Genomic DNA, 115,343 nt, shown 5'->3' with positions numbered 1-115,343 from the left:
TTTTTTCATTATTATTTTCAACTGTATTCTTAGTTTGTGTTTCTTGTGCTTGAGCTGAAAACCCCATGGCTAAAACTAATGAAGAAAGTGCAAAAGTACGATTGAGTTTCATGTTTTCCCTTAATTAATATTTAATATTATTTGAGTTTATTTAAATAGTTGGGACATTCTACTATTTAGAATTAACAAACTCAAACAAAAACAATTATCATTTGTAGGCGCGTTTGTGCTGTTTTAGGGGAAATTACTTAGTCTGTAAATAATATTATGATTAGGATAAACGATATGGCTTATAAAAATATGGTTGTTTTTTTAACTTAAATTGAATCATAAAAAAAGCGGCCTAGGCCGCTTTTTAAAGTAGTTAGCTTTTTAGCTGTTAAAAAGAGTATTTAACAGAAAACTGTAAGCGGTCTAAATCGCCATCAACGCCGCTTTCAGTTTCACGCTCAGCGTGCTTTAGCTCAGCACCAAAAGTTAGACGTTTAACCGGTGAGTATAGAATGTTAGCGCTATAGCTTTGGCTTGATTCAGTCGGATCACCAGAAATAGCTAATAAATCAGTGTTGTTATCAGCACTGAAGAATGAATATAAGAACGTTGAACGCCATTGGCTTGTCCACTTGTGCTGGTAAGCAACAAAACCAGAAGTCGAATCAATTGCATCTAGTTCATCGCCATTAAGTACTGCACCGTGAGCAACGTTTAAGCCTACGTAACGGCCTAAGCCTTTACCTTGAGTAAGCATAAACTTAAGGTTGTCTTCACCAAGGTTTATTTTACCCGATGCACTAATACCAAAAGAAGTTTCATCTGCATCAACACTGCCTACTTTATAAGTAAGTTGGCGAGCAAGCGCTGCAACCACAATGTTACCCCAATCGGCTTTGTGTGTGTAACGAGCTGTAAAGTCAGGCAATGATGCATCATCAGTTACTACCATACCGCTAGTAGTAGAAATTGTACTTTCTGGGTTTTCTAATGAAAACGACCATGCGCCAGTGGTGTATTTAATTTGCGATTGACGCACGAACACAGTGCCCTCAGCAGGGCCTACAAAATCAAGCGTTTCAGCAAGCGCCCCCACGTTTTGGAAGTTAGACCATGTTTGACCAAATAACCAACCATCGTAAGTCACAAAGGCATGGCGAATACGCGGGGCGTAAGAATTTGAAACTCGCTCATTACCGCCAGCAGCCGAGGCCAAAAAGTCAATTTCAATTTTAGTATTAACGGTTTTACCGTTATCCATAACAGTGGCTGTGCCAAAGTTAAAACGTGACTCACGAGCATGCATATCAAATACAGCATCTGAGCTGTTATCATCGCCAACTGTTAACGTACTTGGTACGTAAAAGTCACGACCTACGTTTGAGCCTGCAGGCGCACCCGCTGAATAATCACTCCACATAGAGTCTAGTTTAATGTATCCACCGTAAGTAAATTCCGTATCACCAATTTTTGCGGCAGTCGCTGCATAAGCAGTGCTTGATAGTGCACATAATACAGCGCTTGCTGCTAATGTTTTTAATGGGGTAAATTTCATTGTGGTGTCCTTTATAGGCTACTTGTTGTTTGTTGCTTTTTTTTTCATGTAAGGTTGTATTACTTGCTACTAGTATTACTTACGAATAAAAAAGGGTGTTAGTTTGGCTTTTCAATACACATATTGTTTTCATTCGTTAAATAAAGCTTTAGCAAGTAATACCGCAAATATCTTTATTAAAGTACACAAACACTTTTGAATATGTGCAATATTTACTCAATTACCTATTGGTCTATAAGACTAAGGTTTTAGAGTTGATTAGTTTGCATTTACTTACATTTAACGCGTTGTATTATTTATGTAAAAAAATTGAAAGCAGGTGGATTATAAACTACAAATGAGTAAATTGGAGTAGAGTACAACTAAGGTCTAATACTTAATAAAGTACTGCTGAGTAATCCTTGATAAAAGCTTAAGGCAAGTAATTTAAATGGAGACGAAGATGTCACAAAGTATCTATCCAGTTCCTGCGCATATTAAAGATGCGACTCTCATTGATAAAAATAAATATAATACGCTTTATAAGCAATCTATTGATGACCCTGAAAGTTTTTGGCGTGAGCATGGCAAACGCCTCGATTGGTCTACTCCTTACACTAAAGTTAAAAACACCTCTTTTGATAAAGGCCACATCAGTATTAAATGGTATGAAGATGGCTATTTAAATGCGTCTTACAACTGTATTGACCGCCACTTAAAAACGAAAGCAGACAAAATTGCGCTTATTTGGGAAGGTGATGACCCTTCTCAAAGTGAGAACATTACTTATCAAAAACTTCATGATGAAGTGGCTAAATTTGCCAATGGTTTAAAAAAACTGGGTGTACAAAAAGGTGACCGCGTAGCTATTTATATGCCAATGACCCCACAAGCGGTGTATGCAATGCAAGCTTGTGCACGTATTGGTGCTATTCATTCTGTTGTATTTGGTGGTTTTTCACCATCGGCTATTGCTGATCGTATTAGAGATTCTGGCGCTAAGGTTGTTATTACTTCTGATGAGGGACGCAGAGCAGGAAATTGTGTTCCATTAAAAGCAAATGTAGATGAAGCGGTAGCGCAAGAAACTGTAACCACAATTGAACACGTTATTGTGCACCAATTAACAGGCGGTGAAGTTGATTGGAATGAGCACGATATATGGTGGCACGAGCTAGTTGCTGACTTACCGGCACAGTGCGAGCCAGAGCCAATGAATGCTGAAGATCCTTTGTTTATATTGTATACATCAGGTTCTACTGGTCAGCCTAAAGGTGTTGTACATACTACAGGTGGCTACTTAGTTTACTCATCAATGACACATGAATACGTATTTGATTTGAAAGAAGATGATGTGTATTGGTGTAGTGCCGATGTCGGTTGGATCACAGGCCACAGTTACATTGCGTACGGGCCATTGGTAAACGGTTGTACTCAGGTTTTATTTGAAGGTGTCCCCACTTATCCAACTGCAGGGCGTATGGGCGAAGTAGTTGATAAACACGGTGTTACTATTTTATATACTGCCCCTACAGCAATTAGAGCACTAATGGCTAAAGGTGATGAGCCTACAGCTTCGTCACATCGCGATAGTTTACGTATTTTAGGTTCGGTAGGTGAGCCAATAAATCCAGAAGCGTGGACATGGTATTACGAGAGTATTGGTAAATCTAATTGCCCGATTGTTGATACATGGTGGCAAACGGAAACCGGTGGCATTATGATCACACCACTTCCGGGTGCTACTGATACAAAACCGGGTTCTGCAACACATCCATTTTTTGGTATTGCGCCTGCATTATTTGATGCTGAAGGTAATACACTCGAAGGTGCCGTAGATGGTAATTTAGTTATTTTAGATAGTTGGCCATCGCAAGCTCGAACTGTTTATGGCGACCATGAACGTTTTGAACAAACTTATTTTAGCGCCTACCCAGGGGTTTACTTTACAGGCGATGGTTGTCGTCGTGATGAAGACGGTTATTACTGGATCACAGGCCGTGTGGACGATGTACTTAATGTGTCTGGGCACCGCCTTGGTACTGCCGAAATTGAAAGTGCGTTAGTTGCGCATGAAGCGGTAGCAGAAGCTGCTGTTGTAGGTTACCCGCATGATATTAAAGGCCAAGGTATTTATGTTTACATTACGCCTAACGAAGGCATAACAGTAAGCGATGAATTAACTAAAGAGGTACGTAATTGGGTTCGTAAAGAGCTCAGCCCAATCGCATCTCCAGATATGATTCAATGGTCACCGGGTTTGCCAAAAACACGTTCAGGCAAGATTATGCGTCGTATTTTACGTAAAATCGCTGCAAATGAGCACCAACAACTCGGTGATACGTCAACGCTTGCCGATCCTTCAGTTGTCGATGAACTAATCGAGAACAGATTAAATCGTTAAATGTGCGTTAAAAACTTGATTACAAGTTGATTCTAAACGTAGTATATCGGCTGTCAGTAAAGGTTTTAAACCTAACTGGCAGCCGAATTTATTAGGAGTGAACCATGAGTCAGTTTTTAATAGCGGACGATCATCCGTTATTTCGTGAAGCACTAAAGGGCGCACTGAGCGCAAAATTTGAGGGTTTAGAGGTTTTTGAATCATCCGATTTTGACAGCACACTGCAAGTGTTAAGCGAGCAAGAGGATCTTGATATATTACTGCTAGACCTTCACATGCCAGGTAATGGTGATTTATATGGTCTTATTCGTATTAGAGAAGAATACCCAAGCTTACCTATTGCCGTTGTTTCGGGTAGTGAAGACGTGAACATCGTTTCTAAAGTAATGGGTTACGGCGCTATGGGTTTTATTCCTAAATCATCATCGTCTGATGATATTGCCAGTGCAATTAACCAAATACTTGAAGGCGATACATGGCTACCAAAAGAGCTAAAAAACAAAGTAGCTGAAATTGAAGGTGAAGATAGAGAAATAGCAGCGCAAGTTGCCTCATTAACGCCTCAACAATACCGAGTGCTGCAATATCTGCACGAAGGTTTACTTAATAAGCAAATTGCTTATGAACTACACATATCAGAAGCGACAGTAAAAGCACACATTACAGCCATATTTAGAAAACTCGGTGTGTACAATCGTACCCAAGCCGTTTTAATTGCCGCTAAATTAAAGCTCGAACCAATAGAGCAGGCATAATTTACATTTAAAAAGTTATTAGCTTATTTATGAGCAAAAAAATGCCAGCAACAATGCTGGCATTTTTTATATGTAGAATAATTAAGCAGTTGGATTAATGCTAAGAAAACACCACGGTTTTATTACCATTAATAAATAGCTTATGCTCTGAGGCAAGTTGAAGTGCTTTACAAAACACAGTCTTTTCAACATCTTTGCCCATTTTAGCCATCATTTCGGCGGTATTAGCATGTGTAACGCTGGTTACATCTTGCAAAATAATAGGACCTTCATCAAGCTCATTATTAACAAAGTGAGCGGTAGCACCAATAATTTTTACGCCGCGCTCAAATGCTTGATGATAAGGTTTAGCACCTATAAACGCAGGCAAAAATGAGTGATGAATATTAATTATTTTACCTTCAAATCGACCCACAAATTCAGGACTTAAAATACGCATGTATTTGGCAAGGCCAATAATGTCAGGATTGTAACTGGCAATTAAATCGCCTACCTTTTTATCATGCTCGCTACGGGTTAATCCTTCGTGCGATACAACATGAAATGGCACCCCAAACCCTTTAGCTAGCGGCTCTAAATCAGCATAGTTAGCAATTACAGCGAGTACTTCAATATTAAGAGTTTGTTCAAATTGCTTTAACAGCATACCACCTAAACAATGAGCTTCTTTAGTTGCCAGTAAAACTACTTTAGTTTTTGCGCCGCAATGTAGCGCAAGTTTAGCGCCTTGTGGCAACAATGCGCGTAGTTGATCTAAAAAGTCGCTTTGTGGCTCGCCTGTAAGCTCTGTACGCATAAAAAATCGCTGCGCGTCTTTATCTACAAATTCGTTGTTACGCGTAATGTTTAAATTATTTTTATGGCAAAGCCCTGTAATTTTAGCTATTAAGCCTACATCATCAGCACATTGGGTGGTTAGTATATAGCTCATTGTCCTCATTCTTACCCTGTAATTAATCCTTTCATTATTTGTGTTTTGGCACATAAAGCAAGGGCTTTGTGAACTAATCCAATATTAATCATGTTGTTGAGTGCAAAAGAGGTAATAAAGTTAAAAAGTATTGAATAGAGGTTAAAAAAAATGCCACCTAAGTTAACAAGGTGGCATTAATAAAAATTATCTAGGTTTGAGGTTAATTAACCCTTGGGCTCGGGAGATAAGTTTTCTTCTTGTCTTAAATACCCGGCAGCTTCTTCATCATCTTTCGCTATCGCTTGCTGAGTAGGTATAGCGCGCGTTTGTTGGTTTAGTTGATGTATTTGTGACGCATTACCTAAATCACGCTCACTGGTGATTGAGGCGATAGATTCGCGGTCTTTTAAGAATGCAATAACGTCTTTTTTGATTGCTTGTAATTGTCCTTCGTCTTTATGCATTTCCATAATGTGGCGAGGATGTTCAAGATTTTTCATACCTGTTGCAGCAAACGTAGTAGAAATAACACGAGAAACAATAATCCAAGGCGTTATGCTACTGCGCACTAAAGTATTTTCTGAGCGGGTGCTATCGTGAATACCAGTACCTGTTGATATTTTAGACTCAGTAAAAGTGCCTTCACATTTAAAGTACACAAGTAGTGACTCAAATTGCATTTCTGCAAAAAATAGATGCGCTGTGTTTGCAAGTAATTGCGCAAATGCTTTAATAAGTATGCCTATTAGCAATAAGTGAAAGCTTGTCATTAATAGCTCACTAAATTGAATGACATGTTGGTTATTAAATGCCTGTTTAAAGCTATTAATATTTGCCGCATCAATGTAATGGTAAATATTAATAAACGAATACGCTAAAAACACAGTAAATGCTAACGCTACAATATAAAGTAAGTTACCGCTCACCAAAGCAAGTAATCTCGCGAGTGTAAAGTTTTTACCTAAGTCCATTGAGTGCAGTTTAGGCTGAATCTCTTGGATCATTTCACCTTTAAAACCGCCTTTACCTTCTATTTGTTCTTGAAGCTTAGGGTCTAATTCTCTGTAAACTCTGTTAGGTACTTCTTTATAACGACGATTAGCCATTACTAGGTTATCGAGGTTTATGAAAATCTCGTCTGGATGAACAGACTCTTGCCAGTTTTCACGTAGTTCAGATACTTCAGCTGAAGGGGTAACTGAATTTAAACGCGCTTTAATCATGATAAAAGCAAGCGCACAGCTTAGAGTTGCTAATATAATAATTGCAATTAAGTACATTCCAGCATGAAGACTAGGCAGTTGCTCAAGCCAGCTATCTATTTCTTGTTTACTAATGTGCTGCTCTTTCATCAACCATGACATAGAAAGACCAATAGCGATGGGTAAAATAAAAGATAACGAAATAATTTTAGCAAGTGCACCAGTACCAAGTGCTTCAATATTCTTTTCTGCATTTCGAGAGATAGGTTTACCTGTAGAGCGCCAAGAAAAAAGCACGTAAAACATTAATATTGCACTATAGACCGGAAATGCTAATTCCCCAGCTTCACCGGTAAAGCCCGACAAAGATACGAATGCAACAAGGCCATAAGCAATAAGGGCGACAAAGGTGCTTACCCATGAGCCAAATAATCGCTGGGCAACATTTCGAATAGGATATGGTAGAAACAATAACTTAGGGATTAAGCTGTGAAGTAAGCGTGATAAAAAACCATTAGGCTCTTTAAATGTACTGTTTTTACGACCAACCAGCATTTCTTCAAGTGATTGCGCTGTGTAGGCTACTTCTTTTTGTTCTTCTTGAGCGGTTGATGCTTGCGATTTACTGTAGTTATAAGCAAGTGAAGTTGGGTGGTTTCTACCTACAAAGTATTTAAGTGTTGCATAAATACCTGACGATAGTGAGCGAATGCCGAATGCTAAAATAAGCATGCCAAACACCATTAAAATCCAACCTGCGGTTGTATCTTCTTTCACAGAGCCCGCAGCAATAACAAGTAAACTAATACCTGCTATAGACTCAATGAGTCCTCTTAATGCTGTTACTTTACCTTCCAGTTTGAAGGGGTTTTTTAGTCCAAGATCAATCGATCCATAATCAAAAGCCATTGAATTCTCCATTTAAACAGCACCCCAATTGCGGGGGACAAAGTGTAATTAATCTGAACTTAGGATAATAAATCTATCTCAAGTAGCTTTATTTTAGCGCTAAGTGCATCGAGTTTAATCGTAATAGACTTGTTGCTGGCGCGTAAGTTAGACCTACTTTTGCGAAAACCTAAATAGAATTATTAATATATATTAAGTATTTATAATTGTTGTTGGTTTTTTATTATATATCAATAATCTTGTTCAGTTTAAGGTTATTTTAAAGTGATACATTTTATATTCCGACGCATGCTTAAATATAACTGGAGGGTTAATGAAGCTAATTTATGTAGACGATAATTTACCAGGGATCACTCGTAAACTTAAACATAAAAGTTGGCTTTACTTTGATCCAATCGGTAAGCAAATAAAAGAGCAAAATGTGATTGATCGTTTGAATGGATTGGCATTTCCGCCTGCCTATAAAAACGCCTGGTTTTGCCCAGAAGAAAACGGACATATTTTAGCGACAGGATTTGATAGTAAGGGGCGAAAGCAATACCGCTACCATCCTGAATTTAGGGCGCAACAAGAAGCAAAAAAATACCAAGCATGTGGAGTATTTGGTAATAAACTCCCTTTGTTAAGAGCGCGTTTAGAAACAGACTTACAAGGCGATGAGCTTAATATTGAACGCACTTTAGCAGCAGTTGTAAGACTTATGGATTTAGGTGCGTTGAGGGTAGGTAACGAGCGTAACGTAAAGCAAAATAAAAGTTTTGGTGCTACAACATTACGAACACGCCATGCAAAACTCACGGATAAAAATATTCAGCTAAAATATCGTGCCAAATCAGGTAAAGAACGTGAAGTAAATATAACCGACAGGGTGCTTAGCCATGTTATAAAAGACTTACAAGATTTACCCGGGCAGCATTTATTTCAGTATATAAATGAAGGTGAGCGCACAAATGTTACATCAAGTGAAATAAATCAATACATTCAGCAAATAATGGGTGAGGAGTTTAGTGCAAAACACTTTAGAACTTGGCGAGCAAGCGTTATTGCATTCAAACAATTAGCTAAAGCTAAAGGGGCGCTTAGCTTAAAAAGCATGCTTGATAGCGTATCTGAGCAACTTGGTAATACTCCCGCTATAGCACGCAAATCTTATGTGCATCCCGATTTAATTACCCTGTGTAAAGAAGATGAAGATACTCAAACTGCGTGGAGAGAGTCCCTCTCATTACCACGAAAAACAAAGTACTTGAGTCGTTATGAACGTGGTTTTTTAGCTTTTTTAAAAGATTAATTGCCATAGCAACTTTACACACTTGAGCATATTAATTACATATTCTCTAGTTTAATTTATTAACGTTTAGAATAAGGGTTTTTAAAAAGTCATTAAATTTCAATTGTTTATTTTGAAACTTTAATTTGGCATTACCGTTGCACCTCCAGTGTACTACTTAGTGGTAAGTACATAAGCATTTATCAACGATATTTAGCGAGGAGGTACACAGTGAAGGGGTCATTTTCAAATCAAGCGCTTACTAAAGCAAAGGGTTTTACTTTAAAAACTGCATTGTTTATTGGCATGAGCGGCTTATGCTCAGCACCAACACTCGCTGCCAATGAGCTTGAAAGTGTGGTACTCGCTAACTCTTCACTAACTACTTACAACTCACAAAAGTACGTGCAAGCAGATGACACCTACTACTTTGACCAATATTCAGCGCAGTTAATTGAACGTACAGAAAAAGCCATTAATTGGTATCAAGAAATAGTTAACAAAGGTGGTTTTACACACTTATATAACGATGAATTGCTTGAACTAGGCAGTAATAATAAACAGGTGAGCTTACTTGCACAGCGTTTATATCAAGAGCGTGACTTAAAAATTAACGTGTGCGACGAAGCTATATGCACGTTTGATAAAGATATAGAGCAAGCTGTTAAGCAATTTCAAAGCCGCCATGGTTTAAAAGTTGATGGCCGAGTGGGTAAGCGTACTTTTGCATCGCTTAATGTGCCCGCACAGCAAAAACTCGATAAATTAAAACTTAACTTTTATAGAATAACTAACTTTGCAGGCGCAAGTGATGAGCAGTATGTGTATGTAAATATTCCTGAATACAGCTTACGATTTGTAAAAGCGGGCGATGTAAAATTAAAAAATAACGTAATTGTAGGTAAACCAAGTTGGGAAACACCTGCATTTAGCGACGAAATAGAAAAGTTTGTAGTTAATCCTGAATGGCGTATACCCACCTCAATTGCCACCAAAGAAATTGCTCCAAAGGTAGCCGAGGATCCTGACTACCTTGTAAAAAATAATATTGAAATTAGAAAAAATAGCTACCTAGACTCACAAACTGTTAATCCAAGCAATATTGATTGGGATTCTATTAAGCCCTACCAATTTGATCACTTTTTAGTAAAACGTGCTGGTGAAGAAAACCCCCTAGGGGAAGTTAAGTATTTATTCCCCAATCCCGAAGCAATTTATGTTCACGATACACCTGCAAAGCACCGTTTTAGCCAAGCAAACCGAGCCTTATCGCATGGCTGTATAAGAATAGAAAAGCCTTTTTCGTTAGCGCGTGAAATTATTAAGTACGAAGGAGAAGCGCAAACACTCAATAATATGGACAGCGCACTTGCTCAAAACAGTACTCAGACGTTTTATTTAGATGAGCCTCTTCCTATTCATTTAGTTTATTGGACTGCATGGGTTGACGAAAATAAGCTGGTTAACTTTAGAGATGACATATATCAACGCGATAAAAAAGCACTATTAAAAAATGATGAACAGTCGGTGATTGCCGCTTTGTTAAAAAATAAATAATGAGAGGGTTTATGCAATTTATTCATTATATTTCTATCGCCATATTTACAATTATATTTAGCAATAGTGTATTTGCTGCCGCGCCTACAAAGCCTGCGCATCAGGTAGTTGATATAAAAAACAAAGCCAACTTTGAAGATGCAGAATTTAGCCTAAAAATTAACGATATAGTTATGCCATATTCGGTGTTTTCAGTATTTGTAATGCCCAAAGAGCAAGTTGAGTTTGAAGTGCTTTTTGCGCAATCAAAAAATGCTTACACGCTAATTAACACTCAGGGGAAATCTAAGCTTACAGACAGCAACCGTTGGCAATGGCAAGCACCCAAAGAGCCCGGTTTAACAACGGTAATTATTGAGTCGCCCGATAAAAAACAGCGTATGAAAATCAACGTATTTGTAAAAGTACCGGCAGACAATGTTGAAGGAGGAAAGCTCAAGTATTACCACATTGGGCACTATCCTAAACCTTCACAGATTAAAGACGCTTCACACTACATAGTGCCCGATGGCTTTGTTAAGGTAACGCCTGAAAATGAAAACGTAAAAATATCACCTCACTTTTCACTAAAAGAATTTGTTAGTAAGCAGCGAAGTAAGTACCCAAAGTATTTATTTTTACAAAATAAGTTGTTACTTAAACTAGAAAAAATACGCAAAGAACTGATTTTAGAAGGTATACCGGTTAGTAATATGGTGGTTATGAGCGGTTATAGAACTCCGTACTACAACAAATCAATTGGCAATGTAAAACTTAGCCGACATGTATTTGGTGATGCTGCCGATATTTTTATAGATAACGATGGCAACTATCGTATGGATGATATAAATAATGACGGTAAGCATTCAATTGGTGACGCTAAAGCGATGGCCGATATAGTGGAGTCGTTAGCTAGACGTGAATCATTTAAAGGTTTACTAGGTGGTTTAGGTATTTATGGGCCTAAGTCGCACAGAGGCGCATTTATACATGTTGATACGCGTGGTTTTAAAGCGCGATGGGTGAGTAAGTAATTGCAACGGCTACCTCATTTAGTATAAAGCTAAACTAGTTAAGTCTAATTGTATAAGAGATTAGCTAAGCCAAGGTAGGGGCTTGGTTTTTATAAGCCCTTTGTTTTATACCCATTTTATATCTTTACTGAGCTAGTCTTTTTTACTTTAAACTGAGGCGCTTATGTGAGCTATAAACATGGTGTGTATCAGCCGCTTTCCAATATTTAATTATTTTATTTTGTACGAAAAGCTTTAAATATAAAGGCTGCATCAGCAGCCTTTATATTATGCTATTGCAGCATAAACGTTTCGTATTCTAAATCTTCAAATTGTTTGGAAAGCCAAAATAAGCCAACAACAGAGGTAATAATAGTTGAGAGTGCAAAGCCGTAACCATAAAACTGCGGCCCAAAAGCGATTGATAGCAAAGTTAAAACAACGTTTATTACCAAAAATAGCCCCGCTAAAAATAGGACGGTTGAGCGTTTATCTAAATAAAACAAAATATTTAAAATAGACAAAAATATAACTTGTACACCCACACCAACTACATCAATAAATAAAAGCGTTTTATAGTTTGGATCAATACCAATAAAGGTAAGTATTTGCTCGCCCCATAATAATAAGCAGGCAACGGTAATACCTTGAATTTTAAATATATCGTATAAACCGGCACGTGCAGTTTGGATCATATTGTCTTTTAAATAGTAAATCTCTTCTAACGATGAACCCTCTCGAATAGCTGTGTAAAAACGGTCGTATTCTTCTACAAAGTCGGTTTCCATTTTTACTAAAAATACTGCCATACCGGGAATAATAGACAAATAGGCTAAAAATATAGGTAAGTCGTAAATTGGGCTGGCTCGTAACGTGCCAATAATCTGAATTGATGTGCTTGGTGAATACCAAAAAATGATTTTATCAGCCCACACACCAATGTTATAAAACAGACCACAAAAGAATAGGCTGTAATACACTTTTTTATTGCTTAAAAAGTCAAAGCTTATAAGTTTTTCACCTGGGTAGCGGCGAATAATCATAAACAAAAAGCTAAAAAAGAGCAGAGCTTCGCCTGCAAAAAACGCAAAAAATAAGCCGTCTAACTGCCAGTCTCTTAATAAATATGCAAGCAATACCATAAAGGCGTAACCACTTAGCATGGTTATTAAAATTAACCGGTATTCTTTCATACCTGATAGAAAAATAGCGCCAAGCCACTGATTACATAAGCTTACAAAGGCACCTAAAATTATAATCTTAGTAACAACGGGTATAGGGAGCATAGGCCATACAGCCAAGCCTACCAATAACGCGGCTATTGTTGTTATAAGTTGCGCACCAAGTAAATTAGGCAGTACCTTTGCCTCTTCTTTTTGAAAAAATAAATCGGCAATAAATCGAGTTAGTAATAACTGCAAACCACCCGTTAAAATAAGTGAGGCGGCCATCATGTAGGTAACAAGCGTTAAAAATTGAATAATAAGTACTTTAGGTAATACAATTCCTAAACTTAAAATACCAATAAGCATTAACGCTACAATAGAGAGCAACCAAGGCCCTGAGCCTATTAAACCTGCGTAGCCGTATGCTTCAAAAACTGAGAGCAGGGTATTTTTTTTGAGAATTTTTCGTATCTCAAAACCTATTCCAGCCATGCTATTGTATCCTTATAAAGTTTATCGTAACGGGCAAACATGTGGCTCTCGTCATAAAATTTTTGTACGCGGTCTAAACCACTTTTTTGATACTCAAGCCAAGTTTGCTCATTTGTTAGCATGTTTGATATTTGCTTTGCTGTTTCGCTCGGAGAAGCAATTGGGACAACTTCACCGGCTTTACCTAACGCTTTATCTTCATCGGTTCCGCCTTCGATTATTTCGCGGCACGAGCCAACATCACTAGCAAGTACAGGCACACCAGCCGCCATTGCTTCTAAAAGCACTAAAGGCTGCGCTTCAGAAATCGAGGTTAAAGCTACAATTCCGAGCTGAGGCAAAATTTTAGTAATATCTTGCATACCTAAAAACTTAACACTGTTTTGTAAATCAAGGCTGCCTACCAGTAGCTCACACTCTTTGTAGTATTGTGGATCTTCTTCGAAAGGGCCGATGATCCAGCCTTCGACCTCTGGTAATATCGATTGCGCTTCTTTAATCGCACGTATAAAGGTTTTAATATCTTTTATAGGCACTACACGTCCAATTAATCCAACAACCGGTGGTATCTGTTTTGGACGCTGATCAAGCGCTTCAATAAAGCGCACTGTTTTAATGCCATTAGGCACAACAAATGCTTTTTCTGGCGCTGCACCATCTTTTATTTGGCGCTGCCTGTTACCATCGTATAGCGAAATGATCTTATCTGCTTCTTGGTATGTTGTTCGGCCAATTTGCTCAAAAAAGCTGATCCACATTCGGCGAATAAAGCCCATCTCGGTATTTAAGTTTTTACCTAGGCTTTGTTCTGACTCTTTGATCCAACTGGCTTGAATAAGATCTATTTTTCTCTCTTTGGTGTAAATACCATGCTCGGTCAACAAAAAGGGAGTATTACTTATTACACTGGCGCCAGATCCTAAAATACCCGCATACCCGGTAGATATTGAGTGAATAAGTTTAACTTTAGGAAGCCCTCGTGCAATTTCGGCTATTTTAAATAGCGGCTTATATAAATTGCGATATGACCAAAAAAAGTCAATAAAAGAGGATTCATCACAAAAAGTTGAATAATAATTAGTGAGTACTTGCCATGACGATTCACTATATAAAAAGTCGGCTTCGTTAATACCGTCTTTTTTAGCTAAAGTTTCAAATGCAAACTTTAGTAATTCAGTCGGGATTGGCTCGTTACAATCTCTAAAATAATTTTGTAGTTGCTGCCAAAAATCAAAGAGTTCTTTTTTATATTTAACCCCGTGCTTAGCTTTTATTTCAGAGGTATCATTTTGTACTAAATAATGAATATGCAGCTTGGTAACGTTTTCAGGCAAGGTATATTGAATCTCGCCATAATGCTCTGGCGCTCCACCTATAAAAACAAGCTCAAAGTTATAATGAGGTAACCCTTCAATTATTTGATGGACCCAGCTAGATACGCCACCACGCACATAAGGGTAAGTACCTTCTAAAAGCAGTAAAATGTCTGCATTTTTGTTACTCATGCCAATACTCCTGTAAATGACGTAATTCACTGCCCTTAGGTTGTTCTGGGAGTTCTTTTAAGTAGCGTTTACAGTCGTCAAACTTGTTCATACAAAAGGCAACTTCGGCTTTATAGGGGAGAACATGACGCCTTGCCATGCCCGACTCAGTTGCTTTTAGTAAGTACTCATGGGCTATTTCGTATTTGTTTAAGGCTAAAGATATACGCCCTAAAAATATAAAGGTTGCAGGTGTTTTTACGTGCTCAATACTTTGCTGTGCAAGTGCTTCGGCTTTTTCTAAAACGTATTTACGAAGCGCACCTTGTGCTAAACCTAAGTAGCTAAGTTCCCAATAAAGTTCGGCTAGTTGTTTTTGTAAATTACTTAACTTTGGCTGCTTAGTCGTAATGGCTATTTCTTGCTGGTACAAACTGATTTTTTCGTTGAGTTTGGTTTCTTTACCATCAAGGGTTGAGTAGGCGAGTAGGCGAATATCATCTTCTAAATCTTTAAGTGCTAGCTTTAAAATAGGAATAGCTTGTGAGTCACTCATGTGACGAGCCGCCATTACGGCACTTAGACGTTTATTTGGTTCACTAGCATGCTTCAAAATTGCTTTAAGTCCGCCCATAGAATAGGTCGGGTTTGCTGATATTGCTCTGGCTTCAAAAGGAAGCTCAGGTATTTTATGCTCTTCAATTTCTATGTCATCGTTTTTGAGTGGTTTACACAGAGCAAACGTAAGCGCTACTACAACGCCTATAATTCCAAGTACAGGCAATGTAAACAACAATAAAAACATGAGTAGTAAAGAGCTATAGGGAGTCGTTTTGTATTTTTTAGGTATCAGGAAATAGCTAACAAAAGCAAAAAGGATGCTAGCAATAGCATGCAATAGTATAGCTAAAAACCAATCAGGTGTTTCCAGTACTTCTATTAGTGCAAAGTACTGACAAATACACCCTAAAATAGCCGCTACAATAATTATAATCATGAAAGTGAAACCAATCTCTTTATGTCATCTGAGCTTATTGGTAGTGCAAGTTGTTGCTCAATAACAATATCAAGCTCAGCTAAAGTGCTACCAGTGCGCTCTTTACACCAAGTGTTCATTCGGGCAATAAAGCCTGCTTTTTCAAGTTCATCAGCTAATGGCATTAATAGCAGTAATATCTGATTTTTATCATCATATAAATAAATGTCTAAACCACGGCGGGCTTCACTTAAATAACTCATAAGTTGAGTCGATTTATCAGTAATATTGTTGGCTTTTATTTTTAGTAGCTGCGATGGAATGTTGTATCGTTTTGCTTCTTTATTTGCGCGCTTAACTTGGCGAATAAAGTATGGAGACTCTTCATACGTCATTACTGGGTTTGTTATTTCATGACGAAGTAAATCGCCTATATGCCCAGCCATTACAGCAAGTAATGTTAGAGTTGTATTTTTAAGCGCAAAAAATTGTATTCTTTCAACCAAAATAGCGCCGTAAATAGTATTGTTTACGTCGATAAGTGGGATTGCCATATGGTATTTACTTATACCCGATGATGCTTTTTCGTCTTTTACCGATACTAATTCCTTTTCTTCGATCATCGCTAATATAAGAGGATCGTTTTTAGCTATTTGACTCATTTTACCTATAGAGGCAAGTGGTGGCTCTAAAACACTGTCGTTTTCAACTTTATACAATCCTGCTCTTTCTAGCGAACCGTACTCAACAAATAAGTCGATTATTTTTTGCGCTGCGCTATCAAGTCTTCTTTCTTTTAATAGCCCGATAGAGGTTCTTACTGCTTGTAGCGATTCACGTAAACTTAACGTATGGCCAGCTAGCATTTGCTCAATTCTATCGTGAGATGAATTAATTAAATGATACTGACGAGTAAATGTTTCAAGACGATCTGTTACGTACTCAAGCTGAATACTTTGCTGTTGATTAGTACGCTCCCACACATCCCTAAATTCGCCTGTGATCATAATTACAATAATGTAGCCAATCATAGCGTCAATATTGAAGTCGCTTTGCGATAATAAAATATTTGCTTGAAGTAAAAAAAGTTGGCCAACAAGCAAACATAAAATACTAATAAAGCCTTTTGAAAAGCCATAGCGTAAAGAAACTAAAAGTGGGCCAAGTACAGGCCACGAAAACCCTCCCTCAGTCCAAAATGGGTCCTGTGCGTTAAATAATATAGGCAGCCCTAAAGCAAGCGCGGTAAATATAAATACCTCAGCCCATATTTGTAGCTCAGGAACGTCTCTTGGTCTAAGGAAATGTGTTTTCACTCACTAACCTCTATATAAGAAATTAAATCGGCAATCACATCTTGTGCTGTTGCTGCAATGCTATCGCGGCCCCAGCCACTTTTAGCAATAGTACCTGTCCAAACTGGTGTGGTTTGTCCATTTACAGTGAGTGATAATGTAAGTGCAACAACAGGTTCGCCATCAAGCCCTGCTTTATAGCGCCACTCTTCAATGCTGCCTGTTAGTACATAGTCAGCTTGTTGAGTGCTTAACCATTGCATAGCATTGTCTAAACGGTATTGATCATCCAGAGGTGGAAGCTCTTTGCTGTTTACGCGAGGTGCACGTATTAGAGTTGGTAATTTATTTTGTTGCCAAATGCTGGCTAAAATATCTTCAGCACGCTCACCGGCAAGCGGTGTTTGAGCATGATTAACAAGCGGCATTAGTGCCACTGTTTTTGAAGGGCTAAGCTCTATATCATCAGCAACTCTGCTGGTGGTACATGCTGATAATAGTAATACCAAACACGGTATAATTAAACGAAACATACTCTCTCCTAACATTAAAAATGTACGTAATAACCTAATTGTAATTGTGTATCTGAATTACCCACTTTATTACTACTTTGGTAACCCAGCTGTAATTTAAATAAATCATCGCCCAGTACAGACCAACCTGCGCCACTTGAAACTGATACATCTACTGTATCGTTAAGTGTTTGATAGCCAGTACTTATATCAAATAACCACGAAGGGCTTGCGCCTAAATAAGGAGGTTCTAATGAGCCAGTTGAAGCAAATGAGGTCCCTAGTGCAAAACGTCTAAATGGTTGAAGGTCAACTCTTAGCGGTCTTCTGCTTGCATCTGTATTTATTAATGCATTAACACGTTCAAAGTCTTGCCATTGCGCACTAAAATAAGCGTTCCAAATTGGGCGGTCTTTTAAAATGCTGTATTGGTAACGAGCATTATATTCTTGGCCGTTTATTAGTGAGCTGCCATCGCTTCTTCGAGAAAAAGACATCGCTGCTGCTGATAGCTGTACGTTTTGTCTACCATCAATATTGTAGTTAACATAGGCCGTGGCTTTATCTAGCTGAGCATAGCTAAGTAGTGCTTCTGATTGGCGGTTTTCAACATTATATTCAAGCTTTAAACCTACCTGTGTTCGTGAATCCCATTGATAACGAGAGTCTAAGCTAATACCTTGGCGGCTAACTAAGCTGCCTTGGTGCGAATCTATTTTTGCATCAAAATACCAACGACCAAAGGTCATTTTATCTTCTATCGCAAACAGTAATCCGTTGTTATCAAGGTTTTGCTGATTACTTAAACTTAATTTCCATTGCCCATTAGCATAAGGAAAATAAACGTTTACATCATACTGGCTACTGTTTAAACCAGCCTCTGGCGATAGGTTAATTTCAAGCGCTCTAAAATAGGATGAGCGTGCATTTCTAAGTAAACTCAATTGCGATTGACTTGGTTCTTCAGTGAGTTCTTCGTACCAACGTTGCATGGTGGCATAGGGTTGTTTTAAATAGAGTAGGGCGTTTAGCTCATCTAATTTGCTTAGTGAACCCTCAGCTATAAGCTGTTTCGCTTTATTAAACTCGCCGTTGGTCATATAAAGTTGTAGCTTTTGCCATGGCTCTAATTTTTGTGCAGCCCTGCGCGCTAACCACCAGTTTGTTTGAGGTTCACCAATAGTGTCGGGGGCAAGTTCTTCCATTGTGTTTAATTGCATTAAATGAGGAACTGCCATCGCGCCCGCCCAGCGGAACATTAGGCCTCTGTAGGCATATTTATCTTTAGGTAAGTGTTGCAGTAAATAGTGATTAAGTTCAGCAGCATTTGCATAATATCCAAGTTGTTTCATTACATCGGCTAAGTTAACCAGTGTTGTTAAGTCACTTGGCTCTGCAATGGCCAATTTACGCAAATAAAAGTAGGCACTGTTATATGATTTTTCATAAATAGATAGGCTAGCTAAGAGCTGCGTCCACGCATAGGAAGTGTCGCTTTGAGAATAGCGCGTTAAAATGCGGCCAATCAATACAGTGTCATGCATTTGCAGCGCTAACCAACCTTGTGCAAGCACAACATCAGAGTCATATTCGCTTAATTTAGCAGCGCGGTTTAAAGTTGTATAAGCTGAATTTAAATCACTTTGGTTTTGATACCAATTAGAAAGAATTAACCAAGCAGGATAGAGAGCTTTATTATATCGTTGTTTATCAAGTTCAGCATGAATACGTGCAACTGATTTAGCATCATTTACTTGTGTGCTTAATAATGCAATTTGAATCAATTGACGGTCAGTTTGCGACTCACTTTTCCATAAATAATCAAGAAGCTCCTGAGGCCTACCTTCAAAGCGCAATTGTTGGTAGTGCAGCATGTCGCCTACGCTTAAAGGGCTTATTTGTTGCAACTGCTCTAATGCATATAGCTCATGAGCTTTGTCTTGGACTCGCATTGCCATGTCTACATTGGCACTCCAAAACTCATCGTCAGAACTTTCATGTTTGTTTTTTAGTACTTGCAGAGCTGTAGAAAAGTCATCTTCTAGCCAAAATGCGCGGGCAATCCAAAGTAAATCTTCTTCATTTTTAGGCCCTTTATATGTAGGCCACAAAGCTCTTAATGCTTTTAAATTACCAGTATCGTGAAGTACTTTTGCTTTCCAATATTGTGATAATGCACTTTTACCATTTATTTGCTCAAAGCGTTCAATATTATTTAACTCTTGCTTTGTGTTACCAATAAATTCGTTAGCTTGCATCCAATTAGCAAAGCCATTTCCTTTTAGATTTCTATTTTGGGCTTTATATTCGTATATATCATTAGCATCTTGGTATAAATATAAAGCGGTGGCATCGTTAATACTATTGGTCAGCATCGCAGGGGTTACAGCTTTGTTAGACATTAGCCATTTAAACTCTCGAAGTGCCTCTTTAGGCTTGTTTTGCCAGCGCTTTATCTTCCAATTTAATAAATGTAGCTCTTTGTCATCTGGGCTTTGTAGTAATAACTTTGCAAGTAATTGCTCAGCCCCTTTTGCATTTCCATTTGCTAAACGCAGGTGCATTGCTTGTGTTAAGTACTCGCTGTTATTTGGGTCGCTCTTTAATAAGCTTTCAATCGCTTGAGCTGCATCTTCTGTGTTGCCAGCCAAGTTTGCTAAATAAAGGGTGCGTTTAACATCGGCTTTGTCACCGTAGGTGTTCCACCATGCATAAGCTTGAATCGGATTATTTGCGCCAAGTGCAGTTTCAATCGCTTTAGCTGCAATGTCAGCATTTATATTTGTTTTATAAATAGCGAATGCTTTGTCAGGTTCCCCTGCGCTTAACCAGTAATCGGCTGCAAGGAGTGGCTGTTTATTTTTTTGATAATACTGAGCAACTTTTGCGTTTAACCCAACGGCTTTTGCAATAGTCAGTATTTGTTCGTTCCAATTTTTATGAGCTCCTATTTTTAATGATAGCTCTTCAAAGCGGTCGTCAACTTTAGCACCACTTGCTAGCCATAATGAGTAAAGCAGCTTTATTTCAAGTGTTGCTTTGCGCTCGCCTCTAGGTAGCTTTTCAAGCTCGTTAGTGGCTTGTGAATACTCACTAAGCCCTATATGTAGCTCAACCAATTTTGCGCGAAGCTTTTCGTTGTCGGGCTCTGCATTGAGTGCTGCATTAAGATAAGATTTCTCAAAGGTATAATCTTGTGAAAGTGCATCATCTTCAAAAAATAAGGTATGGGGAAATAACGCATAAAGTGCAAAACAACTTACAGCTAGTATCGCTAATATTGTTTTTATAGAAATTAACTGAGGGCGCTTTTTAGTATTCATTATAGAGCAGATCCGTTGCAGTTAAGGTAACCATAAAATTGACCTTTTGGCAGATTAAAGTGCGTCACATTAGTGCGTGTTACACCTTTAAAGTGTTCACCCAAATTAGATACAAATTCGCATGAGCGTGCATTAATTAAATCAAGTGAAGCGGGCACCCATGCTTTAAAACTAACCGGTCCGTTAACTTGCCAGTTATCAATAACAACATTTGCAGATGCTAAATAAGGTTTTTTACTATTTTGGCTATGATCAAAGCTAAGGCGAGCTATGTTATTTATAATATGTATGTAGTCACCTTTTTCAGTTACACCAGATACACCTTCACTTTGAGCTATGTTTGGCACATCAAAATCGGTAGGTATGCGCAGAGTACGAATGTACTTTGAGCTAAATAACCATTCATTATTACTGTTTTTTGCAAGTGCAGAAAAGTAAAAGTCTTTTGCTACTTTTGCATAGTGGCTTAAATGCACCGGTGTATTTGGCCTTGCTAAAACATAATCAATGTTGTGTTTAAGAGCGTCTAAGCCCGCAAGAACTTCACCTGAATAAAAGTGATAATAAATAGTGTAAGGTTTTAACCTATATGGCTTTTCTGTTATTTCGAATGTTTCGGTTAAGCGTCTAAAGCCGTAATAAGGGCCATGCCATAAGTTTGTGTACACATTTTCATTTAATATGGGGGCGTAAATTTGATACAGCAAATCTCTTTCAGGGCGACCGATAGGGGAGATGTGAGAAAGGCTTGGGTTATCAGCATTTACATCAGTGTTACCACCGTTGACATTTAACACACCAGCGTCACGAGCAAGTTCAAGTGCTTTTGGGCCAGGTGTTGCATCACCAGACCATAGCATCATTACTGTTTTTTTATTTTTAGGTGCGAGCTTGTCATTAATGTACTTTATCGAGTCGGTAATTTCTTTGTTAAGGCTAATTGTGTTGTAGCCAGGCACGTCTAGATGAAAACCGTAATCTGTGTCGTCTTCATCTATTTTTTTTGCCCAGATAGTGCTGTCCAAAAATAGGGATGACTATAAGTGTGTGAAGCAACTTCTACGTAAGGCAGGTTAAAAATACTACGCGCAATGCCTTCGAGTTTGGCACTTTGTTTAGAATGAATACCGCCTTCTTCAATATCAGCTTGGATCACTGATGACGTTAACGGTAGTTTGTAGTGTTTAATTATTTCATCTCGAATTACTTCTGCTGAATAAGGCTTACCTGCGTAGTGGGCAACACTTGTAAATCCATCTCCATCGATATGCAAAGTAAGCATTCGCCTGCCGCTTTCGGTGGTTGTATCTGGCACTAATATAGGTGGTAATCCCATTGCTTGAGTAAGCAATGTACGCGGATCAATAACCCATTTGCTGCCTTCCATCGGAAATGTATCAATTAGCCAAGGAGCAACTACTACTGCACCATATTTAGTTTTAGCAGCTTGTACAACTATTGTGTCATCCGATGATTTTATTGTAATTAAAGGAGTCGCATCAGTTGATAATTTGAGTAAGTATGGTTTAACAATAGGGGGAGGTGTTGTGGACTCCCCTTTAAGCCAAGGTGCAAAGCTATCTTGTTTATATGGACCTTCAGGTAGTGTGTTTAAAGACTCAATACCTAAGCTTAATAATAATTTAGTTGATTGTGGTAACTCGCCTAAAATAAGCTCTGGCACCAGACCTAAATTAGCTTCAAGCCAATTGTTTAGTGTGGGTGTGTAAAATGCGTCGCTTGAGGTCCACGAAATAATACCAGCATGTAAGCTAGGATCAACTAAAGGTAAATCGCGCTTTGCCATATCTATGTAATCAGGTATATACCCCAAATACTCAATCATGGTCGCAAGCTTTAAATGTACGGTAGTGTAAATGAGTGGCTTAACGTTACTGTTGTACGGAATGAGGATGCGTCTTGGTACTGGTGATATAGTTGATGTACCCCATGTTTGTAAGTGCCCATCAGTTACCCAGGGAATAAAACCTGCCTGTTTTATTTTTTGCGCCATAGCAAGACGGTTGTCAGGCTGTGCATAATCAATAACTTGTACTTTAAAACCAAGCTTTTGTGCCGTTTTTAATTGTGCACTTAGCCAAGCTTGATCGTTCTCGGTGGTTAATTTGTAGCTATTATTGATTGGGTTGTAATGGCTATATAAACCTTCAGCCACTAAATCACTGGCTAAACCAGTAAGTCTAGGTAGTAACTCAAAGCCTCGGTTGAGGATAAGGTGTTTATTAAACGTGCCAGACAGACTTTTTATAATTGCGACTAAGCCATTTTTTTGTTCTGATTTACTGTGCTTGTCATCTAAAAGTTGATAGCTGTCTAGAGTATCTAAAAACAAGCCACTGAAGCCTCGTGCTTTTAAAGCAGCTGCGTTATTTTGCACACGTTGTTGCCAACGCGTAGATGTTAAATCGGCAATGTGACTATTCCAGTTAGGGTTAACTGCGAGTGAGGACTCACTTTCAATAAACGACTCACCAACACTTAAATAAGCATAAACAGCTATGTTACGCTGTTTAAACCAATTGAGTTCGTGCTCAGTCACAAGGTCAGGCTGAACTACAACGCGAGAATAAAAGGTCATTTCGGCTAATGGCATCGGCGCTGAGTAGTAAAAAGCGATACTATTATTTACAGGCGTTGCGAATGCGTGTGCCGACACTAAAAGTGCAAGGTATAAAATATACTTCATTAATAATTCATTTTTATTAGATTATAACTGTGGCTCAAAGTGATGTGTTCCAATTTTGATCTAGTTGTTTGGTATTAGGAATATAGGACTATTATATGTTAATGGAAGTTTGATATCTATATATTCATTATTTATATGAACCTAAAACCAATACTAACATGGCTAATGACTTAACTCATTACATACGAAGCAATTGGGCCGCTCAATACGCTATCAAATTAATTTTAGATCAATACAGTCGTTAGAATTTTGAATATAACAAAAAGGGTGGTAAATAATATATTGATTAATACAAAGGTCGCAGTGTTTTTAGTGTTCAAATACCTCCCTTGTGACTATAATATCAGCACGCAGAGCATGGTATGAGTATACTCCCACCAAATTTTTTATTTACTATGTTTTAAACCCAATAAAATATAGTAAACAGTCGTAATTTAACTTTGGCAATTGTCGTTATATATGCATTTATACACCCCGGAGAGAAAATGAGTAATTTAAGCTTGAAAAACAAATTGCTGTTACTAGCTATTTTACCGCTAATGCTACTTTTGATCAGCTTAATGCTGAGTTCTTATTATTTAGAGAATAAAAATCAGCAACAAAATTTTGAAGCATTTCAAACTAAGTTAATAAGTGACAAGCAAACGTTACTAAGTACCGAAATTGAAATTGCTAGCAAAATTGTTCGTTATCAATTAGCAAATGGCTCTGAGCAAGATGCTAAAAACGCTTTAAGAGACTTAACATTTGGCCAAGGTGGTTACTTTTTTATATACGACACCAATGGCATTAGTGTTTTTCATGCATTACTAGGTGATGCTATTGAAGGGCAAAACAAAATAGGGATGACTGACCCTAACGGTAAAAAAATAATAGTGGGCTTATTAGAGCAAGCTAGAAAAGGCGGCGGCGCTTTTAACTATCATTTTCAAAAACCAAATACCACAGGCTTAGTTGAAAAGATGGGCTATGCAGCAATGATACCAGGCACAAACTGGATGATTGGTACTGGCGCATATATGGATGATATAGACGCAGAGCTACTTAAATACCAAACAGCAATGCAAGAGCACATGAATGATAAGGTAATGACCTTATTATTAATTGCTTTGTTTTGGGTTGTTTTAACAATTATATGTGCGTTAGTTGCCGCAAATACAATGGTAAAACCAATACAGCGCATGGCGCAAAGCCTTGACGATATTGCAAAAGGTGAGGGCGATTTAACCAAGCGTCTAGACATTGATACTAACGATGAAATAGGTCAGCTTGGCGAAGCATTTAATATGTTTGTAAGTAAGCTACATGGCATTATTGCTAATGTGGTTGATGTAACACACGATGTAAAAACAGCTTCTGGTGACATAAATACACAAACACGATTAATTGAAGACAAGTTACTTAATCACAATCATGAAACAGATCTTGTTGCGACGGCTATTACCGAAATGTCGGCTACTTCTCATGAGGTGGCTCAAAATACAAACCAAGTGGCAGAGTCAACTCAAGCGGCAACGCAAGAAGTTGCTAAAGCTCAAGAGTGTGTTGATATTTCACTCAGTGAGGTTTCAAACTTAATGGGCGAAATTAACCTAGCTGCTGAACAGGTTGATTCACTCAGTGATCAATCTAAAAAGATTAATAGCGTACTAAGTGTAATTGGTGGAATTGCTGAGCAAACAAACTTACTTGCACTTAATGCTGCAATAGAAGCTGCGCGAGCAGGTGAGCAAGGCAGAGGGTTTGCAGTTGTAGCCGATGAAGTAAGAAGCCTAGCAAGTCGTACTCAAGTTAGCACATTAGAAATTAGTGAAATGTTGAGTGAGCTACATAATTTAGTATCAGATGCAGTTGCAGCAATGCAAGCAAGCCAAAGTAGTTGTAATCGCTCTGTTGAATCCTCTCGTGCTATTTCAGAAAGTTTAGGCGCGGTAACAAGCTCAGTTAGATCAATTAACGACATGAGTACGCAAATTGCGACAGCGGCGCTGGAGCAAAGTAGCGTTACAGAAGAAATAAACCGTAATGTATTTGCTATTCAAGAAATAGTTAATGAGCTAACTATTTCAAGTAAAACCACCTCTTCAGTTGGTCAGCATTTAGCTGGGCGTGGTGAAAGCTTAGGACACTTAGTTGGCCAGTTTAAGATTTAACAAAGCTCAAAGCCCTACACTAAAAGCCGCTAATAGCGGCTTTATTTTTGTGGGCGATTTTTTATAAAAATTATTGAATTTTTTGCATGCGTTAAGGTCTATCAGCATGCAAATATACTTATACAGTGGAATAACTATGCAAAACATGCCATCAATTAAACGTTGTACTCGAGAAGAGTTAGCGCCAGAGCAAGATTTGGGGCGTTTAGTCTCTTTTTTACGTTCGAGATTAGCCATTCATGTTGATGCCAAGTTACTTCCTATGGACTTAACTTCTGCGCAATATATTGTGGTTGTACTACTTGCGAGAGAGTCGGTTAATACGCTTGCAGGACTTTGCGAATATATGGTCTATGATCGTGGCGCTATGAGCCGCTTACTAAACCGACTTGAAGAAAAAGGACTCATTATTAAAACGCAATGTGAGCTTGATAAGCGCTCAACTATTTTGTGTTTAAGTGAAAAAGGTAAAGCTCTTTGTCCTGAAATTATGCCTGTAGTGAACGAAGTCTATACGCAAGCATTAAATGGTTTTTCAGAGCCAGAAAAAAACCAAATAATCGACTTACTATTCAAAGCTATAAATAATCTTGATTCACTGCCAGACTCCCCCCAAAAGTAGATTATCAATAAAATAGCGATACTGTTTCAATAGAAAGTTAGCGTGCTAATTAGTTGATCTGATTGTGCGCAGAATCTAACTTTGATAATATAGTTGCCTAGGCAATTAAAGTTATCATCTTGTTAGGTTTGTTATGATTGAAAATAATTTGTTAGTACAATTACAACAGCAATTTCCAGAACATACGTTTATGCAACATCACTTAAGTGTTGTCCATAAGGGACGTTTTGCTAACGCGATTGTGTATCGATATAAAGATAATGAATTTGATTTAATCGTTAAAGATTTTAGCCAAAGCCCCTGGTTTATCCGCAAAACATTTGCACGTATGTCGGTAAATCAAGAGTATAAAGGGTTGAGCCGTTTAGCAGAGCTTAACGCAGTTGCTAACCGCTTTTGTAGATTGTCGCCGATAGCGGTTGCTTATAACTATATTGAAGGCACGCCACTGCGCGCTTTAATTCATGAAGACAAAACACTACCTGTTAACTTTTTTAGTGAGCTTGAGCGTCAAGTAGCAAAAATGCATCGCAAAGGCATCGTGCATTTAGACTTGCGTAATATGGGTAATATTTTATGCGGCGCAGACGGTAAACCTTACTTTATTGATTTTCAGTCCACTATTAGCTTTTCTCGTTTTCCACGTTGGTTGCAACGCTTTATGCGAGGATCTGACATGTCAGGCGTATATAAAGCATGGAATAAATTGGGTGAGCAGCCTCTGCCACAAAAAAAGCAAGACTATTTAGAGCGCTTTAATCACGTGCGTAAACGCTGGATTTTTAAAGGTTACCCAATACAGCGAGGCTATGCGTGGGGCGCTGCACTTATTACTCAATTTGTAGATTCTGACTTAGTACGAAATATTACTGATAGACTTTAATTTAAAGCATAAACCGTAATTTAAAAACACCTAATTCATTGTGTGATTTTGCCCATATTAGCCTAGCTAATATGGGATTTTTTTTATTATAATTAATCCCTTTGGTTTGCTTACTTGTTGTTTAACCCCTCAAAAACAATTCCTTTTACTGTTTTTTTAATTTTTTAAAATAAATATTAGTACTGCATTTAGTTTGCCCATACAATGCGCAAAAATAGCTTGCGCATGCTTAATAAGTTCACGTTTTTTCTGCAATTTTTTATTGTTCAAGTAGACTATAAATAATGTGCGCTTTTAAATTTTAAGGTTTTAAGATGATTGAGTATCCGGTAGACCAACTTCCACAGCTCATAAATGATTTATTGCAATGCGATACAACAGAACGCAAAAATAAATTATTAGCAGATGCGCAGTTAACGCTTTCAACAGAGCACCTGTCATTACTTTTTGAGGCGATACCAAAAGAACAACGACTTGAAATTTGGCAGTTGCTTGATGAAGACACGCAACACGAAATTTTTGTTAATTTAAGTGAAGATAGTTGTTTGTGGTTGCTGCAAACGCTAGAAGACGCTGAGGCTTTTAAACTTCTTGATGAAGTTAATGTAGAAGAGCTACTGGAACTTGAAGAAGTTATACCAGAGCGATTTGTTGAGTATGCAAAAAAGCAACTCGATGAAGCGCAAACCAAACAATATGATTTAGCGCAGCAATACCCGCCAGAACAATTAGGTCACTGGTTAGGTTTTGACTTTTTAAAAGTATCGGAGAAGCTAACAGCCGGTGGTGCTAAAAAATTGCTACATAAAGGTTTACCGCAATACAGTGAAGTTATTTATTTAGTAAGCCGCAAGGGTAGTTTAATAGGTGAGGTTGCGGTAAATGATTTAATAAAAGCCAGCGACACCGATAACTTAATGACATTGGCAAATCATGACTTTTCATCACTCCATGCTGATGATGATTTATATGAAGCGGCAGAAGTGGTGATCCACAGTGAAAAAATGGCACTGCCAGTGGTTAATGCTGATAATAAATTACTTGGGCGATTAACCATTGCCTCTGCTTATGAATTACGACAAGAAATTGCTGATGAAGCAGCCGCTAAAGCCGGTGGTTTACGTGAAGACGAAGACCTGTTCGCAAGTGTGCGAAAAAGTGCTAAAAACCGTGGCATATGGTTAGGTATTAATTTAGCTACTGCCTTTTTAGCGTCGTGGTTTATCGGTTTATTTGGCGCAACGATAGAACAAGTTGTAGCACTAGCTGTATTAATGCCAGTGGTCGCTTCTATGGGGGGAATTGCTGGCAGTCAAACATTAACCGTTATTGTGCGAGGTTTAGCGCTTGGACAGGTTACAGATTCAAACCGTAATGCGCTGCTTAAAAAAGAGCTGCGTGTTGGCGCTGTAAATGGCTTGGTATGGGCGTTTGTAATAGGCCTACTAACCTTTTTATGGTTTAACGACTTAATGCTTAGTATTACGATTACGGTAGCCATATTATTGAATTTAGTCGCTGCGTCACTAGCGGGTGTTGTTATTCCGTCTATTTTAGACAAAATGAAAATTGATCCTGCGTTATCTGGCTCGGTAATTTTAACTACCGTTACCGATATTGTTGGGTTTGTTACCTTTTTAGGTTTAGGCAGTTTATTGCTTTTATAAGCCTTATACCAATTCGCTTAATTAAGTGAATTGGTATTACTAACAGGAAAATACAATGACCTTTGAAGTCATGATTTGGTGTGCAATTGCTTTGTGTATTTCACAATCGGCAATATTTTCGGGCTTAAACTTAGCGTTTTTTTCACTAAGTAGGCTTCAGCTTGAAATGGAAAGTGCAAAAGGGAACGAGGCGGCCATAAAAGTAATGGCCCTTCGAAACGACTCTAACTTTTTATTGTCGACTATTTTGTGGGGCAACGTAGGTATTAACGTACTACTTACACTACTTTCTGATTCGGTATTAATGGGCGCAAGTTCGTTTTTATTCTCAACTATCGCAATTACTATTATTGGTGAAATAACACCACAGGCTTATTTTTCGCGTAATGCGTTAAAAATGGCGAGCCTACTTTCGCCGTTAATTAAGTTTTATCAGATTCTGTTTTATATAGTTGCTAAGCCAACGGCTTTAATACTCGATGCATGGTTAGGTAAAGAGGGGATTACGTATTTTGCTGAAAGTGAGCTCAGGGGTATTATTCGCAAACACATAGAGGCTGAAGAAGCTGATGTTCAACACGTTGAGGGAATAGGCGCGCTTAACTTTTTTAGCTTAGATGAAATAAGCGTAACCAAAGAGGGTGAGGTAATTGATCCAGACTCTATTATTGCTTTGCCTACTAAGCTTGATTTGCCTATTTTCCCAGACCTTACATTAACAACTGATAATGAGTTTTTACGCAAACTACATAAGTCAGGTTATAACTGGGTGATCATTACCAATGAAGACGGTTGGCCTTTATTAGTGGTAGATGCTGACGGCTTTTTAAGATCAGCGTTATTTGAGCCAGATACGTTTGACCCTTATCATTATTGTCACAGACCTATAATTGTTGCTGATGAAGCGATGCGTTTGAGTGAAGTGATTTTAAAAATACGGGCTAATCATTCTTTAGATAAATCGTTTGATGGGGCCATTGATCACGATGTGGTATTAGTGTGGAGCGACGTGAAACGCATTATTACCGGCGCTGATATATTTGGTCGGTTGCTCAAAGGTATGAGTGCACCAAAACTCGAACTGCATGAAAATACAGAGAATAAAAAGCCGCTATAAAGCGGCTTTTTTGTATTTAGTTGGTGGAGCTTTACGCCCAACCTTCGTAGCGCTTACGACGTGACAGCACTATCGTTAATATAATACCTAAAAACAGGCCTAAAAACGCAATAGCACCACCGTAAGTAAGTAGCTGGCGTTTCTCTTTTGAGCTAGCAGCTTCTTTTTGAGTGCGCTCTTGCTCTAGCGTTGTTTTAAGCTTAGTAATTTGAGCAGATAACTGCAGATTTTGATCTGTTAAAGTTTGGTTTTGTTCTTGTAGCTGTGGAAGTTCTATTTGAGCTTGACGTAGCTTTTCTTGCATAGTGCTCATTTCGCTACTTAGTGTTTTATACTGTTGGTGTAAGCCAGCTGTTTTAGTAATAAACTTAGTTTCTATCCAGCCTTCGCGGTCTTTATCATCTTTAATTTTTATAAAGCCGTTTTCTTCATTTGATAACAAGGTTAACTTTGTTCCAGCATCTACAGAGCCGAGTAGTCGATAATTTTTACTCGCCCCAGAGCGCATAAAAGTGTATAGATTATCGATAATATAAGCGGTGTTTGCATTCGTTGAATTTGCAGGTTGTGCTTCTTGTGCATAACTCATGAATGTGGTGGCTGTTAAAAGTAGCCCTAATAAACAATGTTTTAGCATTTATCTACCTTGTTGATCTAACTGCGTCCGTTATGAACGTGATTTTTATTTCACATAAGTAGTTAGATAGTATGGATTAAATAGATCAATAGCAAGACTGATATTGTAACCCAGTACGGTAACGCAGGAGTAGTTATCGAGTCCACTAGGTTACAAACCTCACGCTGTGATTAAATTGCTCCTAGATAGAACGAATTTTAATCCGCAAAGGTCATCAGGCCCTAAAATAAGGTTAAAAAATTTGCATTGTTAAGGCGCTTTGTTTATTTTGAGCACTTATTTATTTTAAAGGTAATCCGCAAACCGAATGGATACTGAGATAGAACTGAAATTTTTGGTATCAGATGCCGTTATTCCACTGATCCCCTCGTTAATTACTCAATTTGCAAAAACGGTGAAGAATAAACCGTCTCGCAGCTTACAAAATGCATACTACGATACGCCAAGCAGAGAGCTTAGAGCGCTTGATATAGGCTTTAGAACGCGTTGTTCTGACAGCGAATGCGAGCAAACTATAAAGCTTGCTGGTGAAGTGGTAGGTGGTTTACACCAACGTCCAGAGTACAATTTACCAATTGAATCAAGCCGCCCTAATTTAATGGCGTTTGATGCTGATATTTGGCCTCATGGCATGCAAATAAGCGCCATCTCAAAAAACCTGTATCCAATATTTAGTACTAACTTTATTCGTCGTACTTGGTTAATTGAAACCGAAAGTGGCGCTAAAATTGAAGTTGTGCTCGATAAAGGTGAAATTGCGGCTTCGGGTAAAATTGAAATTATTAGCGAGCTAGAAATTGAGCTAGTTGAGGGCAGTCGTAATGAGCTGTTTGCATTTGCAGATATACTAGTTAGCCAAAACTGCATACGCTTAGGTTTGTATTCTAAGGCCGCGCGTGGTTATCGACTTGCTGATGAAAAACCTTTAATGCCAAGCAAATCTATTGGTTTTGTACAATTACCAAAGTCGACTACTCAAGAGCGTGCTTTAGTTGAAGCCATGAACTTTGGCATTCGCTTTGTACAAAAGCACGAGCAATGCTATTTCGATAAGCCAAGTTTAAAAACACTTAAACGCGTAACTGACGGCATCAGTTTAATCCGCCATACTTTTTGGCTATACGACGATATAGTATCTAAAGAAAGTACAGAGCACTTACGTACCGAACTTAAATGGTTATTAAGTGAGTTAGCGTGGGTAGAAAACGCGATTCAATTAAAAACGTACACGTCTAAACGCCATGCTTTTTATAAAAAAATTAATGCGGCGCCAGCACTTGCTCAAGTCATTGGCGACTTAAAAGAGTTACAGCCAAGCATTGACGATATAAATGCACTGTTTCACAGCGCACGTTATAATCGTTTATTACTATCGTTAACTACCTGGTTAATCGATAAGCAATGGCGTAAAGACTGGGGGCAAGCAGAGCTTCAAGCGGCTGAGCAAAATGTGTCGTCTATTGCCAATAGGCTTTTTAATAAAGACTGGAAAAACCTGCACGAGTTGCTTCCAAAGGAGCAAACACTCGATGTCGCTTCGTATTTAAACCTGCGCACTCAACTTGAAAATAGCCTACTGAGCGGTAACTGTTTAGGATCGTTATTTGATAAAGAAGAACGCCTAGAGTTTAGATTGCCTTGGCTTGATATTTCTCATGGTATTTATGAATTAAGTACGCTTGAGTATTTAAAGCAATTATGTGCAGGGCAAGAAGACGAACAGCTTGCTAAAATCCAGTCATGGCTTGAACAAAAGTCTGAATATTTGGTGAGTGCGATGGAGCAAAGTCGCCTTGCTTCACTTGACATAGAACCTTACTGGCAAAAATAAATGATGCGCTTTTGTAATAAAATTCAGTTACAAAAGTGTTTATTCGTTATTTTTTTATTAGTTAGTTTTAACACTTACGCTGAGCCCATATGGCATTTGTATAAAAACAAAAATGGCGTAAGTGTGTATTATCAAGGCCACAGTGATAATACCTTTGAAGTAAAAGCGCAGATGAGCGTGAAAGGCGTATCCACCAATGAATTTTTAGAATTACTTAGTGATACCGATGCTGCACCCCAATGGCTCGAAAATATATCTCAGGTAAAGGTTATTAAGCACATAAGCCCATCAGAAAATTTAGTGTACAGTTATTTTAATTCTCCTTGGCCTGTTAGAGATAGAGATAGCATTACTTATTCTTGTTATTCACAGTTAACTGCAAATAAAAGCCAATTGCTTATTAATGCTCGCCCTAATAAGCAGCCCAGAAATAATGGCGTTATAAGAATTACTACTTTAAATGCACGCTGGCTACTGAGTGAGGACAAAGGCCGCCTTGATATTGAGTACCAAGTATATGCTTTGCCTGATGGGGCAATACCTACTTGGCTAAGCAATAAGGTCGGATTGAAAAGTACTTACACCACATTTATGAACTTGCATCATATGCTCACAGATAAAAAATACACTCCAAAACTACCTGTAATCAAAGCAGGTCAATGCTAAATATCGAATATATAATAATTTAATGGTGTGTTGAGTAGTCTTTAACTACGCTTAAGCAATAATGACACGCTATTATTTGGAGAATTGATGAAGTATTTAGTGGCTATATTATCTTTGATACACAGCTCATTCTTATTAGCTCAAGAATATACCTTTGGTGTAGTGCCGCAATACGAGCCGCAAAAGCTAAATACTATTTGGCAACCTTTGTTAAAGCAAGTAAGTAAGCAAACAGGAGTAACAATAAAGCTAATTACAGTTGAGTCTATTCCTGTATTTGAAAAAGCCTTTGCTAATGGCGAGTACGACTTTGCATACATGAACCCATGGCATAGTGTTGTCGCATACGAAAAACAGGGATATTTACCACTAATAAAAGATGCAGGGCGAAAGCTGCAAGGTATTTTGCTCGTAAACAAAGACAGTGATATTGATAATTTAAGCCAACTAGAGGGCGCCGAAATAGCATTCCCTGCACCTAACGCATTAGGTGCGTCATTATTAATGAGAGCTGATTTAGCATTGTTATACGGGCTAACAATAAAGCCTGTATATGTCCAAACTCATCCATCGGTATATTTAAATGTTGCACTGCACTCAACAATGGCGGGCGGTGGTGTAATGGGCACATTTAAACAACAACCAGAAAGCTTACAAAATAAACTCAAAATTCTTTATAAAACGCGTGAAATTAGTCGCCACCCAATTGTAGCCCATCCAAGGGTTGATGCTGCAATACAGTTAAAAGTGCAACAAGCTATTTTAGATATAGGGCAAAGCCCAGAGCATAAACATCTGCTTGCAGGTATCCCAATTATTAAACCTAATATTGCAACTTTAGCTGAGTATCAGCAGTTAACTCAGTGGGGCTTACGTTCTTTTTATGTTGAAAATTAGAGGGTTTCGTAGCCTAAGAGCACAAAGCTTTATTGTGGTATTGCTTTGTGGCTTGCTTATGGCCTGTCTTTTTATGTTTTACGCCTTACCGGAACAAGCGCGCTGGGTAAACGATGGCCTTTCAAAGGCTGCTCAGCGTTCTTTAGCGCAGTTATCGACTTCTATAACGACTCCGTTGTTAACTAGGCAATATGCAGAGCTATATGAAGAGATAGACAGTCAACTTCAAACTCGCCCAAATTGGAAAAGTATTAAAATTGTTGATGTTGATTCAAAAAACCAATTGTATCCGCTTGAGAATTGGGTTGGAGCAAATGAAAACGGCGACATGCTGTTATCTCAACAGGTGATATTTTTAGACAAACCGCTGGCTAATATTAGCTTGGTTGTTAATTTTACTAATGAAATTAACGAATCTTCAAAACTTCATTACACCTTAATATATATACAATTTATTATTTTAGTTATCGTTTTTATAGGTTTGGCTTGGCTGGTGGATTACAGGGTTACATCGCCTTTGAGGACGCTAAAACTTGGGTTTTCACGTTTAGCCAAAGGCGACTTTGATTGCCATATAGATAAACAACAACAAAATGAAGTGGGCAGTGTAATAAATGCATTTAATAATATGGTTGATGAGGTTGCGAATAACCATCAAAAATTAAATGCATTACGAATTCAAGCTGAGTCTGCAAGTAAAGCAAAGTCAGATTTTATGGCCAGTATGAGCCACGAATTAAGAACTCCATTAAATGCAATTTTAGGCTTAGCCCAGCTGTATGGATATGATGAGAGTGCTAATAAAGTACAAAAAGAAAACGCGAAAAGCATTTATCAAGCTGGAGAGCATTTACTATTACTCATAGACGATGTGCTTGATTTAACGGCTATTGAGTCGGGTAATATGCAGTTTAGTTTTTCTTATGTGCCTATTAAAAGCATATTAGAAGAGTCAGTAGAGCTTGTCACTGAGCTTATTAAAGGGCAATCAATAACACTGCAAACTCACGGTTTTGAGTCCTTAGAAGGGTTGAGTATTTATATTGATCAGCGCCGCTTTAAACAAGTGATGCTTAACTTGCTTTCAAATGCGATTAAATACAACAAACCAAATGGCAGCATTAATATTAATTGTCGGGTGTTAAGTAATAAACAATGCGAAATAGATGTAATAGATACAGGATGTGGATTTTCTCCAGATGACATTTCTCGCCTATTTAAACCTTTTGACCGCTTAGGCGCTGAAACCAGTAAAGTAAATGGAACAGGTATTGGTTTAGTGATAACTAAGCAGCTGGTAGAGCGTATGCAAGGGGCTTTGAGCGCACAAAGCGAGCAGCACAAAGGTTCTTGTTTTACGCTAAACTTTAACAGTTTTGATCAAACTGACTTGCCAGCACAAGTGCAAGCCCCTCAAATAACACAGCAAAGCTTAAATGCGGTAACGCTTCCTACGCTTGAGGTTTTAGTGGCAGAAGATCAAGTTACAAATCAGCAAGTATTAAAACAGCAATTAACTATGCTTGGAGTGTGCTCTACTTTTGTAAGTAACGGTGAGCAAGCTTGGGAGGCCATACAAAATAAGCGCTTTGATATTTTACTAACCGACATTCAAATGCCCTTACTCGATGGGTTAGGGTTAGCCAAAAAAATACGCGAAAACACTCATTTTGATGAACTGATTATAATTGCAATTACGGCCAACATTACCAAAAACAACATAGATAATTGTTATGCTTGTGGAATGAATGGCTTTTTAACAAAGCCTATTGAGCTTGTTAAATTAAAGTCGTTATTGATGGAGCATTCTCAAACTATGGTCAATACACGTTCAGAAAAATCAGATGGTGAAAATATAGCTTCAGATAGTTTTGATCAATTAGATATTACGCTACTAAAAGCAATGCTTGGTGATGATCCTAGCGTACATTGCATGGTATTTAATGCGTTTTTACAAACAGCAGGGGAGCAAATTAAATTAGCTAACGCGTATGCTAAGAGTAAAAACTATGTTGATTTAGCTTTTCAGGCTCATGCATTAAAGTCGTCTTCAAAGTCTGTGGGGGCTATTGAGTTGGCAAATATATGCCAGCAGATAGAAACGCAGGCAGAAAACGAAACAGTCAAAAATGAATATATACAGCAGCTGGAAGAGCGCTTTAACGCTGTAGTCACACAACTTAAAAGCTATTGTTTACGATATGAAAAACGCACATAAAAAATGGCTCTTAAAGAGCCATTTTTTGTTTTAGGTATTTTAGTATTTAGCCGCTTGCCCTTTTTTGGGTAAAGCGTGCTGTATAAAGTCACGTAAATCGTTATTAGAGCTTTCTAAATCAGCGTGGCGAAGGTACATCATGTGTCCGCTTCTGTAGCCTTTAAAGCTCAAACGGTCTTTCATTTTACCGCTTGGGTCTAATTGCCATAACGTATATTTAGCGTCAAAGTAATTGGTTGCGCCATCAAAGAATCCTGATTGGATCATCACGTTTAAGTAAGGGTTTTGTGCCATTGCTAAACGTAGGTTTTCGCCTGTATTATTAGCGGTTCTATCCCATGGATGGACATTACCAAATAAGTTATATTTTACATCAGTTTTATAGTTTAACTCTTCACGTAAGTAGTGATTAATTGCAGGAGTGAAAGAGTGTAACCAAGAGGTAAGTTCAGCCCAGTAGTCTGGGGATTCACCTGCGTCGCGTTTATCTATTCCTAAATAACGAGAATCTAAGCGACCCACAGTTTGACCACGTTCACGTAGTAGCTCTTTCCAGAAAAACTGAGTTGGAATATCTAAGTTATTTTGTTCAACAAATTTTTCTGATAAGCCAGCGTAGTGCGCCATTTTTGTAATTATGCGTCGCTTTTCATCAGCATTAATAAAGCCACCTTTAGCAAGCGCTGGGATTAACTCATTTACAGTAAACTCTTCAACTTCAGGTAATAATTCATCTAGATCTTTAGCTTGTAAATCGGCGTTAAGTGCTTTGTGATACCAAGCAGTCGCTGCAAAGTAAGGTAGGCGGTTAGCGGCTTTAATCGGACCGTCGCGCTTAATACCAATATCGGTAGGTGATACGAGAACAACACCGTTTATGTACATCCACTGACTGTTTTGAAGCTCATGAGCGAGTCCAGATACACGTGTTGTACCGTAGCTTTCACCAATTAAAAATTTAGGCGAGCGCCAGCGCTCAGCCCTATTTACAAAAGTATTTAACCATTCAGCAAGATATTTAATATCGGCATTAACACCAAAAAATAGCTCTTTTTGTTTTGCCTTAGAAGGAAGTTCGCCTTTTTCGTTTTCAAGTACGCGAGAATAGCCAGTATTTACCGGGTTTACGTAAACAATATCGGCAATATCAAGTACAGAATATGGATTGTCTTTTACGCCATAAGGTTGAATTGGATAGCCTTCGTCATCAATTTTTAATACGCGAGGGCCAGTATAAGCAAGGTGCATCCATACAGAAGCCGAACCTGGCCCGCCATTAAATGAAATAAGTAATGGGCGAGTTGTTCTGTCGTCAACTTTGTCACGTGTGTAGTAGGTGTATTGTAGTGTAGCAACCGCGTCGTCTTTATCATCCCATACAGGTTGTGTGCCAGTAGCGACAGTATAACTAAAACGCTGGCCATTAATTTTAGCCTTATGTTGGGTAACTACTTTGCTGTCTACATCAATACGACGTTGGTTATCGGCAAGCGTGCTTGTACTAATTATTAATGCAATAACGGTTATCGGTAAACTGATAATACGACTAAGCTTCATTAGGTGTCCTTATTATTGTTGATACATCATTAAAGATAAAAATGAGTTAAATAACAAAAGTATTGAGACTAGTGGCCGATAATACTGGTTAAGTAAGGTATTAATACATTGAAAGACGCGTATTAATCGCTTTTATAGTTATTTTGGATTTACTTTCTTTATTTAGTTAATGACGGAATTCAGGTATATTGCGGCCTACTTGTATTGATTTTTTATACAGGCTATCACCAAAAAAATCTAACGGATTACGCTTTCAAGCACAATAAGTGCACTCTACACCGGATGTTTATAACTAATGCTATTGCAGTAATAGCGTTGTATTTGTCGTTTTGTGGTAAAACTAATTAAAGGTAAAGAGAAGCTTTATGCAAAGAGTATTAGTGGTTGAAGACAGTAAAGTAGTGCAGCAGGTACTTCGCCACTTAACTGCACAATACCTTGATGTGGCAATCGATTTTGCTTGGTCTTTAGCTGAATGTGCCACTTACGTAGAAAAATACGACTACACGCTTGCGTTAGTTGATTTAACCTTGCCAGATGCTCCTCACGGTGAAGTCGCAAAATATACTTTATCTAAAAAGATTCCTACGGTTGTTTTAACCTCAAAAATAGATGAGTACAAGCGCCAACAAATGCTTGAATTAGGTGTAGTTGATTATGTTATTAAAGATAATCGCGACTCTTACCATTACGCCGTTAAACTCGTTGCGCAATTGCTAAGAAACCAAGGTTGTAAAGCATTAGTAGCAGATGATTCATTACTGAGCCGCTCGTTAATGAAGCAAATGCTTGAAAAGCAATTGTTTGATGTGACAGATGCCCACGATGGGCAACAAGCACTCGAAATATTAAAAGCTAATCCTGATATAAAGCTACTTATGACCGACTACGCTATGCCTTCTATGGATGGCTTTGAACTTGTAAAAGCGGTACGTAACTTTAGAGGCAGAGACGACTTAGCAATTATTGGCTTGTCGGGCGCGGGGAAACATGGGCTATCAGCGCGATTTATTAAATATGGCGCCAATGATTTTTTAACAAAGCCATTTATGAATGAGGAGTTTCATTGTCGAGTACTTCAAACAATGGAGCAACTATCGTTAATTTCAGATATTAAAGAAAGCGCGCATAGGGATCATTTAACAGGGCTTCATAATCGACGCTATTTTTATCAATATGCAGAAAAGCTCCTTAAAAGTAAAAACCAGAAAAATACTCTCGCATTGTTAGATATCGATTTTTTCAAAAATATTAACGATACATTAGGCCATGAGGGTGGCGATCAGGCTTTAAAGCAGGTTGGTTCATTAATCCGTACTACGTTTTCAAAGTTTACAGTTGCACGGGTTGGTGGAGAAGAGTTTGCCATAATATTACCTGAGATAGAGCTTGAACGTGGTCGTGAATACTTTGAAGCATTTAGAAAAAAGCTGGCTAGTTACGATTTTTCTATCAGCGATAAATCAATTAAAATTACTACAAGTATAGGTTTGGCAGACTTTCAAGATACTAGCTTAACGCAGGCAATGCGTGTTGCTGACAAAGCATTATACGAAGCTAAAAACCAAGGTAGAAACTGCGTGGTATAGCCCTGTTATATAAAGCTAAGCATGCAATTAATATATTGCACGCACCAATGTAGATAACTTGTTAAATTAACGCACCTAATTGGTGCGTTTTTTTTGTTATTTAGTTTCTGTTTTTCACTAACTTATTGTTTTAAAAAATATAAAAATAGTGGCACAAAGGTTGGATTGTTTAACCCAACAGGATAACAATAAAGAGTCCGAGGGGGCCGCTATGAAAATGATTAGTGCAATCATAAAACCATTTAAATTAGACGACGTGCGTGAAGCACTCGCTGATTTAGGAATTGAGGGGATGACAGTAGTTGATGTTAAAGGTTTTGGACGTCAACGAGGTCATACTGAGTTATATCGTGGTGCAGAATACCAAGTAGATTTTATTCCTAAGATCAAACTTGAAATTGCAACTCGTACTGAAAATTGTCAACGCGTTGTTGAAGCAATTACTAAAATTGCATCAACAGGTAAAATCGGTGACGGGAAAATTTTCGTGTACGACTTAGATCAAATTGTCCGTATCCGTACTGGCGAACTTGACGAAGAAGCAATTTAAGGGGGTCTCATGGAAAATACAATAATAGAACTAAAGTTTTCACTAGATACCTTCTATTTTTTAATATCAGGTATATTAGTAATGTGGATGGCAGCAGGTTTTGCCATGTTAGAAGCGGGCTTAGTTCGCTCTAAAAACACAGCTGAAATTTTAACTAAAAATGTCGCGCTGTATTCAATTGCATGTACGATGTTTTTATTAGTTGGCTACAACATTATGTATGTAGACAATGCCGAAGGTGGTTTTATTCCTTCAATAGGCGCTTTAATTGGCACACAAGCTGCTGATGCTGACCATTCTTTAGAATCTGACTTTTTCTTCCAAGTAGTATTTGTTGCAACGGCTATGTCGATTGTATCGGGTGCAGTTGCTGAGCGTATGAAGCTATGGGCTTTCCTTGGCTTTGCTGTAGTACTAACTGGTTTTATTTACCCTATTGAAGGTTACTGGACATGGGGTGGTGGTTTCTTATCTGAAATGGGCTTTGTAGATTTTGCAGGTTCTGCAATTGTACATGGCGCAGGTGCAGCTGCTGCACTAGCTGGTGTATTAATCCTAGGTGCTCGTAAAGGCAAATATGGTAAAAACGGTGAAATATACCCAATTCCAGGTTCAAACTTACCACTTGCTACACTAGGTACATTTATTTTATGGATGGGTTGGTTTGGCTTTAACGGTGGTTCTCAATTACTACTTTCGGATAAAGAAAACGCAACTGCGGTAGGTCAAATATTACTTAATACTAATGCAGCTGCTGCAATGGGTGCTATTGCTGCACTGTTTGTATGTAAGATACTTTGGGGCAAATCAGATTTAACCATGGTATTAAACGGTGCATTAGCAGGTTTAGTTGTAATTACTGCTGACCCACTTTCACCTTCACCATTAATGGCATGTTTACTAGGTTTACTTGGTGGCTCATTAGTTGTGTTTAGCATTATAGCACTTGATAAAGTTAAGATTGACGATCCAGTAGGTGCTATCTCTGTACACGGTGTGTGTGGTGCATTAGGTATTATGTTAGTACCGCTAACCAATGGTGATGCAAGCTTTGTTAATCAGTTAATTGGTTTAGTGTGTATTCTTGCCTTTGTATTTGTAGCATCATTTATTGTTTGGACAGTGCTTAACAAAACAATGGGTATACGAGTAACTGAAGAGGAAGAACTAAACGGTATGGATCAACACGATTGTGGTATTGAAGCCTACCCAGAGTTTGTTTCTGTTCGAAATAGCTAATAGTTTATTTAAATAATAGTGTGTTTACACAAAGCCCTACTTCGGTAGGGCTTTTTTTGTTTCAGGGGGGGTTAACTTTTCGGATGTTAGGATATGCCCAATATGCTAAGCTCACACTCGTGAATAACCCTTGGAATAAATTACACTTAAATGGCCGACAATAAAAAAACACCTACCAGCAAACCTGCAGCTAAACGTGCTAGTAAATCGTCAAGCACGACAAAAAAAAGCACATCAAAGGGCAGTAAAAAAACAGTGAAGCCCACTGTTAAACGCTCTTTTATGAGAAAAACATGGTCAGTGTTTTGGAAATTCAGCTTGGCTGTTTTTATTGCAATGGCAATGTATTTCATTTATCTAGATTCAAAAACAACACGTATATTTGAAGGTAATAAATGGCAACTTCCAGCGCAAGTGTATGCTCGTTCTATGGAGTTTTATCCGGGGCAATTTTTATCAAGCCAAGAAGTTGTGTTTGAATTAGAGCGTTTACATTATTCATCTGTTAATAGATTAAGCAGAACAGGGCAGTTTGTTAAAACAGCAGATAGCATCAAGATTTATCGCCGTGATTTTGAATTTTATGATGGCCTTGAAGAATCACATATTATTGAACTTCGTTTTGCAGGGCAAAAAGTTGCGACCATTAAAGATAAGTTCGGCAGGCGTTTAAACTCTGCTCGCCTAGAACCTGTGCAAATAGCGCGAATTGGCAACGACTCTAAACAAGATAGAGAATTTGTACCGCTAGATAAGTTCCCAGCCATGCTTAAAGATACGCTACTGGTGGTTGAAGACCGTGATTTTTATGAGCACCATGGTGTGTCGGTGTTTTCTATTTTACGTGCGCTTTATTCAAATATTAAAGCGGGACGCACCGTTCAAGGTGGCAGTACGCTTACTCAGCAATTAGCTAAAAATATTTACCTCACGCGTGAGCGTTCTTTAGTAAGAAAAATAAATGAGGCCTTTATTGCCCTTATTTTAGATTATCGCTATTCAAAAGATCAGATATTAGAAGCTTACTTAAATGAGGTATACCTAGGGCAATCATACAACCAAGGCATCCATGGTATGGGGCTTGCCTCTGACTTTTACTTTTCAAAGCCGGTAGACGAGCTTGAGTACGATCAAATTGCTCTGCTGGTGGCAATGGTTAAAGGCCCATCTTATTACAACCCACGTCGTTATAAAGAGCGCACAATGGAGCGCAGGGACTTAGTGCTGCGTCTAATGGTCGAAAATAAGTTACTTAGCACAAAAGAGTACCGTGCATCGCTTAATCGCCCAATTGATATTGCGCCAATGAAAGCCAGTTTACAAAAATCATACCCAGGCTATTTAGAGCTAGTAAACAGAGAATTAAATGAATTATTACCAGATCAGCAAACACTTGATGCAGGTGTAAGAGTATTTACTTATTTTGATTTGCAAAAGCAAACAGCAATGGAAGAGTCTATTGAAAAGAGTTTACCGTACTTGGAAAATCGCCCTAGAACTGAAAAACTAGAAGCAGCCATGATCTCTGTTAATGTAGAAAAAGGCGGTGTTTCTGCACTTATTGCTGGTCGCGATGTTCGCTATTCAGGATTTAACCGTGTTTTAGACACAAAACGTAATATAGGCTCGCTTGTAAAACCTGCCGTGTATTTAACCGCACTGCAATTGCCACATTATAATTTAGCTACTTTGCTTGATGACTCGCCAGTACAGGTCACAAATGAGCAAGGTAAAGTATGGCAACCAGAAAATTTTGACCACCAATACCGTGGTGCAATTGCGCTTTATAAAGCATTTAGTAACAGTATAAATATCCCAGCGGTTAATTTAGGCCTAGATGTAGGTGTTGATAAAGTAGTAAATACATTAAAAGGTTTAGGTGCAACAGGGGCGATAGACGAATACCCATCGCTGCTTTTAGGAGCTGTTGAAATGTCGAGTTTTGAAGTGGCTCAGCTTTATACAACAATTGCCGCAGATGGCGAATATAAAAAGCTCACTGCAATTTCGGCATTAACTGACTCGGTTGGTAAAGTACTTTATAAGCATAAAGTAAATGCAGAGCCTCGTTTTGATAAATCTGCAATGTATATGACCAAATACGCGATGAAACGCGTAACGAAAGATGGCACTGCTAAACGCTTAAATTTACACTTTCCGTCAATCCAGCTCGCTGGTAAAACAGGGACCAGTAACGATTTACGTGATAGTTGGTTTGCAGGCTTTGATCAAAATACAGTGACTGTTGCGTGGCTTGGTCGAGATGACAACAAAAGCACTGGCTTAACAGGCAGCGTAGGCGCATTAGAAGCGTATATTCGTTACTTAAAGCCGCTTAACCCACAAGCAATAGCAGATACTCGTCCACCATCAATTCGCTGGGCATTTGTAAATGAGCAAACGGGTAAGCAGGCACCACCAGGATGTGGCAAGGTGATTCAGCTACCGCTTAGAGCGAGTGAGTTCGAGCCAAGACCACAATGTATTCGTTAATTTAAGATTACTTTAAACAACAAAGCCGCTTATTTAGCGGCTTTGTTGTAAGTTGTAGTTAACGCTTAAGATTTAAAAAACTGCATTGATTTGGTTAAATCATTAGATAAGCGACTTAATTGCTGTGCATCTTGTAGCGTTGATTGAGCCGATGTTAGCGTTTGATCTGCTAAATTACTCACTTCTTGCGAATCATTTAATGCTTGTGTTGTTGCATTTGATTGCTGTTTAACACGCTCTGCAATTACTTCACCTTGATGTTTAATATCGCCCATACTTTGCTCTGCACTTTGCAATACTTCATTGGTTTGATTGGCTGCTTTTACTGATTGCTCCATTTTTTCAACACTTGAGCGCATTTTTTGCTGAGTGTCGTCAGATGCTTGTTGTAAAGAGCTAATAATTTGATGTATTTCTTGGGTTTGTGTTTGTGTACGCTGAGCAAGTGTTCTTACCTCATCAGCTACAACGGCAAATCCACGACCATGCTCGCCGGCTCGCGCGGCTTCAATAGCGGCATTAAGTGCAAGCAAGTTTGTTTGATCGGCTATTTCACTGATCCCTTTACTTACTTTGCTAATTTCTTGGCTATCTTGTGCTAGCTTATCGAGCGCTTGTTGGCTCTCTGCAAATTCAATTTGGAGGTCTTGCATATATTTAGCAAGCTCCATTGTATTGTCTGAACCTTGTTTCACATGAGCTGCAGCATCTTGCGCGGTAAGCGTAGCTTGATGCGCAGACTCTTCAACTGCAAGTGCGTTTTGAGCCATATCGCTTAGTGCATTATAAATAGCATTTACTCGAATTTGCTGTTTTGAAACATCATTGCTTGTTTGGCTGCTCGCATGTGATAGCGATTTTGTTGCATCGCATAGCTCTTCCGTACTTGCTTTAACATCAAATAATAAATGTGAAAATGCGTTAAGTAATGCGTTGTAGCGCGATGCAATAATTCCCATTTCATCATTAGTGCTCGAATCGATAGTGGCATTTAAGTCGCCATTCGCGGCTCTATTCGCGGCATCAGCAAAGCGATTAATGGTATCAACAACTGCAAAATAAAAACCAATCATCAAATAAAATGCAAATAGCAAACTGATCAATGAAGCAGCTAAAACAAGATTTCGTGTCCACTGTTGAGTTTGTAGTTTTGCCTCTATAAGGCTCTCAAGTGTTGGAATGCTCTTACTAACAAGTTGATTAATACTACTGTGAACGTTGTTCGTTAGCTTAGTGAACTCTGCTTGAGTTAATAGAATATCGTCTGGCTCAAGTAGTTTTTCATCTATCGCTCTTTTAAATGCACCCACAGCACTGTGTAAATTAGTTAAAGGAGGCATGAGCGCTTTGTTTACTGATTTATCTGCATTGGTGGCTACATTGAGTATTTTATCGAGTTGTTTTTCGTATAAAGGAAGTGACTTACTAAAATTTGAAAGTGCTATAAACGTATCAGGCGTAAAACGGTTACTAGCTAAAACAGTATTAGCACTTTGCGCTGTTGAGTTTATTTGCATTATAAGTGCAGGAATTGGCGTGACTAAAGAGCGGTTTACATAAGCGCTTGCTAATTGACTGTCTAAAGCTAGGTTTGATTGAATAGAAACAAGTTCAAGTACTTCATTTGCTTGAGTGTCTTTTATGTCAAAGCCGAGTGAACGAGCTATTTTTATATTTTGATTCGTATCTCCCTGCATTTGATTTGAAAGTATAGCTCTGTAGCCTTTTAAGCCTTGCTGCTGCATTTTTGAAACAGCAATACTTTCACTTAATAACGAGACTAAAAAAAACAAACTCAGTGCTAGAGGAACGAGTAAAATTCCAAACATTAAGCTGATTTTAGTTTTGTATTTTAAGTTTGCCATTAGCTGGATAGCGGGAAAAGAAAATTGGCGTAATCCTGACATAAGGCTCTCTTGTATTTTTTGTAATTAGGGTAAAGGTGAATAGACCTTGTTATGCTTAATTATCATTCATTTATAGTACATTACAAATAAAAAAAGCCCTTTCGGGCTTTTTTCAATCTTTAGTCTTAATTACATACTTAAAAACAAGTGGTTACAAATGTATAAATAGTAATTTTTAGCTTAAAGTTTAGCAAACGAGCGTTCCGCCGCCGCTATTGTGTCTTTTACTTCTTGCTCAGTATGCGCAGCACATACAAAACCAGCCTCAAATGCTGATGGGGCAAGGTAAACGCCTTCTTCAAGCATAAGGTGGAAAAAACGTTTGAAGCGCTCTAGGTCACACTCAGTTGCTTGTTTGTAGGTTGTTACTTTTTCAGCATCAGTAAAAAAGAATCCATACATGCCGCCAGCATAGTTAGTTGTTAGCGCAACACCGGCTTTTTTAGCACCAGCTTCAAAGCCTTCACAAATTGCTTTTGAAATAGCTTCTAACTTATCGTGAAGGCCAGGCTCACTTAATAACTCAAGTGATTTTAAACCTGCAGCCATTGCAATAGGGTTACCAGAAAGAGTACCTGCTTGGTAAACTGGTCCTACAGGCGCAATGTAATCCATTATTTCAGTTTTACCACCAAACGCGCCAACTGGCATGCCGCCGCCAATTACTTTACCTAAACACGTAAGATCTGGTTTAATGTTGTAATAAGCTTGTGCGCCGCCAAGTGCAACACGAAAGCCTGTCATTACTTCATCAAAAATAAGTACTGATTTATATTCGTCACATACATCACGCAAACCTTCTAAAAATCCAGGCACTGGTGGAATACAGTTCATGTTACCGGCTACTGGCTCTACAATAATACAGGCAATTTCGTCTGCGTATTTTGCAAAAATAGCTTTTACTTCATCTAGATTATTAAACGAAACTGTAAGTGTATGCTTAGCAAAGTCTTCAGGAATACCTGGAGAATTAGGTACACCCATTGTTAGTGCACCAGAGCCTGCCTTAACTAATAACGAGTCAGCGTGACCGTGGTAACAACCTTCAAATTTTAATATTTTATCGCGACCGGTAAAGCCACGTGCTAAACGAATTGCACTCATTGTCGCTTCAGTGCCTGAGCTAACCATGCGTACTTTTTCGATTGATGGAACTAGCTCTTTTACTTTTTCAGCCATTAATATTTCGGCTTCAGTTGGTGCGCCATAGCTAAGGCCATTTTCTACAGCTTCGTGTACGGCTTGTTTAATTGCAGGGTGGTTATGGCCCATGATCATAGGCCCCCAAGAGCCAACATAATCAATGTAACGATTACCGTCGGCATCAAATGTAAACGCGCCTTCTGCTTTTGTAATGAATAGTGGCGTACCGCCTACACCATTAAAAGCACGAACTGGTGAGTTTACGCCACCAGGAATAGAAGCTTGGGCGCGTTCAAATAAGTCTTGGCTAATTGTCATGAAAAATCCTATAAATTGTCACTTAAAAGGGGGTTAGCTGTCACGTTTGCGGCTAAACCAAGGTACGTCTACTTCATACTTATCGACTTTGTTTTCTACGCCGAGTGTTAAAGCAAACAGTGCCATACGAATTAATACGCCGTTTTGTACCTGGCGAAATATTGCTAAATTGTCGTTACTGTTTAAGTCGTTATCAAGCTCGTTGGCTTCTAAGCGACTGTCACGTGGAAGAGGATGCATTAATACAGAGTTAGGCTTACAGTGAGCGCTGTAGATAGATTGGCTAATCCTAAAGCCGCCACGGTATTTATTTGCTTCTTCTTGCGAAGGAAAACGCTCTTCTTGAATACGTGTTTGGTAAACAATATCGGCTGCTAAATTACCTTCCATCTTATTTACTAGCTCAATTTTATGGCCCGCATTTTCTACTGCATCTAAAATGCTTGTTGGCATTTGTAAGCCGTCAGGCGCGACCATCGAAAACTTTACGTTTTTATAATGGCACAATAGTTTAGATAAAGAATGCACTGTGCGGCCATACTTTAAATCGCCCACAAGCGCTATATGCATACCATCAATATTTTGACCAAAACGATGTAATTCGCGCTCAATGGTTAATAAGTCAAGTAATGCTTGAGTTGGGTGCTCATTTGGGCCGTCGCCGCCATTAATAACGGGTACGGTACAGCCGTCAGCAAATTCACTTACTGAGCCTGCGTCAGGATGGCGCATAGCAACAGCGTCAGCATAAGCTGAAATAACGCGGGCGGTATCGTAAAGAGACTCACCTTTAGCAAGGGCTGAACTTTGCATACCTGTAGTTTCACGTACGCCACCGCCAAGTAAATTAAAGGCGGTGCCAAAGCTAACTCGTGTACGAGTGCTTGGTTCAAAAAACAAATTAGCTAAAATAGCGCCTTCTAGCACCGTAGTTTGCTTTTGCTTTTTAGCATAAGGCTCCATTTTTTTTGCTACTGCAAAAATACGTTCAATGCAGTCTCTGTCTAGCTGATTTACAGACAGTATATGCTCACCTTGGAAACTTAACATGGGGTTATTCCTAATCAATCAAATGGGCGCGATAATCCATAAATGGAGCACGCAATCGCGCGTGTTAAAGCAAGTATTGTAAATTGCAGCGAAGTTTAACATGCGCCGCAAAGCTTGTACCAACCGGCATAGATATTTGAGCAATTTAGCGCATTAAATTTCACTATAACGTTGTTAAAAATTTTTAACCTAGAACAACTAGATAAAAAATTTTGCCAAGCTCTAGCGTAATTTTCTAAATGTTAAATAGACCCCATATAAGCCGATTAGTATTATAAATTAGGTTTTATTACCGCAAGCGCCACTATGATGAGCAACGCAATAACTGGGAGCTCGTTAAAAATACGGTAAAAGCGGTCTGTCTTAGTGTTGCGGTCATGTTTAAAGTCATTTAATAACTTAAAACAGTAGCCGTGGTATATATATAAGATGATCACCAGCACTAGTTTATAGTGCAACCACATACTGTATCTAAACCAATCACGACCATATTCAACAATGGTTAATACACCAAATACAGCGGTTAATACAGCAAATGGGGTAACGAAATAAAGTAGTCTGCGCTCCATAACTTTTAACATAGAGTTGCATGATCTTTCCTCGCTCATAGCGTGATATACAAATAATCGAGGCAAGTAAAAAATACCGGCAAACCACGCAATCATAAAAAATATGTGGAGTGTTTTATAAATCAATAATGCGCTCATAATAGTCCTTATTGTTTAAAGTAAGCTGTTACGAATGGTTAAAATATGATGAATTTGATCCCAGCGTAATAGCCCCATAATTTGTTGATTATCTAAAAGGTTATAAACGTAAAGCGCGCCACTTCTTTTATCTTTTAGGATATCGAAAGCATCGGCTAGGGTGGCCTGACTACTGATGCCCTGCAAGCTAATATAATTTATATTTATTGTTTCATTAGACATTAGAGTTAAATCGTATTCAGCGAGACGATAGCCATTTTCTTCGTCAAAAACAATTAACGGAGTTTGGCTATCCATGGCATCTAATGTGCTTTTTATTTGCACTTTATCGTCTGAATAAAGCAATTTAAAGTCTTCATCCATATCATCCATTATCCCCACTTTTTGTAATGCTTCGGTAGCGGGAGATACATGGTAGGGTAATCCCTGAAAATCTAGTTGCTGCAAAAATATGGAGCGATTTCCAAAAAACTGTAATGCTGTTACATAGGCCGTGGTGATCACAAGCATAGCTGGAACAATTATTTCAGGTGACGATGTAAGCTCCATGACTGTTGTTAAAGCAGCTAGTGGCGCATGCAATGTGGCGGCCATTAATCCAGCCATACCTAACACGCCATAAGTACCCGCTATATCAGTGCCAGGACTAATAAACTGAGCAAAAAAAGCCATTAATGTACCAATTAATACGCCAAGTCCAATTACCGGACCAATTAAACCGCCCGGAATACCCAAACCGATAGCAAACAATGTAGCAAGTAGTTTAGCGATTAAAATAGTTGTGAGTAGCTTTACGTCATCAGGAGATTCAACCGCGATAGTTATTGCGCTCATACCAGAGCCCATAGCATGAGGTACTGCGTAAGCTATTAAGCTGGCAATGCATCCTGCAATTAATAAACGAGGGAACATACTTAAAGGTTTAAATGTTTTAATAATTAGCATTAAGTTTTGATTAAAGCTAAATGCAATAGCACCCAGCGCCATGCCGCATAATATTAAATAAGGGTAATGCCAACCACTCAATGGCGCTATGGTAATGAGTGCAAGCTCTGAACCTTCACCAAAAACAAACTGTGTGGCCAGTGCGCCAGTAACAGCGGCAAGCATGATAGGTACAAATATGTGTACTTTATATTCACGAAGTACCACTTCCATTACAAAAATAACGGCTGCAAGTGGAGTATTAAACGACGCGGCTATACCTGCCGCTACTCCACAACCACTTAGAGTACGCATGGCATTATGCGGTAAATGCAGCTTATCTGCCAAAATACTCGCCCCCGTTGCGCCCATATGCACGGAAGGCCCTTCTCGGCCAACTGAAAAGCCGCTAATGAGAGCAAGTGCGCCACCAACAAATTGATTAACCGTATTGTATAAAGGCATTTGCCCGTAGTGACGTTTAATTCTGTGTATAACAAAGGGGATACCCAAGCGGTAATGTTTAAACCCAGTAAAGGCAGCAAACGTGGCTATTAGTAATGCAGCAACTAAAGGCATTAGTACACGTTCAAGTGTTGGTAGGGTAGTAAAGTCGTCAGGTGTTTCTAAAAATAAGCTTTGGAAAAACAGAATGGTTAAGCGAAATAAAATAATAAAAAATGCAGCAATTAATCCGGCAACTACGCCTAATAAGCATAATTGTACAGATGTTTTAGGTTTTGCCAGCCGACGCCTGAGTTGCTCAAGCCACATGCATAATTCCTCACTGTATTTTTCAGCAGCATTTTAGCAAAAGAGTTTAGCTAAGTCCTTGTGATTTTGAAATTTTCGTAACTTATATTAACAATTTGCAGTGAAGATTAAGACCTATTGCCTATAACTAAAATATTTAATGAGTTTATAGCGTATAAAGGTCGCTTTTAGTTTGCTTAAGTATTATTTTAGCTAGTTAATGTTTGGCCACTTTTTTACTAATTTATAGATATAACTTAGAGGAAAGAGTTGTTTTACTATACTTGATTAAAACACTCGGGTATTAGATAATCACGCCATTGCGATATTGAGGGTTTTAAAATGTCTGAAGAATTACCAATTAAGTTCAGCGATGCAGCTGCTGTTCGTGTTAAACAGTTAATCGACGAAGAAGAAAACCCAGACTTAAAACTGCGTGTTTATGTAACAGGCGGTGGTTGTTCTGGTTTTCAATATGGTTTTACTTTTGATGAAAAAGCGAATCCTGGCGATTTAGAAATTGTAAAAAATGGTGTAACACTCGTTATTGATCCAATGAGCATTCAATATTTGGTTGATGGTGAGGTTGATTACACTGAAGGATTAGAAGGCGCACGCTTTTTTGTATCTAATCCAAATGCAACAACAACTTGTGGTTGTGGTGCAAGCTTTAGCGTTTAACAGCTAAACGCTAAATAGAATAAAGCCGCTTTTGCGGCTTTTTTAATGCCTACAAATCAGTTGGTGCGTATTCGGTAATTTGCATTATCAATACAAAAAAGCCGAGCACAAAGGCTGAAAACGCTAAAATATACATAAAGCCTTTTTTACCTTGTTTAATAGGTACGCCGTTGTGGCGCAAAAAAAAGTACCAAACTAAACACAACACGATAGGTAATAAAAAAAGAAGTCTGAACATTACTTGGCCTTTTTAGTGCAAATTATTGCTTAATAATAAACGTGTAACATTAAAAAGGAACAAATATGTTATAAATATTTTTAAGCTGTTTTATGAAGGTAATATTATTTTTTTAATATTTTCTGATAACTTAGGTCAAATATTCAGTGTTTATAAATGTTCGTTCAGGTTGATTTTGTACCGAGTATGTAATTAATTATTTAACCAAAGTGTTAATAGTATATAATGTATCCAAGAATGAGACGGGCAAAATTTCATTCTCAATAAAAACAAATCTTTACCATATTATTAGCGTAGTTTTTAGCTGTGTTGGTGGAGTGAGTAGCAACACATGCTTTATTAAGCAATAGCTTGCTATTGAAAGTATGACTGCTTACCTGCCTACGGCTATTGATGGAAACTACTGCTTTAATGGGTACGTCAAATCATCTAGTAGGAGATGTAAAATGATGGGCAAAACAGTTTCTTCTGAAGAAAATGCAAAGCTAACAAAGTGGCTTAAAACTAAGCGCCATGAAAAGGGTCATACAATGCGAAGCCTAGCACAAGTGCTTGGAACGCCTCATTCATTTATCGGCAAGATTGAAAATCAAGAACGCCGTTTAGATGTCATTGAGTTTGTTCGCTATTGTACAGCTCTAGAAGTTGATCCACATGAAGCACTTAGCTTGCTAAAAGTAGATTAACTCAATAATTGCTTAGTACACTTTAAGGGGCACTTGATAGTGCTAAGCAATATGTTAATGCAGGGATGCATTAAATATTTTTGTGGTAATTCTTCTCAAGCTCATACAACTTATGCCTAATCAGATATAAAAATATCAACGAAGGTAAAACCATTAAGGCTGTTAAAATAAAGAACAGCGACCAATTTCCCATTAACCAATCATCAATTACTACACCACTGTAGCTTGAAAGCAATGTTCGTCCTAAATTCCCTAATGACGCCAGTAATGCATAGTGCGTTGCACTAAATGCTCTATCGCATAACATCGATATAAAGGCCACCATAGCGACCAACGACCACGCTTGCGTAAAGCCATCAATAACAATAGCAAAGGCATACAGCCTTAGGTCAGGGCCAACTAAAGCAATCCACGAAAAGGCTAAGTTTGAAGCAGCCATTGCAATACCACTTACAAATAAACCCTTAACAATGCCATATTTTTGATTAAATAAACTGCCAACAAAGGTAAATATGATTGTAAGTACCGCTGTACCTACCTTCGAAAATGTAGCTATATCGCTATTGCTAAAACCAATTTCTTTATAAAACACAATCGACATGCGCCCTAAAAACGCTTCGCCTATTTTAAATAAGAAAATAAACGCAAGTAATGCTAGTGCTGTTTTAACGCCATTTTTAGTAAAAAAAGCTCTAAAGGGATCAATAACGGTTACCGCAAGCCACGCAACAGTTTTTGTTAAAGGAGTTTGTTTTGTAGAGGACAGTTTTTCAAGGTACACACGCTCAAGTTCAGCATGTACTGCTTCGCGGTTGGTTTCGGGCTCTTTTGCAAACAGTGCTCCACTCATTAACAGCAGCATTACGGCAGCTAAAAAGTAATAAATTTGTGGCCAGTCGAGCGAGGGTATATCGGCCATGTAAAATGGAATGGCGCCTAAAAGTGCATAACCTGTCCACCAACCCGAAGTTGCCATTGCGGCTGCAGCGGTTGCTTTGTGTGATTCGCTTTCGCTTAGGGTGTCTATTCTAAAGGCATCAATAGCAATGTCTTGAGTAGCCGAAGCAATGGCGATTAATAAACAAATCGCAGCAACAATTGCCAAATTAGCTTTTAAATCAAGCCCTGCTAATAGCAAGGTGCCAATAAAAATAAAACTTTGGCAAAATAGTATCCAACTGCGACGTTGGCCTAGCCATTTATATAAAATAGGAAGTTTTGTACGGTCAATGAGTGGCGACCACAAAAAGTTTATGCTGTAAGCGCCAAATACAATGCCAAATAGGCCTATCATACTGCGACTTAGCCCTTCATCTTTTAGCCAAGCAGACATAACAGAGCCAATTAAAACCCACGGAAAACCGCTACTCATACCAAATATGAAAATGTGGATTAAGCGTTTGTCTTTAAAGTAAGAAAAATATTCGCTAATAGAGAGAGATTTGCTCATAGGGCCTTCATTGGCTTTGATGCAGAGCAGCTAAGCTGCTCTTAAAAAATTATAGTGGGACTTGTTCAAGCACTTTAATATTTAAGATGACAACAGGTTTTTTAGGTACGAAATCGTAGCCAATTTTTTCATTAAAACCGGTTTCAACAGTCATAATTTTATCAAGCGTGTCGTAACCATCCATTACGCTACCAAATACTGCAAAGCCCCAATCTTTCCCTGGATTTAAGTGATCGTTATTATCCATATTAAAAAAGAATTGGCGAGTTCCTGAGTGCGGTTGTCTATCTTGATAGGCCATAGCAATGCTATACATATCGTTTTTTAAACCGTTACCGCTTTCATTAAAAATAGGGTCATTTTCATGTAGGCCATCATAGTCTTTATCGTAACCGCCACCTTGAATAACAAAGTCGCGATCATTTTCTACATCGCGCTCGATACGGTGAAAAACGCTGCCTTGATAACTTTTGTCTGACACGTAAGTTAAAAAATTATTGACTGTGATGGGCGCTTTAGAACGATCTAGCTCAACCACGATGCTACCCATTGAGGTTACAATTTCTACGCGTGGAAAAATGTTGTCCTTTTGCACAAAGCGGCCTTCTTGGGCTGCTAAGCTACTTGCACTAAAGAATAGGCCTAAGCAGATTAAAAAAAGTCGTTTCATAGTTAACCTTCTAAAAATTCTATTAATTCAGGGTCAGATACAATGCGGGTAATAACTTGCTCAGTCAACTTATTGAGCTGACCTTCTATTTTTGCTCGCTCATGACTAAATGGGCCTTCTAAATTAGCACTGCCTCTATACACTTTACTAAAGTTACTTGAGGCGCGAATAACACGCACGCCAAGTTCTATGTGGGCTTCGCTGGTATGGCTCACTAGCTTTTCGGTTACAACAGCTTGCAATGCATGAATATCTACTTCAAAGCGAACCGTTGCTAAGTTAGAAATACTGGCTCCATTGCGGCTAAGGGCGCTGTCTAACACACTTTTAATAGAGCTGGTAATACCTTGGCTTGCAAAGGTTTTAGTTTTGTCTGACTCAATAAGTTTAAGTGTTGATGTATCGCCACGTAAATCAATTACACTAGTACTTAAGCTACTATTTATAGTGCTTATTTGACCATTTTTATAAACAGGGTTAAGTATTACTTGGCTAGGCTGATTCGCGCAGCCACCAAGTATCAGTAATACACAACACCCAATTATAATGTTTGTTAATTTCATTTATAGCATTCCACTATTTTTTGTTGCACTTAAAACGACAAACTTTTTGTTTGAACCTAACAACTTACAGTTGCCGAACATACGGTTTAATTTATCATGATAATCTAAATGACGATTACCAATAATACGCAGCTCACCGCCTTCTTTTAAAGTATCTTTTGCTTGTTTAAACATTTGCCAAGCAATATGGTCGGTAACGGCCTGAGCTTGGTGAAATGGAGGGTTACAAAGCACCATATCTACACTGTCTCTTTCAAAGCCTGTTAAACAGTCGTTTTCGATGAACTCGCAGTTATCAAACTTATTGCCTAGGTTAATTTCTACATTTAACCGAGCCGACTCTACGGCCATGTAAGACTCATCAACAAAAGTAACTGATGCATTAGGGCAACGAGCAAGCGTCATTAATCCAACAACTCCGTTACCACAGCCTAAATCAATAATGCTTTTAGCTTTTGGTGTTTCTGGTAAGTAGTTAAAAAAGAAGCGTGCACCAATATCTAACGAATCACGCGAAAACACATTTGCATGGTTTGTTATATTAAACTCAGTACCTTCAAGCTCCCACGTTACAGGGAAATCTGCTGCTTTATATCCGCCTTTAGCTGTACTTAATATAAGACGGGATTTTTTAACTGCTAGGCTAGTTTTTGTTTCACCAATAAATTGCTCAAATGATTTTATTGTTGAGTTATGAATTTCTTTTGTTTTACCTGCGGCAATTACTGGCGTACCAGGTGCAAGGACTTCACTGAGTTCACTTAACTGAAACTGTAAAAAACCTACATTACGAGGGATTTTAATAAGTACTAAATCAACATCCTGCGGTAATGCAGACAAACTATCTAATTGTGTAAAATCTGCTGTAGGCAGTTTGTTTTCTTGTAAGTTATAAGCCGCAGCTTGGTGGCTAATATAAGAATCGTTAACTGAACAAACCGTTAACTTATTAAAATAACAAGCAAGTGCACCAAAGCTATCGTTTAAAATAAGCAATGAGCGACAATCAGGGTGATGTTCGTTAACATAATTGATAAGGTACTCATCTGCCGAATCCCACGCTTGTAAGCTGCGGTTTTTTTGATCCAAAGGAAAGCGTTCAAGAGTAAAGGTTTTATCGCCTAGCTGGGCTTGCGTCGTCATAATGGTTCGTTGATCAGTAATCTAATGTAGGTAAATTCTAACATGCAACGGCAAAACGCCAACCCCCAACAGTTACCAAATGGCTTTTCTTATCAAAGTAGGGCACTTAGTGCACAAAAAAGCCTCGATCTATTTTATTATTTGCAAAAAAACCTACGTTGGCAGCAACCCGATGTAACTGTTTATGGTAAAACGGGGCCTATTCCACGGCTACAATGCTTCATGAGCGATTTAAATATTGAATACGGCTATTCAAGTAGTAAGCAAATAGTAGAGCCATGGGATGAATTGTTACTTAATATGAGAAGGCGTTTAGAGGCGCACTTAAATCAGCCTCTAAACTCATTACTCGTTAATTATTACCGAGATGGTAATGATACGATGGGCTGGCACAGTGATGATGAAATAGAGCTTGGTGATAAACCAACAATTGTGTGTGTCTCGCTAGGAGCTGATCGGATTCTAAAGTTAAAGCACAAGGCGAGCAATAAAGTAACCGACTTAAAATTACAAAGTGGCAGCTGTTTAATAATGAATGGACATAGCCAGCGAGATTATCAACATGCAATACCTAAGCAAACAACGCTTGCACATCCCCGAATAAGTTTAACTTACCGATTTATTAAGCACATTAAACAAAAGCAATTTAGTTAGCCAAGCGCTGCGTTAAATTGTTATAGTAAGTGTATAAATTAGCTAATTAAAACGGTCTTTTATGTCAATGCAGCAACAGATCCAAGAAAAAATAAGCAACGCTATTGCGTGTAAACATTTAAACGTAATTAACGAAAGCCATATGCACAGTGCGGGCACTGAATCACACTTTAAAGTAATAGTGGTTAGCGAAGGTTTTACAGGTAAACGTTTATTGCAGCGCCATCGTGAAATTAATGAAATTCTAAAAGATGAATTAGCAAATCATATTCATGCACTCGCAATTCATACATATACACCCGATGAGTATACAGAGCAGGGCGGCGAGGCACCTGATTCACCTAATTGTATGGGCGGCTCTAAATTAGCTTAAATAATTAATAGCGATTTGATTGTTACACTTGTGGTTAACTGATCAGATCAGTGTTTTTAGTATTAGCCTTTAAACTAGCGCTAATTTTTATTGTAAAAGATATAGGATGATCAATGGTCATTAAGCCTAAAATTCGTGGATTTATCTGCACAAACGCACATCCAGCTGGTTGTGCAGAGCATGTTCAAGAACAAATTAACTATGTAAAACAACAAGGCGCATTAAAAAATGCACCAAAAAATGTATTAGTTATTGGCGCATCAACAGGCTACGGCTTGGCTTCGCGCATTACAGCTGCGTTTGGTGGTGGTGCTAAAACATTGGGTATTTTCTTTGAAAAAGAAGGTACAGAACGCAAAACAGGCTCTGCTGGTTGGTACAATACCGCTGCTTTTCAAGATGCAGCAGACGAAGCAGGCCTTTGGTCTAAAAATATTAATGGCGATGCGTTTTCTAACGAAATTAAACAAAAAGCAATCGACACTATTAAAGCCGATTTGGGCAAAGTAGATTGTATTATTTACAGCTTAGCGTCTCCTCGTCGTACAGACCCAAATACGGGCGAAGTTTACTCATCTACGCTTAAGCCAATTGGAAATGCCGTTACTACTAAAAACTTAAATACATCAAAGCGTGAAATTGATGAAATTACTGTTGAAGCTGCAAACCAAGACGATATCGACAACACCATTAAAGTAATGGGCGGTGAAGATTGGGAAATGTGGATTGACGCATTAAAAGAAGCGGATGTATTAGCCGATAACTTTAAAACGACTGCGTACACTTATATTGGTAAAGAGCTAACATGGCCAATATACGGACACGCTACTATTGGTAAGGCTAAAGAAGATCTAGACCGTGCAACCGCTGCTATTAAAGAATCAACAAAAGATTTAAATGGTGAGGCATATGTTTCATCACTTAATGCTGTGGTAACGCAAGCAAGTTCTGCTATTCCTATTATGCCGTTATATATCTCTGCTTTATTTAAAGTTATGAAAGCAGATGGCACATACGAAGGCACTATTGAGCAAATTCACGCTTTATTTAGTGAAAACTTGTATGGTGAATCTCCTCGCTTTGACGACGGTGGACATTTATTCCAAAACTACAAAGAGCTAGAAGACGGTGTACAAGCTCGCGTGCAAGCTGTTTGGGATAAAGTAGATACGAGCAGCATTGATGAACTAACAGATTATGTTGGTTACCATAATGAGTTTTTACGCTTATTTGGTTTTGGTATAGATAGTGTTGACTACGATCAAGATGTAGATTCAGTTAAGCCAATTGCCAATATGATTGACTAACAGAACTTAGGGCCTGTTTATCTTTCGAGGTTAAATTTGCAGCAGTCTGTTTGGTATTTAGGCAAGGTAGAGCCTATGTAGTGTGGTTATTCCCCATAAATGGGTGATAACGTGGAATAAATGCCAAACATGCGCTGCCCAAAGGGTACTGCCTAGGGGCTATTTACTCTTTGTTGCTCGGTTTTTACTTAGCCCACTAGGTTACAAACCTCACGCCGCGATTAAATAGCCCCTAGATTGAACAAATTTTAATCCTGAAAGGTCAACAGGCCCTAGTTATAAAAAGCCGCTATCGCGGCTTTTTTTGTATTATGCGATTTGTTGAATTTACGATGAAATCAGGAATGATAATTGCTTAGGCTACCACTTTGGTCTAGCTTGATTTTTATTTAATTCACTTAACAAAACTAAATAAGTGTTTCTGTCGTATAATTTTCATAAATACACTCGCATAGTCATCTAAAATGATGTTAAAATCTCGACAATATGTGATGAGTTTTACTACGTTGCTTGTTTGATATCTCTAGCAAGCTGCTCTTTTGTACCTTGATATAACTTGGAATAACTCAAATGGCGACGTGGTTGATACGATTTTTCAGTTTCTTTCCTTTAATGTAATGCAAGTGCGTATGATCAACATAAAAAAAGGTCTGGATTTACCCTTAGAGGGCGCGCCACAGCAAGTTATACATGACGGTTCTGCTGTCAAACGTGTAGCTGTGCTTGGCGAAGAGTTTATCGGTATGCGTCCAACCATGCATGTTCGTGTGGATGACCAAGTCAAAAAAGGCCAGGTACTTTTTGAAGATAAAAAGAACCCAGGCGTCCTATTTACTGCTCCAGCTTCTGGTACAGTAAAAGAAATAAATCGTGGTGCTAAACGTGTGCTGCAATCTGTTGTTATTGAAGTAGCAGGCAGTGAGCAAATCACCTTTGACTCTTTCAAAGCAGACGAGCTTCCGAGCTTAGAGCGCGAAAAAGCCAAAGAAGTACTTATCCAGTCTGGTCAGTGGACAGCACTTCGTGTTCGCCCATTCAGCAAAGTAGCGGCTGTGGATGCAAATCCTAGTTCTATTTTTGTGACCGCAATCGACACAAACCCATTAGCTGCAGATCCTGCAGTAATTATTGCAGAAAATGCGCAAGCATTTGAAGCGGGTCTTGCAGTTGTTTCGCGTTTGACTGATGGCAAAGTATTTGTGTGTAAAAAAGCAGGCAGCCAAGTTCCTAGCTCATCTATAGCTCAAGTAGAAGTACATGAGTTTGGTGGTGTGCATCCGGCTGGCCTCGTTGGCACTCATATCCATCATCTTGATGCAGTTTCTGTTAGCAAACAAGTTTGGCATATTGGTTACCAAGACGTTATTGCGTATGGTCACTTATTCCTTACTGGTGAAATTTACACAAATCGTGTTATTTCGCTTGCAGGTCCTCGCGTTAAAAACCCACGTTTAGTGAAAACACAATTAGGTGCTTCATTGGATGATTTAGTGGCTGGTGAGTTAGAAGACGGAGATAACCGCGTTATTTCTGGTTCTGTTCTATCGGGTTCTATTTCAAACGGTGTTCATGCATTCTTAGGTCGTTACCACGTTCAAGTATCTGTTTTACTTGAAGGTCGCGAAAAAGAATTGTTTGGCTGGATTGCACCAGGTAGTGATAAATTCTCTGTAACGCGTACATTCCTTTCTCACCTTGCACCAAGTCGTTTATTTAAAATGACAACGTCAACAGGTGGTTCAAAACGTGCCATGGTACCAATTGGTAGCTACGAGCGCGTAATGCCGTTAGATATTTTGCCTACTTTATTATTACGTGACTTAATTGCACGTGATTTAGACAGTGCAATTTCATTGGGCGCGCTTGAACTTGATGAAGAAGATTTAGCGTTATGTACCTTCGTTTGTCCAGGCAAATACGAGTATGGTTCTATCCTACGCGATTGCTTAACTACGATCGAGAAGGAAGGCTAGAGAGATGGGTTTAAAAAAATATCTAGAAGATATCGAGCCGAATTTTGAAGCCGGTGGTAAATATGAAAAGTTTTATGCACTGTATGAAGCAGCTGCAACTATTTTTTATACACCAGGCTACGTAAATAAAGGCGCGACACACGTACGCGATAACATCGACCTAAAACGTATGATGATTTTAGTGTGGATGGCGACGTTCCCAGCTATGTTTTTTGGTATGTTCAATATCGGTCATCAGGCCGCTGGTGCTTTAGCACAAGGTTTTGAACTAGCAAACACGTGGCAAGTTGGTTTGTTCCAGTTATTCGGTGGCGAGTTAACCGCTGATGCAGGCTGGGGCGCTAAGATGTTCTATGGAGCATGTTTTTTCTTACCTATCTACGCTGTAACATTTGCAGTAGGTGGTTTCTGGGAAGTTATATTTGCTTCAGTGCGTAAGCATGAAATTAACGAAGGTTTCTTCGTTACTTCTGTATTATTTGCACTTATTTTGCCAGCAACTATTCCTTTATGGCAAGTTGCGTTAGGTATTACGTTTGGTGTAGTAATCGCTAAAGAAATCTTTGGTGGTACTGGCCGTAACTTCTTAAACCCTGCTTTAGCCGGTCGTGCATTTTTATTCTTTGCATACCCAGCTCAAATCTCAGGTGACACAGTATGGACAGCAGTAGATTCTTTCTCTGGTGCAACTATGCTAGGCCAAGCATTTGCTGGCACACTTGACTTTGCAAACATGGAATTATGGTGGAATGCGTTTTATGGTTTCATTCAAGGTTCTGTAGGTGAAACATCTACACTTGCATTATTAGTAGGTGGTTTGTTCTTAATTTACGTTCGTATCGCTTCTTGGCGCATCGTACTAGGTGTATTCCTAGGTATGGTAGCAACTGCATTTTTATTAAATGCTGTTGGCTCAGAAACTAACCCTGTATTTGCAATGCCTTGGTATTGGCATTTTGTACTTGGTGGCTTTGCGTTTGGTATGTTCTTTATGGCTACTGACCCTGTATCAGCTGCATTTACTGACAAAGGTAAATTAGCATATGGTCTATTAATTGGCTTTATGGTGGTTATGATACGTGTTGTGAATCCTGCTTTCCCAGAAGGCATGATGCTAGCAATCTTATTTGCTAACTTGTTCGCTCCACTGTTCGATCACTTTGTAGTGCAGGCTAATATTAAGCGGAGGTTGGCACGTAATGTCTAGTAATAACGAATCAATCGGCAAAACGTTATCAGTTGTTGTAGCACTATGTTTAGTGTGTGCAATCATTGTATCGTTTGCTTCTGTACAGCTTCGTCCTTTACAGCAAGCTAATAAAAACAAAGATATTCAAAGCAATATCTTAGCTGCTGCGGGCATCGACAAAGTTGAAAATGTTCTTGAAACATTTGATGCAAAAATCGAAGCGCGCGTTGTAAACATGACTACAGGTGAGTTTGTAGATACAGACCCAACAATCTTTGACTTTGAAAAAAGCAAATATGATGCAGCGCTAAGTGTTTCTCTTCAAGAGAAAGGCGTTAAAGATATTGCTGGTATTCAACGTGTGACTAAAGAGTCACCGGTGTATATCTCTAAAAAAGAAGATGGCTCAGTTGATGCAATCATTCTTCCTATCCAAGGCTACGGCTTATGGGGCTTAATGTACGGTTTTATCTCGCTTGAAAGCGATGGTGAAACAGTTAAGGGCATTATCTTTTACAAGCATAATGAAACCCCAGGTCTTGGTGGCGAAATCCAAAATCCACAGTGGACTGCTACATGGGAAGGTAAAGAACTTCCAATTCAAATTGTTAAAGGTACTGCGGGCAATGATGAGCATAAGATCGATGGTCTTTCAGGTGCTACATTAACGTCTAACGGTGTTGATCATGCAGTTGACTTTTGGACTGGCGAAAATGGCTTTGGCCCTTTCCTTGCGAAAGTACGTAAAGGAGCATTGAAATAATGGCTGATACTAAAGAAATGAAGGCGGTCCTATTTGGTCCGGTTTTAGCTAACAACCCAATCGCACTACAAGTACTTGGTATTTGTTCTGCGCTAGCGGTAACGTCTAGCTTAAAAAATGCGTTAATTATGTCAATAGCATTGACACTTGTAACTGCGTTTTCGAGCTTCTTTATCTCGCTTATTCGTAACCAGATCCCATCATCTGTACGTATCATCGTACAAATGACCATTATCGCATCATTGGTAATCGTTGTTGACCAAGTATTACAGGCATTTTCTTATGCTACTGCAAAAGAGCTTTCTGTATTCGTTGGTCTAATCATTACTAACTGTATCGTAATGGGTCGTGCTGAAGCATACGCGATGAAGTCGCCACCACTTATGTCATTCCTTGACGGTATTGGTAACGGCTTAGGTTACTCTGTAGTACTACTTACTGTTGGTTTCATTCGTGAGCTATTTGGTAAGGGTTCACTATTCGGTGTTGATATTATCCCATTAGTACAAGATGGCGGTTGGTATCAGCCTATGGGTCTATTGATCTTACCACCGAGTGCATTCTTCATCATTGGTTTATTCATATGGGTACTGCGTACTTATAAGAAAGACCAAGTAGAAGCTAAAGCGTAAGGGGCAAATAGTGGAACATTATATTAGTTTATTTGTAAAAGCCGTTTTTATTGAGAACTTAGCGTTGTCATTCTTCTTAGGCATGTGTACTTTTTTAGCGGTATCTAAAAAAGTAACTACATCAATTGGCCTAGGCATAGCGGTTATAGTTGTATTGGGTATTTCTGTACCTGTAAACAACTTGGTTTATCATGCGGTACTTGCACCTGGTTCACTAACTTGGTTAGGTTACCCAGATGCAGATCTTAGCTTTTTACGTTTCTTAACTTTCATTGGTGTTATTGCAGCACTTGTGCAAATTCTTGAAATGGCATTAGATAAGTTTTTCCCTGCACTATACAACGCGTTAGGTATCTTCTTACCACTTATCACAGTTAACTGTGCAATATTTGGTGCGGTATCATTCATGGTTGAGCGTAACTATAACTTCGGCGAGTCTGTTGTTTATGGTATTGGCGCTGGTGTTGGTTGGGCACTTGCAATTACATTACTTGCAGGTATCCGTGAGAAACTGAAATACTCAGACGTACCTGACGGCTTACGTGGTTTAGGTATTACCTTCATCACTGTTGGTTTAATGGGACTTGGCTTTATGTCATTCTCTGGTATTTCACTGTAAAGGTAGCGAGGATAAATCATGGATTATCAGATTTTCTTAGGCGTTGGTGTTTTTATCGCTATCGTTGTACTACTGGTTTTAGTCATCATTGGTGCTAAATCTCAGTTAGTTGCAAGTGGCGATATTATCATCGGCATTAATGGCGACCCAGATAAAGCCATTAAAACATCAGCAGGTAGTAAGCTTTTAGGCGCACTATCTGAGTCAGGTATATTTGTATCATCTGCTTGTGGTGGCGGTGGCTCTTGTGGTCAGTGTCGTGTACACATTAAAGAAGGTGGTGGTGATATTCTGCCAACTGAGCTTGATCACATATCTAAAGGTGAAGCCCGTGAAGGCTGTCGTTTAGCGTGTCAGGTAAATGTTAAAAATGACATGGAAATTGAGCTTGAAGAGTCAATTTTCGGTGTTAAGAAGTGGGATTGTGAAGTTATCTCTAATGATAACAAAGCAACGTTCATCAAAGAACTTAAGCTGCAAATTCCAGATGGCGAGTCAGTGCCGTTTCGTGCGGGTGGTTACATCCAAATCGAAGCTCCACCTCACCATGTTAAATATGCAGATTTCGATGTTCCTGAAGAGTATCGTGGCGACTGGAACCATTTTGGTTTCTTCGATCTGGAGTCAAAAGTAGACGAAGAAACAATTCGTGCTTACTCAATGGCTAACTACCCAGAAGAAGAAGGCATCATTATGCTTAACGTGCGTATTGCTGCTCCACCTCCAAGAAACCTTAGCTTGCCATGTGGTAAAATGTCTTCGTACATTTGGTCACTTAAAGAAGGCGACAAGGTAACTATCTCGGGTCCATTTGGTGAGTTCTTTGCTAAAGACACTGACGCAGAAATGGTATTTGTTGGTGGTGGTGCTGGTATGGCGCCAATGCGTTCTCATATCTTTGACCAACTTAAACGTTTGAACTCTAAACGTAAGATGAGCTTTTGGTATGGTGCACGTTCTGAGCGTGAAATGTTCTACGTAGAAGATTTTGACGGCCTAGCCGCTGAAAATCCTAACTTCGTATGGCATACAGCACTTTCAGATCCACAGCCTGAAGATAACTGGGAAGGCTATACTGGCTTTATCCATAACGTGTTATTTGAGAACTATCTTAAAGATCACGAAGCGCCTGAAGATTGTGAGTACTACATGTGTGGTCCTCCAATGATGAATGCGGCAGTTATTACTATGCTTAAAGATTTAGGTGTTGAAGACGAAAATATCTTACTAGATGACTTCGGTGGCTAACACTAATACCAAAACAGTTTAGTTTTGGTTAAAATACCAGCCTCGTAGCACTTGTGTTACGAGGCTTTTTTTATTCTTTAATTTTATCAATCTATTAAGTAGAGCTGTTATGAATCGAGTAAGTACTTCACAGGGCATAATGGCCTTTTTACTAATTACACTGACTTTATTATTGTCTGGGTGTGGTGAAAAGCCAGAGTTAAAAGAAACCTTTTTAGAAGGTAAGACTATGGGTACCACTTATCATATTAAATATTATGATGAGCAAGCTCAGCTATCGGCTTCACAACTACAGCTGCAAATAGACGCTGTTTTAAAAGATGTGAACCAATCTATGTCTACTTACATAGAAGACTCTGAAATAAATACATTTAACAGATTACCTGCAAATCAAGTTATGCCAATTAGCGAAGATTTTAGGGCTGTTATAAGCGAGTCTATTCGCTTGGGTGAATCGACTAAAACACTCGACGTAACAATGGGGCCTTTAATTGATTTATGGGGCTTTGGGCCTGATAAAAAACCAACTAATCGCCCAAGTGATGAAGCACTTGCTGCAATGATTGAAAAAATTGGTATAGATAAACTTAATCTTACAGAGCAGGGGCTAGCTAAAACTGTTGATGAATTGGAGCTTTCTTTTTCGGCAACAGCTAAGGGCTATGGTATTGATAAAGTTGCCCAGTTATTAGAAAGCCACGATATTACTAATTACATGGTTGAGATTGGTGGTGAGCTGCGTATAGCGGGTGAAAAGCCAAATAATCAGGATTGGAAAATTGCGATTGAGCAACCTGATGCACAACCTGGAGAGCGTAAGGTACACCGTGTTTTATCACCAGGTACAAGTGGTATAGCTACATCGGGTGATTACCGTATTTTTTATAAAATGGATGGCGAAATCTATACTCATTTAATTGATCCAGCAACAGGTATGCCTATTAAGCACGACTTAGTGTCGGTAACTGTGCTTCACCCAAGCGCTATGACAGCAGATGGTTTAGCGACGGCACTTACTGTAATGGGGATGCAAAAAGCGCAAGCTTATGCTGAACAACATGATTTACCGGTTTATTTAATAGGTAAATCAAAAGAGGGTTTAGTTACCTACTCAAGCCCAGCATTTAAGCCTTATTTATAGTATGGTGCTGACTTGTTTATTTCCGTGTTATTTGGGTATATAATAGCAGTCGCTCAAAAATATTTGAGTTTAATTTATTGCTGATCAATAGGGGCTAAGCAATGTCACTTTTTCTTCTTACTTTTGGCTTACTAATTTTGATAGTTTCGGCTATGGCCGTTGGTATGATCGTGCAAAAAAAATCTATGGCAAGCAGCTGTGGTGGTTTAGGTTCGGTTGGTATTGATAAAGCCTGTGATTGCGATGATCCATGTGATAAACGCAAAAACCGTTTAGCAAAAGAGCAAGCCTGGAAAGAAAACCGAATTATTTAAGCCTGTCTTAAATATTAAAAAGCGCTTTATAGCGCTTTTTTTGTACCTGTAAAACGCCTCCGCATCATCGTTTCCAAAGTAATCCAATCTAAATGTATTAGACAAAGGTATATAGTTTAGTTTTTTTCACCTATTAGGTTTATTTTTCTCGTTTGTCAAATTGGAGCTAACACTCTAAAGTTTAACCATAGACAAAGAGCAAGGCTCTCGTCATAAGCTTGAGGCATAAGTTAGCCTCGCTTAAAAGAATCTTTATATTGTGTGTGAAGATGTTGTCAGTGTGAAAGGCAACTCAAATTCGGTGGTGACTGCATTTGAGTTGTTTTTATTTCCCTACAATTGCCACGTAATGTATACCAAGAATCTTTATATTGTGTGTGAAGATGTTGTCAGTGTGAAAGGCAACTCAAATTCGGTGGTGACTGCATTTGAGTTGTTTTTATTTCCCTACAATTGCCACGTAGTGTAAACCAAGAATCTTTATATTGTGTGTGAAGATGTTGTCAGTGTGAAAGGCAACTCAAGTTCGGTGGTGACTGCATTTGAGTTGTTTTTATTTCCCTACAATTGCCACGTAATGTAAACCAAAAATCTTTATATTGTGTGTGAAGATGTTGTCAGTGTGAAAGGCAACTCAAGTTCGGTGGTGACTGCATTTGAGTTGTTTTTATTTCCCTACAATTGCCACGTAATGTAAACCAAAAATCTTTATATTGTGTGTGAAGATGTTGTCAGTGTGAAAGGCGGCTCAAGTTCGGTGGTGACTGAATTTGGGCTGTTTTTATTTGTGCCACACAATTATTACTCCCTCCTAAAAACCTATAATCCTATTAAATATTTCTCTTTAAATCGTTTTTTATTTAAACTAACCGAATGTTTTTTATCGTGTTATTTTTTATTAACAAAATAGCTTCGAAAGCTTAACTCAAATTAATTGATTTTTAGTTGAACAGAAAATTCTCTTTGTTATACTCAAGTTCGAACTTTCAGTAAGTTTTGAAAGTTTGGTTGATACGGATCAATTTTCGCTAGGTAAATATGTGCTAGCTGGATTTGATTGTATTTAGCACCTGGTTTTAGGGCTTACAACAGCAATGTTTTTTAAATTTTTCCATTGCGAACTGTATTACTCTAATTTTGTTATAGTCATTTTAGTAGGTTAATGTCTTTGAACACACTTTCTTTGCATCATACAACTACGGAACTTGCCTCTGGCGAGCCGCAGACGTGTGAGCGCTTGAATAAAGCAGGCAAGGGCGTGTGTGTAGCTATAACTTTATTAGTGTTTAATACTGTAATGTTGCTAAGTGGTGCATTAGAGGATGCCTTCAAGCTTGAAGCGCTATTAAGTGATGGGTTTATTGTAGAGCCACTGTTACTTAGTCTTGCGCAATTTTTAGCTCATCCGATCATATCAAGTCAGTTACTTATTGGCCTTTGCTGGTTATTGTTCCATATTTGTCCAGCGCGTCGTGCTGGCATAATCCTCCGTAAAGCAGCCTTTGCTTTTAGCGAGGCTAAAGTTCTTCAGCCTGTGATCTCTTCACACGGTTGTCGTGCTCCACCTAGCTTTACAGGTTGCCTGTAACGCTGCATCTTGTTGCTGGTTTTAATTATTTGTTCTTGCTGTAAATAATTAAGGTTAGCTAAAACAAAGTAGCTCCGTGTTTTTTAAACACATTTCAGCCAACCACTACTCACCCAAGTTAACTTTTATTACGTTATATAAATGCGTTTAGAAAGCTGGGTTTGTTGCTAGGTCATTAATGGCATGAGCTTTAGGTTTTGAATAGCCCCCTTATTTTTATAATTTAATTCTAGTTAACTTGGGTTTTTATTGAAAAATCGTTGCTTTGATTTTTATTTTAAGCAGCAAATTGAAACTCTAGGTTTGTAGGATACTCCCTTGTTAATTCGTAACCTTTGTAATATTGCTTTAGCTAGTACAGTGCTGGCGTTGTCAGGCTGTAAAGGCGGGATACTCGATCCAAAAGGGCAGATAGGCATTGATGAGAAAAATTTAATCATCATCGCAACCGTGCTTATGTTGCTTGTAGTCGTTCCCGTTATTGTGATGACTTTGTATTTCGCTTGGAAATATAGAGACACTCAAAACCAAGAAATTTATGCTCCAAAATGGGCTCATTCAAATAAAATTGAAGCCGTTGTTTGGGCTGTTCCTATTGTTATTGTAATCATTTTAGGTGTTATTACCTGGCAGTCTACCCAAGAGCTAGACCCTTACAAACCAATTGAAGGTAAAGGTAAGCATCTTACTGTTGAAGTGGTTTCATTAAACTGGAAGTGGCTGTTTATATACCCTGAGCAAGGTATTGCTACGGTTAATGAATTAGTGTTCCCAGCAAATGTACCTGTTGAATATAAAATCACTTCAGAGAGCACAATGAATTCATTTTTTATTCCGCAATTGGGTAGTCAAATATACTCAATGGCTGGGATGGAAACCAAGCTTCACTTAATTGCAAATGAGCCAGGTACGTTTAAAGGCTTTTCTGCAAATTACAGCGGCGCAGGTTTCACTGGCATGAAATTTAATGCCATTGCTACACCTACTCAAGCTGGTTTTGATAAGTGGGTGAGTGATGTGAAAGCGAATTCAAGCGCTAATAACCTGACTCATGCAAACTATGTTGAGCTTGCAAAAGCAAGTGAAAATAACCCTGTAGCCTATTACGGAAAAGTTGATGACGGCTTATTTCATACCATTGTTATGAAGTATATGCAGGCGCATGGCGATATGAACAAAAAACACCATGCAATGGGCGAACATGGGCAAATGAGTAAAAAGCATCATGAAATGAGTGAGCACTCAATGCCTTCATCTCACAGCCAAGGCGAGGAATAATAATGTCGTTATTAGGTAATCTTTCACTCGACGCAATTCCGTTTCATGAGCCAATTCTTGTGTTCACGATGTCGGTTATTGCGATAGCTGGGCTTATTATTGCCGGGCTTATTACAAAGTATAAAAAATGGGGCGTGCTTTGGCGCGACTGGATCACGTCTGTTGATCACAAACGCTTAGGCGTAATGTATATTCTTTTAGCACTAATAATGCTGTTTCGTGGTTTTTCTGATGCAATAATGATGCGTGCGCAGTTGGCACTTGCTACCAGTGGTGCGCCAGGTTATTTACCACCAGAACACTACGACCAAATATTTACTGCCCACGGCGTAATCATGATCATATTTATGGCAATGCCATTTATGATTGGTCTAATGAACATTGTATTACCACTTCAAATTGGTGCTCGCGATGTTGCTTTCCCATTTTTAAATAATTTAAGTTTTTGGTTTACAGCCAGTGGTGCAATTTTAATTAACTTATCACTTGTGTTTGGTGAGTTTGCAAAAACAGGTTGGGTGGCATATCCGCCGCTTTCGGAGCTGACCTTTAGCCCTGGGGTGGGGGTTGATTATTATATTTGGGCCTTGCAAATATCCGGGCTCGGTACACTTCTAACAGCCGTAAACTTTTTAGCGACCGTGTTTAAAATGCGTGCACCAGGTATGACCCTAATGAAAATGCCAATTTTCACATGGGCATGTACATGGGCAAACATATTAATTGCAGCATCATTCCCAATTTTAACTGCTGTACTTGCAATGCTAACGCTTGACCGTTATCTCGACTTCCACTTCTTTACCAATGAATTGGGCGGTAACGCCATGATGTACATCAACCTGTTTTGGGCATGGGGTCATCCTGAGGTATACATATTAGTATTACCAGCGTTTGGTATTTTTTCTGAAATTATTTCGACCTTTGCCGGTAAACGTTTATTTGGTTACAAATCGATGGTTTACGCCAGCGGTGCAATCTCAATTTTAGGCTTTATTGTTTGGTTACATCACTTCTTTACTATGGGCTCAAGTGCTAACGTTAACGCGTTCTTTGGGGTAATGACCATGGTTATTGCCGTACCAACTGGGGTTAAGTTGTTTAACTGGTTATTTACTATTTACCGAGGTCGTTTACGTATAAGTGTACCGGTACTTTGGACTCTTGGCTTTATGGTTACCTTTACCGTAGGCGGTATGACCGGTGTATTACTTGCCATTCCTGGCGCCGATTATGTACTGCATAACAGCTTATTCTTAATAGCACATTTCCATAACACAATTATTGGTGGTGCTGTGTTTGGTTACCTGGCCGGTTTTGTATTTTGGTTCCCTAAAGCAATGGGCTTTAAACTTAATGAAAAATGGGGCAAAGCATCATTTTGGTGTTGGATTATTGGTTTCTTCGTAGCATTTATGCCGCTGTACGTACTTGGTTTCTTAGGTATGACACGTCGTTTAAACCACACTAACAACCCAGATTGGAACATGTGGTTATACATTGCCGCAGGCGGTGCTGTAATTATTATGTTTGGTATTATCAGCCAAGTAATTCAATTATATGTGAGCTTTAGAGACCGTGAAGCGCTTGACGATACAACAGGCGATCCGTGGAACGGCCACACACTTGAGTGGGCTACAAGTTCACCTCCGCAAATTTATAACTTTGCAACAATTCCACATATCGATGATATTGATGCATGGACCGATATGAAAGAAAAAGGTCAAGCATATCAAGATAAAGCAAACTACAGCCCTATTCATATGCCTAAAAATACATCAGCTGGCGTGTTAATGGCAGCAAGTTTAACAGTATTTTGTTTTGCAATGATTTGGCATATTTGGTGGTTAGCTGTTGTTGGACTAGTAGGCGGAATTGCCGTATTTATCAAACGTTGTTACACCAGCGATGTAGATTACTATATACAACCTGATGAAATTGCACGCATTGAAGCTGCATATAATTCAAGTGGCGTTAAGGAGTTAAAAGCGTGAGTACACTTTCTGCAAATTTAGACTCTGTATCACACGATGATCATGCCCACGCGCATGATCACCACGATACTTCGGGTGATACCGTATTTGGTTTTTGGTTATACCTAATGACCGATTGCCTACTGTTTGCCTCGTTTTTTGCCACTTACGCTGTGTTATTTATGAACACAGCCGGTGGCGTATCGGGTAAAGATATTTTTGAACTCGACTTTGTAGCAGTAGAAACTGCAGCACTACTGATTAGTAGTATTACTTTTGGTTTTGCCATGATTGCCGCTCAAGGGCAAAAAAAGGCACTAACACTGACTTGGTTATTTGTTACGTTTTGTTTAGGTGCTGTGTTTATTGGTATGGAAGTATACGAATTTCATCACCTAATTGTGCATGGTAATGGTCCACAACAAAGTGCCTTTTTAACATCGTTTTTCTCATTAGTTGGCTTACATGGTTTACATGTAACTGCGGGTCTAATTTGGATGACCATAATGATGATTGAAGTTGCTAAACGCGGCTTAGGTAAAGCAACCGTAACGCGTTTAAGCTGCTTAAGCCTATTTTGGCACTTCTTAGACATTGTCTGGATTTGTGTATTTACCGTTGTTTATTTAATGGGAGCAATGTAATGAGCCACAGCGAAACGCATGCGTTAAAGCAAACGCAAAGTGATCATCATGATGAATCTCATGGCAGTGTTAAAACTTACTTAATTGGCTTTGTGCTATCGGTAATTTTAACTGCTATACCGTTTTACATGGTAATGGAAGGTGACTTCTCAAAAGCAACAACGCTTTGGAGCATTGTTACTTTAGCAATCGTACAAATTTGGGTGCATTTAAAATACTTTTTACACCTTAATTTTACCACCGAAGATGGCCGTGCAAGTACTTTCTCATTCCTATTCAGTGCTCTGATCATCGTAATGGTTGTTGGGTTATCTGTTTGGATCATTTATGAATCTAACGCAATGATGATGTACTAGGAGTTGAAGATGTTTCGTCGTTATTTATCAGTGACAAAGCCGGGTATTATTATGGGCAATTTGATCAGCGTAGCGGGCGGGTTTTTACTTGCCTCGCGCGGTGATATAGACCCATGGTTAATGATTGCCACATTAATTGGTTTGTCGCTAGTGGTTGCATCAGGTTGTGCTATCAACAATGTTATAGATAGAGACATAGATGTGGCCATGGCGCGTACTCGTACGCGGGTTACAGTAACGGGCGAAATGTCGGCCTTTGCTGCACTTAGTCACGGTATTTTATTGGGTGTTGTGGGCTTTGGTTTACTTATCGCCTACACCACTCAAGCCGCGGTATTTTTTGCAGCCTTTGGCTACGTAATCTATGTAGGGGTTTATAGCCTCTACATGAAACGCAACTCAGTATATGGCACTTTTGTAGGCAGCCTTTCTGGCGCTGTACCGCCAGTAGTAGGTTACTGCGCCGTAACAGGGCAGTTCGATATGGGCGCATTAATACTGCTAGTCATGTTTAGCTTGTGGCAAATGCCGCACTCTTACGCTATTGCTATTTTTCGCTTTAAAGATTATCAAGCTGCAGGTATTCCTGTATTACCAGTAGCGCAAGGTATCGACAAAGCAAAACGCCATATCGTACTTTACATTGCTGTATACGCATTAGTGGTGATGTTACTGCCAATTACTGGCTACACAGGTGCTGCTTTTATGGCTGTTGCTTGTATTACCAGCTTTTGGTGGTTGCTAATGGCGCTACGTGGTTATCGTCGTAATATTGATATGAGTAGCTGGGCACGTAAAGTGTTCGCATTTTCAATTATTAATATTACAGCGTTAAGTATTGCTATGGCTGTTGATTATCATAGTGTTGCTCCACAGCTATTAACGCTTACCTAATTTAAATTTTTTTACTATTCCAAAGTTAATCCAAAGGCTCGAAAGGGCCTTTTTTTATGCCTAAAATAGTTTTGCAATAGAGCGCTTATTGGCAAGTTCTAGGCTTTGCTTTATTCGTGCTCTTACCTCTGGTGATTTATTTTGGCTTAACTTAAAGTTTCCACTCCAATGAGTGGGAGTAAATTCTATAAAGCTTAATTGTTGATACATTGCTTGGCGATTGCTTTTGGGCACGTCAGTAATCTTCCACATTGGCGTAAAGCCTTGCTCAAAATGGCTCGTTAGTTGCCGCATTATTTTGTTTTTCTCATTATCGCTTTCAATAATATTCACATTTGCAGTTACTTGTACTGATGAATAAAGCCAGCTCGGCAGTGTTTTATTATTACTATACGAGGGAGATAGATAACAGTTATCGCCACTAAATAGTAATTTTACTGACTGTTTATCACATTGCGCTAGCGGGTTATGTTTTGCTACGTGTGCAATAAATACATTACGTGAGGGCTCATATAATACAGGCACTTGGCATATATTATTTAAGTCACTTTGCGAGCAGGGCATTAAAATACTCGCTAGAGGGAATTGCTCAACCAATGCTTGCAAACGTTCAATATTATGTTCTTGAAAATGTGTGGGTGGGTACATTAAAGCTTCTCCTCTAACTGCAACTTAATGCTCTGCCAATGTTCGTCAATAATGCTAAATTTTGCAGTGCTTCTGTAACTTCCATCACTTAGCAATCTATCTTTATGGGCTATACCTTCAAATCGGGCGCCTAGTCGAGTAATTGCATTTCGAGATTTTTGATTTTTTTCGTGGGTATTAAATGTTATTCGCACTAAATTCAACGCGTCAAAAGCGTAGCTAAGCAGTAAATATTTAGTGTGAGTATTAATATAAGTTTGCTGCCAGTGATGGCTTATAAATGTATGACCAATTTCAGCACTTAAGTTATGCGTATCTAATCTAAATAGTCGTGTAGTGCCTACAACCTCTTTGCTGGCTATGTCTACTATGGCAAATACAATTTGTTCTTTTTTATTAAATTGTGCACTGGTGGTAAACCATTCCTTTAACTGTTCGGGTGTTTTTGTATAGTTGCTTAATACCCATTCCCATATTTTTGGATGTTGCCCAGCTTTATATAAGCTTTTTAAATGCTCATAATTTAATGGCTCTAATATGACCTTATTTGTTTTATGTATCTGTTGAGTAAACATGTTGCCTCTATGCTTTGCTATTTACGAGCAACAAATGTACGCCAATTTGGTTTGGTAAAAACAACCAGAATTGGCTTTTTAGCTATACCAGTTATAAAGGGATAACATGCAACCGCTTAATATTGAATTTAATGACTCAAACAAAGCTAAGTACATACAAGTTGCAGATGCTTTACGTGGTTCTATTGTAAAGGGAGATATTGCACCTGGTACAAAACTCAGTTCTGCTCGAGTTATGGCACAAACGTATCAGTTAAATCGCCATACAATAATGAACGCATTGCAGTTATTAGTAGCCGAAGGATGGCTAGAATCCCATGAACGCTCTGGGTATAGCGTTACTCAAACACTACCAATTCAAAGCAGTGCTAACTGTGAGCACACGCCAGTTTTAACACCAAAACCTTATAAATTTGCTACAGAGTTAGCCGTGCCTATTCCGGCAATGAATTTAAAAGACTACGTATATAATTTTGCAGGTGGACTTCCTGATTTAAATAGCTTTCCCTATAAAGAATTTAAACGCTCTATAAGTCATGTATTTAATCATTTAGATATCAGTAAACTTCATTATGGTGATATAGGTGGAGTGAGTGAGCTAAAAGCTCAGATAAGTGATTACTTACATAAAACTAGAAATTTAAAAGCATCAGACTTACTTGTATGTAATGGCTCACAAGAAGCTTTATTTTTAATTTCTAAGGCCTTTATAAGTAAAGATGATTTCGTAGCCGTTGAGACTTTAGGCTACCCACCAGCACGCAAAGCCTTTGCTGCTTGTGGCGCGCAATTAATAGATATAAAACAAGATGAATATGGTTTATGTGTTGATGATTTAAAAGCGCAACTTAGACGATATCCAATAAAAATGCTGTACTTAACTCCGCTGCATCAATATCCAACTACCGTTACGCTTTCGCCCACACGGCGCATGCAAATTTATCAACTATGTTATGAGTATGGCGTAATGATTGTTGAAGATGATTACGATCACGAGTTTCATTATCGCTGTCAGCCATTGCAACCTATGGCTGGGGACGATCCCGCTGGGATTATTATTTACTTATCTACATTTTCTAAAATCATGTTCTCAGGCGCTAGAATTGGCTACATTTGTGCAGCTCCTGAAGTATTAGCACAGTTAACCGCATGGAAGCAGTTAATGAATCATAAAAATGATGTGGTTATGCAGCTAGCCGTTGCGCACTTTATGCAAGAAGGTGGATTTGAGCGCCACTTAAAACGCATGACTAAACACTATAAACAACGTTATGAAGCAATGGACAACACGTTATCGTTGCTGCAATCACAGGGTTTACCAATAGAGTATAAAAAGCCAGACGGCGGTATGGCAATGTGGGTTAACTTAAATAAAAATACGAGTAATATAAAACAAGCAATGCAAAGTAAAAGCGTGTATTTACAAGCAGAATCTGAGTTTTACTTTGCTGATTCAGTGAGAAGTTTAATGCCTAAACAATATAGTTATGTTCGCTTAGGCTTTGCAGGGCAATCAGTTGAGGCAATGAAGCAAGGGATCAAACTCATAACTGAATATAAGTAACTATTTTTTAAAATCATCAACATTGTAATAAAGTGGTTTAAGCGTGCCGCAGTTAATAAATTTATAGGTAAGCTCATTTTCAGCTGGGACACGTTTTGAGGTACGAAGCTTTTGCATACATGCATTAACTAAATCGACAAAAATAAGATGGTTATAGCTCGGCGCTTGTTGAATTTTATGAATATAAATACGCTCAGTCCCACCCAGATTAATCATGTCGTAATCTTGCCATTGCGATGATTCACTTAAATCTTTTAGCTCTCTGGCATACAGTTGCTTAGTCAGTTCAAGCTCTTTTTTTGAGTAAATTAAACTACCACCTTGTTGATAATCACCCTCGTAAATATCGGCAATAATCGTAATTTCTTCACCACGCATTAAATGTTGAATATTAAACGCTTGTGGCTTAACCGTGATTAGCTCAGCATTTCTAACAAAATTTAAGAGTGCGACATCTGGGTTTCCTATTTTATAAACAACTTGCACATCATCTGGAGAATTATAACTAGGTAAGTTAATCGCAATAATAGACGAGCCTTGATTAACCAAAGCCATAGGATGCTCAGCATTGTAAGCGGGGTCTACCGGTGGTAGTTCTGCTTTTTCTTCTTCAGCTGCGGCAAAGCCACTTAAAGTGATTAGTAATAAAGTAAGTAGTAAGCGCATTATAATCTCAATTAATTTATGAGCTTAAATTGTAGTATAAAAATATATATTACATTGAGTTAATTACACTTAATACTTAACTGCAAAGGATTGTATAAAAGGCTCAAATGAGCCTTTTATACAATTTCAAGGTAATCTCAAAACGACATTAAAATAATCGCGACTAAATAAGCACTACTTAATTGCTTTTTTTACTTCTCGCCAATCTATTATTTTAAAGTTTTGAGGCTGCTGTGGCATGCGGTTATAACCATCTTGTACAACTAAAATACCTTCAGGATAACCCGGAAGGGACTTAGCTGTTACTGTTAATCCGTCGGTTTCTGATGTGCCATCAATACCATTAACCAAATCACTTATTACACTAAACTTACCTGCAAACTCTAAGCTAGGTGTTTTAATGCCTTGAGTACCATTCTTTATTTTATACAATACGTAGCTGTTATCACCTTGGCTGGAAACAACTAAATAACGTGTTTTGTCGCTGTGGTAAATTTCCATACCTTCAACATCATCAACAAGTTGCTCATTTATACCTTGTAGCATAACCGGTGTACTGCCTGCCGTTGGCTCTGCACCTATAAACCAAATACCGGCATCTTCTTCGCCTACAAATAATTGTCCTAGTTCATCATCTGCACTACATCCTTCTGGTTGGCTTGGTAGGTTAAACTCGCGAACAAGTTTGCCTGTTATTTTTTCGTTATTCTCACTGATTTTATATTGCTGATATAGCCCCGATTTATCATTTACAAATACATAGTTCCCCGTATTTGACGAGTACATACATAAGCCATAAATTTCATCAAGATTGGTAGGAATATCAGCAATGTACTTCACACTATTATTAGCTTGTACTGTAAATACACTAATACCGTTAAGCGTTCGGTTACTGGCAGTTATTAATGTATTGGTACTGTTTTTAATCGTGCTATTTTGTCGCAGGTCTACGTTATTTAAACGACCAACTTCAAGTGACTGTTCAAGCTTGCCATTTAGGCTGTATACCATTAGTCCACGGCGTTTATCGGTGCCTAAAATTAAGCTGTTTGCTGCATCTTTAGGGTTAACCCAAATTGCCGGATCGTCTGCTGCATCACCAAATGCTTGAACGGGGACCGTTTGTGCACTTGCCTTTATTTGAGTGATTGATTGAGTGTTGGTTTTTAATGATTTTTTGATAGGTGTTACAGGTAATGTACTTTTAATATAAGCGCCTGTTTCATCGTTATACAGCACTGCCGTTGCCGCGTTGTTACTTGTGTAATTTACCGCTACCGATTCCAAGCTCAAGTCACCATTTAACATCCAGTTATTAAGCATTTTACTAATTGGATCATAAGCATACACAGTATTGTTTTTGGTACTAGTAAACCAGATAATACCATCTTGCGAAGCTGAAATAGCTCCTAGTTCACTGTGTAACTTTCCAAAGGGGGCGACTAAAGCAATCGGTTTTTTATCTGCTTGCGATTCCGCGTTCGCGTTTATTGCCCAAATGCCTACTTCGCTTTCACTTACATATAAGGTATTTGTTGTTGTACTTACAGCACAACCTGATGCCTCACTCACGCCAGAAAATTCACGTACATTTACGTTAACCGCTTTATTATTCGCTGTATCAAAAATAATAGTTTCGGTAATTAGCCCGCGTACATCAGGTACAAATGCTGATATTGATTCACTCGCTTTATTAGCAAATAAACACACTGTATCGGATTGTGCTTGTGGTGGGTTAATGCGGGTTAGTTCAATTGTATCCCAGCCACTTTGAGTGTGCTCAAGCTTAAATATAACTACGTTATCTTGATTGTTATCAATAGTTGCAACCAAAAATGAGTGTGCTGTTAGCTTAGTGACAGCAAGCGCTTCAAAGTTACCTTTTTTTATAATGCGGCTTTGTTGCGTTTCACTTTCAACTAACACTAAGCCTTTGTTTTCGCTTGCTAGCAACCAATTGTTATTATTTAACCATGCCGCTTGTGAGCCTTGCATGTTATCTGTTGGACCAAATTCAGTACTATTAATGACTACTTTATCGGATGTGTTTTTTACTGCCGTATTTGTAGCCATGTTACTATTGCTACATGCACTTAATGTACTAAGCACTAAGCTACTTACAATTAAGCTAATAGATGTTTTTAATTTAAAGTTCATGTTGTAACCCTTTATTGGTCAAAGCGCTTTTGAGTGCTGTAACGCACTTCGCCTTTATAGTTAATAGCCGTTGCTTTTAGTGCTTCATAGTTAATCGAAAAGCTCAAAAATCCTGGAGTAGCTTCTGCAAAACGCGTAAATTCACGTTGTTTTACGTAACGCGCTTCGCTACCACCACCAGATACAAAGTGGTCGAGTTTACTGCCATCTATTTGGTTATGTTGCAGGTCATGTTCGTGTCCAGCTATGTATGCTTGCACACCATTTTGCTCAAATATGGGCTCGAGTAAATTACGTAAACCTTCAGTAAGTCCGTAACGTTTTCCACTGCTATAAAGTGGGTGATGACCAACCACTATTTTCCATCGTGCTTGGCTATTTGATAGTTGGCTATCTAACCATGTTAATTGCGCTTGGCTGTTTTGCCCTTGAGTTGCTTTGTATTTTTCGCGTGTTTTGTATTCAGGATTTAAAGTATTAGTGTCTAAAAACACCATTAATATCTGCTCGCCACCTTTTAAAGTAAAGGTTTTGCTGTAATAGCGTGCAGGTAAATTCCAGCGCTGACTTTTTTTACTGTAATCAAGTTGTGCTTGCGCATTACCTAAATAATCATGATTACCCAGTACTACATACCAAGGCTCGAATGTATGTGGACCATGGTAAATATCTTCATAGGCACTTTGCCAAAGCGGGTCGTTAACACTTGCCACGCCATTGGGATAAAAGTTATCGCCAGTTGAAATAGTAAAATCACCATTCGTTTGAAACATCGCTATTTCTAACTGGTGTGCTACGTCTTTTTGATAAAAGTGCCCGTTATGACCCCAATCACCAATAACCGTAAAATTTAAGCTCTTAGGCAGCACCGTCAAGTTGGCAATTTTTTGTTGCTCGTATAATACGCCTGTGTACGTTACGTTTGCCAATACGCTTTGTATACTGCATAAGCCGAGTGTTATTAGCAGTAATGTTTTTTTTATCATTATTGTTCTCCCATGTTTGGTAGCGCTAAATAAAGTGATTAGCACTACCTCATAAACTTATTTAAAACGCGTAACGCAGCATAAGTTGATAAACCGGTCCCGCTTCTTCAGACTCAATTTCGTACTCATCAAAGCTTCTACTAAACTGATCTTCAACGGTATCAAATTTATTAAAGGTTTCGTCTTTACTTGCATCAAGTAGGTTTGAACCCACCAAGCGTAGCGTTACATCTTCCCAACGTTTTTCTAAAAACACTTCAAAGTCGGCACTGTAAGATGTAGTTATTTCTTCACCTACAATACGTCCATAGGCATCACCTTGCTTACGGTAAGTTACGCCAAATGCAGCTTTGAGTTCGGGTAAGTCTTGAATAAACCCTACGTTATAAACGTAGTCTGATTGGTCGTTAAATTTGCGAGTTCCAAAAAAATCGGTTACTTCACTATCAAGCCATGAGTAGTTTAAAAATACACCCGTATTAGGCATGCTAAATGCGCCAAGTGGAGTAGATAAATCAAGCTCAACTCCTTTAACATTACCATCGCCTGTGTTGCGTGGTTGCAGTACAAACGTACCTTCGCCCTCAGAGCCTTCTTGTCCTGTATTTGCTATTTCTATTAGGTCATTTACTTTGCGATAAAATAAATTAATACCTACAACGCCACTTTTTCCTAAGCGATACTCGTAGCCTAAGTCCATACCCCAAGCTGATTCTGGTTTTAATTCAGGGTTCCCTAGTTGGTCGTTATCGCCAAGCTCTTTTTCGATAAGTGCTGGCGTTAAAAAATCAAACTCAGGGCGGCGTAAACTACGCGCAATCGATGCACTTATACGGCCATTTTCGCTAACGTTATAACGAAAGTGTGCCGAGGGGAGGATAAAGTCGTAACCATTATTTTCGGTCACGCCAATTGTTTTATCATTAATTTTAGAATCGGTAGACTCCCAGCGAACCCCCAGCTCCCAAGCAAATAAATCATCTTTGTGCTTAACAAGGGCAAATAAGTCAAAGCGATCTTCTTCTAAAGTATTTACACCACCAGTAACCGCTTCGTACTCGCTATTAAATGCAGCAAGCGTTAAAGGTGTTGCTGCGTATTGATCCCAACTGGTAAGTGCAAGTTCTAATTCGTTTTGCGATTCTAAAATTTCACTGTCGCGTTTTTTATTTTGTAAAAATGCACCAAACTGAATTTCTTTGCTGTCACCCCAAGGTTGGCTGTGTTGCCACTGTAGAGTCCATTCTTTATCATCTATTTCACTTTTAGTTTGCTCTTCTTCAAATACCATAGGCAGCTCTGAGGTATCTAATTCGACTTCTTCCTCATAAACAGACTCTTCAAACCGAGCAAAGCCAAATTTAAACTTACTTGTGCCGCTTAGTAGTGGAAATTCATAAGCGGTATTGATGTTGTAATTAGTTTGGTCAATATATTTAACATTGGCATTATCTGTTTCTAAGTTACCGCCATTTACAATATCGTTATTGGTTGCAGTTGGGTTGTTGTATTCAAATGAACGCTCATCCTCAGTACGCTCTGTATCAACCCACATAGCGCTAATATTAAACTGACTATCGTCGTCAAAAACAATTTCGTAGCTGGAGTTAAGTGACGTGTCGTCACCATCGCGAGTGTCTGATTGGTCTTCGCGGTTATCAAATTCTTCTGTTTGAAAGTTTATATTGTTTTCAGGGCTATCGCCGTAGCGCAAACTAGTTTTTTGTTTTGGGTTATATCTGCCTTGTAAATTTGCACCAAGTAATAAGCGCCCACCAGCAAATTCAGTACCGTACACAGCAGCCAAACTTTCTTTAAATTCACCATCGTCATAAAGCAAGCCACCAGCACGCAAGTAACCGCCATCTAAACTGTAACCATCGCGCAATACAATATTTAATGTGCCCGCAATAGCATCGGCTGAGCGGTTAGCACTTGATGAGCGAATTATTTCAACGCGTTCAATTAACTCAGCCGGAATTCGGTCAACAAAAAATGAACGATCGGCACCAGCGCCAGGTACTTCTTCACCGTTTATAAGCACCTTTGTATAAGCAGGGCTTAACCCCCGCATACGTGCACCATCCGATTCAAGCACATCCGATAAAAATGTAACACTGGGTACTCGTTTTAATGCATCGCCTGCGGTCAATGGTTCAAAACGTTGAAAGTACTCTTGTGAATATTCTAAGGTTGGTGCGAGTTCGTCTGAGCGGTTTCTGTAGCCAATTTCACCGTATACAACAATTTTGTCAGAAACTTCGATATCTTTTTTTGTGGTTTCTTTTGCATTATCCTCTGCATAAGCCGTCAAATTACATAAGGCTAATGCGGCTACCAGTGCTTTTATTTTAAAGTCTTTCATTGTATTTGCTCTTGGTTATTGCTGGGTTGTTTCTTGGTATGGCGAGCAAGCTAAAGATATTTGATTACGTATATGTGACAGTGTTTAGTTTAAATACATGTATTTAGAGGTGTTTGAGCAATATGTAGAGCGTATTGAGCTTTTATCACTCCTCGTAAAGTCAGGTGTTATGTACCGTGCAGGGCTGTTTTTAAAGTAGGTATCATCTCGTTGTCATATAGCTGAGCTAATATGACCCTGCTAACAAAAACTTGTATGAACTAACTTTAAAACTCATTTATAAAGAGATACCGCACATGCGATTTAACCCCTTTATCAGCCACCGATTATTAATAAACGCTATTATTGCGATGTTTTTTAGCGCTGTATTTTTAAGTAGTTATTTAGGTGTATTAAAAACTTACGCCAGTATTCAGTGGCTCGATATTATGGGGGAGGGCGGTATTGTATTAATGACCCTTGTATGGATTGCCGCGTTATTAATTTCAAGACCGCCGAGTAAAGTAACCACTTACTTAGTGATAGGAGTTGGGTTATTTATGTTTTCGGCAACCCTCGATTTACTTGATGAATGGCTAATGCACCCCGCCCATCAATGGCTCAGTTGGATTGAATCTCTGCCAGCACCTTTAGGCATGTTGTTAACGAGTGTGGGTTTGTATTATTGGCATCAAGAGCAGTACGTATTAAATCGTCAGCTACGCCGCCGTGAAGCGCATTTACGTGAGCACGATAAGGTGTGTCCAATAACGGGCCTTTATAAGGCGCAGTACTTAGATTCAGCAATTAAAGAGCAACTTACGAGCAAACAACCACTCTGGCTTGGGGCTATTGATATTCGTGATTTTTCGCATTTTAATAGTGAGTTTGGCTTTAGTGAGGGCGACCGGTTACTGCGTGAAATTAGCGAGCTATTGTTAATGAATTGCCGACTAAGTGATGTAGTGTGCCGCTACGCCGGAGATTGCTTTATGGTACTAATGCCAGCCACTACAGAGCAGCAAGCTAAAGAGTTGATGGCACAAATTAAAGGAGCTCTAAAGCATTGTGCATTTAAAGTTGAAGCATCTAAAAAAGCAAAGTTTCAATATGTCACTACCGCCTTAATACAAGGTAATAAGCATAGCAGTACAGATAAACTAACAAGCCAACTGCATAGTCAATTACAACAAAAAAAGCATCAACAAAAAGTAGCGCACCGTGCACACGTTTGTTAGCCAAGACGATAAATATTTAAGCGCTCAGGGGCTTATTACGTCAGCTGTAGAGCTTGCTCAAAGCCGAAACATAAATTTACATAAGCTGCTACGCGGTACCGGTATTTTTGAACAAGACTTACTTAATTTTCAGCATACATTTAGTGTGTCTCAGCAGGTGCGTTTATTAGCTCAATTTAAGTTGTTGATGAAAAGTACTGACAGTGGTTTTTTACTCGGTAGCCAACTTATTAACGACACGCGAGCCGAAGCTCAGGCATTAATATATAGCGATAATTTAGCTCAAGTATTAAAGCAATTATCACTTTTAAGAATGCAATTAGCGCCTTTGCTGTTTAGTCAAACGTATATTAAAAACGATAATGTTTATATTTATATTCAGCCTGCACATGGGTTTGATGAAAGCCTTTACCACTATGTGCTAGAGATATACAGCACTGCATTTTATAGTTTACTTAAACGAGTGAGCGAAAGTTACCCGCATTGTCAGTTCGACTTTGCTTTTAAACGCCCTCGGCATATTCAAGAATACGAGCAAAATTTAGGGCTAAAGGTAAGTTTTGATAAGCCATGTACTCGCTGGGTATTAAATAAAACCATGTTAAGGGCTAAAAACCCGCATGCGAGTCAATTACGATTTATGCAAGCGCAGTCGCAGCTACATAATAAAAGCGTAGTTAGCATGACTTTTATTGAAGCCGTCTGCAGATACTTATACTCTCACCCAAGTGCTAATTTAGAGTGTACCGCAAAGCACTTTGCTATGAGCTCAGCTACATTTAAGCGCAGACTCAAACTCAATGGGGTACGCTTTTCAGCGTTAATAGATGAGCAAAATAAGCACAAAGCTATTTACCTACTTACTCTGTGCGCTAAGCATAACGAACAAGTCGCTGAGCATTTAGCTTTTTACGATATACCTAACTTTCGGCGCGCCTTTAAGCGCTGGACAGGCTTAACACCTAATCAGTTAAAAGCGCAATAAGTTACTCAGTTGCCATGTCGATGGAGTGCAACAATGTTCGTGCATTTAAATGAAGGTTTGGAGCTTCTGGATTTGACGTATTAGTCAGCCAAATTACATTGCCTTCTTTATTTACAAACAATGTAGTAGGTGTGCCTCGTATACCTAATTGCTGTGCTATTGCATCGGCTTTTACAGCTGTTTTAAAAGTATAACCTCTTTCGCTAAGTGCTTTAGCGGGAGTAGCATCGTCATCTTCTTTAAAGCTCACGGCAATAACTTTTAAGCCCATATCATCAATTTTTTGAAGTGCTGGCTGCAGCTTTTTACAGTACGGACACCACGTTGCCCAAAAGTGTAAAACGTAAGGTTGACCTAGTAAATCTTGAGTATTGAGTGGCGACCCATCAGCCATTTGTAAATTTAATGTAGGCAATTTAGGATATGTTGCTTCTGAGCTTGTATCTTGTGCGTAAGCTGTAAAGCTTAATAAAATTAGCGTGATGGTAATAAATAGCTGTTTCATAATATGCTCTTTTTTATTTTACATATTAAACAAGAACGATAATTTAACATTTTTATTTCAAACTAAAAGCCAGCAGCTTGTTCAACAACAATAGCGTGGCGTTTAGCGAGGCGTAGGTGATCTCTATCGTAACCTCCACCTATCACAGTAGCTACAGGTGTATTGTGTTCAAGGCAGCGTTTTAGCACTAAATGGTCACGTTTAGCTATGCCATCCCAGCTAATATCTAACTTACCCAAGCCATCACCTTGCCAAATATCAACGCCAGCATCGTAAAGTACTAAGCTTGGGTTTAGCTCTTTAAGTAAATAGCTCAAGGTGTCGTCAACTATGGCAAGGTATTCGTCGTCCTTCATATTATTTGCCAGGCCAATGTCTAAATCGCTGGCGGACTTTCTAAAGGGGAAGTTTTTTTCACAATGAATAGAGCAAGTATACGCATAGGGTTGATGCTGTAACATTGCGGCTGTGCCATCACCTTGGTGCACGTCTAAATCAAAAATAAGTACGTTAGTTACCTCACCCGATTTAATTAAAGTTTGCGTGGTAAAGGCCAAATCGTTAACCATACAAAAACCTGAACCAAAGTCATTATGTGCGTGATGTGTACCACCGGCAAGATGACACGCTATACCGTGTTCAAGTGCTAAGCGGGCTGTCTGTAGCGTTCCTTGAGGGGCTGTAAATGTACGTGCCATAAGCTCTTTTGACCAAGGTAGACCAATGCGACGCATTGCTTTTTCATCTAAGCGGTTATGCCATAAATCTTGGATATAATTATCGCAATGCACAAGCTCAAGCGGCTCTGGCGTGCCTAATATTGGCTCAACTAGGTTACTGCCGATTAAACCAAGCTCTGCAACATGTTGATATAAATGTGCAAATTTACTCATTACAAAGCGATGCTTAGGATCAAAGCTAAACGAGTAGTTAGGATGGTATACCAAAGGCAAATGAGGATTTAAGCGCATATTTACAAGCTTTATAAAGTTTGCGCTATGGTAATCAACTTAAGAGAATGAGTCTATTGTGAGTCATTAATAAGTGACGCTAATTCGCGATGCAGTAGCTCATCATCAGCTAAGTTTAGCTCTATTAAACGCTTTAAATAAGTAATGCTGTCTATATCAATATGGTGGCATTTTAAACCAATATGATCGGCTTCAATATGGCAAATCACTACTTCCATTTTTATTTCTATATCGCTTTGAGGCAATGTAAAACGCAGTATTGCTTGCGTATTGTGGCTGCCAATAAATGCATCACAATTAGTGACCAACGCGCCATGTAAAGATAGATCGAGTAATTTACACGGATACTGTTGGCTATCAAAACATAACAGGGCGTTAGTTGAAAATAGCACACGAGAAAACTGTCGACGATTTTGCATAACCTAATTTAGCCTTACTGTTTTTATAATAAATTAAGCATAGCGGGTAATTCTCTACATGCTAGCAAGATGTGCTCCTGTAATGCTGGTGGCATAAAAAAGCCCTGCAAAGTGCAGGGCTTAAGTTATACAAACATAAAATTAACCAATATTTTTAGCCAATTTTTTTGTATTTAATACGTTTAGGTTGAGTTGCCTCAGCGCCTAGGGTCTTTTTAAGCCACTCTTCATATTCAGTGTAGTTACCATCAAAGAAGTTAATTTGACCTTCGTCGCGGTAATCTAAAATATGTGTAGCAATACGGTCAAGGAACCAACGGTCATGCGAGATACACATTACACAACCTGGGAACTCTAAAATAGCGTTCTCCAGTGCACGTAGTGTTTCAACGTCCAAGTCATTGGTTGGCTCATCGAGTAGTAACACATTGCCGCCAGCTTTTAATAACTTAGCAAGGTGTAAACGGTTACGCTCACCACCTGATAGGTCTTTAACAAACTTTTGCTGATCGTTACCTTTAAAGTTAAAGCGACTTACATATGCTCGGCTTGGGAACTCAAAGTTACCAATTTTCAGTACGTCTTGTCCGTCTGATATTTCTTGGAAAACAGTTTTGCTTTCGTCCATACCGTCGCGGAACTGATCAACAGTCGCAAGGTGTACTGTTTCGCCAACGCTGATGCTACCGCTGTCTTGCGTTTGCTCACCGCTTATCATTTTAAACAGTGTTGATTTACCCGCGCCATTCGCACCAATAATGCCCACAATGGCACCTTTTGGCATGCTAAAGCTTAAGTCATCAATTAAAACACGATCGCCAAAACTCTTACGAAGATTAGTTACTTCAAGTACTTGGTCACCTAAACGCGGGCCAGGTGGAATAAACATCTCGTTAGTTTCGTTACGTTTTTGGTAATCAGACTGCTGCATTTCAGTAAACTGAGCCATACGTGCTTTTGACTTAGCTTGACGACCTTTAGGGTTTGAACGAACCCATTCAAGTTCTTGCGCAATTGATTTTTGACGTGCTTTTTCAGATTTTTGTTCTTGCTGTAAGCGCGCATCTTTTTGTTCAAGCCAAGAAGAGTAGTTACCTTCCCATGGAATACCTTCACCACGGTCAAGCTCTAATATCCAGCCAGCTACATTATCAAGGAAGTAACGGTCATGCGTTACTGCCACAACAGTGCCTTCGTAATCGTGTAAGAAGCGCTCTAACCATGCAACCGACTCAGCATCTAAGTGGTTAGTAGGCTCATCAAGAATAAGCATGTCTGGTTTTTCAAGTAATAATCGACATATAGCAACACGGCGACGCTCACCACCTGAAAGGTGCTCAATTTTAGCATCCCACTCTGGCAGGCGAAGTGCATCAGCTGCGCGTTCTAAAACGTTGTCGATGTTATGACCATCGTGCGCCTGAATAACAGCTTCAAGCTCGCCTTGCTCTTTTGCAAGTGCGTCAAAGTCAGCGTCTTCCATGGCGTATTCGTTATACACTTCGTCAAGACGTTTAAGTGCATGTTTAACTTCGCCAACAGCTTCTTCAACAGTTTCACGTACTGTTTTACTTTCGTCTAAAATAGGTTCTTGCGGTAAATAACCAATTTTAGTACCAGGCTGAGGATGTGCATCACCTTCAAAATCTTGGTCAACACCGGCCATAATACGCAGTAACGTAGATTTACCAGAACCGTTTAAACCAAGCACACCAATTTTAGCGCCAGGAAAAAAGTGCAACGAAATATCTTTTAAGATAGTGCGCTTAGGTGGCACAACCTTAGATACTCGACTCATCGAGAATATAAATTTATCAGGTAAAACCATGGAGGAAAGCCTTCAAATAATAATAAAAATTTCAATGTTGTATTGTAGTGGCTGACAGGTGAAACAGTCAACGAATGGCGGGTTTTAAAGCACCAAAGGATGCTTGTAAGTAAAGTATAAAATCATGAATAAATTTCATTTGGACATCTATACATCTAGAGGTTGATATTTTTTACTTTCAGTTCATAATTAAGCCTCGGTTTTTATGAGCAGGAGTAAAGTATGCCAATTACAGTAAAAGACGAGTTGCCGGCAATTGCACGTTTACGTCAAGAAAACGTATTTGTAATGCCAAAAAGTCGTGCAAAAACGCAAGAAATACGCCCAATGCGTTTGGCTATTTTAAACTTGATGCCTAATAAAGTAGAAACCGAAGTTCAGTTTATTCGTTTGCTTGCCAATTCGCCTTTGCAAGTAAACGTAGAACTACTGCGCCTCGACACTCACCGCAGTAGCAGCAATTCAGAAGAGCACCTTGATACCTTTTACCGTTATTTTTCTGAGGTTAAAGACAACAATTACGATGCATTAATAGTAACTGGTGCGCCACTTGCCCATTTAGAATACGACGATGTAGCGTATTGGGATGAGCTAAAGGTCATTATTGATTGGGCTGAGCAACACGTTACCTCTACGTTATTTTCGTGTTGGGCAGCGCATGCAGCGTTATATCACCGTTACAATTTAAAGCGTGATTTAAAAGACGATAAACTATGTGGCGTATTTACTCACCAGTGTTATTTTGATCACGGTGCACTGACTCGCGGATTTGACGATACCTTTTTGGTACCGCACTCACGCTACGGCCATATTGATATAAATAAGATAAACGCCTGTGAAGAACTCGTTGTACTGGCAGGTTCTGAGCGAGTAGGGGCTTACTTACTTAAAAACAAATCAGGTAGCCAAGTGTTTATAACCGGCCATCCAGAGTACGACGCCGACTCGCTAAAAACAGAATACGAGCGCGATTGTAAAAAGAGCCCTAATGCACCAAAACCCGAAAATTACTTTCCGGATGACGATGCAACCAAACAACCTTCAAAAACGTGGCAAAGCCATGCTTTTTTACTTTTTTCGAACTGGTTAAATTACTACGTGTACCAAACCACACCGTATGATATTAATTTAGTTAGCCAAGACGTGAGGACTAACAACTATGCCGAATAACGCGCCTACAAATAATAAACAAGCCGAAATAAGTGCCGCATTAAAAGAACGCATTTTAATTTTAGATGGCGCTATGGGCACCATGATCCAAGATCATAAGCTAGAAGAAGAAGACTATCGCGGAGAGCGTTTTAAAGACTGGCATGTATTAATTAAAGGCAATAACGATTTATTAAGCCTAACTAAGCCCGACTTAATCACTGATATTCATCGTGGTTTTTTATCAGCGGGCGCCGATATTATCGAAACCAACACGTTTAACTCGACCACTATTTCGATGGAAGATTACGACATGGCAAACCTAAGTCGTGAAATAAACGTAGAGTCGGCTAAATTAGCACGCGCAATTTGCGATGAATTTACGGCTAAAACGCCAGAAAAACCGCGCTATGTAGCCGGTGTTTTAGGGCCGACATCTAAAACGTGTTCAATTTCGCCAGACGTAAACGATCCGGGTTACCGAAATGTCACCTTTGATAAGCTAGTTACTGCGTATGTAGAGTCTACCCTTGCATTAATGGAAGGCGGCGCCGATTTAATACTAATCGAAACTATATTCGACACGCTTAATGCAAAAGCCGCCTCGTTTGGTGTAGAAGAAGCCTTTGAGCAAGCAGGGCGCACATTACCAGTTATGATCTCGGGCACTATTACCGACGCCTCAGGGCGTACGCTTTCGGGGCAAACAACCGAAGCATTTTATAACTCTATTCGCCATATTAAGCCTATTTCGATTGGTTTAAACTGCGCGCTTGGCCCTGATTTACTGCGCCAATATGTAGAAGAGTTATCGCGCGTGTGCGAAACCTTTACATCGGTACACCCTAATGCGGGCTTGCCTAATGAGTTTGGTGAATACGACTTAGAAGCGCCTGAAATGGCAACCGAAATTATCGATTGGGGTAAATCGGGCTTTATTAATATAGTAGGTGGATGTTGTGGCACCACGCCTGCGCATATTCGTGCTTTTGCAAAAGGTCTAGCGGGCGTTAAACCACGCCAATTGCCAGAGCTTGAAGTACGCATGCGTTTATCAGGCCTTGAAGCCTGTAACTTAAATTAAGGAGCCAACATGACCCAACAAATAGCAGTATTTACTAATGTCGGCGAACGTACCAATGTAACCGGTTCTGCCATGTTTAAACGTTTAATCATGGAAGAAGACTTTGAAGCCGCGCTAACAGTGGCCCGCGAACAAGTAGAAAATGGCGCACAGGTTATTGATATAAACATGGACGAAGCCATGTTGGACTCAAAAGCCGCGATGGTTAAGTTTTTAAACTTAATAGCCTCAGAGCCTGATATTTCACGCGTACCCATTATGGTCGACTCCTCTAAATGGGAAGTAATAGAAGCAGGCCTAAAGTGTATTCAAGGTAAGGCCATTGTTAACTCTATATCGCTAAAAGAGGGCGAAGAGCCGTTTATTCGCCAAGCTAAAATAATAAAACGTTTTGGTGCAGCTGCCGTTGTAATGGCGTTTGATACTGACGGGCAAGCTGATACAGCAGACCGCAAATATGAAATATGTGCCCGCAGCTACAAAATATTAGTAGAAGACATTGGTTTTCCACCAGAAGATATTATATTCGACCCTAATATATTTGCCGTAGCCACCGGTATAGAAGAGCACGACAACTACGCTGTAGAATTTATTGAAGGCACACGCCGCATTAAACAAAACTTACCGCACTGTAAAGTGTCGGGCGGGGTGTCAAATGTATCGTTTTCATTTAGGGGTAATAACCCAGTACGTGAAGCTATCCACTCGGTATTTTTATACCACGCCATAAAAGCGGGTATGGATATGGGCATTGTAAATGCAGGGCAACTCGCCGTTTACGACGACATCCCAGAAGAGCTTCGTAAAGCCGTTGAAGACGTAATACTTAACACAGACCCAGGTGCAGGCGAGCGTTTAGTTGAGCTTGCACCAAAATACTCTGGTATGGCACAAGCTGAGCGAGTAGAAGATTTAGAGTGGCGCACATGGCCTGTAGAAAAACGCCTTGAGCACGCGCTTGTAAAAGGCATTACTACCTTTATAGATGAAGATACCGAAGAGTGCCGCGCTGCTGCCGATAAACCTATTCACGTAATTGAAGGGCCGTTAATGGATGGCATGAACGTGGTAGGTGATTTATTTGGCGCAGGTAAAATGTTTTTACCACAAGTGGTTAAATCGGCGCGCGTAATGAAACGAGCCGTAGCCTACCTAGACCCATTCATTGAAGCCGAAAAAGAAGAAGGTTCAACCAATGGTAAAATAGTGATGGCGACCGTAAAAGGCGACGTACACGACATAGGTAAAAATATTGTAGGCGTGGTACTACAATGTAATAACTATGAAGTTATTGATTTAGGCGTAATGGTACCTGCCGATAAAATACTGCAAACCGCCATCGACGAAAAAGCCGATATTATTGGTTTATCGGGCTTAATTACCCCATCGCTTGACGAAATGGTACACGTAGCAAAAGAAATGAAACGCCGTGGTTTTGAACTGCCACTACTCATTGGTGGTGCAACTACCTCTAAAGCGCACACCGCAGTAAAAATTGAGCCGCAATATGACAAAGGCGTTGTGTATGTAAATAACGCAAGCCGTGCAGTTGGTGTGGTTTCAAACTTATTATCAAAAGACATTAAGCCTGACTTTTTAGCTAAAACTAAAGCTGAATATGTAAAAGTACGCGAGCAACAAGCGCGTAAAAAACCACGCTCTAAGCCTGTTACAATCCAGCGCGCACGCGATAACGCAGCAAAGCTTGATTGGGATAACTACACACCACCAGTGCCTAAAAAGCTGGGCGTCACCGAGTTTAAAAATGTATCAATCGCGACTTTGCGTAAATACATAGATTGGACGCCATACTTTATGACGTGGTCAATTGCCGGTAAATACCCGCGCATAATGGACGATGAAGTCGTAGGCGAGCAAGCGCAAAGCTTATTTAAAGACGCTAACGATATGTTAGACGACCTTGAAAAAGCAGGCAGTTTGCAACCACTTGGTGTAATTGGTTTATTCCCGGCTAACCGCGTGGGTGATGACATAGAAATATACACCGACGAAACACGTAAAGAAGTATTAACTACTTCGTGCCATTTACGCCAGCAAACCGAAAAAACCGACTTTGCTAATTATTGCCTAGCCGACTACATAGCACCCAAAGGCACACCAGACTATTTTGGCGCGTTTGCAGTAACGGGCGGCCTAGAAGAAGACGACTTAGCAAATGCGTTTGACGCACAGCAAGATGACTACAACAAAATAATGGTTAAAGCGGTTGCCGACAGGCTCGCCGAAGCGTTTGCAGAATACCTACACGAAAAAGTACGTAAAGAGTATTGGGGTTTTGCACCAGACGAAAACCTAGCAAATGATGAGCTAATACGCGAAAACTACCAAGGTATCCGCCCAGCGCCAGGTTACCCAGCGTGCCCTGAGCACACCGAGAAAAAGAAAATTTGGCAGTTGCTCGATACCGAAAAGCGCATTGGTATGCAGCTAACTAGTTCGTACGCCATGTGGCCAGGTGCTGCTGTTTCGGGTTGGTACTTTTCACACCCCGAAGCTAAATACTACGCCGTAGCCGCTGTGCAAAAGGATCAGGTAGAAGACTACGCTAAGCGAACCAATATGACGCTTGAAGAAGCTGAACGTTGGCTATCGCCTAACTTGGGGTATGATCCGGAGTAGAGCGAAGCTGTCATTTTTAGCTATCAGTAAAACAAAAACGAGCCTAATTAGGCTCGTTTTTGTTTTGTATCTTTATATTTGTTATGACAATAAATATTGATAACTCAGTTGTTTACATAATAGGTATTAGATGTGACTATTAAATGGTTTGAACATGTAGTCTATGTATTAGTTTTGGACTAAGCATAAAGAATACTAAGTTTTAGTTACTCTAACTAAGGAATTATAATGCAGACAATTACGGAAGATCAGCTATCTCTTGAATATTACGGTGCAGCAGTTGAAAAAGGGCAACTAAAAGCGAAAGATGTTGCTCGCTATATTTTGGCATTAGATGAATTTATGAACGTTATTACAACAGAAGCTTATGGTAAAGATGCATCGCTATGTATGGATGTATCAGGTTTTAGAGGACAATCATTTGATATTGATTTTTTACTTCAGGTTGTAGGTTTATCCTCTGGAGCACTATTTTGCACCAGCTCCCCCAAAGACCTTATTACTCTGGCTACTGACTCAATTAAGTTGTGTATTCATTTAGCTGGCAATCAACCGAAGCAGTGCACACCAGATAGTAATGCGAATACAGTTAATATTGAAAACTCTAATGGTCATACTCAAGTATTTCATATTCAAACGCTAAATGTTCTTTCTGACCCAAAAGCTGCTAATTAATTGGATACATTTATTAGAGAGCCTTTGCTCAAAGGGTTAAGCGAAGTAAAGTTAAAATCTTCAAAGTTTGACATCCAAACTAAAGCTTCGGCTAATGATGCTGAATTTTTTAAACCTCTAGATTTCGATTTACCAATTTCAAAAAATACAATTACAACAGGTTTAACTATTGAATCACCATCCTTTAAAGATGGAAATAAGTGGAAATTATTTGATGGACAATCCAGTTTCTATGCAGAGATTACTGATAGAGAATTTATTGAGACTGTAGATAAAGGAGAGCGGTTTGGTAAAGGGGATCTATTAATAGTTGAAATGGAAATAATTCAGACTAAAACACCGCAAGGCTTGAAGATCGAAAAACTCATTACGAAAGTTACAGATCATAAAGAAGCGCCTCAGCAGAAAGGTATGTTCTAAGATTTTAGGTCAAAGTATTAGAAATATAGTAAAAGCCCAGAGTAAAGGACTGTAAATGAAATATCTAAACCGCATTCTACTGTGCCTATCTCTACTTTTTACATCGAACATATTTGCGCTTGAGCAAAAGTATCACGAGAGTGTTTTACCTGTTATTGCTGCTTTTAAAGCGCATGATAAAACTGCGATTGCAGCACTTATTCGCTACCCGCTAAAACGACGATATCCCATACCTGACATTAAAAATGAAGCTGAGTTTATTAACCGCTTTGATGAAGTATTTAATGATGAGCTAGCGGCAGTTATTGCCAGTTCAAACATTAAAACTGATTGGGAGAAAGTAGGTTGGCGCGGCATTATGCTAAATAACGGTGTTATGTGGGTCGATACCGACGGTAAAATTATTGCTGTAAATACACAAAATACTAAAGAGCAGACTCTTGCTAAAAGCTTAATCGAACAAGGTAAGCAATCCTTGCACGCAAGTATTAATACTTTTGAAAAACCAGTACTCGATTGGAAAACGGCTAACTACCATATTCGTGTTGATGATTTAGGCGATCATAATTATCGATATGCAGTGTGGAATATTGATAAAAGAGCAATGGATAAGCCTGATATGGTTTTATTTAACGGCGATGTAACGGTTAGTGGCACTGGCGGTAATCACCATTATACGTTTAAAAATGGGCGTTATAGTTACATACTACATGTAACCATTATTGGCTGCGATACATCACCACCGGGTTGGCTTGAAGTTTATAAAGACGATGAGCGATTACTATTTGAAGATGTTATAAGCACCCATTAATCGATTTTAATTAGTAAGTATGCGGCTAAGTTTTTTAGAAAATTAGCTTAGCTGAAAATAAAATATTATTACGTTATTTCTTCTATGTCTTTGTAAAACTTTGTTAATCGCCTCTTTATTTCCGGTTGTTACTCTATATAATGCCGTGTTAATGGAACGTTGCATTTGTAGTGGCGTTATTAAATAAAGAAATACAAAGGATTATGGAATTGATTAAACTATCTTGCCTTACGTTGCTCATGATGAGCGCGTATTCAGTGAATGCCAATACTCATGCACAACCTATAAAAAACACTCAAAAAAATACTTACGGTGATGCTGTTTTAATTAACGATCAAAAAATAAATTTTGATAAAGCTCATTTTGAAAGTTTATCTAAAAAACCTCTACTCGCGCCAATTATAAAAAATAATAGCCTTACTCAAGCTGCCTCAGACGAGCAAAGCATAGAGCTTAATAGCGTATTTCGTGAATTTTCGTTAGGTAACTCAACAGGTCGCAAAGGTATGTACATTGCACCTTTGTCGGGTGTGGGTAGCAAGCACATTATATCCGCCCAAGAGAGCAATTTTAATATTATAGAGTATGTAAAAGGTGCGTATAAAGTAACAGCTCGCTACGACTTTGATGACTACATTGAAGATACCACACTAATTAAAGATACAGTGGCAGATACATATTACTTATATGTTTTAGACAATAACGCAGTACATAAAGTTAATTTAGTCACCCAAGAGATAGAGCTAAGCAAAGAATTTTATTACCCAAGAGCAGCAGATAAGTTTGATATAAACAGCGATGGCCAAGATGAGCTTTTTGTTTATCAAAGTAGTAAGCTTTTTGTTCTTAACTCACTCGATTTATCTGAAATTGCGGTACTTGAAAACGTACCACAAAATTTTGTGACAGGCTCGTTTACTGAAGCTAATGCAAAAGAAGTTTTATTTAGTGATGGTGCGGTTTATAGGTTTGAAAATTCAGAATTTGTACTGCACAAACAGCTTAGTGTAAGTATTAATGGCGAGCATTTAATTACTGTTGATATTAATAACGACGGCTTAGATGAAGTGATTAATGGGCAAAGTTGGTACAGCATAGAAATGCTAAGCCCAAGCACTGAAAGCATTTTATGGACAGCCCAAAGCGACTTAGATATTGATAAAGTAATAGTTGTAGACATCGATAATGATGGTACCGATGATTTAGTTTACGGCGATGGTCAGTGGGGGAGCTTATACGCGCTTTCACTCACAACAGGTGTTGAGTTTTGGAGTATTAATAATCCAGAGCATGGTGTGTCGGGCATTGTTGTAGATGACCTTAACGGCGATGGCAAACAAAATATTGCTTGGGGCTCAGGTTATTCTTCGTCAGGTGAAGATGGTTTTTATATTCACAACACGGATGATAAAGCCCAGCAGTGGGCTAAAGGCATTAAGTACTACTCAAATAAAGCGTTAGCACTTGCTGATATTAATAATAACGGAAGCTTAGATATACTTTATTCCGAGCGTGACAGTAACGCTTTGCACATAATAGATACACAAACTAATGAAAAAATACTTACAAATATAAGCGTTAATAACGATTGGGATGATAACAATTTAGTTACTACTGCTCAGCTGTTTGATGATGGTAAAAATTATATTATTACTGGCAGCTCTGCTATATACGATGCGAATGTACAGGTGTTTTCACCTGAAACGGGTGAAGAGCTATTTCAAACATATCTTGGCGGCGGAGACTACATTAGTACCTTAACAACGTTAGATATTAATAATGATGGCAAGTTAGAAATAATAGTAGGTAATGGCGCTGAGCATACCGGAAGTGAAGGTACCTTTTTTAAAGTATTAAATGGGCAAACTGGAGAGTTATTAAAAACATCGCCTCGTTTAGGATTTTATTGGGGCGGCATGAGTTCAATAGTAACTGGAAGCTTTCTTAATAACGAAAATATAGATGTGGTTGGTCTCGTTAGTGATTACCTCATTAGTTATGACTACTCTGAAAACACTATATCTAAAGTTGCTTTGGAGCAAAGCTTTAACGGTTTGGTTAACACTGTTATTAATGGAGAAGAAACTTTAGTTGCCTCTACCTATAATGGCTCACTTTATAAAGTGGCTTTAAATGGGCAGACAACATTAATTAGCGAAGTGTGCCAAAACACTTTAAATAACATTGTGTCTGTAAGAGCTGGGTTTGTGCAGTATTCGTGTTCTGATCAGTTTGGTGAATATAACCTAGATAGCAATGTGGTTTCATACACTGTTAAGCGTAATAATAATGACAGTTGGTTAGCAACTTCTACGTATAATAATGTTGATTATACCTTGTTGGCAGGTCAGTCATTGGAGGTGTTTTCTAATCAAGTTGCTGAGCCTTTAGCTAAGCCTGAAGCTGTAAGCTACTCTGATCATGTTTTAAAAAGCATACAAATAGACTTACCTGTATCAGATGATATTGATTATGTAGTTTTAAATAAGAGACCAACTCTGGGTAGGGTCGAGTTTACCGACAGACAGGCGGGTCTATTAACTTATATACCATCGGGCGCTGTAGGCATTGACGAGCTTAGTTACTACACAGTAAAAGATCGTTCACGTTCAGCGTTATCAAGCTTAACGTTAGAGCTAAAAAATACAGCACCTACAGCAAATAATATGACACTGCAAACTCATTGGAATACACCGCTTAACTTTAATTTAGAAGGTATGGATGAAGACGCAGAGCCATTAATATTTCAAATTAAAAATTCGCCTGCTCATGGGCAAATTCAGTTAATGGACTCTGCTTTAGGTAGCGTGACCTTTTCACCAAGTGGTGACTCGGTTGAGCCAGTATCAGTTAGCTTTACAGTGAAAGATTCTTTAGTTGAATCAGAGCTTCATAATGTTGTTATTGAACTGACAAATACAGCCCCACAAGCTCAAAATGTAACATATAACACCTCTTATAAGAGTGAAGTGAATGGTCGCTTTTCAGCATTAGATAGCGACAACGATACACTTGAATTTGAAGTGGTAACAGAGCCAAACTCAGGAACTTTAACATTTGAGCCTGATACTGGATTGTTTAAACTAACTCCTACGAGCGAATCCGATCATGTAGTAACGTTTAGCTATGTAGCTAAAGATAAATTTGATAGTTCTGCAGTTCAAACTGTGACTATAAACGTTGAAGGTAAGCAAGCTGCTACGGTAGCGACTCCTTCATCTGATTCAGGCTCTAGCTCAGGTGGCAGTATTTATTACTTACTTACGCTGCTATCAGTGGTTTTATTTGGTAGACGCCGTTTTAATTAATAGTTAAAAGCTTATTTACACTATCTAAAACCGCCAAATGGCGGTTTTTTATTTATTAATAGTCTTTTTAAACTTTTATTTAGGGCTGTTTATCTTTCGAGGGTTTAACATGTAATGCCCTAAGGGTTCTGCGTAGGGGCAATTTACGCTTTGGTGTTTACAAACCTCCCGTCGCGATTAAATCTCCCCTAGGTTGAGTGAGTTTCAATCTAAAAGGTCAGCAGGGCCTAGCCATAATACTAATAATCAGACGTTAATAATTTCAATGTGGTTTAAACGTTCTAATAATTAGTATTTTTATAAAACAGATCTAAGTGGTAGGCTAAAAGTAGTAAGTATAAAATAGTAAGTAATTAAAAATAGTTCTCGCGCAACAAGGAACCCTCCTGTAAAGCGCTTTGCCAAGGAGTTTAGTATGATCACGCTTACCATTAATGGTAATAAACATGAGTTTTCTGGCGATCCGTCAACGCCAGTATTATGGTATCTCCGAGACGAATTGAATTTAACTGGGCCTAAATTTGGCTGTGGTATGGCACAGTGCGGTGCGTGTACCGTGCATATTGATGGGGTAGCTCAGCGCTCGTGTGTATTACCTGTAGCGGCAGTAGCGGGTCTTTCAATTACTACAATTGAAGGGTTAAGCGAGCAGGGCGACCATCCCGTGCAACAAGCATGGGTTGAGCATAAAGTACCGCAGTGTGGTTTTTGCCAGTGCGGTCAAATGATGCAAGCTGCAAGCTTATTAGCTGCAAACCCAACCCCTACCGACGATGAAATAGTAAGTAATATGTCGGGAAATATTTGCCGTTGTGGTACATACCCGCGTATTCATAAAGCAATTAAATCAGCTGCTAAAACAATGGCGAGTGTTCAATATTTTGACCCAAATGAACAAGGGGAAGAAGTATGAACCAAGATAACAAATACTTTGATTTAAACCGCCGTAAGTTTTTAAAAACTAGCGCAATAGGTGCATTGGTACTTGGTACTTATTTTGTAGGCAGTGCGCCAAGAGCATTTGCGGGTGTATTAGAGCAGCCATCTGAGCAAGCAAAACGCGCAAACTTATTTATTGCACTGCGCCCAGACGGCATGGTTGAAATAACCTGCCATCGTTCTGAAATGGGTCAGCAAATTCGCACCGCGATTGCACAAATAGTTGCCGATGAAATGGAAGCCGCGTGGGATAAGGTTATTGTTATTCAGGGTAAGGGCGACCCTAAATATGGCGATCAAAATACCGATGGCTCACGCAGTATTCGCTATAACATGCAGCGCCTGCGTGAAATGGGCGCAAGTGTGCGTTACATGATGCAGCATGCTGCCGCTAAGTATTGGAACGTTGATCCACAAACCTGTACTGCTAATCAACACGTTGTTACACACAGCTCAGGTAAATCGCTTACTTATAAAGATTTAATCGACTTAGCGCTTACAATAACGCCACCAGAAGCTGACAAACTAACGCTTAAAACACGCAAAGAATGGCGCTACATTAATACTGGCATGGCGCACATAGATTTAGCCGATTTAGTAACAGGCAAAGCTATATTTGCAGCCGATGTACGCGAACCACAAGCGCTGGTGGCTATAATTGAACGCCCGCCGGTAGTAGGCGGTGTTGTTAAGTCATTTGATGCCAGTGCTACAAAAGCGATAAACGGCGTTGTAGATGTTATTGAAATACCTGCACCAAAAGGCGCGCCGCAGTTTCAGCCAAAAGGCGGAATTGCGATTATAGCTAAAAACACATGGGCTGCATGGCAAGGGCGTAAAGCATTAAAAGTAGTGTGGGATGATGGCAAAAATGGCGATTACAATTCAAAAAAATTTAAAAAGTCATTACTAAAAACAGTACAAACTCCACAGGCAAACATACGTGATAAAGGCGATGCCATGGGCGTGTTGGCTAAATCGAGCAATAAACTCGTAGCTGATTATTACGCGCCGCATCTTGCTCAAGCACCAATGGAGCCGCCGTGTGCAACAGCTATGTACAACAAAGATAGTGTTGATATATGGGCTGCTACGCAAAATCCACAAGCCGATATGAAAACAGTGGCGGCAATGCTTGGCATGGATGAGAGCAAAATTAATGTTCACGTTACCATGTTAGGAGGCGGCTTTGGGCGTAAGTCAAAACCTGACTTTTCAGCAGAAGCAGCTTACCTTTCAATGAAAGTAGGCAAACCTATTCGTGTGCAATGGACGCGTGAAGACGACATACAACATGGTTTTTACCATGCGGTTTCGGCTCAGCACATTGAAGCATCGCTAGATAAAAATGGCGCAATAGAATCTTATTTACACCGCACCGCATTTTCACCAATTACCTCTACCTTTTCAGAAGGGGCGACTACGCCAGGAAGCTTTGAACTGCGCTTAGGGTTTACCGATAACCCAATTAACACACCTAACATGAAGTTAGAAAACGGTGATGCGCCTGCCAAAGCACGAATTGGTTGGATGCGCTCTGTATCAAATATTTTTCATGCCTTTGCTATTCAGTCATTTATTGGCGAAGCAGCGCACAAAGCCGGTCGCGACCAAAAAGACTATTTACTAGACACTATAGGTCCGAGTCGTATTGTTGATGTAACAGAGCAAAATGCCACATACGATAATTACGGTGGCGATAAAGAGGTTTACCCTTTAGATATTGGCAGACTGCGTCATGTTATTGAAAAAGTAGCTGACATGAGTAAATGGGGGCGAGAGCTTCCTAAAGGGCGAGGTTTAGGCATAGCAGCACACAGAAGCTTTTTAACTTACGTAGCTACGGTAGTTGAAGTAGAAGTGTCGGATGCTGGCGATTTAAACGTAATTAAATCGTGGGTTGCCATTGATGCGGGTACGGTTGTAAACACCGACACCGTTAAAAACCAAACTCAAGGTGGTTCTATTTACGGGATTACAACTGCAATCAGCGATGGTATTACCTTTGATAAAGGCCGCGTGCAGCAAAGTAACTTTCATGATTATCGCGTACCGCGTATGAGCGACTCACCACTTGAAGTTGACGTTGAAATTGTACAAAGTGACGCACCTCCAGCAGGGGTAGGCGAGCCATCTACACCAGTTTATGCGCCAGCATTATGTAATGCTATTTTTGCAGCGTGCGGAAAGCGCATTAGGCAGTTACCAATAGGTGACCAGCTAAAAGCGTAACTAAATAACAACAGCTTAAACAAAAAAACCGCCAAAATGGCGGTTTTTTTAGAAGTTAGCGATTAGTGAGTTTTTTCAAACTCATCAACTTCACGCTCTGCTTCTTCTTTAGATTTACCGTACTGCTGCTGGATTTTACCCACTAGCTCTGTACGGCTACCTTCAATTTTGTCTAAATCGTCGTCAGTAAGATCGCCCCATTTCTGTTGAGCCTTACCTTTAAGTTCGTTCCAATTACCTTTCATACGATCGCTGTTCATAAGTTTCTCCTTACTTAGATTTAATTAACGTTCAGTATAAAAGGAGCAAGGCGTGTACCAATAAGTTAAATTTTTATTTTGCATTTATAATCATGGTGTTATGTTTTTATTGAGGCAGTAATGATTAATGTTTTGAGCACATCCTTAAAAAATGTACAGAGCGGTCTGTAATTATTTCTGATTATGTAACCCTTAATTAAATCCTTTATAACCACATAGCTTTAGCGGCGCGTTTATTTTTGGTTTTTGTTACAATGCACACAAAGCAATTTTGGGTAAATAGCTGTGCTGCCGGTTCAAGACATATATCAACAACTCGTTACTACATTACAAAGTAATCCTATTACGTTATTACAAGCGCCGCCTGGTGCGGGTAAATCTACGTGGTTGCCGCAACAACTCATGCGTGACGGGCATTTTAAACGTATTGTAATGCTAGAGCCTCGCCGTTTAGCTGCACGTAATATTGCAAGTTACTTAGCAAAGTGCCAAAACGAGAGTGTTGGGCAAAGTGTGGGTTTGCGGATTAGGGGCGAGAGTAAAGTAAGCGCTAATACGCGCCTCGAAATAGTCACCGAAGGCATGTTAACGCGCATGTTGCAAAACGACCCCGAATTAAGCGATATTGATTTACTGATATTTGATGAATTTCATGAGCGTTCAATTGCAGCCGATACCTCACTTGCCTTTGCGCTCGAGACCCAAAGTGCGCTGCGTGACGATTTAACCATTATGCTTATGTCGGCAACTCTTGATACTGAGCGTTATACAGCGTTTTTTGACTGCCCTGTAATTCAATCAAGCGGTCGCAGCTACCCAATAGACGAAATATACATACCCATAAAAGATGAAAGCCGCTGGCTTGATGCAATTCCTAACATAATAAAACAAGCACTTAATGAGCAAACAGGTAGCGTATTGGTGTTTTTACCTGGGCAGTTTGAGATACTACGCGTGCAACAAGCACTGAGCGATTTACCAAGTAACTGCCAAGTTGCAACGCTATTTGGCGAGCAAGATAAAGCTAATCAGCAAGCTGCTATTGCTCCTGCACCAAACGGCATGCGCAAAGTAGTGCTAACCACCAATGTAGCCGAAACCAGTTTAACTATTGAAGGCATACGCATTGTAATTGACAGCGGCAAGCGCCGTGCAGCCACCTTTAATTTAAAAACAGGGGTTACAGAGCTCACAACACAAAGTATATCGCGCTCATCTGCTGTGCAGCGTGCAGGGCGTGCAGGACGTATAGAGCCGGGCATTGTTTATCGAATTGGCTCAAAGCAAACCTTTGAGCGACGTAATAGCCACGACAATCCCGAAATACTCGCATCAGACATAAGCCAGCTTATGCTTGAGGCAAAGCAGTGGGGAGCCAGTATTGATGAGCTAACCCTACTTGATAAGCCCACTGAGCAGCAATGCGAACAAGCAAGTAACCTGCTTAATATGCTTGAAGCTATTGATAGCAAAGGTAAGCTCACACCGCTTGGCAGTAAAATGTTAGGTTTTGGTGCTGATATTCGTTTGGCGCATATGCTATTAAAAGCACAAATACTTGATGACCAACTCCCTGGTATTTTTAGGCTCGCTATTTATTTAGTGGCATTACTTGAGAGCCGAGTAAATAGCGCAAACGAGTTGAGTTTAGCGCTGCATAGCCAACAGCAACGTCCGCATCCGGTATTCAAACAACAGTTAAAATATTGGCAAAGCCGCTTAAAAGTAAAAGACGAAAACAGCGAATTAAATACGCATTATATTAGTTTGCTAGTGGCATTGGCATACCCCGATCGTATTGCTAAAAAACGTGGTAATGGTTATTTACTCGCCAATGGTGCAGGGGCTGAGTTAAATGCCGATTACTGGCACAACGACGATTACTTAGCCATAGCAACCATGGGCGGGCACAAAGGAGGGCGTATATTTGCAGCCACCGCACTTAACCCATTTGAGTTACAAGAATTTTTACCGCATTTATTTAGTGAACTTACTCGTTGTGAGTTTGATGAAAAATCAGCGCGCTTTATTCATCAAGATGAAGTAAAGCTCGGGGCTATAACGCTCAGCAGCCAGCCTAGTAAACAAAAACTAGATAAGAGCGAGCGTGCTAAAGCGTGGCTTAGCTTATTTGCTAAACACGGTTTTGCATTATTTAACGAGCAACCTGATGCGCAGCAATTGCTGATACGTATGAGCCTAGCAAGTAATTTAATGCCCGATAAATTCCCGCAAATAAACGAGCAACAACTTATTCAAAATGCAGCGCAGTGGCTAGGCGTGTTTTTAGAAGATATTAAAACGCTCACGCAGCTTAAAAAGTTTAACTACTTTGAAGCATTACAAAACTGCTTTGATTGGCAACAACAAACCACGTTAAAAGCTTTGTTACTTCTGCGCTTAACGGTGCCCAGTGGCTCAAATATAAAGATAGAATACCAACTTGATGGCCCCGCAAAGCTAAGCGTGCGTATGCAAGAAGTTTATGGCTTGACCAGTACGCCTATGCTTGCCAACGGTAAATTGCCATTGCTTATGGAGCTGCTATCGCCAGGTAAACGTTCATTGCAACTTACTCAAGATTTAGCCCACTTTTGGGCTAGCAGTTACCGCGATGTGCAAAAGGAAATGAAAGGCCGCTACCCTAAACTCATGTGCTATTGTTAAGATTGACTGGTAATGTGTAGTTACAAGTTATTGACAATAATGCAGTGAAAAAGGGGGCTATTATGTCTTTTGCTAAAGGAAATCGGATCGTTTTAATAAAGCATATAAGGCATTGCCATTCAGAATTAAGCACTACACCGGTTAATAAAAGCTCAGAAGAAATTATATGTAAGAAAGGGGCTTATTTTGTGACTCCAAGTCACTATTTTAATGAGGACCATGATCTATATTTGTTTCCATATATCCTCAACTGCGATTTATCTCCTTGGACTGATGCAAATCTATTCTTATATACGTCAGCTTTAAATAGGGACAAAGGGTATTCAAGCTCTGATGCAATAAGGTTAAAAGCTAGCTTATTAGTTGATTACAAAATTTATTGTGAAGGTCTTAAAATCGATTTGTATGATTTTAGTGGGCGAAAACCTAAAAGGCCAACCTACAGATATTTTTTTCATTTATTACAACAAGTAAACGAAGGTGCTCTCTCACGAAAGAAGCTAAATCAAAGCACGAAAGTTGTATATGATTTTTATCGGTATCTATCTGAACAGCATAAATCTTCAATCGACATTGAGAGAGTTGATAGTGTCAAATTGGTGAATAGATATTTTCATAATCATCATGGTGGGCTTTACTCTATGGCAACAGAAAAACGAGGACAGAGTTTGAGTGTGAACAACTCTTCAAGGCCAAGGCGTATTGGCTTCACTAGAGAGTATGGAGAAGAACTACGACCTTTAACAGATAAAGAATTAGATGAGCTATTAGCTTGTTTAAATACTGATGCTTTTGGAGTTGATGAAAGACTTATGCACTTCATAGCTCTTCAAGTTGGAGCTAGAAAACAATCTATTTTAACAATGCGAATGAAGCATTTAAAATTATTTGCTGATGAAAAATTATTGAAGGATGGTACTTTTAAAGTAAATGCTGGGCCTGGTACTGGTATCGACACAAAGTATAACAAACCACAAGCTCTCTACTTTCCATTAATATTAGCTAAAAGCATTCTTCGCTACGCAAATAGTGAAAAAGCTAAGAGGCGGCGCCAAAAGTTTTTACAAAACAATGGAAACATATTAAACGAAGACGATATGTATTTATTTATCTCTTCTTCTGGGGGAACCCATTATATGGCTAAATCAGACCCTAGGTATATATTTACTAGAAGTCGGCCTCAGGGAAGAAATACTTACTATATGAGCAAAAAGCTAAGTAAGTTGGTAAGTGAAAAATTCCCAAGTGACTTTGTGTTTCATTGGCTAAGAGCTACTTATGCTCTTCGTTATTATCTGTTTTTACAACCTCTATATGCAAAAGGACTTATAACGGATAGCGATATAATTTCAATGGTTCAAAAAAGGCTACATCATAGCAATAGAGAAGTAACTGAAAACTATCTCAAGCTCTTTGATTCAATAGATAAAAGGCTGGTTGCACAGCAACTTTATGAAGAACGAGTATTTGACTTATATGGCACTAAAATGGACTTTATATAATGGATAAAAATTATACACAGAGAAAAACTTATATTGCTACACTTGATGATCTTGCATCAAAAGAGTTGTTACATCTGGAAATGCTTAGGTTGTATTTGCCTAACTCGGGGAAAAAAAACCCAATCGATATGGGGGCAATGGCTTACTCTGATAGAAAGTTTGTTATCAAAATGTCTAGTTATGAAAATACTGATTATTTGGTTGTTCTTGAGTCATTTTTACCAGCTAGATGTACTTTTCTTAAGAGGTTTATCGAGTACATTATTACCGGTGGTTATAGAGAGTCGAGTTTACATAGTTTAATAGCCAAAGTTAGAAAAGCATTTAATATAATCGACGGTTACAAAGAGACTGGCGCTTTCTTAGAAAGTTTCGACGATACGTCAAAAGTTTATCAGATGATAACCCATGATTTGAGGCATAAGCTTTATGTAGGTGAGCTAACCGCATATCAGGCTAAACTTAAGCAAGTCAGCATCGCTTTTCTTATACTAATAGGCCACGGAAGAGGAACCTTTGATCATATAATAAAAAATACTATTCAATTTAGTGGCAAATCTAAACCTACCCCCCCCCGTGAGCTTGATGAGATTAGGTTTGGTTATGAGACATATAAGAGTTTAGCGCTAGGGCTAACCAAAAGCTTAGTAAACAATGAACACCTACCAATTCTCTTAAAAATGCCGGACTATGAAACATATTTATTTCCATATGCAAATCATCGTGTAACGCCTTTTTATAGTTGCCCTACAGATGTTTACAATGATGAAGAGGGTCGATTAGTCACGATCGAAGAATATTGTGCTAAAAGGCCTGATAAATGCAAAAACGAGCTCGCAAGCAACTTAAGAAGAACCAAAACTTACTTAGATGAAGCCAACACTAATATGCGTGCAAAATGTCGCAGAGCATTCGCAACTACAGCTATGCAGGCATTTCAAATGTTATTTATGATGCTCTCAGGCTCTTACGTAAGTGAAATGAAAAAAATTGAATTCGATGGTGCCTTTGAAAAGGCTAAGTCTGTAACGCAAAAAAGCTATCAAGTAGTTAAATTCAGAGCCAGTGGGAAAATTATACAGTATGAACTAGCTCATGGAGCAGTAGAACTTTTTAAACACTATATTAGGTTAAGAGAATGGGTACTTGACGGTAAAGTTTTTGATGAACTTTTTTTTAGTCTTAAAGTGAAATCTTGGGAACCTTGTATAGTAGATCCAAGCTCTATAAGGGGCTTTCAGAGAAAGAAAGTTATAGGTGTTTTTATGCCAGCTAGCTTTGAAGTGCTTACTTCAAGGCAGTTTCGCAAAACTAAAAGTATATTTTTACATGAGCAGCCAGAAGTTTCTAAAGAAACAGTTGCAGAAGTTCTTGGCCATTCTGAAAGAACAAATGAGGCTCACTATCTTGAAGTTTCCCCTGAAGTTGCAAAGTCAGAATTCAGTAATTTTTGGGAGTCAGCTCATGAAGCTATACAACACATAAGCTTTAATAAAGATGCTCATGATGGACAGCACCTTAGTGTAGCTGCAGGGCATTGTACGGACTATCAAAAGCCTGAACCTGCTATAGACGCTCCGCCTATAAAGCCTGATTGTGTATCCCAATATGGGTGTTTGTTTTGTAAACATTACGTATGCCATGCCAATGATGAAGACGACGTTCATAAGTTATTTAGCTTACTCTATATAGTAATAGGTGTAATGAATGCTTCATCTGAAATGGCAAAGTCCAAAGAGCTTCTCTTAATGCTTTCATCCAGAGTAAGACAAATTTTATTAAAAATTAAATCAAAATCGTCTTTGGGAGCTAAAAACGTCAAGTTGTATCGTGAGCGAGTTTTTAATTACGGAGAGCTTACCCCTTATTGGGAAAATCGTCTCCAAAGATATGAATCTATGGGGATGATTTTTTCAGAGGAAAATATAGGAGAAAGTTTTGAATTATAATAAAAACTACACTAACCGCCTATTTAACCAAGCTTTAAGTGTCAACGGGTTACGTGTTTCATCTGAGAGTGCCCCAGACACACTATGCTTGAGTTATTCTAAAGGTAATATTCCTGATGAATTTATTATATGTAGAAATAAGCAAAATGTACCAACGGCTATTTATAAAAATGATAAATGGGATTTGAGCCCATACATTCTATCATCTAAATCCAGCGAAGTTATTAATTTTGAAGACCTTATATGTACTTCAGACACTACTAAAGATAGAGAACTTATTAATGAAGTTAAGTCCATAGTTATTTATTTGATGTATTTTATAAATACAGGTGTTGCGGGTAGTTTAGCTATATCTACCTTAACTAGGTATGCAAATGTTGCAAAATCGGCTGCTCGTTTTTGTATAGATACTCAAGAAGATAAAATGATTGGTAGGCTGAGCCTTCAAAAACTTTTTACTAATAAAAACTACCTAGCATTCTATGTGAAAACTCTTAACAATAGGCAAAGACAGCGTTTACATGCTTTGTTGAAAAAGTTAAACATTATAGGTATTGAGCATTTAGGATATAAGGTTGTTAATTACCAGCACTTACATAAAAGAATACCACATAATCAACATCCTTTAATTCCAACGCGAATATACCTTGATGTAGTAAATTTTTTAACTGATAGAGTTGGGTTTCTTAAGAAAAACTCTTTAAAGCTTGAGTGTTTTATAAAGGAATTCTCAGATCCTTATTTTGGTTTATGTATTTTGAGCCAAAAAGATAGGATGGTTGGTGATCTCATAAAGCCAAAGGACAGATCATTTAGACCTACACTAGATGAGGCCATAAATGCTCATAATTTAAATAGTTTATTTGAACACCCCGATTTTAATTGTAAAAGCAGAAAAGAATTAGCAGCCCGTTTGGGTGTAATTCAGTATGAAATGAAGCATTTAATTCATTTATACACGGGTATGAGAAATGATGAAGTTAATCGACTAGGCTACGATTGTGTCGTAGATAAACCAACCGATAATTATGTTTTTGATGATAGTGATTCTATACCTTCATCAAAAGCAATTGTTAAGGTCATTTCAACAACAACTAAATTTACTGGATATAAAGAGGAGGAGGCCTGGTTAGCGCACACGATTGTTTTAGAAGCTATCGAAGTACTCCGAGCTATTGTTAGGGGGATCGCTTACATAGCTGGACTTGAACCAAAAAAATGTAGTCTTCTTTTAAGTACCAAAATAATATACACGAGAGATAAGTCTGCCACAGGTACAAAGATTTTTTCTGCTCCAAAAAATGAACGTAAATATTTTGTAAAAAGGGACTCCTTCATTATCGGTAGTGATGATTATGACGTTTTAGTTGCTAGTGATCCGGAAAGAGATTTTTCTAAATCACCAGAATTTAACATTGGAAGTCACTGGCCTATAACTACCCATCAGTTTAGACGATCTTTAGCTTTTTACGCTGTAAATAGTGGGTTTGTTTCTTTGGCTACTTTAAGAAAGCAGTTTAAGCATTTATCACAAGAAATGACTAAATATTACAGCCGCAATAATGAAAACGTAATGACGATTTTTGGTCATTACGATGTAAAGGCAAAAGAGTATGTTCTTCCATTAAATCATATCGCTTATGAACTTCAAACTGGCATGTCATTAGATACGGCAGAAAGGTTATTAAAAGATTTATTAAGTGAAACAAGTAGTTTACACGGCAAGGTAGGGGGGTACTTTGAGAAGCAAAAATCTCAGTTGAAGAAAGGTGAAGTTTTAGTAGAGGAGTTTATTGAAACCACTTCAAAAAAAGTTTACGAAGGTGAGGTTAACTACCGCAGAACTTTACTTGGGGGATGCACTAATGCTGAGATTTGTAGCTGTTCTATTTTAGGAGAATTTGCTGATTGTTTAACAAGCAAATGCGCTGCTATTAAGTCTGAAAACATAGATGCTTTAATTAAATCGACGGAAAAAGAACTTCAGTCGTACCACAAGGACTCAGTTGAGTTCTTATCTACAAAATCAGAGTTAGATGACTTATTAAGATATAAAACCTTTAAAATCAAAAGCAGAGCAATAGGTATTGAAGATAGAATAATTGATATAAAGGAAGAGTAATGAATACTACAAAGAAGTTACAAGAATGTTACAAGGCTCTTGAACGATTAGTAAAAGGCTGCCCTCGTATAAGTGATTTTAGTGGTATAGAGTTAAGTCAAATTACTAATTCTATTGTTTCTCAAGAAGCTGGTCACGACAAAGGTTATATAAAAAATGATCGTGATAATCACCAGGGGATAGTGCAGGCTATTAAAGACGCTAAAAAGTCGCCTGAAAGTAGTACTTTATCTAAATCTGAAATAACGGAGCGACATAACAAAAAAATTAAAAGCGTCAAAAAGAGGCTAACTTTGACAGAAGAAGCTCTAGAGAAAGCATTATCACGAGAAATTGTATTGTTAGCCCGTTTACAAGAGCTAGAAAATGATTTGAATAGGCTAAATAACGTTATGGACATACGGCAGAAATGACGTTTAAAAGTACACCTCAATTATTCTTGTCGATAAACTAAATGATTTAGCAGATATTAGAGTTTAATTCTCGAAAATTAGACTCTAATAAACAATATAAATAGAGAAGTATTTTTGTTACCAATTAAAGATTATATTCCCAAAATATTAACTAGCCTAGAGTCCTACAACAACTTAGTTTTGCAGGCAGAACCAGGTGCTGGTAAATCTACAATAGTTCCACTTGAACTCATTAAATCAAACTTAATGACAGGTAAAAAAGTCATAATGTTGGAGCCTCGTAGAGTTGCAGTTAGATCCATTGCAAATTATCTAGCGAAGTTGTTAGGCGAGAATGTAGGCGAAACAGTAGGTTACCAGATAAGAAATGAACGTAAAAAATCAAAAAATACTATACTTGAAATTGTAACTGACGGAGTTCTGACCCGAAGAATACAAAATGATCCAGAGCTAACTGACGTAGGGTTGATAATCTTTGATGAATTCCATGAGCGTTCGATTCATGCTGATCTTGCTCTAAATTTAGCATTAGAGGTGCAGGAGGCGTATCGAGATGATTTGAAGTTACTTGTTATGTCTGCAACCATAGATACTGACTTGCTGTCAAAATACTTAAATAATTCGCCAATAATAAAATGCCCAGGACGCACTTTTCCTGTCCAAATCGAATATGCTGGTAGACCATCTTCTCACCTATCTATTTATATAAAAGGTTTGTTGGATAAAGTATTAAAAGAGCAACCGTTAGGGGATGTATTAATTTTTTTACCAGGACAAGCAGAAATCAATCGATGTATGAGTGCTGCTCAGAGCTACTTACCTCAAAATGTTGAAACTTTACCTCTTTATGGCGGCTTGCCACTTACAAAGCAGGAATTAGCTCTAAATAAGTCGAGTAAAAGGCGAGTTATTTTTTCCACAAATATAGCCGAAACAAGTCTAACAATCGACGGTGTTAGTATCGTTATTGATTCCGGTCTAGAAAAAGTAATGACATTCGATGTTAAGAGTGGATTATCAAGGTTAGATACCAGCCGTATATCAAAAGCGTCAGCTAATCAACGTACAGGTAGAGCAGGTAGAACTCAAAAAGGTCTTTGTATTAGACTTTGGGGGGAAATTGAGCAAAAAGGGTTGAAAGATTTTCAAATTGAAGAAATAAGTATTACAGACCTAAGTAATCTAGTGCTCGAGTTATCAGGCTGGGGAGTACCAAATTATGATGACGTAAATTGGTTAACGGCTCCGCCAAAGAAACACTTCGATGTAGCGTGTGATCTAAACTTTAAGCTAGGATTGATCGATAACTCACACAAAATCACTTCACTTGGTAAAAAAGTATTATCTCTAGGTGTTGGCTCAAGACTTGGAGCTATGCTTACCTCGTGTGAAACAGAAAATGAAACTCTTACTGCCTGTATCTTAGTTGCTCTTTTATCTGAAAAGGATATTTTACTTAATGCGGAGAATTCAGATCTTATAGAAAGGTTTGTTGTAATATATGAAAGTTTTATAGTTAAAAAAAGTAGTGAAGCCAGCAATATTAATAAATCAGTTTTAAAGCAAGTTATAAAACTGGTGAAATCATTCTTAAATGCTTTAAATGTTACATTAGTTCCTCATAATACTACCTTGGCTGAACTTCAACCACTAATAGGTAAACTGCTATTAAAAGCATACCCAGATAGGTTAGCTAAAATCAGAAATCCTAATAGCAAAGACTATTTGTTAGCAAATGGAAGAGGGGTTACTTTAAAGACTACTGATAGTCTTTTTGGGAGTAATTGGCTTGTAGTTTGTGATTGCGATGGGAAAAATTTAGGTGGTGTTATTTATAGCTCTGTACCTATATCCTTTGAACAAATTAATGCTGTTTTGGATGGAGAATATAAATTAGACACTTATTATAAATTAGATGCTAAGAAAGAAAATATAATTGGTAGACGAGTTCATAAGTATATGAGCTTAGTTATGAGAGAAGATAAGCTAAATTCAATTCCTGATGAGCAATTCAACTCCTGTATTAAGGGGGTCTTATTAGAAGAAGGCATTAAATTTTTAAATTGGACTGCCAAGTGTGAAAGTTGGCTGGCAAAATGTCAGTGGTTACATAGTGTTGTCGAAAGCTTCCCGAATATAAATGAAGACGTTTTACTAAAAAACTTAGATACATGGCTTATACCTTATACCTTAGATGTAAAAAGCTTAAAGCAATTGAAAAATAAAGATATTTATTCAATTTTAAACGCTAAACTAACTTGGGAGCAACAGCAGGTACTGGATGCTTGTGCACCTTCTAACTACATCACTCCTAGTGGCAAGAAAGTACTAATTAGGTACGATGAAAATCAAGGGCCCACTGTATCTGTTGTATTGCAAGAAATGTTTGGCCAGCTTGAATCTCCAATGCTAGCAATGGGTAAAGTCGCTATGAGATTTGAGTTATTGTCTCCGGCTAAGAGGCCAATACAAACAACAAGTGATCTAGCTCATTTTTGGCGTTCTTCGTATTTTGATGTAGCCAAAGATATGCGCGGTAAATACCCGAAACATCGTTGGCCTGAAAAGCCGCTTGAAGAAAAGCCTGGTCATTCTATAAAAAAGAAAAGATAGAATGGGTTTAAGTGTAGTAACTCATATCCGATATTACAGTTTAAAAAGAACGGGTTAGACTTCGCCTGACTGGCGGCTTTGAGCGAATTGCAGACGGTCGAATTAGTTGCCTTCTCCTAGCTTGCAAGGTAGCCTGTAAAGCATTCATAAAAACATGGACGCACTATGAAAGCTTTCTTTTTCATTTTTCTATTTGTCTTTTCTATTAGCTGTCTCGCTGTTGTAAAAAGGCATGATATTCCCCCTGAGAATTATGTGTCGAAAGAAGCTCCTAACTTCTTAGTGGATATGCCTCATGAAGGGCATGGCGCTTTAATTAACCCAAGGTGGGTTGTAACTGTCGCGCATACCATTTTTTATAATTATATTGGTAAAAGTTTAAGGGTTGGATCAAATACATATCAAATTGAAAAAGTGTACATACATCCTGAATTTGAAAAACCTAGCGAAAGTTTGTTGAAAGGAAATTTAGCGCCTTTAATGAGTTTTTTTAAAGCAAGAAGTGATATTGCATTAATCAAATTAACTTCGCCTGTGAGCGATGTATTACCGATTACTCTTTACACAAACACAAAAGAACAAGGAAAAACAGTTACAGTTTTTGGTAGAGGTGCCACAGGTAATGGGCTTATTGGCGAAGAGTCTGAGACTAAATCTTTGAAACAGCTGAATCACTTCCAAAATATTATCGAAAATGCAGAAACTAATTGGCTGACATTCAGGTTTGATAAGGCACCTAATGGATTACCTCTAGAGGGAATGCACGCTTCAGGTGATAGTGGTGGAGCCTCTGTCATTTATCAGGGTGGTATACCCTTTCTTGTAGGGCTTTCAAGTTGGCAATTAGCGCATGGCGATATTTCTGATTTTAAGGGTGGGTTATATGGTACAACTGCATATCAAGTGAGAATTTCCAATTATAGTAAGTGGATTAAGGATGTATTAGCTAGCGAACCAAAAACTGTCAATTAGCGTCTGTTTTGGGACTGTAATGAAGTTCGACCTAGAGCGAGAAGCGGACGGTCGTTTAAGCTCGTTCTTGGACAATTTTGAGTTACATAGGTTGTTAAATTAACTCAGTTAGAATTAGGTGATGTATTGAATAAGCGGCTCGCCACGGCGGACTTTCTGGCAGTGTGGATGATGTGCAACGCAAGCAAACTCTGTTGGTTATGACGGGTTTCATAGGGTAAGCTAGTACATAACCTACTGACTGAGAAATATTTATGGACACAATAAAGAGCAAAGCTAGAAGGCAACCTCCATACAAATCCATTTGGTTTTGGGTGTTGCCATTTTTCACTCTAATTGTAGTGTTGACATTGGTCTCTATGGCTCAAAATGTCTCTGGCTTCTCTGAGGGGCTAAAACATACATTAGAAACCTATCGGATACCGCTGGCTTCTGTTGTTTTTTGTGTTACGACATTAATTCAATGGTTGATAGCTCACAACTCAAATAAGCCATCCGAATTAGAGGAGCAGCAAGTAATAAATAGACACCTTAGAGATGAGTATGATGTTAGTGAGCGTCTTTTAATTAAGCAGTTTGGTAAATTATCCTCTGACCGTGCATTTACTTTTATTTCAACAGATGACTTGCCAGCAATTCACTCAAAGGTGTATGCGGAAGACCGTCTAATTAAACGTGGTAAACTAAGTGTCTGTGATGAAGCGATACGAGCCATTGACTACTACTTTCGGAATACCGAAAGGCTACTAGAAGAAGCTCTAAACCTATTGCAAAACGAAGAAGCCAAAGAAACGCCGAACAGGCACATCAAAGAAAGTCTGATCATCCAGCTAATTCAGTATTTAAATCAATGTGCACTAACACTGCATTATGAAATTGGGATGAGGGTGATTAATTTGGATAGCTCAGATATAAATACCTACCGAGATGCTTTTTTCGAAACACTCCATCTAACAAACTTCTTAGGTGGAGAGTTATCCCCCATAGTGAATCAAGTGGTTGAAACCCCATCAACTGAAAAATCCAACTCACAAGAGGATATACTGAACATGTTTGTTGCTGCCCATGAAATAGCGGAGAGTTTAGTGACCAGTAGTGAAGGGGCTACATTTGGTGGCCTGTATAGAAGCATCCAGCTAAGGTCGATCATCAAACAAGCGCAGGGTTCTCCTTTATACCTATTAGCTTGTCAGGTTATTCAAGATATTGTTCTTGAACCACTACTAGGCGAAAGCGATAAAATAGGCGCTGTGGAGGTTGATGACAACTATCCAAAATATGATATATACAACCAAGCTGGAGAGAAGAAGCTAACTCTCGGTTACAAAGAGGTAGATGAGAACACTCTTACCCTCATCCTGAGCGGTGAAGGTGAGAACATAAAAACAACTGTAAGGTTTGTCGATTCGGAAAAGAAAAGGTTCGAAGTAGATAGGGACATGGGGGGGCGCTTTACCCTTGAGTGTAAAAAAGCTATTAACCGGCACTTAGTTATTGAATAGCTATCAACTTGACGGACTGCAGTGGATGAGTAAGTTTGACCATATAGCTAGAGTTTTTGTCATAAGGTAAAGTAAGTCAAATACTAAACTGAATGCTGTGTAGAAAAACTAACGTAAAACACAATGGGGTAGAAAAGAGTTGGACTGCCGAGCTTTCATTAGATACCAACTTATAATCTTAAAGTACAAAACGGAAGTAAACTTCCGGTTTCTAACCCAATATTGCTATATTTCGGAAGCAAACTTCCGTTTATAGGAATTCAAAGGCAGTTATCGGAAATATACTTCTGTTTTTGAAAGCCTTAACTTAGATAGATATATGAGCCACTTTTCGGGGGGCTTATTTGAGCGAAAAGCAGACATTGACCGTTAATCGTTTCAACGACGGCAATTAGCCATACGTTGCATGTTTGCTCCCTTAC

The 115,343-nt window shown here is 38.8% G+C and carries 90 protein-coding genes and 1 pseudogene (1 of these 91 running past the window's edge); 57 read left to right on the top strand and 34 right to left on the bottom strand.

Features of this window, described 5'->3' with window-relative positions; all coding sequences use genetic code 11:
* Positions 1–112: the beginning of a TonB-dependent siderophore receptor gene (locus I6E69_RS11355; protein WP_039486739.1), read on the bottom strand. The gene continues 1,997 nt to the left of window position 1, outside the view; only the first 112 of its 2,109 coding nucleotides appear in the window; it begins with the start codon at positions 110–112; the stop codon falls past the left edge of the window.
* Between the two features lie 267 nt (positions 113–379).
* Positions 380–1,546 (bottom strand): DcaP family trimeric outer membrane transporter, encoded by a 1,167-nt coding sequence (locus tag I6E69_RS11350; RefSeq protein WP_024600614.1) that lies wholly within the window; start codon positions 1,544–1,546, stop codon positions 380–382.
* A gap of 442 nt (positions 1,547–1,988) precedes the next feature.
* Here I6E69_RS11350 and acs point away from each other — a divergent pair, with 442 nt between their 5' ends.
* The gene (gene acs, locus I6E69_RS11345; RefSeq protein ID WP_039486744.1) at positions 1,989–3,929 is read left to right on the top strand and encodes an acetate--CoA ligase; all 1,941 of its coding nucleotides are present in this window, start codon (positions 1,989–1,991) and stop codon (positions 3,927–3,929) included.
* Positions 3,930–4,033: 104 nt separating this feature from the next.
* Positions 4,034–4,684, top strand: a complete 651-nt coding sequence (locus I6E69_RS11340) for a response regulator transcription factor (RefSeq protein ID WP_002958948.1) — start codon at positions 4,034–4,036, stop codon at positions 4,682–4,684.
* A gap of 100 nt (positions 4,685–4,784) precedes the next feature.
* On the opposite strand, the gene purU is transcribed toward I6E69_RS11340, so the two are convergent.
* Together purU and I6E69_RS11330 are read right to left on the bottom strand one after the other, a co-directional pair.
* Positions 4,785–5,615: a formyltetrahydrofolate deformylase gene (gene purU / locus I6E69_RS11335; protein ID WP_024597310.1), complete on the bottom strand. Its 831-nt coding sequence runs from the start codon at positions 5,613–5,615 to the stop codon at positions 4,785–4,787.
* Between the two features lie 206 nt (positions 5,616–5,821).
* The gene (locus tag I6E69_RS11330; protein WP_197121281.1) at positions 5,822–7,708 is read right to left on the bottom strand and encodes a hypothetical protein; all 1,887 of its coding nucleotides are present in this window, start codon (positions 7,706–7,708) and stop codon (positions 5,822–5,824) included.
* Between the two features lie 313 nt (positions 7,709–8,021).
* Here I6E69_RS11330 and I6E69_RS11325 point away from each other — a divergent pair, with 313 nt between their 5' ends.
* The 3 genes from I6E69_RS11325 to I6E69_RS11315 all read left to right on the top strand — a co-directional run bounded on the left by I6E69_RS11325 (position 8,022) and on the right by I6E69_RS11315 (position 11,548).
* Positions 8,022–8,999, top strand: coding sequence for a DNA topoisomerase IB (locus tag I6E69_RS11325; protein ID WP_197121280.1), 978 nt, complete (start codon positions 8,022–8,024; stop codon positions 8,997–8,999).
* A gap of 210 nt (positions 9,000–9,209) precedes the next feature.
* A complete protein-coding gene (locus tag I6E69_RS11320) occupies positions 9,210–10,535 on the top strand; it encodes a L,D-transpeptidase family protein (protein ID WP_197121279.1) in 1,326 nt (441 codons plus the stop codon).
* A gap of 11 nt (positions 10,536–10,546) precedes the next feature.
* The gene (locus I6E69_RS11315) at positions 10,547–11,548 is read left to right on the top strand and encodes a D-Ala-D-Ala carboxypeptidase family metallohydrolase (protein ID WP_197121278.1); all 1,002 of its coding nucleotides are present in this window, start codon (positions 10,547–10,549) and stop codon (positions 11,546–11,548) included.
* Positions 11,549–11,820: 272 nt separating this feature from the next.
* Here the strand turns inward: I6E69_RS11315 and pelG are convergent, their stop codons facing one another.
* The 7 genes and pseudogenes from pelG to I6E69_RS20795 all read right to left on the bottom strand — a co-directional run bounded on the left by pelG (position 11,821) and on the right by I6E69_RS20795 (position 23,482).
* Positions 11,821–13,185: an exopolysaccharide Pel transporter PelG gene (pelG, locus tag I6E69_RS11310; RefSeq protein ID WP_010554451.1), complete on the bottom strand. Its 1,365-nt coding sequence runs from the start codon at positions 13,183–13,185 to the stop codon at positions 11,821–11,823.
* Positions 13,173–14,690 (bottom strand): GT4 family glycosyltransferase PelF, encoded by a 1,518-nt coding sequence (gene pelF / locus I6E69_RS11305; RefSeq protein ID WP_193226202.1) that lies wholly within the window; start codon positions 14,688–14,690, stop codon positions 13,173–13,175. Before pelF ends, pelG begins: the two co-directional genes overlap by 13 nt.
* Positions 14,683–15,666: a HEAT repeat domain-containing protein gene (locus tag I6E69_RS11300; RefSeq protein ID WP_033020714.1), complete on the bottom strand. Its 984-nt coding sequence runs from the start codon at positions 15,664–15,666 to the stop codon at positions 14,683–14,685. The genes pelF and I6E69_RS11300 overlap by 8 nt, the downstream gene beginning before the upstream one ends.
* Positions 15,663–16,961, bottom strand: coding sequence for a PelD GGDEF domain-containing protein (locus I6E69_RS11295; RefSeq protein ID WP_197121277.1), 1,299 nt, complete (start codon positions 16,959–16,961; stop codon positions 15,663–15,665). Before I6E69_RS11295 ends, I6E69_RS11300 begins: the two co-directional genes overlap by 4 nt.
* Positions 16,958–17,473, bottom strand: a complete 516-nt coding sequence (locus I6E69_RS11290) for a hypothetical protein (RefSeq protein WP_002958938.1) — start codon at positions 17,471–17,473, stop codon at positions 16,958–16,960. Before I6E69_RS11290 ends, I6E69_RS11295 begins: the two co-directional genes overlap by 4 nt.
* 14 nt (positions 17,474–17,487) lie before the next feature.
* Positions 17,488–20,775 (bottom strand): tetratricopeptide repeat protein, encoded by a 3,288-nt coding sequence (locus I6E69_RS11285; protein ID WP_197121276.1) that lies wholly within the window; start codon positions 20,773–20,775, stop codon positions 17,488–17,490.
* A pseudogene (locus I6E69_RS20795) lies at positions 20,775–23,482 on the bottom strand (endo alpha-1,4 polygalactosaminidase). The gene I6E69_RS11285 and the pseudogene I6E69_RS20795 overlap by 1 nt, the downstream one beginning before the upstream one ends.
* A gap of 485 nt (positions 23,483–23,967) precedes the next feature.
* Between I6E69_RS20795 and I6E69_RS11275 the strand changes: the two are divergent.
* The 5 genes from I6E69_RS11275 to I6E69_RS11255 all read left to right on the top strand — a co-directional run bounded on the left by I6E69_RS11275 (position 23,968) and on the right by I6E69_RS11255 (position 29,924).
* Complete coding sequence (locus I6E69_RS11275) at positions 23,968–25,635, top strand: methyl-accepting chemotaxis protein (protein WP_002958935.1); 1,668 nt, start codon at positions 23,968–23,970, stop codon at positions 25,633–25,635.
* Between the two features lie 106 nt (positions 25,636–25,741).
* A complete protein-coding gene (locus I6E69_RS11270; protein ID WP_231619773.1) occupies positions 25,742–26,257 on the top strand; it encodes a MarR family winged helix-turn-helix transcriptional regulator in 516 nt (171 codons plus the stop codon).
* A gap of 133 nt (positions 26,258–26,390) precedes the next feature.
* The gene (locus I6E69_RS11265) at positions 26,391–27,140 is read left to right on the top strand and encodes an RIO1 family regulatory kinase/ATPase (RefSeq protein WP_138489524.1); all 750 of its coding nucleotides are present in this window, start codon (positions 26,391–26,393) and stop codon (positions 27,138–27,140) included.
* Between the two features lie 314 nt (positions 27,141–27,454).
* Complete coding sequence (locus I6E69_RS11260) at positions 27,455–28,807, top strand: magnesium transporter (protein ID WP_002958930.1); 1,353 nt, start codon at positions 27,455–27,457, stop codon at positions 28,805–28,807.
* A gap of 55 nt (positions 28,808–28,862) precedes the next feature.
* Entirely contained in the window at positions 28,863–29,924 is a 1,062-nt protein-coding gene (locus tag I6E69_RS11255; RefSeq protein WP_024598984.1) for a DUF21 domain-containing protein, read from the top strand.
* Positions 29,925–29,955: 31 nt separating this feature from the next.
* Here I6E69_RS11255 and I6E69_RS11250 read toward each other — a convergent pair whose 3' ends face one another.
* On the bottom strand, positions 29,956–30,561 hold the full coding sequence (locus tag I6E69_RS11250; RefSeq protein ID WP_002958928.1) for a TIGR04211 family SH3 domain-containing protein: 606 nt from the start codon (positions 30,559–30,561) through the stop codon (positions 29,956–29,958).
* 307 nt (positions 30,562–30,868) lie between these two features.
* On the opposite strand from I6E69_RS11250, the gene I6E69_RS11245 reads away from it, so the two are divergent.
* The 4 genes from I6E69_RS11245 to I6E69_RS11230 all read left to right on the top strand — a co-directional run bounded on the left by I6E69_RS11245 (position 30,869) and on the right by I6E69_RS11230 (position 36,173).
* The gene (locus tag I6E69_RS11245; RefSeq protein ID WP_024596277.1) at positions 30,869–32,392 is read left to right on the top strand and encodes a CYTH and CHAD domain-containing protein; all 1,524 of its coding nucleotides are present in this window, start codon (positions 30,869–30,871) and stop codon (positions 32,390–32,392) included.
* Positions 32,393–33,058: an START domain-containing protein gene (locus I6E69_RS11240; protein ID WP_197121275.1), complete on the top strand. Its 666-nt coding sequence runs from the start codon at positions 32,393–32,395 to the stop codon at positions 33,056–33,058.
* Between the two features lie 87 nt (positions 33,059–33,145).
* Positions 33,146–33,955 (top strand): phosphate/phosphite/phosphonate ABC transporter substrate-binding protein, encoded by an 810-nt coding sequence (locus tag I6E69_RS11235; RefSeq protein ID WP_002958925.1) that lies wholly within the window; start codon positions 33,146–33,148, stop codon positions 33,953–33,955.
* On the top strand, positions 33,942–36,173 hold the full coding sequence (locus I6E69_RS11230; protein WP_197121274.1) for an ATP-binding protein: 2,232 nt from the start codon (positions 33,942–33,944) through the stop codon (positions 36,171–36,173). Before I6E69_RS11235 ends, I6E69_RS11230 begins: the two co-directional genes overlap by 14 nt.
* A gap of 39 nt (positions 36,174–36,212) precedes the next feature.
* On the opposite strand, the gene I6E69_RS11225 is transcribed toward I6E69_RS11230, so the two are convergent.
* Positions 36,213–37,730: a S10 family peptidase gene (locus I6E69_RS11225; RefSeq protein WP_197121273.1), complete on the bottom strand. Its 1,518-nt coding sequence runs from the start codon at positions 37,728–37,730 to the stop codon at positions 36,213–36,215.
* A 365-nt stretch (positions 37,731–38,095) separates the two neighbouring features.
* Between I6E69_RS11225 and I6E69_RS11220 the strand changes: the two genes are divergently transcribed.
* The 4 genes from I6E69_RS11220 to mrcB all read left to right on the top strand — a co-directional run bounded on the left by I6E69_RS11220 (position 38,096) and on the right by mrcB (position 43,601).
* Entirely contained in the window at positions 38,096–39,319 is a 1,224-nt protein-coding gene (locus tag I6E69_RS11220) for a diguanylate cyclase (RefSeq protein WP_002958922.1), read from the top strand.
* A 211-nt stretch (positions 39,320–39,530) separates the two neighbouring features.
* Complete coding sequence (locus tag I6E69_RS11215; protein ID WP_004587162.1) at positions 39,531–39,869, top strand: P-II family nitrogen regulator; 339 nt, start codon at positions 39,531–39,533, stop codon at positions 39,867–39,869.
* Positions 39,870–39,878: 9 nt separating this feature from the next.
* The gene (locus I6E69_RS11210) at positions 39,879–41,108 is read left to right on the top strand and encodes an ammonium transporter (RefSeq protein ID WP_024596272.1); all 1,230 of its coding nucleotides are present in this window, start codon (positions 39,879–39,881) and stop codon (positions 41,106–41,108) included.
* 150 nt (positions 41,109–41,258) lie between these two features.
* Complete coding sequence (gene mrcB, locus I6E69_RS11205) at positions 41,259–43,601, top strand: penicillin-binding protein 1B (protein ID WP_197121272.1); 2,343 nt, start codon at positions 41,259–41,261, stop codon at positions 43,599–43,601.
* A gap of 65 nt (positions 43,602–43,666) precedes the next feature.
* Here mrcB and I6E69_RS11200 read toward each other — a convergent pair whose 3' ends face one another.
* The 5 genes from I6E69_RS11200 to I6E69_RS11180 form a co-directional block, all read right to left on the bottom strand.
* Positions 43,667–45,508 (bottom strand): methyl-accepting chemotaxis protein, encoded by a 1,842-nt coding sequence (locus tag I6E69_RS11200; RefSeq protein WP_197121271.1) that lies wholly within the window; start codon positions 45,506–45,508, stop codon positions 43,667–43,669.
* Between the two features lie 180 nt (positions 45,509–45,688).
* Positions 45,689–46,969, bottom strand: a complete 1,281-nt coding sequence (gene hemL / locus I6E69_RS11195) for a glutamate-1-semialdehyde 2,1-aminomutase (protein ID WP_024596268.1) — start codon at positions 46,967–46,969, stop codon at positions 45,689–45,691.
* Positions 46,970–47,002: 33 nt separating this feature from the next.
* Complete coding sequence (locus I6E69_RS11190) at positions 47,003–48,019, bottom strand: aspartate carbamoyltransferase (protein ID WP_002958914.1); 1,017 nt, start codon at positions 48,017–48,019, stop codon at positions 47,003–47,005.
* A 272-nt stretch (positions 48,020–48,291) separates the two neighbouring features.
* Complete coding sequence (locus tag I6E69_RS11185) at positions 48,292–48,726, bottom strand: CopD family protein (RefSeq protein ID WP_002958913.1); 435 nt, start codon at positions 48,724–48,726, stop codon at positions 48,292–48,294.
* 15 nt (positions 48,727–48,741) lie between these two features.
* Positions 48,742–50,424, bottom strand: a complete 1,683-nt coding sequence (locus I6E69_RS11180) for a chloride channel protein (RefSeq protein ID WP_002958912.1) — start codon at positions 50,422–50,424, stop codon at positions 48,742–48,744.
* 321 nt (positions 50,425–50,745) lie between these two features.
* On the opposite strand from I6E69_RS11180, the gene erpA reads away from it, so the two are divergent.
* Positions 50,746–51,084: an iron-sulfur cluster insertion protein ErpA gene (gene erpA, locus I6E69_RS11175; protein ID WP_002958911.1), complete on the top strand. Its 339-nt coding sequence runs from the start codon at positions 50,746–50,748 to the stop codon at positions 51,082–51,084.
* Between the two features lie 49 nt (positions 51,085–51,133).
* Here erpA and I6E69_RS11170 read toward each other — a convergent pair whose 3' ends face one another.
* A complete protein-coding gene (locus I6E69_RS11170) occupies positions 51,134–51,322 on the bottom strand; it encodes a hypothetical protein (RefSeq protein ID WP_197121270.1) in 189 nt (62 codons plus the stop codon).
* A gap of 446 nt (positions 51,323–51,768) precedes the next feature.
* On the opposite strand from I6E69_RS11170, the gene I6E69_RS11165 reads away from it, so the two are divergent.
* Complete coding sequence (locus I6E69_RS11165) at positions 51,769–52,008, top strand: helix-turn-helix domain-containing protein (protein ID WP_002958908.1); 240 nt, start codon at positions 51,769–51,771, stop codon at positions 52,006–52,008.
* Between the two features lie 70 nt (positions 52,009–52,078).
* On the opposite strand, the gene I6E69_RS11160 is transcribed toward I6E69_RS11165, so the two are convergent.
* The 4 genes from I6E69_RS11160 to I6E69_RS11145 are packed head-to-tail and all read right to left on the bottom strand — an operon-like array spanning position 52,079 to position 55,834.
* A complete protein-coding gene (locus I6E69_RS11160; RefSeq protein WP_002958907.1) occupies positions 52,079–53,458 on the bottom strand; it encodes an MFS transporter in 1,380 nt (459 codons plus the stop codon).
* A gap of 49 nt (positions 53,459–53,507) precedes the next feature.
* On the bottom strand, positions 53,508–54,128 hold the full coding sequence (locus I6E69_RS11155; protein ID WP_149603070.1) for a peptidylprolyl isomerase: 621 nt from the start codon (positions 54,126–54,128) through the stop codon (positions 53,508–53,510).
* A gap of 2 nt (positions 54,129–54,130) precedes the next feature.
* Entirely contained in the window at positions 54,131–54,691 is a 561-nt protein-coding gene (locus tag I6E69_RS11150) for a YajG family lipoprotein (RefSeq protein ID WP_149603069.1), read from the bottom strand.
* Complete coding sequence (locus I6E69_RS11145; RefSeq protein WP_197121269.1) at positions 54,692–55,834, bottom strand: methyltransferase; 1,143 nt, start codon at positions 55,832–55,834, stop codon at positions 54,692–54,694.
* A gap of 42 nt (positions 55,835–55,876) precedes the next feature.
* On the opposite strand from I6E69_RS11145, the gene I6E69_RS11140 reads away from it, so the two are divergent.
* The 17 genes from I6E69_RS11140 (at position 55,877) to cyoE (ending at position 72,777) form a co-directional block, all read left to right on the top strand.
* Positions 55,877–56,488 carry an alpha-ketoglutarate-dependent dioxygenase AlkB gene (locus I6E69_RS11140; protein ID WP_039486798.1) on the top strand — a complete coding sequence of 204 codons (612 nt, stop codon included), beginning with the start codon at positions 55,877–55,879 and terminating at the stop codon, positions 56,486–56,488.
* Positions 56,489–56,549: 61 nt separating this feature from the next.
* Entirely contained in the window at positions 56,550–56,861 is a 312-nt protein-coding gene (locus tag I6E69_RS11135; RefSeq protein ID WP_024596564.1) for a BolA family transcriptional regulator, read from the top strand.
* Positions 56,862–56,974: 113 nt separating this feature from the next.
* Complete coding sequence (gene fabV, locus I6E69_RS11130; RefSeq protein WP_197121268.1) at positions 56,975–58,168, top strand: enoyl-ACP reductase FabV; 1,194 nt, start codon at positions 56,975–56,977, stop codon at positions 58,166–58,168.
* A gap of 629 nt (positions 58,169–58,797) precedes the next feature.
* The gene (locus tag I6E69_RS11125; protein WP_024596562.1) at positions 58,798–60,141 is read left to right on the top strand and encodes a Na(+)-translocating NADH-quinone reductase subunit A; all 1,344 of its coding nucleotides are present in this window, start codon (positions 58,798–58,800) and stop codon (positions 60,139–60,141) included.
* Between the two features lie 4 nt (positions 60,142–60,145).
* Positions 60,146–61,348 carry an NADH:ubiquinone reductase (Na(+)-transporting) subunit B gene (locus I6E69_RS11120; RefSeq protein ID WP_002958899.1) on the top strand — a complete coding sequence of 401 codons (1,203 nt, stop codon included), beginning with the start codon at positions 60,146–60,148 and terminating at the stop codon, positions 61,346–61,348.
* Complete coding sequence (locus I6E69_RS11115) at positions 61,341–62,093, top strand: Na(+)-translocating NADH-quinone reductase subunit C (protein WP_002958898.1); 753 nt, start codon at positions 61,341–61,343, stop codon at positions 62,091–62,093. Before I6E69_RS11120 ends, I6E69_RS11115 begins: the two co-directional genes overlap by 8 nt.
* Positions 62,093–62,725, top strand: a complete 633-nt coding sequence (locus I6E69_RS11110) for an NADH:ubiquinone reductase (Na(+)-transporting) subunit D (protein ID WP_002958897.1) — start codon at positions 62,093–62,095, stop codon at positions 62,723–62,725. Before I6E69_RS11115 ends, I6E69_RS11110 begins: the two co-directional genes overlap by 1 nt.
* Before the next feature lie 10 nt (positions 62,726–62,735).
* Positions 62,736–63,344 carry an NADH:ubiquinone reductase (Na(+)-transporting) subunit E gene (gene nqrE, locus I6E69_RS11105; protein ID WP_002958896.1) on the top strand — a complete coding sequence of 203 codons (609 nt, stop codon included), beginning with the start codon at positions 62,736–62,738 and terminating at the stop codon, positions 63,342–63,344.
* An 18-nt stretch (positions 63,345–63,362) separates the two neighbouring features.
* The gene (gene nqrF / locus I6E69_RS11100) at positions 63,363–64,592 is read left to right on the top strand and encodes an NADH:ubiquinone reductase (Na(+)-transporting) subunit F (RefSeq protein ID WP_002958895.1); all 1,230 of its coding nucleotides are present in this window, start codon (positions 63,363–63,365) and stop codon (positions 64,590–64,592) included.
* Positions 64,593–64,701: 109 nt separating this feature from the next.
* The gene (locus I6E69_RS11095; RefSeq protein ID WP_197121267.1) at positions 64,702–65,733 is read left to right on the top strand and encodes an FAD:protein FMN transferase; all 1,032 of its coding nucleotides are present in this window, start codon (positions 64,702–64,704) and stop codon (positions 65,731–65,733) included.
* Positions 65,734–65,834: 101 nt separating this feature from the next.
* Positions 65,835–66,047 carry a (Na+)-NQR maturation NqrM gene (gene nqrM, locus I6E69_RS11090; protein ID WP_197121266.1) on the top strand — a complete coding sequence of 71 codons (213 nt, stop codon included), beginning with the start codon at positions 65,835–65,837 and terminating at the stop codon, positions 66,045–66,047.
* A 1,168-nt stretch (positions 66,048–67,215) separates the two neighbouring features.
* Positions 67,216–67,635, top strand: coding sequence for a hypothetical protein (locus tag I6E69_RS11085; RefSeq protein WP_197121303.1), 420 nt, complete (start codon positions 67,216–67,218; stop codon positions 67,633–67,635).
* 318 nt (positions 67,636–67,953) lie between these two features.
* Positions 67,954–68,913, top strand: coding sequence for a ubiquinol oxidase subunit II (gene cyoA, locus I6E69_RS11080; RefSeq protein WP_024603771.1), 960 nt, complete (start codon positions 67,954–67,956; stop codon positions 68,911–68,913).
* Positions 68,914–68,915: 2 nt separating this feature from the next.
* Positions 68,916–70,904, top strand: coding sequence for a cytochrome o ubiquinol oxidase subunit I (cyoB, locus tag I6E69_RS11075; RefSeq protein ID WP_138489513.1), 1,989 nt, complete (start codon positions 68,916–68,918; stop codon positions 70,902–70,904).
* Positions 70,901–71,527: a cytochrome o ubiquinol oxidase subunit III gene (gene cyoC, locus I6E69_RS11070; RefSeq protein WP_002958100.1), complete on the top strand. Its 627-nt coding sequence runs from the start codon at positions 70,901–70,903 to the stop codon at positions 71,525–71,527. Before cyoB ends, cyoC begins: the two co-directional genes overlap by 4 nt.
* Positions 71,527–71,883 carry a cytochrome o ubiquinol oxidase subunit IV gene (cyoD, locus tag I6E69_RS11065; RefSeq protein WP_002958101.1) on the top strand — a complete coding sequence of 119 codons (357 nt, stop codon included), beginning with the start codon at positions 71,527–71,529 and terminating at the stop codon, positions 71,881–71,883. The genes cyoC and cyoD overlap by 1 nt, the downstream gene beginning before the upstream one ends.
* A 9-nt stretch (positions 71,884–71,892) precedes the next feature.
* Entirely contained in the window at positions 71,893–72,777 is an 885-nt protein-coding gene (cyoE, locus tag I6E69_RS11060; protein ID WP_002958102.1) for a heme o synthase, read from the top strand.
* Positions 72,778–72,837: 60 nt separating this feature from the next.
* Here cyoE and I6E69_RS11055 read toward each other — a convergent pair whose 3' ends face one another.
* Both I6E69_RS11055 and I6E69_RS11050 read right to left on the bottom strand, forming a co-directional pair.
* Entirely contained in the window at positions 72,838–73,425 is a 588-nt protein-coding gene (locus I6E69_RS11055) for an FMN-binding negative transcriptional regulator (protein ID WP_197121265.1), read from the bottom strand.
* Positions 73,425–74,000, bottom strand: coding sequence for a GNAT family N-acetyltransferase (locus tag I6E69_RS11050; protein ID WP_197121264.1), 576 nt, complete (start codon positions 73,998–74,000; stop codon positions 73,425–73,427). The genes I6E69_RS11055 and I6E69_RS11050 overlap by 1 nt, the downstream gene beginning before the upstream one ends.
* 106 nt (positions 74,001–74,106) lie before the next feature.
* On the opposite strand from I6E69_RS11050, the gene I6E69_RS11045 reads away from it, so the two are divergent.
* Entirely contained in the window at positions 74,107–75,564 is a 1,458-nt protein-coding gene (locus tag I6E69_RS11045; protein WP_197121263.1) for a PLP-dependent aminotransferase family protein, read from the top strand.
* On the opposite strand, the gene I6E69_RS11040 is transcribed toward I6E69_RS11045, so the two are convergent.
* From I6E69_RS11040 to I6E69_RS11025, 4 genes are all read right to left on the bottom strand, one after another.
* Positions 75,565–76,230 (bottom strand): hypothetical protein, encoded by a 666-nt coding sequence (locus I6E69_RS11040; protein ID WP_197121262.1) that lies wholly within the window; start codon positions 76,228–76,230, stop codon positions 75,565–75,567. It abuts the gene before it with no gap.
* Between the two features lie 174 nt (positions 76,231–76,404).
* A complete protein-coding gene (locus tag I6E69_RS11035) occupies positions 76,405–78,387 on the bottom strand; it encodes a phytase (protein WP_197121261.1) in 1,983 nt (660 codons plus the stop codon).
* A gap of 11 nt (positions 78,388–78,398) precedes the next feature.
* On the bottom strand, positions 78,399–79,373 hold the full coding sequence (locus I6E69_RS11030; RefSeq protein ID WP_193226173.1) for a metallophosphoesterase: 975 nt from the start codon (positions 79,371–79,373) through the stop codon (positions 78,399–78,401).
* Positions 79,374–79,434: 61 nt separating this feature from the next.
* On the bottom strand, positions 79,435–81,738 hold the full coding sequence (locus I6E69_RS11025; protein ID WP_197121260.1) for a TonB-dependent siderophore receptor: 2,304 nt from the start codon (positions 81,736–81,738) through the stop codon (positions 79,435–79,437).
* A gap of 296 nt (positions 81,739–82,034) precedes the next feature.
* Between I6E69_RS11025 and I6E69_RS11020 the strand changes: the two genes are divergently transcribed.
* Together I6E69_RS11020 and I6E69_RS11015 are read left to right on the top strand one after the other, a co-directional pair.
* Positions 82,035–82,955 (top strand): GGDEF domain-containing protein, encoded by a 921-nt coding sequence (locus I6E69_RS11020; RefSeq protein ID WP_002958110.1) that lies wholly within the window; start codon positions 82,035–82,037, stop codon positions 82,953–82,955.
* A complete protein-coding gene (locus tag I6E69_RS11015) occupies positions 82,939–83,940 on the top strand; it encodes an AraC family transcriptional regulator (protein ID WP_149603056.1) in 1,002 nt (333 codons plus the stop codon). The genes I6E69_RS11020 and I6E69_RS11015 overlap by 17 nt, the downstream gene beginning before the upstream one ends.
* A 1-nt stretch (position 83,941) precedes the next feature.
* Here the strand turns inward: I6E69_RS11015 and I6E69_RS11010 are convergent, their stop codons facing one another.
* The 4 genes from I6E69_RS11010 to ettA form a co-directional block, all read right to left on the bottom strand.
* A complete protein-coding gene (locus tag I6E69_RS11010; RefSeq protein WP_197121259.1) occupies positions 83,942–84,445 on the bottom strand; it encodes a TlpA disulfide reductase family protein in 504 nt (167 codons plus the stop codon).
* 62 nt (positions 84,446–84,507) lie between these two features.
* Complete coding sequence (locus tag I6E69_RS11005) at positions 84,508–85,416, bottom strand: histone deacetylase (RefSeq protein ID WP_197121258.1); 909 nt, start codon at positions 85,414–85,416, stop codon at positions 84,508–84,510.
* A 53-nt stretch (positions 85,417–85,469) separates the two neighbouring features.
* Entirely contained in the window at positions 85,470–85,835 is a 366-nt protein-coding gene (locus tag I6E69_RS11000; protein ID WP_002958114.1) for a PilZ domain-containing protein, read from the bottom strand.
* A gap of 154 nt (positions 85,836–85,989) precedes the next feature.
* Complete coding sequence (gene ettA, locus I6E69_RS10995; RefSeq protein WP_039486820.1) at positions 85,990–87,663, bottom strand: energy-dependent translational throttle protein EttA; 1,674 nt, start codon at positions 87,661–87,663, stop codon at positions 85,990–85,992.
* A gap of 222 nt (positions 87,664–87,885) precedes the next feature.
* Between ettA and metA the strand changes: the two genes are divergently transcribed.
* The 9 genes from metA to I6E69_RS10955 all read left to right on the top strand — a co-directional run bounded on the left by metA (position 87,886) and on the right by I6E69_RS10955 (position 100,921).
* Positions 87,886–88,833: a homoserine O-succinyltransferase gene (gene metA, locus I6E69_RS10990; protein WP_197121257.1), complete on the top strand. Its 948-nt coding sequence runs from the start codon at positions 87,886–87,888 to the stop codon at positions 88,831–88,833.
* On the top strand, positions 88,823–89,896 hold the full coding sequence (locus I6E69_RS10985) for a homocysteine S-methyltransferase family protein (RefSeq protein WP_197121256.1): 1,074 nt from the start codon (positions 88,823–88,825) through the stop codon (positions 89,894–89,896). Before metA ends, I6E69_RS10985 begins: the two co-directional genes overlap by 11 nt.
* A 9-nt stretch (positions 89,897–89,905) precedes the next feature.
* Positions 89,906–92,536, top strand: a complete 2,631-nt coding sequence (metH, locus tag I6E69_RS10980; RefSeq protein ID WP_002958120.1) for a methionine synthase — start codon at positions 89,906–89,908, stop codon at positions 92,534–92,536.
* A 228-nt stretch (positions 92,537–92,764) separates the two neighbouring features.
* Positions 92,765–93,211, top strand: coding sequence for a hypothetical protein (locus I6E69_RS20685; protein ID WP_231619772.1), 447 nt, complete (start codon positions 92,765–92,767; stop codon positions 93,209–93,211).
* On the top strand, positions 93,212–93,631 hold the full coding sequence (locus tag I6E69_RS20680; protein ID WP_231619771.1) for a hypothetical protein: 420 nt from the start codon (positions 93,212–93,214) through the stop codon (positions 93,629–93,631).
* Between the two features lie 55 nt (positions 93,632–93,686).
* Positions 93,687–94,442 (top strand): hypothetical protein, encoded by a 756-nt coding sequence (locus I6E69_RS10970; protein ID WP_197121255.1) that lies wholly within the window; start codon positions 93,687–93,689, stop codon positions 94,440–94,442.
* A 209-nt stretch (positions 94,443–94,651) separates the two neighbouring features.
* A complete protein-coding gene (locus tag I6E69_RS10965) occupies positions 94,652–97,750 on the top strand; it encodes an Ig-like domain-containing protein (protein ID WP_197121254.1) in 3,099 nt (1,032 codons plus the stop codon).
* A 415-nt stretch (positions 97,751–98,165) separates the two neighbouring features.
* Complete coding sequence (locus tag I6E69_RS10960; RefSeq protein ID WP_002958127.1) at positions 98,166–98,663, top strand: (2Fe-2S)-binding protein; 498 nt, start codon at positions 98,166–98,168, stop codon at positions 98,661–98,663.
* Positions 98,660–100,921 carry a xanthine dehydrogenase family protein molybdopterin-binding subunit gene (locus I6E69_RS10955; RefSeq protein WP_197121253.1) on the top strand — a complete coding sequence of 754 codons (2,262 nt, stop codon included), beginning with the start codon at positions 98,660–98,662 and terminating at the stop codon, positions 100,919–100,921. The genes I6E69_RS10960 and I6E69_RS10955 overlap by 4 nt, the downstream gene beginning before the upstream one ends.
* Positions 100,922–100,983: 62 nt before the next feature.
* Here the strand turns inward: I6E69_RS10955 and I6E69_RS10950 are convergent, their stop codons facing one another.
* Positions 100,984–101,181 carry a CsbD family protein gene (locus I6E69_RS10950; protein WP_002958133.1) on the bottom strand — a complete coding sequence of 66 codons (198 nt, stop codon included), beginning with the start codon at positions 101,179–101,181 and terminating at the stop codon, positions 100,984–100,986.
* 285 nt (positions 101,182–101,466) lie between these two features.
* Here I6E69_RS10950 and hrpB (I6E69_RS10945) point away from each other — a divergent pair, with 285 nt between their 5' ends.
* From hrpB (I6E69_RS10945) to I6E69_RS10910, 8 genes are all read left to right on the top strand, one after another.
* Complete coding sequence (gene hrpB, locus I6E69_RS10945) at positions 101,467–103,848, top strand: ATP-dependent helicase HrpB (protein ID WP_197121252.1); 2,382 nt, start codon at positions 101,467–101,469, stop codon at positions 103,846–103,848.
* 62 nt (positions 103,849–103,910) lie between these two features.
* Positions 103,911–105,350: a site-specific integrase gene (locus tag I6E69_RS10940; RefSeq protein ID WP_197121251.1), complete on the top strand. Its 1,440-nt coding sequence runs from the start codon at positions 103,911–103,913 to the stop codon at positions 105,348–105,350.
* Positions 105,350–107,299, top strand: coding sequence for a hypothetical protein (locus I6E69_RS10935; protein WP_197121250.1), 1,950 nt, complete (start codon positions 105,350–105,352; stop codon positions 107,297–107,299). The genes I6E69_RS10940 and I6E69_RS10935 overlap by 1 nt, the downstream gene beginning before the upstream one ends.
* Complete coding sequence (locus I6E69_RS10930) at positions 107,289–109,421, top strand: hypothetical protein (protein WP_197121249.1); 2,133 nt, start codon at positions 107,289–107,291, stop codon at positions 109,419–109,421. The genes I6E69_RS10935 and I6E69_RS10930 overlap by 11 nt, the downstream gene beginning before the upstream one ends.
* Positions 109,421–109,834 carry a hypothetical protein gene (locus tag I6E69_RS10925; RefSeq protein ID WP_197121248.1) on the top strand — a complete coding sequence of 138 codons (414 nt, stop codon included), beginning with the start codon at positions 109,421–109,423 and terminating at the stop codon, positions 109,832–109,834. Before I6E69_RS10930 ends, I6E69_RS10925 begins: the two co-directional genes overlap by 1 nt.
* A gap of 114 nt (positions 109,835–109,948) precedes the next feature.
* Positions 109,949–112,447, top strand: a complete 2,499-nt coding sequence (hrpB, locus tag I6E69_RS10920) for an ATP-dependent helicase HrpB (protein WP_197121247.1) — start codon at positions 109,949–109,951, stop codon at positions 112,445–112,447.
* A gap of 165 nt (positions 112,448–112,612) precedes the next feature.
* Positions 112,613–113,419, top strand: a complete 807-nt coding sequence (locus I6E69_RS10915) for a trypsin-like serine protease (protein ID WP_182197359.1) — start codon at positions 112,613–112,615, stop codon at positions 113,417–113,419.
* A 254-nt stretch (positions 113,420–113,673) separates the two neighbouring features.
* A complete protein-coding gene (locus I6E69_RS10910; RefSeq protein WP_064386707.1) occupies positions 113,674–114,921 on the top strand; it encodes a hypothetical protein in 1,248 nt (415 codons plus the stop codon).
* Positions 114,922–115,343 lie beyond the last annotated feature (422 nt).

This window comes from Pseudoalteromonas sp. NZS100, assembly GCF_015864815.1.
GTDB classification, from domain to species: domain Bacteria; phylum Pseudomonadota; class Gammaproteobacteria; order Enterobacterales; family Alteromonadaceae; genus Pseudoalteromonas; species Pseudoalteromonas distincta.
This window is presented reverse-complemented; position numbering and strand designations above follow the sequence as displayed.

Bases quoted from the DNA above. Each gene is read 5' to 3' on its own strand.
- I6E69_RS11350 (WP_024600614.1), bottom strand. From the start codon at position 1,546: ATGAAATTTACCCCATTAAAAACATTAGCAGCAAGCGCTGTATTATGT.
- acs (WP_039486744.1), top strand. From the start codon at position 1,989: ATGTCACAAAGTATCTATCCAGTTCCTGCGCATATTAAAGATGCGACT.
- I6E69_RS11340 (WP_002958948.1), top strand. From the start codon at position 4,034: ATGAGTCAGTTTTTAATAGCGGACGATCATCCGTTATTTCGTGAAGCA.
- purU (WP_024597310.1), bottom strand. From the start codon at position 5,615: ATGAGCTATATACTAACCACCCAATGTGCTGATGATGTAGGCTTAATA.
- I6E69_RS11330 (WP_197121281.1), bottom strand. From the start codon at position 7,708: ATGGCTTTTGATTATGGATCGATTGATCTTGGACTAAAAAACCCCTTC.
- I6E69_RS11325 (WP_197121280.1), top strand. From the start codon at position 8,022: ATGAAGCTAATTTATGTAGACGATAATTTACCAGGGATCACTCGTAAA.
- I6E69_RS11315 (WP_197121278.1), top strand. From the start codon at position 10,547: ATGCAATTTATTCATTATATTTCTATCGCCATATTTACAATTATATTT.
- pelG (WP_010554451.1), bottom strand. From the start codon at position 13,185: ATGGCTGGAATAGGTTTTGAGATACGAAAAATTCTCAAAAAAAATACC.
- pelF (WP_193226202.1), bottom strand. From the start codon at position 14,690: ATGAGTAACAAAAATGCAGACATTTTACTGCTTTTAGAAGGTACTTAC.
- I6E69_RS11300 (WP_033020714.1), bottom strand. From the start codon at position 15,666: ATGATTATAATTATTGTAGCGGCTATTTTAGGGTGTATTTGTCAGTAC.
- I6E69_RS11290 (WP_002958938.1), bottom strand. From the start codon at position 17,473: ATGTTTCGTTTAATTATACCGTGTTTGGTATTACTATTATCAGCATGT.
- I6E69_RS11285 (WP_197121276.1), bottom strand. From the start codon at position 20,775: ATGAATACTAAAAAGCGCCCTCAGTTAATTTCTATAAAAACAATATTA.
- I6E69_RS11275 (WP_002958935.1), top strand. From the start codon at position 23,968: ATGAGTAATTTAAGCTTGAAAAACAAATTGCTGTTACTAGCTATTTTA.
- I6E69_RS11270 (WP_231619773.1), top strand. From the start codon at position 25,742: ATGCAAATATACTTATACAGTGGAATAACTATGCAAAACATGCCATCA.
- I6E69_RS11265 (WP_138489524.1), top strand. From the start codon at position 26,391: ATGATTGAAAATAATTTGTTAGTACAATTACAACAGCAATTTCCAGAA.
- I6E69_RS11260 (WP_002958930.1), top strand. From the start codon at position 27,455: ATGATTGAGTATCCGGTAGACCAACTTCCACAGCTCATAAATGATTTA.
- I6E69_RS11255 (WP_024598984.1), top strand. From the start codon at position 28,863: ATGACCTTTGAAGTCATGATTTGGTGTGCAATTGCTTTGTGTATTTCA.
- I6E69_RS11250 (WP_002958928.1), bottom strand. From the start codon at position 30,561: ATGCTAAAACATTGTTTATTAGGGCTACTTTTAACAGCCACCACATTC.
- I6E69_RS11245 (WP_024596277.1), top strand. From the start codon at position 30,869: ATGGATACTGAGATAGAACTGAAATTTTTGGTATCAGATGCCGTTATT.
- I6E69_RS11240 (WP_197121275.1), top strand. From the start codon at position 32,393: ATGATGCGCTTTTGTAATAAAATTCAGTTACAAAAGTGTTTATTCGTT.
- I6E69_RS11235 (WP_002958925.1), top strand. From the start codon at position 33,146: ATGAAGTATTTAGTGGCTATATTATCTTTGATACACAGCTCATTCTTA.
- I6E69_RS11230 (WP_197121274.1), top strand. From the start codon at position 33,942: ATGTTGAAAATTAGAGGGTTTCGTAGCCTAAGAGCACAAAGCTTTATT.
- I6E69_RS11225 (WP_197121273.1), bottom strand. From the start codon at position 37,730: ATGAAGCTTAGTCGTATTATCAGTTTACCGATAACCGTTATTGCATTA.
- I6E69_RS11220 (WP_002958922.1), top strand. From the start codon at position 38,096: ATGCAAAGAGTATTAGTGGTTGAAGACAGTAAAGTAGTGCAGCAGGTA.
- I6E69_RS11215 (WP_004587162.1), top strand. From the start codon at position 39,531: ATGAAAATGATTAGTGCAATCATAAAACCATTTAAATTAGACGACGTG.
- I6E69_RS11210 (WP_024596272.1), top strand. From the start codon at position 39,879: ATGGAAAATACAATAATAGAACTAAAGTTTTCACTAGATACCTTCTAT.
- mrcB (WP_197121272.1), top strand. From the start codon at position 41,259: ATGGCCGACAATAAAAAAACACCTACCAGCAAACCTGCAGCTAAACGT.
- I6E69_RS11200 (WP_197121271.1), bottom strand. From the start codon at position 45,508: ATGTCAGGATTACGCCAATTTTCTTTTCCCGCTATCCAGCTAATGGCA.
- hemL (WP_024596268.1), bottom strand. From the start codon at position 46,969: ATGACAATTAGCCAAGACTTATTTGAACGCGCCCAAGCTTCTATTCCT.
- I6E69_RS11190 (WP_002958914.1), bottom strand. From the start codon at position 48,019: ATGTTAAGTTTCCAAGGTGAGCATATACTGTCTGTAAATCAGCTAGAC.
- I6E69_RS11185 (WP_002958913.1), bottom strand. From the start codon at position 48,726: ATGAGCGCATTATTGATTTATAAAACACTCCACATATTTTTTATGATT.
- I6E69_RS11180 (WP_002958912.1), bottom strand. From the start codon at position 50,424: ATGTGGCTTGAGCAACTCAGGCGTCGGCTGGCAAAACCTAAAACATCT.
- erpA (WP_002958911.1), top strand. From the start codon at position 50,746: ATGTCTGAAGAATTACCAATTAAGTTCAGCGATGCAGCTGCTGTTCGT.
- I6E69_RS11170 (WP_197121270.1), bottom strand. From the start codon at position 51,322: ATGTTCAGACTTCTTTTTTTATTACCTATCGTGTTGTGTTTAGTTTGG.
- I6E69_RS11165 (WP_002958908.1), top strand. From the start codon at position 51,769: ATGATGGGCAAAACAGTTTCTTCTGAAGAAAATGCAAAGCTAACAAAG.
- I6E69_RS11160 (WP_002958907.1), bottom strand. From the start codon at position 53,458: ATGAGCAAATCTCTCTCTATTAGCGAATATTTTTCTTACTTTAAAGAC.
- I6E69_RS11155 (WP_149603070.1), bottom strand. From the start codon at position 54,128: ATGAAACGACTTTTTTTAATCTGCTTAGGCCTATTCTTTAGTGCAAGT.
- I6E69_RS11150 (WP_149603069.1), bottom strand. From the start codon at position 54,691: ATGAAATTAACAAACATTATAATTGGGTGTTGTGTATTACTGATACTT.
- I6E69_RS11145 (WP_197121269.1), bottom strand. From the start codon at position 55,834: ATGACGACGCAAGCCCAGCTAGGCGATAAAACCTTTACTCTTGAACGC.
- I6E69_RS11140 (WP_039486798.1), top strand. From the start codon at position 55,877: ATGCAACGGCAAAACGCCAACCCCCAACAGTTACCAAATGGCTTTTCT.
- I6E69_RS11135 (WP_024596564.1), top strand. From the start codon at position 56,550: ATGTCAATGCAGCAACAGATCCAAGAAAAAATAAGCAACGCTATTGCG.
- fabV (WP_197121268.1), top strand. From the start codon at position 56,975: ATGGTCATTAAGCCTAAAATTCGTGGATTTATCTGCACAAACGCACAT.
- I6E69_RS11125 (WP_024596562.1), top strand. From the start codon at position 58,798: ATGATCAACATAAAAAAAGGTCTGGATTTACCCTTAGAGGGCGCGCCA.
- I6E69_RS11120 (WP_002958899.1), top strand. From the start codon at position 60,146: ATGGGTTTAAAAAAATATCTAGAAGATATCGAGCCGAATTTTGAAGCC.
- I6E69_RS11115 (WP_002958898.1), top strand. From the start codon at position 61,341: ATGTCTAGTAATAACGAATCAATCGGCAAAACGTTATCAGTTGTTGTA.
- I6E69_RS11110 (WP_002958897.1), top strand. From the start codon at position 62,093: ATGGCTGATACTAAAGAAATGAAGGCGGTCCTATTTGGTCCGGTTTTA.
- nqrF (WP_002958895.1), top strand. From the start codon at position 63,363: ATGGATTATCAGATTTTCTTAGGCGTTGGTGTTTTTATCGCTATCGTT.
- I6E69_RS11095 (WP_197121267.1), top strand. From the start codon at position 64,702: ATGAATCGAGTAAGTACTTCACAGGGCATAATGGCCTTTTTACTAATT.
- nqrM (WP_197121266.1), top strand. From the start codon at position 65,835: ATGTCACTTTTTCTTCTTACTTTTGGCTTACTAATTTTGATAGTTTCG.
- cyoB (WP_138489513.1), top strand. From the start codon at position 68,916: ATGTCGTTATTAGGTAATCTTTCACTCGACGCAATTCCGTTTCATGAG.
- cyoD (WP_002958101.1), top strand. From the start codon at position 71,527: ATGAGCCACAGCGAAACGCATGCGTTAAAGCAAACGCAAAGTGATCAT.
- cyoE (WP_002958102.1), top strand. From the start codon at position 71,893: ATGTTTCGTCGTTATTTATCAGTGACAAAGCCGGGTATTATTATGGGC.
- I6E69_RS11055 (WP_197121265.1), bottom strand. From the start codon at position 73,425: ATGTACCCACCCACACATTTTCAAGAACATAATATTGAACGTTTGCAA.
- I6E69_RS11050 (WP_197121264.1), bottom strand. From the start codon at position 74,000: ATGTTTACTCAACAGATACATAAAACAAATAAGGTCATATTAGAGCCA.
- I6E69_RS11045 (WP_197121263.1), top strand. From the start codon at position 74,107: ATGCAACCGCTTAATATTGAATTTAATGACTCAAACAAAGCTAAGTAC.
- I6E69_RS11040 (WP_197121262.1), bottom strand. From the start codon at position 76,230: ATGCGCTTACTACTTACTTTATTACTAATCACTTTAAGTGGCTTTGCC.
- I6E69_RS11035 (WP_197121261.1), bottom strand. From the start codon at position 78,387: ATGAACTTTAAATTAAAAACATCTATTAGCTTAATTGTAAGTAGCTTA.
- I6E69_RS11030 (WP_193226173.1), bottom strand. From the start codon at position 79,373: ATGATAAAAAAAACATTACTGCTAATAACACTCGGCTTATGCAGTATA.
- I6E69_RS11025 (WP_197121260.1), bottom strand. From the start codon at position 81,738: ATGAAAGACTTTAAAATAAAAGCACTGGTAGCCGCATTAGCCTTATGT.
- I6E69_RS11020 (WP_002958110.1), top strand. From the start codon at position 82,035: ATGCGATTTAACCCCTTTATCAGCCACCGATTATTAATAAACGCTATT.
- I6E69_RS11010 (WP_197121259.1), bottom strand. From the start codon at position 84,445: ATGAAACAGCTATTTATTACCATCACGCTAATTTTATTAAGCTTTACA.
- I6E69_RS11005 (WP_197121258.1), bottom strand. From the start codon at position 85,416: ATGCGCTTAAATCCTCATTTGCCTTTGGTATACCATCCTAACTACTCG.
- I6E69_RS11000 (WP_002958114.1), bottom strand. From the start codon at position 85,835: ATGCAAAATCGTCGACAGTTTTCTCGTGTGCTATTTTCAACTAACGCC.
- ettA (WP_039486820.1), bottom strand. From the start codon at position 87,663: ATGGTTTTACCTGATAAATTTATATTCTCGATGAGTCGAGTATCTAAG.
- metA (WP_197121257.1), top strand. From the start codon at position 87,886: ATGCCAATTACAGTAAAAGACGAGTTGCCGGCAATTGCACGTTTACGT.
- I6E69_RS10985 (WP_197121256.1), top strand. From the start codon at position 88,823: ATGCCGAATAACGCGCCTACAAATAATAAACAAGCCGAAATAAGTGCC.
- metH (WP_002958120.1), top strand. From the start codon at position 89,906: ATGACCCAACAAATAGCAGTATTTACTAATGTCGGCGAACGTACCAAT.
- I6E69_RS20685 (WP_231619772.1), top strand. From the start codon at position 92,765: ATGCAGACAATTACGGAAGATCAGCTATCTCTTGAATATTACGGTGCA.
- I6E69_RS10970 (WP_197121255.1), top strand. From the start codon at position 93,687: ATGAAATATCTAAACCGCATTCTACTGTGCCTATCTCTACTTTTTACA.
- I6E69_RS10960 (WP_002958127.1), top strand. From the start codon at position 98,166: ATGATCACGCTTACCATTAATGGTAATAAACATGAGTTTTCTGGCGAT.
- I6E69_RS10955 (WP_197121253.1), top strand. From the start codon at position 98,660: ATGAACCAAGATAACAAATACTTTGATTTAAACCGCCGTAAGTTTTTA.
- I6E69_RS10950 (WP_002958133.1), bottom strand. From the start codon at position 101,181: ATGAACAGCGATCGTATGAAAGGTAATTGGAACGAACTTAAAGGTAAG.
- I6E69_RS10940 (WP_197121251.1), top strand. From the start codon at position 103,911: ATGTCTTTTGCTAAAGGAAATCGGATCGTTTTAATAAAGCATATAAGG.
- I6E69_RS10935 (WP_197121250.1), top strand. From the start codon at position 105,350: ATGGATAAAAATTATACACAGAGAAAAACTTATATTGCTACACTTGAT.
- I6E69_RS10925 (WP_197121248.1), top strand. From the start codon at position 109,421: ATGAATACTACAAAGAAGTTACAAGAATGTTACAAGGCTCTTGAACGA.
- I6E69_RS10915 (WP_182197359.1), top strand. From the start codon at position 112,613: ATGAAAGCTTTCTTTTTCATTTTTCTATTTGTCTTTTCTATTAGCTGT.
- I6E69_RS10910 (WP_064386707.1), top strand. From the start codon at position 113,674: ATGGACACAATAAAGAGCAAAGCTAGAAGGCAACCTCCATACAAATCC.